Genomic DNA, 115,343 nt, shown 5'->3' on the forward strand with positions numbered 1-115,343 from the left:
ATAAACATTCTTTAGCCAATTGCCGCTATGATGCAGGATAGACTTGATCATATTCAACGAGGACACACCTTATATTTAATTTTGCGCACGGTTTCATTTTTATGCTATCGTTTATGGTAGCTTATGTCAATGTGGAATAAGTCGCAGGATGTGCAAATTGGCGAAATTGTAAAGGTTTATCTCGGATTTTTTATCACCTGACAAAAAGGATTAGGTGTTTTATGAAAAAGACAGTGGAAACGCAAAATATACCTTGCTACGACTGAAAGTAAAGGCTATTATAATCTTGTTAATAAATAAAATAAGGGTGGTAAAAAAATGAAAGAGTACCAAGATATTATGGGTAAATATCAGAAACAAAAGCAATACTATAAAAAAGTCATAGTAGTATCTATCGGATTGATCCTACTAGCAAGCCTCATCGTTTTTTTAGATGTGGTAAGAATCAATCCTTTGCTTGTTTATTTGGTGGGAATGAGCACTGCTCTTTTTTATGCAAATAAAACTCGTGTTGAAAGTAAATCATATGCACAATTAAAAAAATATTTGCGAAAAGCAAATCCAAAATTATTGCAACAAGAAGCGCTTGTCTTTTTTATTGACCAACAACTCAATAAACTTCCTCAAGAAGAAGCAAGTGGTCTTTTTGATTGGTTAGCAGAAGAAAAAAAATGGCAAGACAAGAAGGAACGGTCATATTTCCATGGAAAAGTGGATGAATTGCGTGCGTATTATTTGTTCCTCAACGATATGACCGATGATGAAGAGAATGGGGAAATCACTTTGGATACATTTCGGGCATTAGGAATAAACAAATATAAAGAGTTGGTCTAATAGGAGAGAAAGAATGAAATTAAGAAAAGAGTTATTAGGGATTGTTTTGGCTTTTTCAATGACAGGGATCATTGCAACCTCTGTGAATGCAAATGCCTACCAAGATGTCTATGATCAGCAAGAAAAACAAGAACAAAAAATCAATAAATTGCTTCAATCAGTGTTTATCTCAGAAGATGAACAAAGCACATTAGAACATGAATTGACCTCGTTTGATCAAGTGAAGGATCGTGAAAATAGACAAGATTTATTGGATTTGATTGCGCAAAGTGAAGCAACGCTCGCAAAAGTTGAAAAGAATGTGTCATCTGCAGAAGCCAATGCCGTTAAAACAGAACTTAGCCAAATCAAAACACAACTAGATGCGTTGGCTAAAAAAAGCGATGAAGCGTTTATTACCAAAGATGATCAAACGCAAATCAATGAAATCACAGAGAAGTATCAAACGGTATTTGGAACCAGTGAGATTACACCTGTCAGGTCTTTAGCAAATGAAGTAACAACACTGGCTAAAGCAGTCGAGAGGCATCAAAAAGAACTGATTTCTCTAGTTGATAAGCTCAAAGAAGATAACAAAGCAACAGATACATTGCTGAAAAAAGACTATTTGTCAGAGCGCGATAAAAAAGACTTAACGCAAAACAAAGCAGTCAACCAAACATTTTTCGAAGATGCAGATGAAAAGACAGCTGTTGAAGAACGACAGAGTGATTCGGCGAAGCTGATTGAAAACATCAGGCAAAAGCAAGAAGCGACTGCTAAAGAATTCAAAGACTATGAATTTAAAGCCAAATCACTGATTAAAGAAACAACATCATTGCTTGATGATGGTGATCTTACGAAGGATGAAACAAAAGAGCTTACAACTGCGAAAACAACTCTGGAAGATTCATTGGCGTTGAAAGATTACTCACCAGGTACCTTAAAAGATGACTTTGCTGCATTGGATAGTCAATATGACAGTGCAAAGACAAGCAGTGACAAACGGATCGCTGATAAGAAGAAAGAAGCCGAAGCAGCTGCAAAAGCTGAGCGTGAGAAACAGGCCAAAGAACAAGCAGAAGCCGCAGAGCAAGCGAAAGCTAATGAGGAAGCAAATCAGGCGAATGCCAACCAAGCCACCCCATCTCCTTCATTGGTTGGCGAATGGTACCAAGCACCTGCAGGGTATAAGTTCTTGAAGGTCGAAAGTGGCAAGACCTATGGACAAGTAAAGATTCCAGAGAACTTCACGTTGATTACAGATTCAGAAGCACAGAGTTATAGTCCGGGTCATGGTAACGGATATGCGAAGCAATAATGAATAGCCACGTCAGACAGACCAAATTTGAGTATTTGGTCTGTTTTTCTATATGCAAAAAATAAACGAATAATAACGATGTAACAGATGCCTTTGTTTTCGTTCATCAAAATACTACCTTATTAATAATTGGAATAATTTTATCGTAAAGTAATAGTTTTAGAATATTCGGACTGTTTTCTCGTCCAAAAAGAAGTTGGCAAATCGAAGAAAAAAACTGATTGATAACGGTATCAATCAGTAAGAGCTTAAAACGATCGAAGATTAGTATTACTTAGCATCGTTTTCTTTAAAGTAGTCATCAATGTAATCCTTAATTTTTTCAAAGTCTTTAGTCAGAAAAAATTTTGAAGGAACTTTTATGATAGGGAGGTTATTTTCATTATCAAAAGGAGCAAATGGCTCAGGAAGGACCAAGTAATCAACAGTATCTTTATCTCTCAGATAATTGATTGAAACGTCGTAAAACGGTGAAAAATAGTCTTTGAGGCTTGTGTCTCTTTGATAAAGAACACCTGGAGTTAATGGTGTGTAAGATAATCCATTGCTCAAAACTAAGACAAAACAAATTCTTTTCATAAAAAATCACCTTTCCTTTCGACTAGATACTAGCGTCATCTCAACAGTGAAGGATTCGTTATTTATTTGGTAAATCTAATTTAATAAGCAAATGGATAAAAAGTAGTGAGCAATAGAAAAAGGATTCAGTCGTTGGCTAAAAGGGAACCAGCAATCACAAGTTGTTCCTTTAATTTAAAAAACAAGCGATAAAAAAACACCAAGAACAATTATGATTAAGATTTCCAATGCTCTTTCTAGAAACAAATTGTTGCTTTTTAAAAATATTGTTTTCTTTTTATAAGGGAACCAAAATGACTGGCTTGCGTAGTCTGGCGGGTATACGGAATCTAAAAAGCCACTGATAAAAAGTAATGGAATAGCTTTGAAAATATTGTCATGGAAGGCTAAATAAATATAGTATGTTAACAAAGAAATTTGAGCGATCCGCAGATGTCTTAGGTTGGTAACTGTATAGTTCATCAAATCATCCTTTCGTAAATGATTATCTCATATTGAATGATTTGGTCAAATTAAAATTATAAAATATTTATTTATTTTAATGTTGAAAAATAAATTCTTTTAATTTAATAAACAATTTATAAATATCCTAAACAGAGGATGTTTGATGAATTAGCAAATGGGATTTTCAGCTATTTATTTTAGAACGTTTTAGAGAGGATTCGTTTGAAAAGAGTTTCAGGATAATAAGTTAGTCTATTAAATCATTAGCAAAGTATGCACGTTGGACGAAATTAGTAGATTAATCAACAGTGATTTTTTAGATAATGGTTATTTTGCTAAAACAAAAAATTACCAATTTTGTCTTTAATGCTTTAAGAGCAAAATATGCAATGATATACTAAAATAAATAACCTTAATGGAATAGACACTAAACGGAGACTCTAAAATATGACCAACCAACTAATCATAGAAGATCATCATTTCAAGAAAGGTGAGCTATCTAGCATAACGACGGCTTATATCGATCAGTACCCAGTCGTTTACATACTCTACAACCGAAATGAAAAGAAAAGGCCTGTTGCGTACATTGGTCAAACGGTTCAAGTGAACAAACGATTGAAGCAGCACTTGAATAACTCTAAGCGCAGAGAAATTAAAGAAGTCTTGCTGATTGGACATGAAAAATTCAATCAATCAGCGACCTACAATATCGAAACCAATTTGATCAATCACTTCATTGGGGATGAGCAGTTTCAGTTGCAAAACGTCAGTCAAACAAGACAGGTGCAGATGCATCAGTATTATGAAAAAGAGTATTATGATGAAGTGGTCTTCCAAGAGTTATGGGAAGAATTGCAAAGACGGCAATTGGCGAAGCACTCAATCGATACGATTCGCAACAAAGATGTATATAAATTATCTCCTTTTAAAGAACTGACGCCAGAACAGTTAGATATAAAACTTGAAATCATTGAGTACTGTAAACAAGCGATTCAGCAGGATGAAACACAAAAAGTCTTAATGATTGAAGGAGAAGCTGGAACGGGAAAGAGCGTCCTATTGGCATCTCTCTATAACACCCTTCAAGACTATACAAAGTCAGAGTCTGTATTAAAAAGCACCGATAACTATTTGCTGGTCAACCATTCAGAGATGTTAAAAACCTATCATACAATGGCAGAAAGTTTGCCAAATTTAAAAAAGAATCATATGTTAAAGCCAACTTCCTTTATTAATAAAACAGATAATCAGAAGTTGCACCCAGACATCGTTATTGTGGATGAAGCCCATTTGCTTTTAACGAAGAAAGACAGTTATAACAGTTTTCACTATGAAAACCAACTAGAAGAGATTATCAAGCGAGCAAAAATCACGATTTGCATTTTTGATCCGAAGCAAGTATTGAAAATCAAAAGTTACTGGGATCAGGACAAACTGGATCAGTTTCAGAAAAGGTACAATGCTTCTCGCTTTAAGCTAAAAGATCAATTAAGAATGAAAAGTAGTCCACAAATAATTCAATGGATCGATGATATCGTAGAAAAACGTGTAACACCGATTCCAGAATCAACAGCATCTTTTGAGCTTCAGATTATGGAAACCCATGATGCGTTGAAGAATAAAATCTTTTCTCTCGATAAAAAGGAAGGTCTGTCACGGATCATCTCAACATTCGATTATGTTCATAAAAAAGACGGAGCTTCTTATCTTGTAGATCCTGGTGGGATCAACCTGCCATGGAATACGACCGACACGAAGCGAACATGGGCGGAGCGACCAGATACAATCAGTGAAGTCGGATCAATCTACACCGTCCAAGGGTTTGATTTAAACAATGTAGGAGTCGTCATTGGCCCTTCCGTTGATTACGATCCAGAGACCGACCAGCTTGTCATCGATATCGATAAATATGAGGACAAAGGGGCGTTTACGGGACGTGACGATATGAACCAAGAATTGACGAAGAAAGCCAAAGAAACGATCATCCTTAATTCATTGAATGTATTAATGAAACGAGCAATCAAAGGGCTTTACATCTATGCAATCAATCCCAATCTCCGCCAAAAACTCTTAACCCTACAAAACGAAAGGAGCCAGGCCTACCATGCAAAACCACCCCTCTTCAATGGAACGGATCAATAAATTCCGAGATGATCGCAATTGGCGACAATTTCATAATGAAAAAGATCTAGCTATTTCTATCTCCATCGAAGCCGCCGAATTGTTGGAGATTTTTCAATGGAAAACACCTAAAGAAGCCACTCAAAATTTCGAACATCTAAAAGAAGAAATTGCCGATGTTCTGATTTATTCTTATATGCTGGCAGACAATTTGGGTCTTGATATTGATGAGATCATCAAAGAAAAGCTGGAAAAAAACAACATGAAGTATCCGGTGAAAGAAAGTAAAGATTCGAAAAAGAAGTATAATGAATTGTAACAAAAAAGAAGCAAGGACGCTGCAAGTTCTTGCTTCTTTTTTTGATGGAATAGGAGCAGCAACGGCTTTCTGAATTCATCTGCGATTGGTTACGAACGTCAAAAATCTGTCATAATTGAGAAAGTTGAAGATAACTTCAAATTGGTTACAATTTTTCGGAAATTTGAAGTTAACTTCAAATAAGCGCAATTTTTGATAAAAAATGAAGTTAGACCTAGTATCTGCTAGAGCAAAAACAAGATTATCCTATCCGAAAATGAAGACAAGATCATCGGTAAAAAATCGGCAACAATGAAGGTCGTTTTCTATCAAAAATATTTCTCCCCAAAAACCTAAAAAACCTATTGCCCCCCAAGCCCACTTACTGTATAGTAAACAAGAATATTTCATGAAAATAACCAAAAATAACTAATTAAAAAGACTTCGTTATTGAAAATTGCGATTAAACGTTGCCGCAAACGGAATATAAGAAGGGGAAAACAATGACGTATTTAACAAATAATTTTGTGAATTGCATGATCACTTTAGGGTTTATCTTCATCCATCTATTTTCAAATGTTATCTCATCCAGAAAACTAAACGTGCAATACATGAGCTCCTTTGCCGCTGGGGTAGGGATCTCCTATGCGATCGTTCATCTATTGCCCCATTTGGCGTATTTTCAAACGGTGTTGATCGATGAATTTGGCTGGGATTCGGGGATTTTTTATAGTCATGGGGTCTATGGCATCGTTTTGTTTGGCTTAGTCTTCAGTTACGTGATCTACAAAATCGATGAGCGGACGTTTATGGTGTTAGAAAAGAAAGACATCACCAGTGCCAAAAACGCCTTTTTTTGGTCGGATATCGCTTTTCATGTGATCTACAATATCATGATCGGCTATATCGTGATTGCCAATACGCTATCAGAGCGTTTTTACATTTTGACCTACTTTATTGCCTTTGGTTTGCACTTTCTCATGAACGATTGGCTGCTCTATCATCATCATGGTGCCCTTTACAACAAATATGGTCGTTTTGTGCTTTCCTTCAGTATTTTCGCGGGAGCTGCGTTCTCCCTCTTTGTTTCATTGCCTTACTATCTGGTGGTCATCATTGAAGCCTTGATCACCGGGGCTTTGCTGGTGAATATCATCAAATTTGAGTTACCCAATGAAGGGGAAGGCAGTATTCGTGGGCTATTGGTAGGCACAATCTGTTCTGGAATTTTGTTTGTATTTGTCTAGCGCGAAAAGGAGGGCTGAATCATGGATGATTCGGTCCTCCTTTTTTTATAAATACGTAAAGCAATCACTATTTTCTATTTCAATCGAACAAATCACAATAGTTTTTTATTTTTTTGACCATTATTTACAATTTTGTTACGATGTTCGCTTGCTTTTCCCAAAAACATTCTATAAAATGTAAGCGAATAGAAACCAAAAAAATAGGCACCTCGTATCTCTGCGCCAACAGATTTACGAGGCCCTGATCAGTCACACCCTTAAGACGGATGACCAATCAAGTTGCCATAGTTGATCGCCAAAGGCATCAACGTGTTTATTGTACCCGATTTCCTTGTCGATTTCTAGTAGATTCAGGCAGGTTTTTGGGCAAAAACCGTGGGATGCTGGACGCTTATTTTGCTATGCCAAAGGCATTGGACAATCTTGTCCAATGCCTTTTTTGTCGTTTGAAACGGTTCATGCGCAGGATCGTTTGCGGCAAATAAAAGGTATGAAGATCAGTTGAGAACAGTTGCATGGAAAATAGGCAGTCATAGTTGAGAAATCCAATGCCTTGCGTTCTTACTGTGTTCATAGCAATAGCGTTCTGGCGATCAGCACTTCAATCCTAGGTTCTTGAAGGTGGCAAGCCTTGGTTTCTATTCACACTTCGAAAAGATACCTGAACGCACTCTTTCAGCGATCTTTTAAGGTTAAGGAGGAAGCTTATGAAGGATTCGTTAAAGAAATTTATGGAAGAAAAAATGCTGCCATGGGGAATGAAAATTGGCAGTGAAAAGCATCTAGTTGCCATCCGTGATGGACTTGTCACCACGATGCCTTTGATTATTATCGGTTCCATTTTTGTTATTTTATCCAACGTTCCATGGGAAGGCTTTAACCTATTTGTTACTAGTATTTTTGGTGAGGAATGGCGCAGCAAATTAGACTTTGTCGTCCAAGTGACCTTTGGTGTGATGGCGCTGTTCAATTCCTTTGCTATTGCGTATAGTTTAGCAACCACATACCGCGTCAGCGGTTTATCTGCCGGTGTATTGGCAGCGTCGGTTTTTCTTTTAGTCACTCCGATTGAAGACGGCGGCATTCAAATGTCTTATCTTGGTAGCCGCGGGCTGATCGTAGCAATCATCACCAGTTTGATCACGGCGGAGATTTTCCGATTATTCGTACAAAAGAATATCGTGATTCGCATGCCAGAAAACGTTCCCCCGGCGGTCAGTCGCTCCTTTATTGCATTGATCCCCTCATTCTTTTGCCTCTCGCTTTTCTGGGTGATTCGTTTATTAGTGGAATCATTCGGCAATACGAATGTTCATGATCTGCTGTACAGCCTTGTGGGACAACCTTTATCGATCATTGGCGGAGGCTTTATAGGTGGTCTATTTGCCATTATGTTTACGTCATTGTTTTGGTCAGTGGGCATCCACGGTTGGGACTTGGTCTTGAGCGTCCTGCAGCCGACATGGATTCAAATGATCGATGAAAATCGGATCGCTTTTCAAAACGGCGAAACGATTCCGCATATCATCAATTATACCTTTATGAATACCTTTGTCTGGATTGGCGGTAGTGGCGTGATTTTGGGCTTGGCGATCTTACTCTTAGTCAGAAGTAAAAGCAAGTATTTAAAAGAGTTGGGGAAACTCGGATTTCCATCAACGGTTTTTAATGTCAATGAACCCATCATGTTTGGGTTGCCCGTTGTCATGAATCCATTGATTTTGTTCCCATATATTCTGACGCCGGTCGTTTGCTATATCATCTCTTATACGACAGTTGCCATGGGGATCGTTCGACCTGCCGTCGTTTTGGTGCCCTGGTCGATGCCGCCAATCATCGGCGGTTATCTAGCCACAGGCGGACATATTTCGGGGGCAATCTTACAGCTGGTGAATCTGACGGTTTCTATCGCCATCTATTATCCATTCTTCAAAATGCTGGATAATCGGACATTAGCCAGTGAACTCGGTTCAGAAAGTGGGGCGTAAAATGAAGACAAAACGATTATTGAATTGCACGGCAGCTGATTTTAAATCATTTGATAAAGACCAGCTATTGGAAAGTATTCGAGGAAGTGCAGGTCGGACGATCGTAGCAGAAAATGACGTCCAGATCGATCCAATGTCTAGAGGAATCACCAATGCTGAATTCGTCGCTGCATTTGGGGCGGATTTGATTTTGCTGAACCTATTTGATTTCGAAAACGGCGCTATCAAAGGATTACCGACAACGGATGACCCCATTCGCTTTTTGCAGTGCTTAACGGGGCGGCCTGTTGGGGTCAATCTTGAGCCTGTCGACGATTGTGCGGAGCAGATGGAACAGTTGACAACTATCGCTACGGGGCGTTTGGCAACAAAAAAAAACATGGCTCGTGCAGAAGCACTTGGATTTGATTTTATCTGTCTGACAGGAAATCCTTCAACTGGCGTTTCAAATAAAGAGATCACAGCGGCAATCAAACAAGCAAGAGCCATTTTCTCTGGGATCATTATTGCTGGAAAAATGCACGGAGCTGGTGTCAATGAACCCGTGTTAGATGAAGAAATTGCGTCTGCGTTCATTCAAGCTGGAGCCGATGTTATTCTTGTACCCATTGCGGGCACGATTCCTGGGCTGAGTGAACAACACATGAGTGATCTAGTGGCCTTTATCCACCAAAAAGAGAAGTTGGTCATGGGCACCATCGGTACTACACAGGAAGGTGCAGATACAGGTACGATCCGTGCTTTGGCATTGACTAGCAAACGTGCCGGCTGCGACCTTCATCATATCGGAGATGCAGGTTTTTCTGGGACCGCTGATCCCGAGAACATCTTGCAACTATCCATCGCCATCAGAGGCAAGCGCCATACCTATCACCGAATGGCCGTCTCAGTGAACCGATAGGTGGAACAAATGGTCACATGCCTATGAAAGGCAAGAATTGTTAGAAGAATTTTTCGTTGAGTGTTGAATAATGAAGCAAGACCGAAACAGAGAGTGAACTCTTTGTTTCGGTTTTTTATAGTGAGTAGCATTGAAGTGTGGATAAAGTGTTTTTATAATAAATCTATCGGAGGTGCGTATGTTTAAGATAGGTGAATTTTCAAAGCTCTCTCAAGTGAGTATCAGAATGTTGCGTTACTATGATGAGATGGGTCTATTAAAGCCCGATAGGATTGATACGTTTACTGGTTATCGACTGTATTCGGCTGTTCAATTGCCTGAACTCAATAAAATAATCTATTTGCGTGATAGCGGCTTTAGTGTAGCAGAAATTGCGGTGTTGCTGAAAAACCAAGAGCAGGACTTCCTTGCAGAACAATTAGAAAGAAAAAAAGATGAAATTGAGACAACTATAGAGGCGGAAAAACAAAAATTAATCAAACTAGAAGTAGCTAAATTAGAATTGACGAAGGAACGAACAGAGCGCCATTATCAGGTCACAATGAAAGCAGTCCCGAGTTATCATGTGCTCTCCCTTCGCAAAGTCATACCAAATTATTTTGCTGAAGAGGAACTGTGGAGAGAACTAGCCACTTTTATGGAGCTTCATAAAATAAAGAATTTCGGACAATCATTTTCGATTTATCACGACCAAGAGTTTAAAGAAAAAAATGTCGTTGTTGAATTGTGTGTGCAAGTGAAAGCAGGCCTGCAAGTAGATTCCAAAGTATTTTCTATCTACGAAACGGAGGCAGTGCCAATTATGGCGTGCACGATGGTGTACGGTGCATTCTCCAACATAGCCAACGTCTATTTGTCCTTGGCTGAGTGGCTACAAGAACATCCTTATTACCAAATGGACGGACCAGACAGGCAAATCGTGCATCGCGGTCCTTGGAATGAGCAGGAGGAAAGCAATTATTTGACTGAAATACAAATACCACTCATAAAACGATGAGTAGCAGATTTTTTCTATTTTTTCTTGACTCTCACATTGTGTCAGGCACTATTCTAAGAGCACAAAGAGGAAATGGAGGAAAGAAAATGACAGAATATAAACTACAACCGATCGGAATCATTCAAAACAATGAGGACGGATGCTTGCTCAAGCTAAAGAAAGAATATGTTCCAGCTTTGGCAGGGATTGAAGGATTTAGTCACCTTCAATTAGTATGGTGGTTCAGTGATTTTGCGGATGCAAAGTATCGAATGATTTTGGATGCTGAGCAACCCTATAAACATGCGCCTGAAAAAATGGGGATTTTTGCTACGAGATTACCCATCCGACCAAATCCAATTGCATTAAGTGTTGTTCAAGTATTATCAGTCGATGTTGAGAAAGGAATTCTTTCTATTCCTTATATTGATGCAAACGACCAAACGCCACTAATAGATATCAAACCGTACACACCAAGTTTGGATCGAGTAGAAGTGCCCAGAGTTCCTTCCTGGTGCCATCATTGGCCGAACAGTTTAGAAGAATCTGCTGATTTTAATTGGGAAAATGAATTTAATTTTTAGAGGATGAAAAAATAGAGGAATCAATCGGAAGATTGTTGGCGCAACAATGAAAATTTAAGCAATGTCGATGTTCGATTCAAGTAAAGAAAAAACGCGGTTTGTTTTTAAGGGACATCCTCCACTATAATTGGGGGGAACATTAGGAAGAGCGAAAGGAGTACACCACATGCTAACAGGCAACAAAGTCACTTTAACCCCTGCGGAAATCAAAGATAAAGAAGCGGTCTATCAATGGTGTTTTCATTCTGAAACCACAAAATATCATTCCGGACCACCTTCTTATCCTAATGCACCGATCGCCACTGAAGCAGAGTTTTTTGAGGACTATCAAGAGTATTACTTTACTGGTGCCCAACCGCAAGATGGCAGAGGCTTTTTGATTCTACATGCAGGTGAACCTATTGGCTTTATTAGTTACTCCTCGTTTCATCTAAAAGACGGCATAGCAGAATTGGATATCTGGTTGAATCGAGAAGCTCATTGCGGCAAAGGATTTGGTACCGATGCGATCGTCACCCTCGGTGATCATTTACATGAAACATTCGGCATTCAAAAATTGATGATGCGGCCGTCGAGAAAAAATATCCCTGCAGTCAGATCTTACGAAAAGGCTGGTTTTACGCAATCTATCCAAGACCTTGCTGACTATTTGTTGGAAGAGTATCTTGCTTTATATGCCGAAGGGGATTATGGGGCAGAAGAAACGGTGACATTGATCAAAATGTTTCCGTCAACTGTATTGAGCTGATCTGGCCGATCTCTAACATTCGGCTTCAAACGATTAAAGGTTATTTCATGAAAACAGTCCATTTCACTTTGCAAGCAAGGGGAAATGGACTGTTTTTTACCTTTTAGCAATTTAAGGTCATTCAAAATACTCCTTCTTCGCTCTATCTTCTAACTTCGTTCGCACGCTAAATTCCTTCCTATGCAACAGTTATCGAAAAATCGCATAAGCCCCCACCATTGCTATTCCAACATTGAGAACAAAACAAAAAATAAACATAGTTTTTTTGCAAAATTCCGAGAAACAGCGAGAATGTTTGTGCTATAATGGTCGCTCACTGTAAAAATTCAATAGAATCTGGGAGGGTATAGCATGCAGGAATACATTACGATCCACAACGCCAGGCAGAACAATTTGAAGGGCTTTGACTTGAAGATTCCCAAAAGAAAAATCACGATTTTCACGGGTGTCTCTGGTTCTGGCAAGTCATCGATCGTCTTTGACACGATCGCACAAGAAGCTGGTCGACAGCTGAATGAGAACTTTTCGAAATTTGTCCGCAACTTTTTGCCAAAATACAGCCAGCCCGATGCCGATGCCATCGACAATCTTTCGATGGCGGTAGTAGTTGATCAAAGCCGTTTAGGCGGCAATTCCCGCTCCACATTAGGGACGATCACGGATATCAACCCCTTGATCCGCTTGCTCTTTTCTCGTCTTGGTCAACCGTATTTAGGTCCTGCATGGAATTTTTCCTTCAATGACCCTCATGGGATGTGTCCCACTTGCGAAGGGATTGGGCGGATCGTCGGGTTAGATTTAGAAAAGGCACTGGATCTTGAAAAGTCCTTGAACGAAGGGGCGATCCTGCTTCCTGGCTACAAAGTCGGCTCTTGGCTACTGAAGTCCTTCACCAATACGGGCTTTTTTGACAATGACAAGCCGTTGAAAGAATATAGCGAAGAGGAAATGAACCGCTTTTTGTATGCCCAAGGAGAAAAAATCGATTCCTTGTATATGGAAGGCATGAGTTCCACCTATGAAGGCTTAGTCGCTCGTTTTAATCGCTCCAATATCAAAGGTGGCAATGAAAGCTCCGCTGCTACGCAGAAGAAAATCGCTTCTTTCATGAATGAGCAGAAGTGTCCTGACTGTCAGGGAAAACGATTCAATCCACAAGTACTCGCGTGTAAAATCGCGGGCTATTCGATTGCGGACGTTTTGGCGATGCAAGTGGATGAACTATTGACGGTTCTTCAAGAAATCTCGGAGGAGAGTGTCCACCCCCTGCTTCAAAACATCCAAGCGAGAATCACTGATCTGATCAATATCGGGTTGGATTATGTTTCCTTAGACCGTGAAACAACGACGCTTTCTGGTGGGGAAAGTCAGCGGGTAAAAATGGTCAAACACTTGTCTTCTAGCTTGAACGATGTGATCTACATTTTTGATGAACCGAGTATTGGGCTGCATCCAAGGGATGTCCACCGATTGAATGAATTGTTGGTCAAACTACGGGACAAAGGGAACACCGTCATCGTAGTGGAGCATGATCCAGATGTCATTAAAGCAGCCGACCATATTATCGATGTTGGTCCTAAAGCTGGGAAAAATGGCGGCTATATTACTTACGAAGGAACCTTTGAAGGATTGCTGCGCTCAGATACACTGACTGGCAAAGCCTTTGGACAGATGGTGGATTTCAAAGAAGCCCCTCGCAGAAGCCAACAGTTTATCGAAACGAAAAAATCGACGCTGCATAACTTGAAAAATACAGCACTGCGGGTGCCATTAGGGGTATTTACGGTGGTGACCGGTGTCGCTGGTTCTGGAAAGAGCAGTTTGGTAAATGGTGTTTTTGCCAAAGAATACCCTGAAGCCATTACGATCGATCAATCAGCGGTGGCGGGGAATATTCGCTCTAATCCTGCAACCTATTCAGGAATCATGAATGACATTCGCAAGTTGTTTTCGCAAGAAAACAAGGTTTCAGCAGGTCTTTTTTCCTACAATTCCGAAGGTGCTTGTGAAACATGTAAGGGCCACGGGACCATCAAGATGGAGCTGTCCTTTATGGATTCCGTCGAGGTTTTGTGTCAGGCATGCGGCGGCAAACGGTTTAAAGAAGAAGTCTACCAGTATCGCTTGAAAGGCAAGTCGATCGATGAAGTCCTTGCCATGAGTATCACGGAAGCGGTGGAGTTTTTTGAGGAAAAAGCGATTCAAAGAAAACTAAAACAGATTTTGGTTGTAGGTCTAGGATACATGACCCTCGGACAGCCATTAAATACCTTGTCTGGCGGTGAATGCCAACGACTGAAGTTAGCAAAAGAATTAAGCAAAAAAGGCAATATCTACATTATGGATGAACCAACGACCGGATTGCACATGGCAGACATCAAAAGCATCTTGGCGATCATCGAACGATTAGTGGAAAAAGGCAACACGGTGATCGTGATCGAACACAACCTTGAGGTCATGAAAGCAGCGGATTGGCTGATCGATGTCGGTGTTGATGGTGGAATTCGTGGTGGTGAAATCTTGTACGAAGGAACCCCAGACCAACTGATCAATTGTCAATCGTCGATTACTGCGCAGTATTTATTTTAACGAAAAAACCAAGACTAGCCGTAAGCAGCTCTTTTCATCGAGTGTTGCTTGCGGCTTTTTTCATTCCATCGAAGAAGCGATTACAAGTTAGAAAATAAAATTCAGAACGCTATTTTTTTCATTATTAGTAGGTTTTTTGATAAAAATACTGTAAATTTGAGTATATAATTACCAAATAGTGGTCTATTTATGTAATAGTATAGAAAAGAATCTCTTGAAAAAGGAGTGGAGTGGATGAGAGAGCTGCAATTGGCCTTCATCAGCAACCGCACAACCGCGCGGTTGTTTCGGCTGTTGAGTACGATTGAGCGAGATCGGGTGTTTACGATTGGCGACTTAGCTGAGCGCAATCAGGTAACTCAGCGGACGATTGCCAATGATATCAAATACATGAAAGAATATTTTGGGGACAGTATAGTTCTTGTTTCCGGCAATAGCGGGTTTGTTTTCGAAGAGAAAAAGCCTACAGAATATCAAAAAAGAAAACAAAGTTTGTTAAAAAATGAATGCTTATTTGAAATTATCGGGAATATCTTTCATGGCAAGTTAGCTAAGGTGGATGAGCTAGCGCATCATTACCATTTTTCAGAGAGTACATTTCGGCGCTTACTCAATCAGCGCAACCCTATTTTGAAAAGCTATGGCTTACAATGGACCTCCAATCCTTTAACAATTGAAGGAAGCGAAGCCAACTTACGTAAGTTTTTCAAAGATTTTTATTATGAAGGGGTCGAAACGATCTATACGTTGGTTCCAGATCAAGCCTTGCATGATTTGATCTTAGGTCAATTGGAGGACAAGTTCCGCTATTATGAAATCGGATCTGGGGCGACTCCCGCAGCGTTTTACTATACGTTTTATATTGCCATCAAACGCGCGAGCCTTGGCTATCGTATCACTGTGCCGAAAGAACTGGTTAGACAGGCGTATAAAGGGAATAGCTTTTCCAAGCTTTACTCACTGAAGGAAGGCATTGAAAAAATCTATCAGGTTCAGCTGCCCAAAGAAGAATTTGCTTGGATCTACTTAGTCACCTTGTGCAAGCGAACCTTGGATCAAGAAGAACGAGAGGAAAAATTTTACCAACAATTTCATCAAGACAAAGCCATCACAACTGTGACGGACTTGTTTCTTCAGAACCATGAGGTGCCCCAAGCACAAGCCAAAACGGTTGCAACATTTTTACGTTCTTTCTTTTTATCGAGGAAAATAAACCATGCGATTGCGCCGGTTTTGAACAAGGAAATGGATGATATCAAAGAAGTGATCATGCGTTCCAACAGCGAGAATTATCAAAAGAACTTACAATTTCTTAAGGAGCAGAGCAAAAAACTCTCTTTGTCTAGTGCTTACTTAGAAGACATCTGTGTCAGTTTAACAATTTATAGCGAGTTGATTTTCGATTATTACGCACCAGCAAAAACCATTTATTTTCTCCTAGAAGGAGATCATTTTGTGTGCCAGCACATTCAAACTCGAGCAATCCAGCGGTTTGGCAGCAAGCACGAGTTGACCTTTGTGCAGCTGCAATATTTAACAAAGAAGACGCTAAATGGATCACATATTGATTTGATCGTGACCAATTACAATCGCTATCTCGTCGATTACAAAGTCAAAACAGATTATTTATTATTAAAATCTCTTCCAGATGATCGAGATTGGGAACATCTTGAACGGAAAATAAACCCGTATCAAAAACCGCTTTTTTAAACCCATTCCCGTACCTTTCACACAGTGAAAGAGGTAGGTTATTTATTCATCTATTTCAGGTGTTTATGAAAATAATGATTTTCTTTTGCTAAAGGACCACGCTATTCTTAGTTTAGTAAGGACCACGCGTGATACACTTACAGTTTTTTTCATCTCAATAACCTTCGTTTTTAAGAAATAGGAACTCGTATGTAGATATTATTTTACAAAAACCCAATCTAACAACTTTCTTCAGACATTTGATTCGTCCAAATGTCTTTTTTTGTCGTTCCCCCAAAAACGAAGAATATTGAGACAACTTTGTGTGAAAAGGAGGAGGCTGTTTCTTAGCTTCAACCTTCTTGACGCACCAAAGACTTGAAGAAAGGAGGATATGATGAAACTACTTACATTGTTTTCTGCAGTATTCCTACTAAGCAGCACGGCGGTCAACACGACGCTGGCGTTCCAGCAAGTTGCTTATGCAGAAACAGAGTCACTTTCTGAAGAGACGCAACACTCCTCAACTGAGGAAACCACTAATTCTGCTGATCGATCGGAAGACCAAGAAACAACCGAAGAAAGCAGTGAAGAACAATCTTCTTCGGAAGCCACGGATGATTCCACGACAGCTAGCCAAGAAGAAGCAGAGGAAAATGAAGCACTGCCCGAAGCAGAAACGCCAGATAGCTCAGAAGATGAAGCGGAAACAGAAGCTGAGAATGAGCAAGTCGAAAGGTTTGATGCTGAAGCTTCAGCGGTCGCATTGACTGTAGCAAGTGAGGCGCAATTGCGGGCAATTTTACTTGGGGAATCCTTCACCGATGAAGATGGCACGGAGTATCATTACGAAGAAATCGCCAATGATCAATCCTTGGTGCTTACTTTTGCCAACAACTTGGCATTAACTGAGCCAATCAGTGGTATCCAACGGTCAGACGTTACTTTTCGTAGTCAAGATACACCTGTGATCGTTTCGCAGACGGCGGCAGAGAACCTGATGCAGTTTGCGGCACCTGTTCAACTGACTTGGCAAGGGGTACAACAACAAGGCATTCAGTCGGCGCAAGGGCTGGCTCAAACAACTGGGGCTTCAACGATTACCTTTGAAGATACCCAACTGGAGCTGACCACTACCGCAGGACGCGTGGTGAATAACAACCAAGCACATCTTCATTTCAAAGGAACCAATGTGGTGACGACAGCGACGTCTTCCATTCCAACGTTATTCACGGCTGAAGGACTCTTGGTCGAAGGCCAATTGACGATCAATCATCGCTCATCAAATGCCACACCAATCTTTGAAATGAATCAAGTAGCAGTCGCTAGCCAAGCTGAAATTTCTGTCACCCGAAGTACCAACAGCAATACTGGCACTGTCTTTCACATGACAGGTACCGCAGCAAGCCTTGATTTTGGTCAAGGAAGTATGACCACGATTCGCCAATCTGGCGCAATGGTTTCCCTACCAAATGCCAATCAAGATAGTCGGTTGACGCTAGCAACCGGGGCAACACTAGATGTTGGCACGGGACAGGGGCTTTCTGGTAATTCCACCAGCACGCTAGGCGAAGTAAGGTTACAAGCAGGGAGTCAGTTAAAACTATCTGAGTACGGGACGGTCAGCGGGACGCCCGCCATCAATGTCGGACACCGCTTCATCGTTGAAAATAGTACCGCGGACCAACCTACCATTATTGAAGGAACGCGGACGGGCACAACGACCGGAGCTTTTATCCAGCTCCAAAGTGCAAATTCCTCCATCGATTTTGGGGAGAATACACAAACGCGAATATCGCAGCATGGACCGATGTTTACGGGTGTGGCTAGTACCACGATAGTGATTCAAGACCACGTGAAAATGAACAATCAGCATAGCAACGGGTTTAATGGCAACGTAGCAGTCAACAGTATTGCGATTGGTGATCAGGTGGATATAACCATAAGTGAACCTAGTAATGCCACTGTTGGTCAAGCGTATCGAACCTTTTTCGCAACGTCTTCGGTTCAAATCGGAAGTCATACAACAATTGACGTGCCGAGAACGCGAACGACCTCTTCAGCAAGTACATCGAATGTCGTCATCGGCTTAGCATCAAGCAACGGGAAAATCACCATTGGTGACTATTCTGAAATAGCCGTGAACCAGCGAGGGGCGTTTGTCAACGCAAGTTTGTCCCATGTCACTTTAGGGAAATACTCAAAACTAACGGGCGTATTAGGGAATGGTTTTACCGCTGGAACGATGGTCGATCAATTTGAGCTGCTTGAAGGGGCTGAAATCAATGTTGCTGAGCATTCAACGAGCACAGCAGCCAATTCTTTTTCCGTGCAACGACGTTTCTTCCTAGGAGAAAAAGCAGTGATCAATTATTCTCGCACATCATCAGCAGCCAATCCTTTCATTGCACTGGGTTCAACGTCGACGGCTTCACAATTTTTGTCAGAAGCAAATGCAACCATCACCCTCAATCAAGTAGGACCATTGGTGACTGGTCGCAGCACAACAGATATCTATATTGGTGAAGCAAATACGATCAGCCTACAAACCGCACAAGGCTTTACCGGTGGTACCTCATCTGCTGCTTCTTCAACCATTCGCCGGTTGCATGTGGGCGATCACTCCGAAATCACCGTTTCTGGACGAAGCAATGCAAATGTTGATTTTTTCCGGTTTAGAGAAGAAATCAAACTAGGTCGTGAAGCGGAAGTAACGGTCAATCATACAACGCGACAAGCTGCACGAGCCGTTTTTCGTTTAACCTTGGCGAATTCGAAATTTACGATGGAAGAAGGAAGTAAAGTCGAAGTTGATACTGGTGGACGATTTCTACAGGGAGTCGGAACAACAGATCTGTTATTCGGCGAAAATTCCTATACGAGAATAAACGCTGCTAGAGGAATGACAGGAGACACCACTGTTCGTTCAGTTACGCTTGCGCAACATGCTGAAGTGCATTTGACAGAGCCAACAACGACGGCGATTCAAAATTCAGCAACAAGTCAAAATTATTCCAGAATCCGAGTATCACAAAGAGTGGAGTTGCAAGACAATGCTACCATGACGTCAAGAAGAGATCGAACGACTTCAGATTCCCGATTTATTTGGTTGACTGCTAGTAATTCATTTGTTCGGATTGGTAAAGGGGCTACCCTCGACGTGGATCAATCTGGAGGAATCTTTAGAGTAACGACTTCCTCTAATTTCATTCTCAATGATGAGGCAACATTTAAAGGTGTTGCGAGAGGTTTAAATACTCAGGCGGGAGGCAATGCCTCAAGCAATCATTCGAATTCATTTGCGAATATCACAGTAGGGGCCAGAGCTAATTTTTCCATGACCGATAATCGGACAGGTATGGGAACATCAGCGGAATTTATCAATCGCCCGTTAGTCAATGTGCGGAATTCATTTTCGGCAGGAGAAGATTCTACGGTTGTATTGGAAACCATAAGAAATAAATCTGAAGTTCTTTATTTCAGACTTGCCAATGCACGATTGAATATAAACAATGTGAATTTGTTTGAAATTAGTCATCCTACGACAAGAACTGGTCAAGCCAATGCACAATTGCAGCGTTTGATCCGATCTGCACAAAATACGGTTGCGAACGGTTTGAGAATCAATGTTGCGAGTCAAAAATTAGCAGTTTGGGAAAATGCTTCTTTAGATGAACCAACAGAAGAATTTATCAATATTTCCGGAACGATGCGAATCAATCGAAATGGGGGGAATACATTCCCTTATGGCGGCACAGGAAATGGCGAAGCGCGTTCCAGATTACTGAGTGGCGAGCAATTAGAGGGTTCTTTGGAAAGTCTGGAAAAACAAACGGACATTTACCAAGTGATTGCTAAGAATAACTTCAATAAGATTCGTTTTTCAGAACCAGAAGGCCTCATTGCCCGAATCGATGCATTGAGTGATCAGTCGACTGAAATCACTGGTTCCATGTACGAGGATACCGATATCACCTTGATCTCCTATACAAATACCGATGGAGAAATCGTCGAATTGGACAAAAACTCTGAACGAATCGAATGGGGCGACTATCGGGATGAAAATCAGCTGTATCGCTATTTCCGCATTCCCTTAAGAGAAAATGAGCGATTGGAAACAGAGACAGAAGTGTCGATTTTCTTATCGAAACCTTCGATTGAGACCTATGTCGATGTGACCGCTCGTCAAACCGTGATTAAAGGTGTGAATTTTGAAGCATACAATATCACCTTAGATCGCTATAAAATTAATGAATTAAGCACGCAAGAAGAATTAGATGCTTTGATCCTTCAAGAAAGTCGCGCGCAAGCCGCAAATGTGTTGACGGAAGCGGATATGACGGATGACTTTCGCATCGTAGAAACGGATCTTACACGAGAAGTGGACGAAGACGGCAGTTACTTCGCTGTTCTTGAGGTGGGGAATAAAGCCTACCAGATGACCATCGGTATCGATGTGACATCGAAACTGGAGCATATGCGGGTGACAATCCCGACCAAAATGGTCTTTGAATCCTTGTACAATACGGCGGAATCGAATCGTAATTTTGAAAGCCAAGCGTATGAGATCCGCAATCAATCGCCACTTGCTGTGGATACCTATATCAATCAATTGGCGATCGATGATCATGCCGGAATCGTCTTGTTAGAAGAGGGAGAAGATCCCCTCGATTACGCTGAAAGTGAAAGCGAAGAGGAAGACCCAACCCTTACTTATGACGATATCTCAACCCCGCTGTTGCGATTGAACCTAAAAACGGAAGAAACCCAGATTCAACTCTATGAAGCGATGGAAGAACAACACTTGGTTCGCTTAGAAGAAAGAAGTCGCGTGCCGATTTCCTTAACAGGGGATTTCTATGGGGATTACCCGCAATGGGTCGTTGATTCAGAAGCCGATCAAGGCGGGTATTATGAAGACTTGCTCGTACCGAATTATCGCATCGTCTTACGCTTTGTTCCACGAGACTAAGAAAAAAAGATCGTACCAAACGTGAAGGAGGTGAATCCATTGGAGCAAACGAATCAAACCGAAAATAAAAAACGACGGAAATGGCTCTGGTGGTTGTTGCTATTGGCCGTACTTGCCGGTGGACTCGGGTACTATTTCTATCAATCAAAAGAAGCAGTTCCGTTGATCAGTGCAGACCTTTTGCCTGAATCTGGCGATGCCACCGATCAGCGATTATCTGAACGGGCGCAGGAAATTGCAGATGCGAATTATTTCACCCTGCAAATCAATCCAGAAGCCATTTTTGAAGATGGTAAAAGCACGGGATCCATCGAAATCGTTAATCCAGGCACCAATGTGTACCCAATCGCCGTGGATATCTCTTTACTGTCGAGCGGGGAAGTCATCTATTCTTCCGGTGCGATCTATCCAAATCAATTTGTTGAAAATGTCGCCTTGGCGACACCATTGGCAAAAGGCGAGTATCCTGCCAAAGCCACCATCAATATTTACGACCCTGAAAGCAAAGAAAAACAAGGGGTCACTGAAGCTGAATTAACGATTATCGTTAAGAATTAAAAAAAGGAAAAGTGAGGAAATAAAAATGAAAAAATTTGTAGCAGCTATTCTAAGTACAGCAACGATCGCAGGAGTAATCGCAAGCGGCACCACCGCTTTTGCGACACAAACTATTGACGGACGTGAAGGCGATACGTCAGGAGATGTCCAAGTAAACGGGATCATCGGTGAATTCGATAATACAACACCTGGACCAAATCCCGATGATTTGAACCAATGGATCAATGTAACGATTCCAACGACTGCTTTGTTCTATACGACAGAAGCGTCAAGTCATACAGAGATCGTTTCGCCTACGTACACGGTGACAAATAACTCAGCAGTTGGTGTGATCGCTTCTGTTGCAGGTGTTGATACACCATTGAATATGTCTGAAGTAGACTTGTTAAACGTAAACGGGATTGAGTTGTTTGAAAACGGCACACCAACTGTAACAGAAACAGAATTGTTTACCCTTGAAGGCAACCAAGGAACGAATGAAGGGACGTTTGCGTTCACTGGTGAAGCAACACCTGTCAATGCATCAGAAGAATCAAACCCAAGTTTCAAATTGGTCTTGAGTTTTGCGCCGGATGTAGAGGAAGACTAAAAACTGAAATCCCAGTAAAGAAGGGATCTATCGTATGAAAAAACGAAAAAGAATCATTTTTTTCATCGCTGCATTACTGGCTCTGACTGTCTGGGATCTATCAGAAACCGTTGTCGCAGAGGCGACAACAGGGCAGGTCACTGTGACTGGTCGAATTGGTGAAACAGCGAAGGAAGAGGAAGAAGCAGACGATGACAATAAGAAAACGATCGTCGCAGATGCTTCTCAAATCGGACAAGGGAAATTACCGCAAACAGGTTCTTCAAACACCACTCGTTTGATCATCCTTGGGTATGCACTCTTAGTACTGTTTGTCATTGCAGCGACAAGAAAAAAGAAGCACGGTGAAAGCGTCGCTCCTTAACTATCGTCATCGCTAGAAGCGTAAAGGAGAAACTGTGAGGAAAACTTACAGTTTCTCTTTTTTAATTAAAGAGTAGAGCGGATAAAAAATGAATCAAAAAGGTAAGCAGTCCTTAGTGATACCACAAACGCTGTATAAGTGAGGTCAGTGATAGTTTTGAAAGGATACAGAAGATGAAGATCAAGAAAGAAGCGTTTGAAAGAACCATCATAAATAGTGAATATATTGGCTACTACTATCATCTGCTGACTGCAGATTCTAGCCCCTATCCCCAAGGGGAACAAATAGATAAGATGCGTTACTTATTAGAAAATAATCACATAGAAGAAATAAAAGCGAATGCTCGCTATTTGTTCATTTTTCGTACGTATAAAGTACCTAGTGTCCTACAAAAAGAGTATCAGTTGTTGGAAGAATGCGTCTCGTACATCTCAAATTTGAACACCCATTTGTTGATGCCTCAAGAAGCAATTGAGCAAAGTCTTTCAATCAAGGCAGAAGATGAGGCGAAGGATCAAAAAGAGCATTACAAGCAGCTGGTCAGAGGGTTGCTGGATATTCTTCATTGACTACTGGACCTTGGTGTTTTTTCAGTAGCTAGAAAAAGTAGTGAATAGATAACGAGAAAGAATAGGCTGAGACTTAGGAAGAAAATAAGGGGGCTTGTTCCCCTCAAAGAAAGGAGCAAAGAAGCTTGACTGTATTTACTTCAAAGATAGAATATCTTGATGGATTTCAAAAGAAATTTACGGATTCCAATCGTGAAAATGGTGCCTTAGCCTCTTATGTAGAAAAGCAATTAACGTTACTTGATCAATTGATAGCAGGGATTTCTCCAGAAACATTTTGGGCGATCACCCCAGATATTCTGGGAATCGATGCCAAACTGGTTTTAGTCACAGAAATGATGCGATTTGACGATTTTTCCGATGACGAGATCATTCGAATCGTCGAAAAAGATTATCGCTTTTATCTGAAAGAATTGTGCGGTTACAATCTAGGAATGGAAACGAAGCATTCTCTGGTTTTCAACGTGAGATAAAGGAGGGGAATAGTCGGAATCACTTCTAGCAAAACGATTTGGTAAGAAGTGATGAGTATTTTTAATGTTTCTGCAATTAGTAAAGGTGAGCGATTGAAATAGAAGGTTTGTATCGAAAAAAAGGGTGAATAGACAAAAAGCATTCAGGAATTGGTTTCTTGAATGCTTTTTGTCTATTCATTTATCTGAAAAAGGTCTTTGCTTTGGTTTCTACTCCCTCTCATGTAAAATCACCGTTAAAACGATGCCGAATCAGCAAAAATTCTGCAAATAAAATTATTTGTGTTATATTTGAAGGGCATCTGTTCATTTTTTTAATATTCGTTTATTTTTAATCGCGTATAGTGAGAAAAATAAACGACGCGATGGCTATTTTTTTCGCTTTAATTGATTAGCTGGGGAAGGTTTGTCCAAATAAAACCCTTGTTGAAGAAAAATCTCTTCTTCAAGCAAGTACTCATGGATATCCGAGGTTTCGACCCCTTCGACAATAAATTGGATTTTACGATTGCTGGCGATATTTCGCCAGAAGTCGATCAAAAAGAAAATCTCCTTTTGGGACAGCACTCGCAACGAGATAGGCGAAAATTTGATCACATCGATTTTATCCAGCATCGGTGCAATATTTGTCAGTGAATGAATGCCTGTCCCTACATCATCCAATGCGACAGAAAAGCGCATCTTTTTTATTTGGTTGATTTTGTTCATAAGAAAAGACTTGGGATCACAGGCGATAGAAGGTTCCGTATCGTCTTCGGTGATCTCAATCAAAATACGATCATGGTAGGGTGCTAAGTCAGCTAACATCAGAAAGGTTTCTGGGTAGCTGAGTTGTTGCGGGTGGATATTAAGACTGATTTTTGTTTCTTCATTCGGGTGAAGTAAGCTGAAAATTTCATTTCGGTACCATTGCAGTAAGCGAGTGTGTAGCTTTTTGTATTTGATCACTTGCTGGAAGAAGGAAAGGGGAAACCTATTTCTTTCGGTACTTCTCAATAATAATTCGTAGCCAATCACTTTCTGACTATCTGCTTTCATTTGAAAGATAGGCTGGGCATCAAAATATAATTGAGGAAATATCGATAAGAGTTCTTGTTCTATTTTCTCAGACATTGGTTTCTGCTCCTTTCTGGGGTAGTTTTATTTTTGGTTTCATGAAGTGCAGGAAAGGAAGATCGAGTTCTTTACCTGCATTGTTAAAGAATCGAGCCTTTCAAAATCATGGGCGAAGGATTTTAAAGAAAAATCTATGAAAGAAAGAAGGAATAGTGTGTTTGTCCATCTGATTTATGCTGCGATCTATTCTGTTTTAGTTGTAAGCTTGCTCATTTCGTATGATCTGTTTATCAAGAACTTCAAAGAATTGAATTTACGCTTGTCATTTAAAATTCTTATCGGTGTCGTTCTGTTCATTTCGCAAGTCTACTTTATTATATCATTTTCTTTGAACAGTATCGGTTATGTTGCGTATGAATATACGATTCCAATCTTTATTTATTATTTTGGTATCCTCAAAGAAAAAATATATCTGATTGGGCTGGTCCCCGTCATCTTGCTAACTTTTTTTGCATTGATCAATAAATTCGAATGGGGAGCCATGCTCTTTATTATCGGATTAAATTACATCATTTTAATCATTACTTGCTTATTAAAGAAAAGATTTTACGGACAGACAAATCATACTGTCTTTTATCTATTTTCGATTGTGGTTACGGTTGTCTCGCCGATGGTCAATGCATTGCTTTTTCATCGTCGTGAAGTTGGTCTTTGGGATGCTGTCACTTTAGGGATTGGATCAGTGGCAATCGTTTCTTTATGGAAGTATTATCTGCAGAATCAAAAAAACTTTCTCGAAAAAATCAATACGAAGATCATTGAGCGCAATTATGATGAGTTGACGAAGGTAAAAAATTTCCGTAGTTTGAACGAAGATATTTCAAAATTGGTGATAAACGAGAAGGATCAGCTGGTCGTGGTGATGATGGATTTAGATCATTTTAAGCAGATCAATGATCACTATGGACATCAAATCGGCAATCAAGCCTTAACCTTCTTTTCGGATAAACTGACGACATTTCTCTATCAAAAAAGTCCTTCCCATTTAATCGAAGTCTATCGGTATGGTGGCGAAGAATTTTTAGTCCTATTTAAAGAGAATACTTCCGTGTCAGTGAAAAAAATTATTGAAGAATTTCATTTGTTCTTAAGTAATGAACAGTTGAAACTAGAGGGAACACAACTGACCCTTTACTTTTCAGCAGGGATTTCAGAAGCAGGTCCTACGTTAGACATTTCAGAAACCTTTTACCAAGCAGATCAAGCATTGTACGAAGCCAAAAGGAAAGGCAGAAACCGCACGATTATTTTTTCTTGAGACGCTTGCTTTTCTAAAGAAGGTTCCGCAGTCTTTTCTCAAGTGGATAGGTGTTGTAGGAAGCCAAAAGGAGAGACAAGGCCGTATGATTTTTTTAGACGAATGCTTTTCAGAAGAAGTTTTAATAAAGAGACAATGTTCGCAGGCTTCTTTTTCCAGCGTCGTGTCTTTTTCAAAGGGAAGAGAGGAAGCAATCTGGTAAGTATAACGGTTTACTAAACGGTTTGCCGATTATCTTGAGAGGTTAAGCGAGGATAGAAAGGCAAGGAGAGTGCTTTTTAAGAAGTGGAAAGAAACCACTTCTTTTTTTGCACCAAGCATTGGGTAGCCGCGCTTGGCAGCATCGTCTTGGTTTTCTGGCGTGTTTACAGTCTTTAAAAGCAATGGTATATTTATTTGATAAGTAAATAAAATTATTTTGTGCCTGTGCGTAATGATTACTGACTAAGGAGACTTCCCTATGAAACCAATTCGGCGAACACTGTACCAAAGTGCTTTGTACGTAGCTATTCCTTTGATCGTGAGTCTACTGATTGGTTACCTAGCCAAATGCTCACTCCTGATTCCTGCATCCATTATTTATGGCGTTCTTTTGGTGTTTATGATCCCTTCCGACAGCTTTTTATCAAGCAGCGTGGACTACCAAACGAAAAGCATGAATCCAAGTTTTCGTCCTCCGCCATTAAAGAGAAGGATCGAAGGTGCGCCAGAAACGATCAATTTCCTCTTCGTTTTAACGGCACTGGTTTTGTGTTTGCTGCTCTTGTTGGTTGGGTAAAGGGAATTCATAGAAATCACGTACTAAGAAGAATGTCGAAAAGAAAAGGAGAACAGCGATGAAATTACTCAAACAAATCAATTTAATGGATGATCAAAAAACAATAAAGAGATTGAATCTCGCGGCGATCCCTAGTTTTATTTTTTTCTATGTGTTCTTTACACTCTTTGTCTTAGGTGGTCATGGGTCAAATGCTGAAACTTCGTTTATTTTCGATCTTTTGCTCTTAATGGTTGCGTATTTTATTCTCATCATTATTCATGAATTGATCCATGGTGCCTTCTTCAAGCTTTTTGACCCTAAAGGGAAGGTAAAGTTTGGGTTCAAAAATGGGGTAGCATATGCCACGAGTCCCCATTCCTTTTATTCAAAAGGGAAATTTGCCATCATTTTATTGGCGCCATTCCTTGGCATTTCTGTGGGTCTCTTTCTATTTTATTTATTTGGCTGGTTGACGGCATCTCTTTTCACCTTGATTGCTGCCGCACATGCCGCTTCTTGTGTGGGAGACTTTTACTTTCTTTTTCTGATTGTTAAAGCACCAGCGAACAGTTGTGTAGAAGATACTGAAGTGGGGTTGAATATTTATCAAGGAGAGTAGTTTATTTTTTCAATTGATCTTGGCAAAATCAAAGAGCAAGAAAATGTATGCTAGAAAATCTCTTACAAAAAAACAAACACCTCAAAAGTGTTTGTTTTTTTGTAGGACTGTTTATAAATAACGTATATAGCAAGAAGACTGTTCGGCCGACAAAAAGAAAATTTGTTTTAAACGACCGTTTTCTTACTAGCGCTTTACCGATACAACGGCAAACTACCAGCGACTTTATTGATACTCTTTTTCTTGCCTTTTAAACAAAGACCAAAATAAGCCAGTGTTTCTGTGGGAATCGTCTCAAGCGTCTGACGGTATTGCTCGTAAGAATTGGTGGTCTGAGCAACGTCGGAAAAATCAATGATGGTTACTTCTGGATCTGCTTGCTGACTGATCGATTCACGAATGGTCTGCAACTGTTCCTTGTTCGTTTTTAAGATAGGAATGGGAAAGTTGACAATGCCAAGGTGTTTTCTGCCCGTCGAATCGTAAATATCTTCTCCGATTCCTTCGGGAAACAATTTGCCTAAGGTTGCGCCTAAAATTGCTGCAGTATTTGCAACTAAGCCAATCGGTAATTGTTCATCGATAATCATGACACATTTTTCTTGGTTATTCATACGTTCTCACTCCATCTTCTTGGTAAATTGTTTGGTAAGCTTTGGGGGTGACCCCAATCAAGCTTTTAAAGATACGGGTAAAATGACTTTGGTCACTAAAACCTGTCAGAAAAGCGACTTCTGCAATTGCTTCTTGTGCTTCCAGTCTTTTCTTGGCAGCACTGATGCGCACCGTACTTAAATATTGAAACGGCGACAGCCCATACGCTTTGGTAAATTGCCGAATCAAGACGTACTGATTCATTCCAAGAACGTCACTTAATTCACTCAAGGACAATTTTTCGGCATAATGTTGATCGATATAGGCTTTTGCCGCTGCGGCTTTATTTGAAACCGGATCTGTTTGTTCGTGGGTGAAATCCGCATACTGAACAAGCAGGTCGTGAAGGAGACAAGTAAAGCGTTCTTGCTTTTCAAACTCATCGCCGCGATCCGACAGCAACAGCTGGTGCACTGCATGAAATTCCTCTTTTTCTTTCACTTGGCGAATGACCGGTTCAGGAAAGTGGGGCGTCAATTGAGTGTTAAAAATTTTTTGTACTTGTACCGCCATGTTCTCCGGGGTTAAGTGGATATTGCGGTAAACCAGCTTTTCCTCCGTGAGTTGCTGGCAGCGGTGGGCAGCCTTTGGCGGAATCAAAATCAAGTCGCCTGCTTCAACGATATAGCAGGTATTTTGACAGGTGAATTGACGCGTCCCAGCTTCCATCAAGCCAATCACATAATATTCGTGCCAATGGTTAGGAAACTCCTGCTGGATGCCGTTAAATAATAAAGCCTCTACACCAAGGGTGCTATCTTGAATGATTTTTCGTTCATTTCTCATCTGCATTCTCCTTTTTGTTACTATAACAAAAGTGGTTTTTGGTGAATAGAATGATATTGACTTTTGACTATTTTTCTTGATGGAGGCCCTTGATTGGGACTGAGAAAAGGGACTGGAGAATGTCGGGAAAGAGCGGATCAGCCTTGAAGAAAGAACAGCAGGTTATTTTGACGATTCTATGGAATGAATCAAAGCAAATAGACCATGCACCGTGAAAAAAATAACGATAAATCCTTGGCATTTGAAAGTTTTATTGATGGAAGTATGGTACCATTTGACTGCAGTAAAGTTTGTGACGGTGGCTATCTTTGAAAGGTGGTGGTGCTTATGAATGTAAGTACTAACTCTTCAGAAAGGAGAAGCCTTTTTGTCCACAGCGGAAGCAATCGGGCTAATGATCAGTTTTGGTACATTTACCGCCATGCTGATCTTTGGTATCCTAGCCGCAGTGAAAAATGACAAAAAAAAATAACCGTCGACTTTAACAGGGAAACGGTTATCTTTTAAGTTAAAAAACCTGTCGCCGTCTTAAATGGCGCTGCAGAGGGGTTGTGGCAACAACTCCTCTTTACATAGTTAGTATAGCAAGAAGAGAGTGATTTTTCAACTTTAACAAGGATATTTTCAAACAAAATCGATAAGCGACATAGGCAAAACCTTATTCTCAATTGGAATAAGGTGTTCGATGTAGTCATTTTTGAAAAGTGTTCGAACATCTAAAAACGAATGCAATGTTTAAAGAAAAGGGAAGCATTATTATCGAAACTAGCGGCTAATAAGTTCCAGATAAATTCTGGTACATTTATTGCCGTGCTGCTCTTTCGTATCCTAGCCACAGTGAAAAATAACAAAAAAATAACCGTCGACTTTAGCAAGGAAACGGTTATTTTTTTATTAATAAAACCCTGTCGCCTTCTTAAAAGGTGCTAGAGAGGAGTTGTGGCAACAGGTTTCTTCTATACAGATCACTATCGATCATATTCGTGAATGCTAATCTACCAATCGCTCGAGATCGTAGGAAAAACCGTTTTGCTTACTTAGTTCCTTGTAAAACAAGCCACTTTTCTTTATTGTACGTTTCTGTGTGGCTAAATCTAAAGAAACTAAGCCGTAGCGGTTTTTATATGCATTGATCCATGACCAACAATCAATGAATGTCCATAGATGATACCCTTTTATATTACAGCCATCTTGAATTGCTTTCCATAAATAGGCGAGATGATCTTGGATAAATTCAATGCGATAGTCATCAATCACCTGACCATTTTCATCCATGAACCGTTCTTCATTAGCAACACCCATACCGTTTTCTGAGATAAAGGATTCAATATTTCCATAGTTATTTTTGATGTCCTTACATAAATCATAAATTCCTTTTTCATAGATTTCCCATCCACGATATTCATTCATTCGACGACCAGGCATAATATGCGTTTCAAAGAACCATTCTGGTAAGAATGGACTTTCTAAATTAACGGCAGAAGTTCTTGCTTTGACACGGCGTGGTTCATAGTAGTTTAGACCAAGTATCTGCGCGGTATTCTCTTCAATAATTTTTAGGTCTGTGTCATTGAAATCAACGGGTAATTGGTCATATTCCTCCAGCAAAGAGACTAGTTTTTCTGGAAATACTCCTTTGACCATGGGATCTAAGAAACTACGAGTATAAAAAAGATCCGCAATTTCTGCTGCTTTTTTATCTGCTGAATTTTGGCTTCTTGGGAAAGTCGGACTCAAATTGAGAATTACTCCGATTTTGCTAGATAGCTGGTATTTTTTAAAAGTTTGAATGGCTTTTGCATGGGCTAATATGGTAAAGAACGCTGCTTGAGCACCACGTTTAAAATCAATGAGATTTGGATAGTGAAAATCTTCTAAATAAGAGCCCAAGATTGGCCCCAAAGGTTCGTTAAAGGTGAACCAATGATAAACTAAGTCGCCAAACGCTAGAAAACAGGTATCAGCAAAATTTACATAAGCTTCAACAACTTCACGTGATTCCCATCCCCCTTTATCTTGTAATTTTGCTGGCATGTCAAAATGATAGAGATTCGCAAAAACTTTGATATTATTATTTTTCATTTCGGTAAAAAGATCTCGATAATAGGCTATCGCTTTCTCGTTCGCTTTACCAACCCCATCATTTGGAAACATTCGTGCCCATGAGATAGACACCCGAAATGAATTGTGCCCGGTTTGTTTCATCAATTGAATATCTTCGTGGTAACGATGGATATGGTCTGTCGTAATACTAGGTCCAATTCGTTTATAAAAACGATGAGGTTCTTCGTGAAACCACCGATCCCATACGGTCTCTGCTTTTCCTGTTTCTCCACGCCCTTCAGATTGTTCTGCTGACCAAGCGGATCCCCACCAAAAGTCAGCTGGAAATGTTAACTGAGTATGTATTGACATTATCGTTTCCTCCTGTTCGTTTTTAACAGTGTAACATTGCTTTTGATATAAATAAATACTTTTTGTTAAAAATATATATCTTTTTATGATGGGTATGGTTTTAGCTGTAAAAAGACAATTTTTATGTTAAAGTATAAGTAATAGAGATGAGTATGAGGGAGTAAGTTATGAAGAAACAGCCAAAATATATGGAGGTTTATACGGAGGTAAAGAAAAAAATTGCCAATGGAACCTATCAAATCGGTGAAAAATTACCTACGGGCGATGAACTTGCGCATGAGTATCAAACAAGTAAGCTCACTGTGAAGAAAGGTATTGATATGCTAGTATCAGAGGGAGTTTTACGAACACGTAGTGGATTTGGAACGGAAGTTCTACGCAGACCAATTGATAATTCGAAAGTGTTTGGACCAAATGAAGGTCTTTTTGATTTAGTAGGGGAAGAACATGTGACTTCTGAAATCCATACGTTCTCAATTGAGTTGCCATCGAATGAAGTTGCAGAAATTTTAGAAATAAATCAAAAAGAGTATGTCTATAATATTATTAGAAGTCGTTTTATTGATGAACAGCCTTATTCTATTGAGCAAACGTTTATGCCACTTTCTGTTATACCGGGGTTAGAACCAAAGCATTTGAAACGTTCTGTATATGGCTACATTACAAATGAGCTTAGTCTAGAGATTAAATCTTCCCATATTTGGATCAAAGGGGATGTGGCAAATGATTTCGATGCGGAAATTCTTTCTGTAAAACCAGGCGAGTTTATGATAGAGGTAGACAAAGTGGTGTCATTGTCTTCTGGTATACCGTTTGAATATTCTCTTTCGAGACATTTATACAAAGATTTTATTTTTGAAGCAGTTTTTGTTGAGAAGTGAAGACTAACGAATTTCGTTGGTCTTTTTTTGACTTTCAAAAAAAGATATATAATTTTAAATAAAGATATTTACTTTTTGGAAGAGCTGGTGTATGATCATCCCATAAGCAATCGCTTACAACTAAAAAAGGAGACTGATTGGAATTATGAGTAAAAAAGATGCTATTTTTGAAAAGTTCGGAATAATAGCCACAAGGTTAGGGAACCAGATTCATCTTCGAACACTAAGGGATGCTTTCGCCACTTTTATGCCTTTTATGATGTTGGCGGGATTTGTTACATTGATCAACTATGTTATTTTAGAGCCAACAGGATTTATGGGAAATATTATTGATCCAGCAACATTAACGACGATTCAAGAGATCGGGACTTCCATCAGTAATGGAACGCTAAGTATAACGACACTATTAGTTGTTGCGGCAGTTTCTTATCATATGTGTGTTAGCAGAAATTATACAAATCATATTGCTGCTGTTCTAGTCGCTATTTCAACGTTTATTGTTCTCACCCCTATGATGACGATGTTTACACCAGAAGGAAGTCAAGAAGCGCTGGAAGTAGGTGGGGTTATTCCTGTCACTCATACTGGTGCGTCAGGAATGTTCGTTGGAATTTTTGTGGGCTTAGCTGCTACGGAACTCTTTATTAAGTTATCTAATAATAAAAAGTTACAAATTCAATTGTCAGGAAATATCCCTCCAGCTGTGTTGAAGTCTTTTAACGTCCTTATTCCAATCATGATTACCGTGACTACCTTCGCAATTGGTTCATTTGCTGTCAATCAATTATTCAATATGGATGTTAATTCGTTGATTACTACTCTAATCACTGGGCCTTTAAGTAGGGTAACGACAGGTTTACCAGGGTTCCTCTTAATTACCTCAATTGCAAATCTCTTTTTTGGGTTTGGAATTCATCAAGCAGTGATATCAGGTTCACTTCTCGATCCGTTCTTGATTCAAAATATGCAAGAGAATATGGCTGCTTATGCGAATAGGGAAGATATTCCACATATCATAAACATGGCATTTAAAGATACGTTTGCTGTTATGGGAGGGTCAGGAAATACTATTGCTTTGCTAATTGCTATTTTTATCTTTAGTCGTCGTAAAGATTACAAAGACTTTGCAAAATTATCCGTAACTCCAGCACTTTTTAATATCAGTGAACCAATCATTTTTGGTTTACCAATTGTTTTCAATATTAGTTTGATTATTCCATTTGTATTGGCGCCGATTTTTTCCCTAACAGTTGCATATTTTGCGACAGCTGTTGGTTTGATCAATCATGTAGTCGTGCAGATACCTTGGACCACTCCTCCCGTCATATCTGGATTTTTAGCAACTGGTGGCGATTGGCGAGCATCAGTCTTACAAATTGCGATCATTGCTGTGAGTGTTTTTATCTACTTACCATTTTTACGTATCGATGAAAAAGTTACCTCAACAATAGGAAATGAAGAGGCAAATGATTGAGAAGAGGAAACTTCACAAGATTTTTTGAAGTCGTTTCAAACCAAAGGTAAGTGAAACAAATAAACTGAACAAATCTATATAACAAAAAGAGACCACATAGATGTATGTGAGTCTCTTTTTTTGTGGAAATATCGGTCGGTGAACTTGTGTTTAGACGGAAAGAATTACCTGAAGAATTTATTAGCAAGAATTTTTTTATACAAATCTATTGAGTTTCCATTCTATTTCTCACGGTTTTGGCTAACTTTTCAATAATATACATTGCCGGTATCTGGGTTGTAATATCAGCTTCATTAATTTTTTCTAGCGAAATATTATAGGTTATTGAAATATCAGCTAATTTAGAAAGTGTTGAATTAGAGCTACTGGTAATTCCTATTACTGAGCTTTCTGATAGATTCAAATGATTTAAATATTGAATGATTTCTGTGGTCTCGCCGGAAACGGATAAAGCGACGATACACATTTTTTTTGCTAACTCAGTGGATAGGTAATTAATAGGATAATTACTAGGATCTTCAATGCGAATCGCCATGTTAAATAGTGACGAGAAATAAAGAGAACCATATTCAGCAACAACATTTGAGGAGCCTACGCCAATAAAAATAATCAGCTCTTTTTCCATCAATAAGTGAACTGCCTCATCAAATTTATCTTCAAAGAATTTGTCTTGTGTTCGTGCTAAAAAATTCAAGAGTTCACTCTCAAAATCAAGTGTTTTTACCTCTTTTTCTTCTTTAAGAGATTCGAGATACGCACTAAGGTAAATTTTAAATTCAGAAAAACCGGTACAGCGAAATTTTTTACAAAAGCGTAATACGCTGGCAGTACTCGTATGACTTTTCTCAGCTAATTCTCGAATACTCATGGAAGCAACTGCATTTACCTCTGAAATAATTGCTTTATATACCTCAATATCCGTTTCATTTAAGTCTGGTTGATAGTCAAGAAACAACATAGTAATCCCCTCCTGTTACAAATTGTAACAGGATTGTAACCGGTGTCAATCGTCTGTTTTTGTAACCGTTTACTTAAAAGCGGTATTTAAGGGGATAAAAATAATCTATACTGACCATGTAGTTAAGTTAAAGGAGTGTTTCAGGATGGATAAAGGAATAAAAATTGCAACAATTGGCGGTGGATCAAGTTATACACCAGAATTGATAGAAGGATTTATTAAACGATATGCTGAATTACCGATTTCAGAATTATGGCTTGTGGATATTGAACAAGGAAGAGAGAAATTAGAAATAGTTGGGGAACTTGCTAAACGTATGGTAAAAAAAGCGAACCTTCCAATGAAAATTTATATGACTCTTGATCGTGAAGCGGCATTAAAGGATGCGGACTTCGTTACGACGCAATTTCGTGTAGGTCTTTTGGAAGCGCGAGCGAAAGACGAGAGAATTCCTTTAACATATGACACGATTGGACAAGAAACGAATGGTCCAGGAGGGCTTTTTAAAGGATTACGCACGATTCCTGTTATCTTAGAAATAGTGAAAGATATGGAGCGCCTTTGCCCAGAAGCATGGCTGATCAACTTCACTAATCCAGCTGGCATGGTGACAGAAGCTGTCTTACGCCATAGCAATATGCGTAGAGTAGTAGGTTTGTGTAATGGACCAATTGGAATAGAACGTGGCATTGCAGAAACATTAAAAGTACCCAAAGAAGAATTATATGTTGAATTTACTGGGCTAAATCATATGGTTTTTGCGAAAAAGATTTATCATAAAGGGATTGATGTGACCCAAAAAGTACTTACATTGATGACGCAAGATACTGGCGATGCAGTTGGTCTGAAAAACATTGCTGATTTAGAATGGGAACCAAATTTTTTCCGAACACTTGGCATGATTCCCATCGGCTATTTAAGGTATTACTATCAAACAGCTACTATGTTGTCTGAGCAAAAACGATCAGCAAAGAAAGAAGGAACTCGTGCAGAAGTTGTGCAGAAAATCGAGCATGAGTTGTTTGAACTTTATAAAGATGAACATCTAGCAATCAAACCACCTCAATTGTCAGAACGTGGGGGCGCTTATTATAGTGAAGCAGCATGTAATTTAATTAATTCCATCTATAATGACAAACGTGATATTCAAACGGTCAATACAAGAAATAATGGTGCCATCAGTGATATCGATTGTGATTCAGCGGTTGAAGTAAATTGTTTGATTACAAAACAAGGACCGATCCCTTTGACTACAGGTGAATTACCTATTCCTATCAAAGGACTAGTTCAACAAATTAAGTCTTTTGAACGTATAGCGGCCCAAGCAGCTGTTACGGGAGACTATAACACTGCTTTATTAGCGATGACGATCAATCCCTTAGTTCCAAGTGATAGGACAGCAAAGCAACTACTTGATGAAATGCTTTTAGCACACAAAGAATATCTGCCGAATTTTTTTAAAGGAGAATGACAATGAAAGTAAAATACTATGTTGAGGCAAATTACCAGGAAGTCAGTAAGATCTGTGCAAAACTCATTTTAGATGTCTTGAAAGAAAAGCCAAATGGATTATATTGCTTTGCAGGTGGTGATACACCCGTAGGAACGCTTAACATCATTGCAGAAGCAGCAATCAATAAAGAAATAGATTTATCCCAGGCAAAGTTTATTGAACTAGATGAATGGGTTGGAATCGATCCGAAAAATGAAGGCAGTTGTATATCTTATTTGAAAAGAAACTTATTCAATCGGGTTCCTATTGACCTAAAGCAACTTCACACATTTGATCCTTTAGCCGATGATTTAAATGAGGAATGCAAAAAAGCTGATAAATTTATCGAGGAGAATGGAGGATTAACACTGAGTTTGCTTGGGGTTGGAGTAAATGGGCACTTAGGTTTTAATGAGCCTGGTTCGTCCTTCGAAGATAAAGCTCATATAGTGAACTTAGACGAATCAACCCAAAGTGTTGGGAAAAAATATTTTTCAGATGAGAAAGTTGATCGTACGAAAGGAATTACGTTAGGGATAGGACAATTATTACAATCTGGAACAATGATCGTACAAGCTAGTGGGGCAAAAAAGAAATCTGCGATACAACAATTTCTATGCGGTACGATTACAAAAGAGTGTCCAGTTACTTCTCTATGGTTGCACAAAGATCCTGTATTGGTGGTTGATAAGGAAGTCGTGAACTAAAAGGAGGAAAAAAGATGCAGGTCATTGAGAACAAGGTATTGCCTATATTGCTGAAAATAGGCAATAGTAAACACTTAGTTGCTATAAGAAATGGGATTTCCATGACGATTCCTTTTACTATTGTTGGAAGTATCTTCCTAATCATTGGTAACTTTCCAATACAGTCATGGATGGATTTTGTGTCAAATTGGGGGCCGCAGTTGAATGCACCAGTCAATGTTACGTTCGGAATCCTTGGACTGATATCTGCCATTGGCATAGGCTATCATTTAGGAAAAGAGTTTGGTGTTGATGCTATTTCTAATTCGATGCTCACAACTATCGGCTTTCTTCTAGCAACATTAAACGATGACTGGACGATAAATTTGGCTAATTTTGGTGCTAGTGGTATGTTTACCGCGATCATTGTTGGGGTATTTGTCACTCATGCTTTTAAATGGTTTGTCACTCATAATATTGTAATAAAAATGCCAGAAGGTGTGCCGCCCACTGTAGCAACCTCTTTTGCAACGTTAATCCCAGGGGCATTTATTCTGACCGTTATATGGATCGTCAGAACTTTATTAGGGGTTGATATCAATGAAATCATTACTATTGTTTTCCAACCTTTAATGCAAGGGATGGGAACACTCCCAGGCATGCTGTTATACACACTTCTCGTTTGTTTGCTATGGATATGTGGAATCCACGGAGACAATGTTTTGTCTGGAATTGCGACCCCTGTTTTCCTAAGTTATCTTGCTGATAATACGGCAGCTTTTCAAAGTGGTGCAGAAGTACCTCATGTTTTTGCCGATGGATTTTGGATTGTCTTTATGTGTTTAGGCGGAACTGGATCAACACTCGGTCTAGTGTTAAATATGCTCCATTCCAGAAGTAAGATGTATAAGTCGATTGGACGATTATCTTTGCCGTCAGCTATTTTTTGTATCAATGAACCGGTTATTTTTGGTTTGCCTATTGTGATGAATCCTGTAATGCTTATTCCGTTTATAGCAACGCCTATGGTCCTATGTATCGGTACGTATATCTTAATGAATATTGGTATAGTGGGACCGATTGTTATTCAAGTTCCATGGACTATTCCTCCTATTATTGGTCCTTATTTAGCTACTAATGGTAGTATTGGAGCAGCCGTTTGGTCTTTTGTATCGATTTTCATTTCATATTTTATTTATATGCCATTTTTCAAAATATTGGAAAAGCAGCAAGTGAAAAATGAAACCGCAGAGGCGCAAGAAACGGGAACAACGATTCCTGTGAGTATAAGTGAGTAGATAGAAGAAGCCTATTTTCCATCATTCATTAAGATAAGTATTTTTAGGTATTAGAAAATAACTTTAAAAAAGTATATTGGAAAAAAGACGATTGTCCTTCATGATTCTGATAGTTTCAATAATAAAACAACAAATAGCATCATTATCTAAGCGAATCAATAAATGATTCGCTTTTTTTAATGTTGTATTTTTTATCATTTGCTTCTATCAATAAAACCTTCTCGAATACTTTATTGGATGTTATGGTAATCCTTGAAATCTCCTCTTCGGTCCATCGTTTAAAAAAAACGGAGCTTCAGTTGTGCCGAGAAATGATGGCGATTTCATTTTGTGCAAGCTATAGTTTAGGTGGGGGTAGCAAATATGATTCATTTCAAATTGACGTATCTGTTTTCAGAACCAAATATTGAGGCGTTTCTTCAGTTGACGAAGTGGAGGGATGAGGAATTTCTGGCGGAGATTGCCAAGATCAATCAAATCACTGAACAGCGGTTGAATCAACGAATCACGATGCATGAGGGAGAAGTTTTGATTCCTTCGCTGATTCAACGAAAATGGCCGGAAATTCTTTTCGATGTCCAGAAGAACACGTTGTTTTTTTCGGAAGAAGAGCGGCGGTCCATGATTTATCTTCTGACTTTTTCAGCAGTGAAAGACTTATCCGTCTACCAGTTTCAAGAGCTGTTCTATGTCAGTAAAAATACGATTTTGAAGGATTTAAAGGGGATCAGAGAGGAACTTGCAGCTTTCAAGATTCAACTATTGTACTCTCGAAAATATGGCTTTTATCTAGAAGGAGAGGAATATCAGATTCGCGCTCTTGCTTTTCGAAAAGTCAGTGCGTTATCCAATACGAAAAATGGGAATTTGCTTTTATTTGAGGGAATCTATGAGCAGAATAAAACGATATATATTCAAATAAGAGATCGTTTGTCCGCAACATTGACTGCCTTCAATCTGGTGATCGTACCGAGCCGCTTCGAAGAAATGCTTTATTTTCTTAATTATTTATCCTTTCGGATGGCAGAAACGTCTGTTTCTTTAGCGGAGACAGAAACATCGCTGCTACAGTCGCTGCATGTCCATCAAGTTAGTCAGCAGTTTTTAGCAGAATTTCCTGCCATCAAAGATCGGAAAACAGAAGAACTTTATGTAACGATCCTGTTGAAAACGATTCTGCAAGGAGATATCGAAGATACTTCATTAGAGTTTTTATTGGAATGTGCCAGTAAGATCATTCATGAAATGGAACGGCTGGCAGCTATCGAGTTTGTGGACTATCGCACCCTTTTGATGAACACATTCTATCATCTTGTCCCGGCGTATTTTCGAATCCGCTACGGTTTTCCACTGGAGAATGTACTGATTGAAGAAATCAAGCTGCAATACAATGAGTTGTTTGAACTGACGAGACGAGCACTGGGTTCTTTAGAAGACCTAGTCGGTACGATCCCTGATGAAGAAATCGGTTATTTTACGATTTTGTTTGGTGGAGAAATCAGTAAACAAAAGGCCAAACGTGATTACTTCCAATTGAATGCATTAGTTGTCTGCCCAAGCGGCATCAGTTCATCCTTGATTTTGGAATCAGAATTAAAGGAACTGTTTCCCCAGATCCATTTTTTTCCGGCTCGTTCGATCGAAGAGTATGAAAATGTTCGTTTCAATGACGAGATTGATCTGATTTTTTCCAGTGCCCCGATCAAAACCAAACGACCATGTTATGTGATCAATCCGATTATGACGCCCATTGAGAAGGATGAACTGCTTAGAAACGTACAAGCGGCATTCTTTCCTTCAAAAACTGGTTTGCATTCCATTGACGATGTGTTAGAAGTGATTTTGCCCTATGTTGATTTAAAAGCAGGAATCAGTAAGCAAAAGCTGAGAAAAATTTTGCAAAGAAAAATCAATCGAGAATTGAATAGAAGGGAAGACCAACGTCCGATGTTATCAGATTTATTAACAGCAGAAACCATCCAATTTACCGAGGTGCCGCTGACTTGGCAAGAAGCCATTCGAGAAGCTGCTGCGCCATTAAAAAAGACTAATAAGATTGAGGAACAGTATATAACCGCCATGATCAATAAAGTGGTGGATCACGGTCCCTTTATCCATATTGGAAAAGGCATCGCTTTGCCCCATGCGCGTCCAGAAGATGGGGTCAATGCGATCGGGATGTCGTTATTAAAAGTCAAAGAACCAGTGCTTTTGAATGATGATCCGCAACACCCTATTCACGTGTTTATATGTTTGGCGGCGGTTGACAATGAGCTCCATCTAAAAGCGTTAGCGAGTTTAACAAAAATTTTGTCGAATAATGAAAAACTAACTGCGTTACTTTCCGCAACCAATGCGGATCAAATAATTGAAGTGATCAGAGAAGGAGAAGATGAAAAATGAAATTTGCAGCAGTGTGTGGGTCAGGATTAGGATCAAGTTTTATGGTGGAGATGAATATCAATTCTGTTTTAAATGAATTGGGTGTCTCAGGTGTGGAAGTGTCCCATTATGATTTAGGAAGTGCTGCACCCGATATGGCGGATGTTTTCTTTGTTGGTGGCGATTTAGCCGATAGTGCGCAGCATCTAGGTGAGATCGTGGTGTTAGACAGTATTATCGATCTCGATGAATTGAAGCAAAAGGTTCAAGCCGTTTGTCAGGAAAAAGGATTACTATAAAAAGGAGTAGACAGTCATGAACGAATTTTTAGATATTCTTGTTGATATCGCGAGTACCCCAGCGATCTTAGTTGCGCTGATCGCTGTTTTGGGGAATGTACTGCAGAAAAAAGACATTGCCACGATCGTCAAAGGGGGCATCAAAACCTTTGTTGGGTTTCTCGTGGTCACTGCCGGGGCTGGGGTGATCGAAAGCTCTCTGGCGCCATTTGGGGAGATGTTCCAAGCAGCCTTTAACATGCAAGGGGTCGTCCCAAATAACGAAGCGATCGTTGCGCTGGCTTTGACGACTTACGGCACCTATACCGCACTTATTATGTTAGCCGGCATGGCCTTCAATATTTTGATTGCCCGTATCACTCGCTTTAAATACATTTATTTGACTGGGCATGCCACGTTGTATATGGCTTGCATGATTGCGGTGATTTTGAGCGTTACTGGAATGGATACTTTTAATCTAGTTTTATTTGGCGGCTTAGCGTTAGGGATCTGTAACACGATTTTCCCAGCGATCGCACAACCGTTTACTCGAGAAATTACTAAAAATGATTCCGTCGCATTGGGGCATACGGGGAACTTCGGCTACGCATTGAGCGGGTTGATTGGGAAATACGTCGGCAATAAGGAAAAATCTACCGAAGACATCAATTTTCCGAAAGGCCTGTCTTTCTTGCGGGACTCTACTGTTAGTATCACGATTACGATGGCTGTTGTATACGTGATCGTAGCAATTTTTGCTGGGAGTGAATTTATTACAGAAAATCTTAGCAATGGCACGAACTCGATCATTTATTCGTTGCAGCAAGCCGGTTCGTTTGCCGCTGGTGTCTTTGTGATTTTAGCTGGTGTCCGTCTGATTTTGGCAGAAATCGTACCAGCCTTTAAAGGAATTTCCGAAAAGCTTGTTCCTAATGCGATTCCTGCATTGGATTGTCCGATTGTCTTTCCTTATGCGCCAAATGCTGTTCTGATTGGTTTTCTAACCAGCTTTGTCGGTGGAATCGTTAGTTTGATCATCATGGTCTTCACAGGAACAACCGTTATTATTCCAGGTGTCGTGCCCCATTTCTTCTGTGGCGCAACGGCAGGTGTTTACGGCAATGCAACGGGTGGTGTGCGAGGCGCCGTCATTGGTTCCTTTATTCATGGGATCATTATCAGCTTCATGCCGATCTTGTTGATGCCAGTCATGGGGGATCTTGGGTTCCAAGGATCAACTTTCTCTGATACCGACTATGGAGTTGCAGGGATCTTCCTAGGAAACTTAGCCAATATGGGCGGTCAAATCGCCATCTTCTCAGGGATAATTGCGGTAGTCGCGGTCTTGATCGGATTGACGATTTTCAAGAAAAACAGCCGGGCAAAATCTGTTTCTGAATAAATAGAGGATGGAGGGATAAATAGTGGCAATCAGTGAACAAGAATACCACGAACTCGAAAGATTAGCGGCAAAGATTCGTTTAGATACCCTTTGCAGCATCAAGAAAATGGGGCAAGGTCATCTGGGCGGTTCCTTTTCAATTGTTGAATTATTAGCCGTTTTGTACGGCAAACAGCTGCGGGTCAATCCACAAGATCCACAGTGGGCGGATCGTGACCGACTCGTTTTATCAAAAGGACATGCTGGCGCCGCACTGTACAGTGCATTAGCAAATACGGGCTATTTTGATCGGTCGTGGTTATGGACGATCAATGAGGGCGGCACGAGACTGCCTTCCCATCCGGATCGCTGGAAAACGCCGGGGGTTGATGCCACCACAGGTTCACTGGGGCAGGGGACTTCCATGGCTGCCGGGATCGCGACGGGTCTGCGCTTGGCAGGGAAGGACAATTTTGTTTATTTGATCGTCGGGGACGGCGAACTAAATGAAGGACAGTGCTGGGAAGCCTTCCAATACATTGCCCACTTCAAACTGAATCACTGTATCGTCATTATTGATGACAATAAAAAACAGCTAGATGGGCCAACCAAAGACATTCTTGATCCCTTTGACATCCAGCAGAAGATGACTGCATTTGGCTTTTATACAGAAAAAGTTCCAGGAGCAGACATGCAAGCCATTGATGAGGCAATCGAGCGCTGCAAAGCGATCGAAGACCAAGCGGTTTGCATTGTCTTGGACAGCGTGAAAGGACAAGGCGTTCCTTTCTTTGAAGAATTAGATGCCAATCACTCCGTGAAGTTTACCACGGATGAAATCAATCAAGCGGCAGAAGCGGCAATCAAAGAGTTGACGATAAAAATCGAAGGAGGACGCTAAGGCATGTTTACATTAAGCAAAACCACTGCTGCTGGTAAAGAGCTGCGAACATGTGTCGTTGACACATTGGTGGAACTCATGGATGAAAATAACCAGCTAGTTGCGTTGGATGCCGACCTTGGCTCTGCCAGCGGCTGGACAGCGATTGCCAACAAACATCCCCAACGCTTTATCAACATGGGGATCGCGGAAGCCAATATGGTTGGCGTTGCGGCTGGCTTGAGTTTAACTGGCTATACACCTTTTATCCACACTTTTGGGCCATTTGCAACGCGCCGGGTATTCGATCAGCTGTTTATTTCTGGCGGCTATGGCGGCAATACGATCAATATTTACGGTTCTGATCCAGGGTATGCAGTCGGGCACAACGGCGGCACCCATACGACATGGGAAGATGTGGCTTTGATGCGAATGATTCCCCAATCGATCGTCTGCGATGCAGCGGATGAAGTCCAAATGGCGTGGATCATAAAAACCTTTAGCCAATTATCCGGCATTCATTACGTACGAGGTAATCGGAAAGCGGTTCCGACGATTTATGAAAAAGGCTCGACCTTTGAACTAGGGAAAGGCAATGTTTTAAGACCAGGCGATGAACTGTTGTTGATTGCCAGTGGCCAACTGGTTTCTGAAACACTGCAAGTGGCAGAAGAATTAGCAGAAATAGGAATCAGCTGCGAAGTGATCGACATGTTCACCATCAAACCGATCGATAAAGAATTGATCATCCGCGAAGTTCAGGGAAAACGGCAAGTCATCACCATCGAAAATCATTCTATCACCGGTGGACTAGGGAGTGCCGTCGCCGAAGTGCTTGCTGAAACTGGCAGTGCTGTCCCCTTAAAACGTATTGGTGTCAACGAACGATTTGGCCAAGTCGGCACACCCGATTTCCTGCAAAAAGAATATGGCTTAGATGCTGCTTCAATCAAGCAGCAAATCGTTGAGGGGAAGGTCAGGGGATAGAAAAAGGAAGCATCAACGAATCAATGGTTGGTGCTTCCTTCTCATTTATTTCAGGACTTGCAAAAAACGTCAAACAACGCGTCAGTTCTGCTGTTTGACGTTTTTTTATGAACTACGACAAAAACCAGCGCCGTAACTTTTCTGCTTCGGTTATTGGGAAGTAGAAAAGCTTACTTTCGGTGAAGGTATCTTCGGTTTTGATGGTCAACTGTGACTTGCCCAGACCTTTTTTGTGCTGCCAATACGTCGTGGTGACGGTGAAATCTTGGATTTTATTTTTCTTCAGATAAGCGGTCACCTTTGTTAAGCCGCGAATCGTTTGACACAACAATACATGGTTATCTAAAAATTGATACCCTTGTATTTTGCCCCGCCAGATGCTTGATAACACGAAGGAGCCAAAGAACACGAAGAAAATCAGCGCTAACCACCAGAAAAAGAAGGCGGAGATTCCTACAACAAGCAGCCCGATAAGCAGTGGCCAACGGCAAAAGTACCAAAAGTTGGGTCGCGGATTTTTCACTAGAGCGGTTTGTTGAAACGACCATTCAGGTAAAAAGCGGGCCAATGTTTCGGTCAGCTGCGCCTCTTTCAAAATGGGGAACAGATAGACCGTATCATCGCTTTCTGAAGAACTGCCAGCAGCCAGCAGTAACTTGACGGAGCTTAGATGAAAGATTCGGCGATAAAGATTTTGTTCGACACTTAGCCCTTGGATCCTAGCGAGGGGTATCGTTTGGTGTCGTTTAGAAAACAAGCCCTGCGTGATCAGCAGCTGTTGTTGGTTCGTTTCCACCGTAAAGCCATAATAACGGAAAAGATTCCTGGCGATCGCAAGGAAGAAAAACAAAATCAGCAGCCCGAGTAAAATTGCAGCACCTAATAAAAGGCCAAGTTGCTGCAATTCCGATGCATAGGCAAAGAGATTGGGAATGTTGTCGATCACGTTGTAGCCGATGACTAGAACCAAGGTGAAAACAGAAAAATCAGTGAGAGAAAACAAGAAAATCTCCTTGAATTTCAAAGTGAATGTTTCTAACGGCGGATTTGCTGTTTCCTCACCCGAAAAAACAGTAGCGTAATTATTGGTTGGTTCTTCTCCACTAGCTGCTTGGGCAGTCGGCTCTTGTGGTGTCGCAGCTGCTTTTTTTGACGCTTCGATGGAGGCAATGAGAACCAGCGGCAATGCTGGGAAAAGAATTTCAGCTTCGCCACTCGAACTTGCGGCGCTTTCCAATTTCACTTCAGCTAGTTTAAACGGACGTAAATAAAAGTAATGATTCTCTTGAATCGTTTGGATGCGTTCAAACGGCAAAATCGTTTGTTTTTGGATAAAGAGTCCTTTGTTGACTAGCACACTCGTTTGATCGATTTGAAAGGTAAAGCGGGTGTATGACAGTACCGCAAAAATCAAACAGACCAGTAAAAATAGCAGAATGCCGCCCAGAATCATTGGCAAAGAAGGGGCGTCGTTGAATAATTTGAATACAAGCAGAAACGCTAGTACCAGAAAATTTTTGCAATTTTTGAACCAATAAAGACCGATACACAGCAACGGCAGTCGTTGTTTTTCATAGATCATCTTTGACCACCTCGACTAAAGTCATAATGGTTTCTCGCAAGCGTTCGGCTTGCGCCACTGGTAGGCCTTCAATGGTGTGGTTGGTGGCAGCCGTATGGATCTGTAAGGAGACTAAGGAGTATTTTCGCAAAAAGATCCCTTGGTCTGTTTCGATATGCTGGATTCGGCGGATCGGAATATACGTGGTGCTGCGGAATAGATAGCCGTGTTGAATGGCGATATCATTTTCTTGGATCTCGTAGCGATGGAATTTGTAACGGTAGTTCATTAGCACAAAAGAAAGCAGATGGCTGATCAAAGTCAGCGCCAATAAGCTTGACCAAAGGGTGATCACCCAGAAATGCAGCCAGTTTTGCGTGGCTAGAAACCAAAAAGAAGCAGCGAAAATCAGGCTGAAAATAATCAGTGACGTAATCCTTCGCAACCGCCAAACACGAATGATGGTTTGAGGCATTTGTTCATTTAATAAGGGATAATTCAAGGGAAACATCCTCTCTACATAGAAATAAATAGGGTTACCCACAAATATAGTGGAGATAGAAGAAAAAAACAAGGTCAGGAATTAAAAATAGTTAATTGTGATTTAAATATTGTTGCGAATAGGTAAAAAAAAGAAAAAGCCACGTTTAGCTAACCAATGAGAATGAGTTTGTTCGTCATGAAAAAAGCGAATCTGCTATTGACTCTCCCTCAAGAGGAGCCAGTATGCTTTAGTAGAATAGGGCGATTTCTGTAGAAAATGATTGAGGTTGCTGGGCTGTCAAAAGAAATCAATGGACGCAAAACAATTGATCAACTGACCTTTTTGGTATTGGAATACCGCTGGTCGTACTATTTTTGACCAATAGGATTGGTGGAGATAAAGTGAGGGGGGCTGTTTCTTATACATCACAAGATAGTGATTTGACCTTCAGGCAGATAGAAGAAGTACCACAAGCAGTTTGTACGGTCCATAGAGGAGCCTATGCAGAATTTCCGAAAGCCTATGCTGCAGTTATCCAGTTTGTTGAAAACAACGGCTATCGAATCACAGGGCCTTTTCGTGAAAGCTATATTGATGGCATTTGGAATAAAGAAAGTGAAGAGGAAGGGCTGACTGAGATCCAGCTTCCTGTTGAAAAAATCAGTAGGCGACAGTAAGCAGAGACGTAGTTTGATGCAGTTTTTTTGTTAGGCAAGGTTTGAATTGCAGTAAGAACTTCTTTTATCGAAGGAAAGCAGGCGATTCCCATTGACAAATCGACTAGCGCCTTCTAAACTAAAGGCAGAAAAACAAGAGAAAAAGGTGATGGCTCCGGTCTATCTGCTGTTATTCCTTCGTTAACAGGGGTAGGGCTGGAAAAGAGTAAATAAAATCAATTTCATAGGCAAAAAATTGACTGCATGCAGTTTTATTTGAAGTGCCTATCATTGATTTTATTTTACTCTTCGCTTTTTGATCTTCATCGTTTGAAGGTTAACCGCAGAGTGAAATCTGCGGTCTTTTTTGTTTTTCAATTATTTTGAAAGGGGAAAATAAGATGTACCAAGAATTGAGAAAGGCAATCGAGCGGCCACCGCTCTATAAAAAAATGGCAGAGGCGTTTTGGGACGATGCATATATTTCCAAGCAAATGTTAAAGGCTCATTTGGATCCTGATTTTGAGGGAGCTAGTAGAAAGGTTGACTTTATCAACGAATCCGTTCGATGGATCAGTCGCCTTGTTCCGCCAGAAAAACAGACGCAACTTCTTGATATCGGCTGCGGACCAGGGATCTACGCGGAAAAATTTGCAGCGCTGGGCTATGAAGTGACAGGCGTTGATTACTCCAGAAGATCCCTTGCCTATGCGAGAGATTCTGCGAATAAGCGGGAACTAAATATTACCTATCTATTTGATAACTATTTGGAGATGGCATTGCCTCAGCAATTTGATTTTATTACCTTGATTTATTGCGACTATGGTGCCTTAAATCCAGAGGAACGCAAACTACTGCTAAAAAATGTGCTGGCGCATCTAAAACCGGGTGGCAGATTTTTGTTCGATGTATTTACGATTACACAGTTTTTAACGCTTAATGAAGAGCAGACCTGGGAAAGTCACGAATCAGAAGGGTTTTGGCGGGGGGAGCCCCATCTTGTGCTAAATCAACGATGGAAATATCCTGATCACGTATTGCTAGAGCAAACAACGATTTTAGCAGAAGATGAGGTCACAAATTATTATTTATGGACGACCTATTTTGCAAAAGATGCATTGATAAAAGAAGCTAGGGCTGCCGGTTTTGATATTTGTGAGATATTCGGTGATGTCAAAGGTAGTCCTTATAGTGAAGAAGGCTCGACAATAGCGATGCTACTGAAAAAACCATTCCCTATCTGAAAGAGTAGTTTTCTGTAAATAGAAACAAAAAGAAACGACGATTTTTCGTCGTTTCTTTTTGTTTGGCTCGGAACTGATCGATCAATTTTTTCGTACTAATGATCGGGACTATTCAACACCACTCATTCAGCGAAACGTCGAACCATCGTAATATCTGTTTCCAAATAGCCCATTTTTTTGTATAGCTGATACGCAGATTGATTATGGGCAAAAACGTGCAAGCCGATCTCAGTGATGCCTTGCTGGATCGCCCACTTTTCCAAAGCTTGTAACGCTTTGGTTCCATAGCCTTTTCCTCGCTGGTCTTCCTCGATGATAAAGTCATAGATGAAGGCTTTCTGGGCAGCTGTGTTGATCCAAATCACCCCGATCGGTTCACTAAAATCAGCTGCAAATAAAGAAAACAAGTGATTGTTTTCAGTGGCAGTCCCTTGAGGAAGTAAAGAAGCAAAGCTTTCTTTGGCGAGGGAGAGGGCCTCGTCTTTGGCCCATGTGCCTGCTTGGATTTTGTCATTGGCGTATTCGAAAACAGCATTGGCTAAGTAGGCAGCGTAGTCGCTGTCTTTCATTGGTATTAAGTTCATCTATTTCTCCTTTCGTCCTTTTGGATTCTCCCTATCTTGCAGAATGATTGCAGTAAGGGGAAATGGGGACGCTTGATTGGTAACTATTTGTTCCCCCTTCAGTTGAAGGTCTCTGACAGCGGGTCTCGTCGTTGAAACAAAAACAGGTCATCCGGTGCAAACTGGTGGCGTGCATCGCAAGTATAGCCTCGCAACCAGTCACAACCATCGATGCGGCGAACGTAGAATCCTTTGGGGAAATCATCGGTTTTCTCCAAAGGCATAGAAGCGATCGTGATTGCGGCAGCTGGCGCTTTTCCTTGGGATTTCAGTCCGGTGCTATTTGCCAGTTGATGATAACTGAGGCGAAAGTGTAAGGCCATTTCCAATGTACAATCGGTCAGTCCATAAGAAGGTGCAGCTGCAAAAATCTCCGTCAACGAGCCACCTTGTGTGAGTCCCAGTTCTTTAAGGGAAACAATCACACAAGTAGTACGCTGTTTATCGGCACTGAGGGAGAGGTGGGGATGGCGCAAGAGCTGGTTGGCATACGCGTTTAAGTGAATCTGCTGTTCTTCCAACTGCTGGCAAAGGCGGGCTAGCGAAACCCCGCCATAGTCTACGATCACTTCTTTCAAATCAAACACTCCTTTCAATAGGGATCCATTTCTTGAAAAATCAGTTCGCACCCTCGTTCTCAGTCAAATTGGCATAAATCGCAGCAACTTCTTCTTGGTAACGATTCTTTAGTCGAGGGGGACTTAAAATGCGTAGGCTTTTTCCAAAAGAGAACAAATAGGGCACCAACCAGCTTTCCTCGGGTAAATCAACGGTAACCACAGCAGTGCCTTCCTCCGTCAAAGTAATATCCTGATGATCGAACTCATCATATACCCGATAAAGAACGTCGGCTTGAAAGAATAGACGAGCGGGATAGGTGTCAACAGTCAATTCAATGGCAGAATTAGGCGCAGTGATCGGAAAAAAATGCTGTTCAGTGACGTGGACCTGACTCATACGGCTGATTTTAAATGTCCGAAAGGCATTCTTTTGCTGGTCGAAGGCTTGCAGATACCATGCTTGCGAACGAAAAAGCAGTTTGTAAGGCTGACAGACGCGTTTTTGCGGTCCCTGTTTACTGATATAGTCAAAGGTGATCACGTGGTTCGTTAAAATACTCTTTTTTAATAAATCAAACGTGTCGTTGCCGTTTTCTCGCCGATGCCAAGTGGAAAAATCAACTTCTAGCCAGTCTGCATCGTTTTGCTGGAATAAGGATTGCAGTTTTGCCAATGATTCTCCGCTGATCTGTGGCGTCAGCTGGCGAATCCCTTTCAACGCCAAAAGCAGGTTTTTCCGTTCTTCCTCTGATAATAACACTTTATCCAACACAAAACTGCTTAACAAATAGACGCCGCCATTTCGTCCCGTCTCGGTATAGATGGGCACACCAATACTGCTTAGGGTATTGATATCTCTGGTGATGGTGCGAGTCGAGACTTCAAATTGTTTGGCTAATTCAGAAGTGGTTGCTTTTTCATGATTCAACAGGTGGTAGATAAGGCTGAACAGGCGTGTCGTGCTCACTTGGTTTACTCCTTTTATAAAAAGATGATAAAACACTGACAGAAGGTGTCTAGGTTTCTATCGTATCATAAAGACAAAGAAGGAGGAACACTAATGAAATTTTCGATAATAGAAACGGAAAGAACCAATAATTTTACTGATCCAGCGATTCAAGCAAAAATCACTGGCTTATGGGAGAAAAATAACGAGGCGGTCAAGAAAGCCGCAGAAAAAGGAACGGTCATCGCTTGCGTTTACCACGAGTATGAGTCAAACTATCAAGGAGACTATGCCGTTTCGCTTTGTTTCGAAGAAACGGAGCAAGCAGACTTTGATACAGAAAAATATACTTGGAAAAAGTATCCGGTCGATCGGCGCGATGCGCAGGGCATTCTGACTACTTGGCGTCAAGTCTGGTCAGAGGAAGAAAACCAGCAGTTGCAGCGCAGGTATTCCTTTGATTTCGAACAGTATGCGCCAGACGGCGAAGTAACGATTTTTATCGCCATTGAAGAAAGCGACAAAGAGTAACCATTTTCCTGAATAGGAGGACAGTCAATGAGACAGTACGAAAGCAAAGCAGACTTGATCCAAGAGATCACAGAACGTTACCAAAAATTTCGCCAAGAATTTGTTGAAATTCCCGAAGCGTTACGAAATCAGCGAACAGCTGGGGGCGATAAGACGCCTTCAGAAAACTTGTCTTACCAAATCGGCTGGGTCAGTTTGTTATTGTCATGGGAAGCACAGGAACAACAAGGGATGAGCGTTCACACACCTGCTGAAGGGTATAAATGGAACAACCTTGGCGGATTGTATCAATCCTTTTACCAGACATACGGCAGTTTGACCTTAGCGCAGCAGCAAGAGCTCTTAGACCAAAAAGTGACGGCCCTTTGCCAGTGGATCGAAGGCTTATCCGATCAGGAATTGTTTGAAGCAGGGCAGCGGGATTGGGCAACCACCAAAGCACAGTGGCCAGTCTATAAATGGATCCATATCAATACAGTAGCACCCTTTACCAATTTCCGAACGAAAATCCGAAAATGGAAAAAGGAAGCACTGCATTGATCAATAGAGAAAGGAATGAATCGAACAGGAAAATCACACCCTTTTCATAGTGTGATTTTTTGCTGTACATAAAAAAACGGTTCATTGAGAAACAATGGCAAAGAAGCGCCAGCGACTTGCTATCAATTGTGAGAGACTGAAAATCGTGCTATGATGGCGTTAATCAGAGCAAGGAGGAAAAAGCTGATGTGTGGTGGCATTATTTCCCAAAAAATTGCCTAAGCCCATGTAGATCAAGACCAGCAAAAAACGATTTACATGGGAGGAACAAATGATGAAAGAAAACAAATATGATGACCAAACGTTTTTTACTAAATACAGTGAAATGACTCGTTCACAAAAAGGCCTGCAAGGAGCTGGAGAATGGCAGACGCTAGAAAAAATGTTGCCTGATTTCGAAAAAAAGCAGGTACTTGATTTAGGTTGTGGGTATGGATGGCATTGCCAATATGCTGTAGACCATGGAGCGGCAGCAGTACTAGGAACTGACATTTCTCAACGGATGCTTGAGGAGGCTAAGAAAAGGAACCCTGATCCGAAAATAACGTATCAATGTGTCGCAATGGAAGAAGTGACACTTCCTCCAGCCACAATAGACGTTGTTTTAAGTTCATTGGCGTTTCACTATGTGGCAACGTTCGAAACATTGATCAAAAGCATATCGGTCTGGCTGAAACCTGGTGGTGTACTCGTATTTTCGGTGGAGCATCCTGTTTATACTGCGGAAGGATCGCAAGATTGGCAGTATGATAGGCAGGGGGGAATCCAGCATTTCCCAGTCGATCATTACTATTATGAAGGCAAGCGGCAAGCGCAATTTTTAGGTGAAACGGTGACGAAATACCATCGTACCCTGACAACCTATTTAATGACCTTATTGCAAAACGGCTTTATTTTAGAAAAAGTGATTGAGCCGCAGCCGCCAGAAGAATTACTGGAAGTACCGGGAATGAAAGACGAAATGCGCCGACCAATGATGCTGCTAATAGCTGCTAGAAAAAGCTGACTTAAAGAATTGTTAAACAGTTGATCTGTGAAGATCAGCTGTTTTTTTGTTTTGTGTCATCGTAAGAAACAACCGATGAAGCCTGTGATCGCTTGATGTGTAGTGGGTTGAGTTAACAAAATAAACTGTTATTTTAATTCCTAAAGTGACGCGAAGGTGACAAAAATGAAACGCCATTACTTAAAAGGGTATGCTATATTTTAGACAGTACTTGTTTTTTTACGGAAAAAAGCCGATAGATGATGGCGTAACTTACGCAATCGCCGCCAATTGGTTTTATAGAAAAAACGCAAAACCATTCCCAAGTCCGATGCACGTTTGCTGAATATTCAGCAAACGAAAAGTAAATGACTATGATTAGAAAGGGTGAGGATCATCGAAAACAACCAAACCATTGGCTTAACGTCAGGGGAAGTCAAGGCGCGGGTGCAGCGCGGTCAAGTCAATAAGACAAAAAAGGATACGACGAATACGTACCCGAAAATCCTGTTTACCAATATCTTTACCTTTTTCAATTTAATCAACTGTGTCCTATTCTTTCTCGTCTGTTTGACGGGTTCTTATCAAAACGGTTTGTTCGTCTTTGTTGTCTTCAGCAATGTGATCATCAATCTCTTTCAAGAAGTTCGTTCCAAACGAACGCTAGATAAGCTGGCACTGCTAAAAGTTGCCAAAGCCGATGTTTATCGGGATGGTAAGCTGGAGAATTTGCCGATCCACAAACTCGTAATGGATGATGTGTTACGACTGAAAAGCGGGGATCAAGTGCCGACGGATGCCAAAGTCATTCAAGGATCTTTAGAAGTCAATGAATCCTTGCTGACTGGTGAAATGGATACGATCCACAAACAGCCGGCAGACGAGTTGTTTTCTGGCAGTTTTATCACTGCTGGTGAAGCGTTGTGCCAAGTGATCCACGTAGGCGCTGATAACTATATCGCAAAAATCAACAAAGAAGCCAAGACCATCAAACGACAAAAATACTTGATCCAAGGCAGTTTGAATAAAATCATTCGTTGGATCAGCTTGATTTTGGTACCGTTATGTACCCTCTTGTTTGTCAAACAGTTCTATTTCTCTCATGCGGCTTTCAACACCGCCATCTTACGGACGGTGGCGGCAGCTGTAGGGATGTTCCCCGAAGGTTTGTTTTTATTGACCAGTGTCACATTGACCATCAGTGCCGTCTACCTGGCGCGCAAAAAAGTGATGGTGCAGGAATTGAACTGCATTGATGCTTTGGCACGGGTCGATGTTCTTTGCTTAGACAAAACCGGCACGATCACCGAAGGCAAGATGACGGTGGAAAAGACGATTTCCTTTCAATCGGAAACACCGTTGGCAGAAATCACCGGCAACTTAATGGCGCAGCTACCCGATCAGAACCCAACGGCAATGGCGCTACGAACCTTTTTTTCAGAAAAAACGACGTACCAGATGCAGCAAGTCGTCCCCTTTTCATCTGACCGCAAATTCAGTTGCGTCACGTTTGAAGGGCAAGGCACTTATTTCATCGGAGCTGCGTCGATTTTACTGGGAACCAACCATGAAACTGTCTTAAAACAGGAAAGACAGCTGGCAGAAGAAGGCTACCGAGTGATCGTTTTGGCGCACAGTGCGCAAGGCTATGAGGAGGCAGGACTGCCGACGGATATTGAACCGTTAGGATTTTATTTACTGTCAGACACGATTCGTGAAGATGCCAAAGAGACCTTAGAGTATTTTCGTTCACAAGCAATCCAATGCAAGATCATCTCTGGCGATGATCCAGTGACAGTCAGTCAAATCGCGAAAAAAGTCAATCTACCAGGGGCTGCTGATTTTATCGATGTATCAAAATTAACTGCAGCCGAATTAAAAGAAGCTGTCAGCATCTATCAGATTTTTGGTCGAGTGACGCCGCAACAAAAGAAAGAAATGGTACTCTTCTTGAAAGAACAAGGGCATACTGTCGCGATGACTGGCGATGGCGTCAACGATGTTTTGGCGCTGAAAGAAGCCGACTGCTCCATCGCGATGGCTTCCGGTGTCGATGCTGCGCGTCAAGTATCAAATTTGGTGCTTTTGGAAAATCAATTCGATGCTTTGCCATCGGTCATGGATGAAGGCCGCCGAGTAATCAATAACATTACTCGCTCAGGTTCATTGGTGCTAGTGCAAGTCTTATTCTCCATCATGATCACTATGGGGACGTTGTTATCAGGAACGACATATCCTTTTGAGCCGATCCAATTAACAATCATCAATGCCTGCTTTGTCGGCATTCCGACCTTCTTTTTAAACTTTGAACCAGACTTCAATCGGATCAAAGGGGACTTTATGACAACGATTTTCAAAAATGCTTTTCCAACAGCATTGACGATTACGGTAGGAACTCTGCTGATCATCAACTTTGGCTATTGGTTCAACAGTAGCAGCAAAGCTCTATCGATCATGAGCATTATTTTTACCGCTTGGAACTATCGCTTGATCCAGAAAAAAGTCTATCCAGCTATCAACAGCTATCGAACGATGATTTTTTTCAGCACCCAGATCTTGTACTTTGCTGCCTTGATCGTCGGTCGTGACCTCTTTAACCTAGGCAATACCAGCTATCTCAACCTCATTCTCTTGATTGCCTTGTTGAATTTCTCCGCCTATATGCAACGCTTTGCGGATAAGGGCATCGAGTTACTGATGCGAAGGTATACGAAGAAACGTAAAAGCTTATCAAAAGAAATGATTCAGTAAACAGTAGAAAAACTGATTGCTTAAGTAGCGCTTGTAGCTTGCTAAGCCATCAGTTTTTGTTTATAAATAAATTTCTTTTATTTTCAAGGAGTCTAAGTCTTGCTATGAAACTCGTTTCATACCGTACAATCAACCAAGGGACCTTTTCAGAAAATTTGTCGAAAGTGAATCAGTAAATTTTCTATGGTAGACTTAGGTCAATCGTAAAACAAACAGATAGGAATGAAGGAAATGGCAACGATACGCGATATAGCAAAAATCACTGGTTTTTCGATCACGACAGTCTCTCGTGTGATCAATGGCCATCCTTATGTCGATGAGCAAAAGCGAGCAGCGATTTTGGCGGTGATGGAAGAACTGGATTACAAACCGAATAAGATCGCCCAAAAGCTCAGCTCGGGGAAAACCTATAATATTGGGGTCATCGTGCCGTTTGTCAATCACGCCTTTTTTGATGGGATTCTAAATGGCATTATGGAAGAAGCCTTTGCTAAAAAATACAAAGTGACGTTATTGCCGACCAATTTTGATCGGAAATTGGAACTAGAATATCTAGAAGAATTCGCTGCAAAAGGGTTTGACGGATTGATCGTCATTACCCGCGCAAATCATATCGAGACGTTTTATCCCTACATGGAAAAAGGACCGATCGTTTTTTGTGAAAATTCGACCGGTACTGCTGTTCCTTTCGTTGCGATCGACTTGGTCGGCTCTGTGACAGCTAGTATCAATTATTTAAAAGAACAAGGCGTAAAACGTTTGGGACTGACGCTCGGGCGCAGCAAACGGCTTAGCTGCAATTCAGTCAATACCATCGCAAAAGCCAAGGAGCTGTTTCCTGCTTTTTCGGAAGCCGATATTTATTGGGATTGTATCAAAGCACAAGACGGGATTTCCGCAGCAGCCTTTTTTAAAGAACGAGGAATCGATGGGGTGATCACAAATGGAGACGAAATCGCAGCAATGATTTTGAATCAATACTCCCACGGGACAGCACCCATCGTGATTGGACAAGAAAACCTGCTTATCAGTCAAATGCTGCATTTTTCTTCCGTTGAGTTTCATCTGAATCAGTGCGGCAAAGAAGCCTTTCGCTTGTTTCAAGAAAGAAAACAAGAACAGATCATTCTGCCTTATGAACTTATTATTCGTGAATAATCATTGTCAAAAAAAGAACACACCTTATTACGAGAGGTGTGTTTTTGCCTGATTTTTAAAGGGAATTTGAGGAGATAAAATAAAAAAATAAAGAAAAAATCAATTTTGAATGCTTGCTTTTCACAGAGTAAAGGGCTACCATTGGTCTGTGGCTTTTTCGCCACAAAAAATAGGAAACGTATCAGACAAGAGTACTTGGGGAAGATTCTCTTGGGGGAAGCCTGATACGTTTCCTTTTGTTCATTCTAACACTATTTATATATAAAGTAGAGAGATATTGAGTAGATAAATAAAAATACTGCTGTAATTGATGAATAGGAAAAGAGCAAGCTCACAAAGGACTACTTTCAAATCGTTTTCCTACAACATGTTGGATGGCAAATAGCTCCTCATGTTTTGGTTAATAAAAGAGGATCAACTAACTAATTGTGTGGCACCAACTAGAAAATTACATAGCTTAGCAACACCTGTTTCAGCTGTTTCTTTGATTAGAACAGTTGCAGTATTTTCGTAAACATGAATCACACTAACTTCTTGTAAACCGGTAAAGCCAATAACATTTGCCTGATAGTTTTGACCAGGGAACACTTGGTATTTTTCCATGTTTTTATCTCCTTCATTATTCTTATTTCAAAAGAATAATAATTAAAATTTAAGAAAAAGTAAAGTGAAACGATTTTTCATTCAAAAACACAGCCCTTTGGCGTTTGTCTCGAGTAGTTTCGATCTTTTTCTGCAATTTTTCATTATTTTTTTCAATAAATATGCGGTGGCTTATTGAACTTTATTCAAGAATATGTGCTGCTTTTTTTAAGCAGCAACCACAGATTTCATCTAAACGAATGGGAGAAAACAGCAGCTGAATTGTTTGTTTTGTACCGGATTGGGGCTTATAATAAAAATAGGAAGAAGGATCGACGTCACCGCTTCCTAAATCAATTGAAAAGGGCGTGGAAGTTATGGAAAACGTATACCGAAATAACTTTGTCAAAAGAACTATTCAACTGATGTTTGCACCAAAAAAAATCAGAAAGCGTCCACCAGAACAATGGATCAAAATGCCTACCGACCGAGGTATTCGGAGAAAGGACGCGTGATCCAGCATTTCGCAGCTATGCGTGAAATAGTATTTGAAGAGAAAAGAACGTTAGGAAGTCCCGAACGCGGGACTTCCTTTTTTGTGTCAGTGACATTGGGAATTTAACGAGAAAGTAGTTGCCAGCAGGTTCTCTTGTGAAGGGCTCCTTTCAGAAAAGGATATAAAAGGAAGCTTGCACTTTTCCTAGCGCTCAATAGACGAACGGAAGAAATCAATAGATAGCAGTGTTAGTGGATAAAGGATCGAAAGGATTCTTTCCAGCTGTTTTCAATTTTAAATTGAGTTTTCCAAAAAGTAGGATATTCAAAGTGGCGTTAGTCTACCTACGTGATCAGAATGGATGATTGATAAAAGAAGGGGAATATAAAAGCCACTTTTTTCGCATATAGATTCTGTTAAAATAAACTTAGAGGTTCAAACCTGTAAAATAATCTTATAATTTTTAAAGAAGGTGAAAGCATGGACTACCCAGAAATCGCAGGTCATTTCCAGACAACATCCTTTGATCCCCAACCGTTTGTGCAAACGGCGATCGATGATCGAAAGGTAAGAGAGAGGCTAGTGGAGAATATCGTTGATGGTCAAAATCATATCAATGAGTATTTTAATAGTTATTTGATCATTAAAGAAGTAGCCGTTAAAAAACCTGAGCTGATTTATGATGAATGGGAACGGATCTGGGCATTGCATACCCATAAAAACTCCTATCATCGGTGGATCGCTCATGATTTGATCACTCAACTTTTGGTGATTGATCATGAAGACGAGTTTGAAGGGATCAAGCAAGAGTATGTACTGCTGCCTAAAGGAGAAAAAATTAGTAATTTCTTGAAGATGACTGAAAACATCCAGGAAGCCAGTCGATACAAAGACCTTCAGCAAGAGATTCAGCGTTTACTTGCGGATCAAGAATGGCTGTCCCACTTCAATGAAAAACAAGTGAAGCGTATTGAAAAAGTCCTTCAAACCCTTTTGGCTGAATGAATCAAGAAAAGCAATAAAACTTGTTTCAGAAGGAATTTTTCTACTATTTTTCTTGATTACTAGGAATAGTAGTGAGCAATGGGGAACACATTGCAATGATAGCTAACAATTATTTGCATGTATCGAATGCAAAATCTCCCTTAAGTCCTTGTAAGAAGCTAAGTGAAACTTTATACTAGAATGTAATACTTATTCAAAAAAAGGACAAATAAAATGAGGACATGAGCTTTTATGAAGAAATATTGCAAGGATAATGTGCTGGAAGCGGCGATGACGCGCCTGGAATATATTTTTGATACCTTTCCCCATGTTTATTTCTCTTTCAGTGGTGGAAAAGATAGCGGTGCCATGATTCAGTTGGCTGACCAAGTCGCCCGACAAAAAAAGAAAACTTTTGATCTGCTGATTTTAGATATCGAGGCAAATTATGATGCTACGAGAACGTTCATGGAAAAAATCAAAGCGTTACCAACTATCAATCAAACCTTTCACTTCTGTTTGCCCTTTTACGAGGACAACAACACTAGCGTATTTCAGCCACAATGGCTGATGTGGGATGAACAAGAACGTGAGAAGTGGGTACAGATGATGCCAAAAGATGCAATTTCACTTGCTGATTTAGATGAATCATTGATGGAAATCTATCAGAGTGCAAATATGAATCCAGATAAGTTCTTACGAAACTTTGCTCACTGGTACGCAAACTATCATCAGTGTGAACCCGTTGCTTGTGGCGTTGGCATCCGAACACAGGAAAGTCTATACCGATATCGGTCGATAACTTCGCCAAAGTATAACTTTCGGAAGCAATGCTGGATCAAACGGCAAGTAGCAGATTCCATGGTCGTCAATTTTTACCCCATCTATGATTGGAAGACAGAAGATGTCTGGGGCGCCTATGCCCATTTTGACTGGCCGATCAATGGCTTTTATGAAAAATTATATGATCATGGCGTTCCGATTCATCAAATGCGAATCTGTCAGCCTTATGGTATGCAACAACGAAAAGGCTTATACCAATATGCTCTGGTGGAACCGGAAACGTGGGAACGGGTCGTCAACCGCGTGTCAGGAGCCAATTTTGGTCGATTGTATGCCCAGACGGGATTATTGGCGCATTACAATACGAGAAAGCCAAGTCATATGACTTGGCAAGAGTATGCGGTCTTTTTACTGGAATCAATTGGACTTTATTCAAAGAAATTACAGGACCATTATTACCGCAAAATCACAATCTTGATTGATCATTATCGAGAAAAGCACGGGATCGAAGTGGAAGACATCCCCGATGTGACCAAACGTAAGGAGTGGCTGAAAAACGAAGTACTCTGGCATGACTGGAAAGGGATCGCTCGTGCGTTAGAAAAAAATGATTTTTCTTTGAGCACGCGACAATACAGTCTGACGAAAAAAGATGAGACGGAATTGTATGAGTTGGCGGTCGATTTTGGGGCGGCGTTGGGAATCGAGCATTTACCCAAGTATCAGTTAAAAAAATTGAATGCCAAATATGAGTATTTAACGAAAAAAATCACCTAACGATGGACGAATGTGTCCCTAGAGAGGAAGGGTTTTGTGAACGAACGATTGGTTTTATTTTTTCCACCGTATAAGAAAAGCCAATTCTATCAATTGATGGGGGCATTTTTTGCGGAACGGGTGTATCAGCAGCAATTTCCGTACTTAGTCAATGATGAGAACTGCTACTGGTATGTGATTCTTGATGACGAAAAACGGGTGACCGCTTTTTCTTATTATGAAAAAGGCGTCAATAAAGTGGAGCTAGGGGAATTTTATGAAAAAGATCCAACTGCTCAATTTAAAAAGTTTCTTTTACGGAAAATGTTGGTGGATATCAGCCGCAACTACCCAGAAGCAGAGATTCTCGCTTCTAGTAACCAGCCTAGTGAAATTGCACTTTTGGAGTCAAAAGGGTTTGCGGTCTATCGACAAACAAAAAATTATTCATTTCTAAAAAGGAGTGTAGTACCTCATGAGCGATATCGATTTTCCAGTGTTAGCGGCGAAGCTGATCCCAGTCAGCAAGATTCACGCGAATACGTATAATCCCAACACCGTGGCTGCTCCAGAGATGGATTTACTGGAACTGTCGATTCGGGAAGATGGCTTTACGCAGCCACTGGTTTGTTACCACGATAAGGAGCAGGACAAGTATATTTTGATCGATGGGTTTCATCGGTATGTCGTAGCAAAAGATCGCTTAGAATTGCCAAGCGTTCCGGTCACAGTGATCGATAAGCCTTTTGAGAATCGCATCGCTTCAACGATTCGCCACAATCGAGCACGTGGTACCCATGGCATCGAGAAGATGGGAAACATCGTGCAACAGTTGGTCGCCAACGAGTGGTCGGATGAACGAATTGCCAAGGAATTGGGGATGGACCGCGAAGAGGTCTTTCGCTTTAAGCAGCGCTCAGGCTTAAAAAGTGCCTTTTCCAACCATGAATTCAGCAAATCTTGGATTGAATTTGAAAAAAGATACTACAAAGGCAAAAAAGAGACCTGAGAGGTTGAAAAAACTATCTAAAAAAGCTATCTATTAGAAGACAGCGATTCGTTAATAATTCTTCTTAAATTTTGAATAGGTGTTTTTTACAACGATAACGATCAGATTGATCACCATCGACAAACAAAGCGTCCCTAAGAGAATGGCCAGGATCACACCTAATGTGTCTCTTAGAAAGCTGAAGATCGCTTCAATGATAAACATAGTTTTTCCTCCTTTTCTCATCGTCTATTTTTTCTGACAATTGCAAAAATAGGCTCCTTGAGCAATAACTGCCTGCTACTAAAAACATGATCGAACGGTTTTCAAGTCCAGCCTTTTTTGGTGATTGTTCTTTTCCAAAGTAGAGTATACATTGGAAAGGATGAAAGAACGTTTCTATTTTTTATAATCGGTAAAAAATTCTGAAATGTAAAGAACAACAGTGGCTTTTTTATCTCCTGCGGATAGCATGAATAATCGTACCAGTTTGCATAAAAAAAGTAAAATGATAACAAAAAGTGAGTGGCGAAACAAGAGGTAATCATCTGATTGAATAATAATAAGCGAAATGAAAAGCTATGCTGCACAACGTCTGTAGAACAGAAAGAGGTTGTGCGGCTATTTGTTTTCACGCTGCTTCTTTGCTGCTAGAATAAATACTATCATTTTATAACTGCATAAAAATCGATCGTGATCAAACTGATTTTATAACAATTACAGTAAGCGCATTTTTAACTCAAAGACAAACTTTTTTGTAATATTCGGGAAAAGTGTCAATGGTTGCTTTGACAGTAAGCCAATCGTCATGCGGAGATTCGGTAAAGGCAGTGATAAAATTTTTACTTGAGCGCATGTTTGATCAATGATCGAACGCGGGACTAGACCGCAGAAGCCTGTTTGTTCAATCAAATAAGGAATCGTCGTGCTGCTGCTGACATATTCCCATTGGAGCGAAGGTACACACTGGTCAAGGTAGCCCTCGATATTTCTAAGTGCAGGACAGTCACCGCCGGAACTGTATAGATGGATTCCTGTAAGGTCGGCTAATTCCTTAATGATCAATGGGTTCGTGATCGAAGTGATGCAGCAGATTTCTTCTTGTAAAAGTTCTTCATAGACAAAGGAATCTTCGTGAGGAAGTGAGCATAACGCAAAATCAATACGATTTTCTTTTAATGCATCGGCTAATGCCAGCGTGGATCCCACCATGATCTCGAATTTTATTTTTGGGTATTGGTGGGAAAATACATGGAGAAGCTCCGGTAAAATCAACATGTCATAAGGGGGGACGATGCCCATCCGTAAAGAATATTCGACTGTGTTCGAAGCATTGAGCAACTGTTCTTTGACCTCCTCCCACTGAGCGATCAGACCAGGAACCGCCTGTTTCAACAATTCACCTTCCAACGTGAGTACATTGCTTTTTCCTTCCAAAAATAACGCTACTTCTAACTCTTCTTCTAACTTTTTGATATGGTTCGTAACCGTCGATTGGGCATAGTTTAATTTAGCAGCAGCTTTCGTAAACGTACCTTCTTCAACGATCGTTTTAAAGGAGTGCAGCTCTTTGATAAAATCCACATTGGTCCCCCTCTCTTTTTACCTATTATACAAAAAAGGAGCGGGGAGAAGATTTCTTTTTTTTCTAGTAAATAAAAAAAATAGATACAAAAGTTATTTAAAACATGCAGTCTGTTTTGATCGTATGTTTCTTTGCTTTTAAAATAACGCTTTTCACATTTGGTGCTAAGAGTAGCTGCTAAAATTTCTATCATAAAAAATACACCAAACATCCCAACTTTTCAGGGATTACGAGCAGCACACGAAAACAAGACAATGAATTTTTACGCTGCGCTTGAAAAGAAAAGCGTTTGTTAGGAGAGGAATCTTGAAAAAAGGTCTGATTTTTTTCGGATGTGAAAAAAATAGACACGCTAAGAGAAAAGAAAAATGGATACTTAGGAAAGGACTAAAATAGCAAACCATGCAATGAAAAAACTGACGGCGCTTCCTTCAAGAAGGCCGACAGTTGCCTTAGGTCAATTAATCGGTGTGATTCTTGGCTGAATCAGCTGTTCAATCGTTTTGTGGATGATCGTCCAGTCCGAAAGGGTAGGAACATTGGAAATTCGTAGTTGCTGAAATTTGGTGTTACTTTTCAGATGCAAGTCAAAATTGCTAACGATCAAATCAATTTCTCGATGGATCAATTCTTGTTCATCAGGAGCCACTTCAAAAAAATAACTGATTTCTGTATGGTCATTTTTGAATAGCTCTGTTGATGCGGCTAAAAAGGCATCTAATCCAGCACCACCTTGAAAAGCAAAGGCCACTTTGAGATGCTTTTTCAACTGATTGCTAGAAGAAAGTTCGCTTAACAAGGTCAACGTAACTGCGACATGCTCTAAGTGAGTAAACGAAAAGAAACGACTTTGTTCATTAAACTGTTTCAACCATTTATTCCAAGCAAGGTAGTCCGTCTTGAATGTCGCTTCAACAAAGGTTTTGATCTGGGGATCGGCAAATTCGTAATTCGCAGAAATCATCGTTAACAAGCGGAGATTTACGAGATATGCGATGATTTTGTGTGATGCTGCAGGAAGGATAGCTATTCCAGGTTTCTTTAAAAAGGCAGCAACTTCTGCGAGAATTTCTGGTTTCTCTGTATGGTGAAAAATGTAATCCGCCTCGCTTTCCCCATTAATATCCATCGTACTATACGAAATGCAGTGGAGAGCATTGAGGAAGATCCAAAGGAGTTCTTGTTGCGGCAAGTGGATGATCCGATATTTTTTCAAATAATGTTCGTTTAATATTTTTGAGAAAACAGCGAAGCGTTCTTTCTCTAATAGATTGCGTTCTAAAGACGGTGGCAATGTCAAAAAGTAAGAATAGCGCCACCTACGCTTGGCAATACTTAGCCATAGGGCAAGTCGATAATGACTGTAATGCAAATCTTTTTTGTTGGCTTCTTTTGCTTTTTGGACCAGAAGACGCGCATCTGCAGGGCTGTCTTTATCTAAGATCGTGCTATCGCCATAAGCGGAGAAAAAGACAAACAGACAAAAGCGAATATCGGCTTCGGTACCGATAAAATCAAGATGATTCGTTGCGATGGTCACAGAATAGGTTTGTAAAGATTTGTTCATATAACTGATCGTTCGCAACAGATGACTGCGGGAATAGCCAAATTCGATCGTTGCTCGGTGAATAGAGTATTTTTTATTATCAATGATACTAGACATGATTTTAAACTCCAACGTTTCCATGCCCAAAAGCTGAATGGCAGAATTGATTGAAGCATTTGGTGCATACTCAATCGAAACGATGTTGGATCCAGAAAGTTTGATCTTGACCAGATCTTCCGGCAAACTGTCGCTTAAAATACTTAATTCTTTAGAGACTGTAGGCAAGGAAAGTCCCAATAATGTCGCCAACTCTTGCGGGTGATACCCTGCGGGTGCTGCATTTAGCACTTGCAGAATTTTTACTTGACGAGAAAATGCCTTATCTCGATGTAAGTTGATGGATAAATTTTCTAACATTGATGTCACCACCTCTTTCAAGACCCTGTGGGAGCGATCAGCGATCGAATATAAAAACCATTCGTTTTAAGTAAATTATATAATACTCTGGGCCATTCAAGAAGTCTTATCCCTTGAAAATTGAAGGAATTCATGTTAAAGATGCGGCGCCCACATATTTTTGCGAAGGACAGTCATTTAAGGGAGTTATTTTATAGAAAACACCCCTGCCAGTTGCAGTCAACCAAAATTTGGACAGATTGGAACGGAAGTAAGTGTGAATAAAGTTTGGAAAAAGAAAAAGGAGAAAAAGTAAAAATGAAAAAACGCGTAGTTATAATTAAGAGTGGTTTAATAGGGATGCTGATTTTAGGGACAACCTTTCCAAGCACATGGCCGATCGCTCAGGCAACAGAAAGACAACAAACAGAGCAGCAAACACCATTCATAGACTCATCGGTTCCCTTGCTGGCAGATTCAACAGGAAGCATGAACACAGGAGAAAAGACAGATACCCAAGAAGGAAATGCTGACGTCATATCTTCTGAAGCAACCAAAAGTGAAGTGGTGACCACCACTTCAAACTCAGAAACAAATCAATCTAACGCAGCTGATGCTGCAGAAAAAACTCAAATTTCAGTTACTGCCCCATCTGCTGAAACCAATGTAGAATCTACGGATAGTCAACCTCTCGCTGCAGAATCAACGAAGAGTATCGAGAGTTTCAACTACGATCTGACTGTAGAATATGATCCGATCAAGTATAAAGCACTGGTTTTGGATTTGCCAATCCCGGAAAAATACGCACACCAAACACTATACCAAGACCCGCAGCTGACAGAAGATTTTTATGTCTACAAAACGGATAAGGTATACATGCTAGTGGGACTATGGTATACAAGTGAAGTGACTGGTACCAATCAATTAAATATATCTTGGACAAGCTTCACAGGTTTTACGATCAACTATTACGGTTTAACAGCGGTTTTAGAATATACCGACGCTAACGGTAACCTTTTGTTTACAGCAACATATAATATTCGCTTTACAAATAGCCATCTGACCATTAAATATGTGGATGAGACTGGTATGGAGATCTATCCTTACCAAACGATCAATGATAGTACCAATGAGCCTTATGATGTCTCTACAAGTGCGTTTATTCCACAAATTCCGGGGTACATCCTTGATACCAGTCAACTGCCAACGAATGCAAAAGGTGTTCTTCCTCGTGGCGAAGTAACGGTGACGTACGTCTATCAAAAAGCACCGACTGACTATACCGATCTGACCGTGAAAGATACCACTATTTATGAACAGGATACATGGACAGCGGCGGATAATTTTGAGCAAGCTATTTCAAAAGAAGGCAAAACTTTGACTTATGAGGAATTTATTGCTGAGGGTGGTCGTGTTTCCGGACAAGTAGATACTAACAAAGCCGCTACGTATAAAATCAGTTATCAATTGAATCATGTGAGTAAAGAAGCAACGATACTCGTAAAACCACGATTCACTGCGATTAAGGTTCATGATTCTTCGATATACGTCGGCGATGACTGGGCCTCAGAAGATAACTTTGATCAAGCCGTAGATCGGGATAACAACCCAGTTTCGTTTGCGGATGTGAACGTTGAAGGAAGCGTAGATACTAAAAAAACGGGGTCCTATGAGGTAGTTTATCGTTATGATGGAGTAGCATCAAAAGCTGTGATCACCGTCAAAGCTGACCAAACCAAGGTGACTGCCCATGACAGCGAGTTGTACACAGGGGACAACTGGAAAGCTAAGGATAATTTCGATAGTGCAACAGATAGAGATGGTTCATCTGTTGATTTTGGGGATATCACTGTCACGGGGACTGTCGATACAACGCAAGCAGGAAAGTACGAGGTCACTTACAGCTATCACGGCGTAGAAAGCAAAGCCACTATCACCGTCAAAGCCAACCAAACGGCAGTCAAAGTCCACGATAGTGAGTTGTACACAGGGGATAACTGGACAGCTAAGGATAATTTCGATAATGCAACAGATAGAGACGGTTCATCTGTTGATTTTGGGGATATCACTGTCACAGGGATTGTCGATACGACGAAAGTAGGCGAGTATGAAGTTATATACAGCTATCATGACTTAGAAAGCAAAGCCCTTATCACCGTCAAAGCCGATCAAACTACAGTCAAAGTCCACGATAGCGAGTTGTACACAGGGGAAAACTGGACAGCCAAAGACAACTTCGATAGCGCAACAGATCGGGATGGTAAACCTGTTGATTTTGAAGATATCACCGTTACAGGAAAAGCAGACACAACGAAAGCAGGCGAGTACGAGGTCACTTACATTTATCATGGTGTAGAAAGCAAAGCCACTATCACCGTCAAAGCGGATGAAACATCCCTAAAAGTCCACGATTCAACGATCAAGCAAGGCGATGAATGGTTGCCAGAAACAAACTTTGATTCTGCCACCGATCGTGATGGCAAAAAAGTAGCCTTTTCAGAAGTAGAAGTCAATGGCACAGTGAACAACAACATAGTCGGTCAATACACGGTTTCCTACCATTACGGAGCAGTGATTGCCCATGCCGTGATTACTATACAAGCAAAAGTCAGCGAAACACCTGACGAAACGCCAACAGAAGTACCAGAAGAAAATCGCCCGGAAAGTGAGTCGCCTGGGACTGAATTTCCTGAAACTGAAGCGTCTGATCCAATAACAGAAGAACCAATTAAGGCACGTCCTGAGACAGAGACGTCAGAAACAAACGATGATGAGAAAAACGAAAAACGTCCATCAGAACAATCAGACAACCCCTCAGCAACAGGACAGACAACACCGATCAAAGCAAGCAAACAATCCACTGTTAAGCAACTGCCAAAAACAGGAGAAACAAGCAGTGTTTTGCTAAGTGTTACAGGTATCCTATTCTTAATCGGCGGGTTGGTGCTCTTGTACCGTAAGAAATCATGGAGAAAATAACAATAGGATCGACAAAAGAGCTAGAAGAATAAAACATACAGGACGAACAAGCTGGATGAATTGCTTTAAGAGAGAACAAAAAAGCAATCACAAACATCAGCAATGTTCGTCCTGTTTATTTATATAGTGAGCAGCCGAGAGTACTAAGTTTAGCCAGCACTTGTATTTATGAAACGATTTCCTCTTTTTCCAGACTAAGATAACGATAAAAAGTTGATCGTTTTAACCCTGTTTGGGCACAGATATCCACAACAGCTTTTCCTTCTTTTTGATAAAGGTTCAATGCGTGTTGAATCAGTCCAGGATCGATTCGTGGGCGACCACCGATATTTCCTCTAGCACGAGCGGATTCTAAGCCTTCTTTGGTCCGTTCGACGATGATGTCTCGTTCGAATTGGCTAAAGGCTTGGAAAACAGTCATCATCAATTTCCCTTGTGGGGTTTGCGTATCAAAATTTTCTTTAATACTGATAAGCTTTACTCCTTTTTTTTCAAAAAAGTAGACAAGATCAATGAGATCTTTGGTACTTCTTCCTAGTCGCGAGAAACTTTCAATGATGATTTTATCGTTTTCTTTCACTCGTTTTTTTAATTTATTTAATTCAGGACGATTCGCACGAACACCACTGATCTTTTCCGTATAAATTTTATTGCACTCATACCGGTCAAGTAAATCTAACTGACGCGAGAGATCCTGTTGTCTTGTGGAGACACGTGCGTACCCATAAACCATATTTGTCATACGAATTCCTCCAGTTGCACAAAAATAAGTCTACATAGAGAATACCTTGTTTGTTCACTTAAGTACACATTCAAGAAGCTTCTTAATGTGAATTTGGGAAATAGGAAGGTTTTTTTATGCACCTAAATATTGTACTATAGTAAAGACACTAGTCGGTGAGGAAGAAACACGGAGGGGAAAATGAGAGAATTGCAGTTAAATTTTATGCTAAATAAGACGACCGTTCGCTGGCTTCAAATGTTAAATACTTTTGAGCGAGAACGGACTTGTTCCATCGCAAGTTTAGCAAACAAACTTGATGTGACCCAACGGACGATCAGCTCGGATATCAAAGAATTGAAAACCTATCTACAAGAGGCAGCCGAATTTTCGCTTGTAGCCAATGGCTATCATTTTAGGGAAACGAATCCGAAAAAATACTTGTCCCAAAAAAAGGAGCTTGTTGCAGAAGAAGGAATGTATCAAATCGTGGAAGCCATTTTCCACGGTGAATTCTGTTCGGTTGAAGAGTGGGCGCAGCGCTTGTATGTATCAGAAAGTACGATGCGTCGTTATTTGAATACTGCTTCTGTGACGTTGCGAAAGTATCATGTGGAGTGGATCTTGCAACCGGTTAATTTGAGTGGCTCCGAAGCCAATATTCGCAAGTTCTTTAAAGATTTTTATTATGAATCAGATGTCACCCCTCATACGCTATTGCCCCCCAAAGAACTGATTGCACTAGTCAGTGATGTCTTCTCAGAAATGCCCGCAGAGCTGGTGAATACAGGCGTTTCTCCGAGTGATTTTTATTATAGCTTGTATATTGCGATCAAGCGTTACCAATTGGGAAAGACGGTTCAGATTCCTCAATCGTTGGAAAAAATCATCGAAACCCATGAGGCATTTGCCGTAATGAATGACTTAGCACCTAAAATCGAAGCGCTATACCGAGTAAGACTGCCGCAACAAGAAATTATGTGGCTTTATTTAGTGACCGTGATGAAACGGACTTTGACCGAGCCTGAAAAAGAGCAGCAATTCGTTGCATCGTTTGGACTGTATCCTGAACTCGAAGAACTGAGTCAGCGCTTCGTTCAAGAATGGGGCATTTCCTTTCAAGAGCCCCAACGGGTCAAGACGATGATCCACGCCTTTTTCCTGTCAAAGAAAATCAATGAGCAACTGGCGCCCGTTTTAAATCACTTGCTAACAGAAGTAAAAAATGAAGCGCAGAAGCATCGTTCTGCCGCTTATCAAAGGAATCTGGCATTTATGAAGCAGCACCAAGCGATTCTTGGGATCAAGCAGGAGTATCTGGTAGATATTTGTGCGGCACTGACCCTTTACAGTGAAGCAATCAGGGAGCTCTATGCTCAAAAAGTCAGACGGATCGCATTGATAATAGAAGGTGATCTCTATGCCTGTCACACGATTCGTGCGCGCTTTTTGCGTTATGTCGGCAATGATCATCTGGTATTTTTTCCAAAAATCAATGAATTGACGACCGATTATTTGAAGGGAAATGCCATTGATCTTGTGGTTACAAATTATAGTGAATATTTATCAGAGTTCATCTTATCGACTGATTATCTTTTGCTCAAAGCAATCCCCGATCATCAAGATTGGCAAAGAGTGATTGAAAAAATCGATCCTCAGTTAGGGCAAGCGTTAAACGCTCCCACAGCCTAATATACGTGTTGAAAAAGAGCATGACGAGGACATGTGTGGATAAATTAAAAGGAAAAGCCGCAACCGTTGCGATCAACGGTTGCGGCTTTTATTCGTTCATCTAATAAAAAAGGGAGTTATCTGAAAATAGGCCCACTGTTCCTGAATACCAAAAGATTGGGTTATTTTGGTGAAAGAACAGCCTACGTTGAAACAGTTAGTTGGCATTTACTAGTTTATCAAAAATTGCTTCAAAGGTTTTGAACGTATCACTATCTAACTGACAAAGCCATAAAAGGTAGCTTTTTTCTTTGAATGTCCATTCGATCGAAGGGTAAGAGGCAATCAAGGCATGGTATTTCTCTCGTTGTTCACTGGTAGCTAATAACCACCGCTTCTCAAAAATCTTTTTCTCTTCCATTTTTATCTATCCCCCATAAAGAAACGTTGCCTGAAACTTCACTAACGGGCAACGTAAATCTAATGATATGCAGATCTATGTTTAGTATACCAAAGAAAAATGAATTTTTTTAGAAGATGTGTAAAATTACATACAATTTCTTTTATTTTGCTTTTTTTGGGACCTTTTTTGAAGAAAAGAAGCGTTCTGTTGAAAGGAACTGTTGTTAAAAATGTTTGTGATAATACTAAGAATTAGTAGGCAGAAACCTTGTATCCATCGTATTGAGTCAAGTGGTTACAGGTAATAACAAAAATGGACGATCCTTTTTAAATGATAAGGAATCGTCTTTTTTTATAACACTTTTTTTTGCACAAACTTTTAAAATGCCTTATTTAAAAAGAAAATGAAAATCAATTTATTCATACAGGTTTGCAAATCTTGATTTATCGATTGATGATCAACCATGGTAAATTTAATCTCGTTAAAAACGATAAAATTTCGTCAAAAAAGCATTATTTTATAGCTCTAATTTAGGTTTTTAGAGAGTTTGTATCGAATAGGTTGTTCCGATAAGAGCTATAACTGATTTTTTTCGAGGGAGTAAGAAAGGGTGACTGATAAAAACGTGAAATGAATCTTTAAAGTACAAGAGAAAGAATAGAGAAAAAGGAGTTACTTATGAATAACAAATTTAGTAAAAAAGTCACAGGTTTATTGTTGATTAGTCATTTAACTTTATCGGCGTTGCCAATAAATGCGATGGCGACAGAAAAAACTGATAATTCTTCAGGAGTGACACAAGAGAGAATAGAAGCTCCAAATTTATTATTAGATAGTGAAGCAACTCAAAGCACAGAAAATGACCATACAGCAACCAATGAGCAAGCAGTTCAGGAAACAGAGGGTTCTCCTACTGAAAGTGAAGAAGCTCAAACAGAAGTTTCTACTGAGAACTCTTCAGAAAATAATGAAGTCGCAGAAAATGATGAACAAGCGGATGCACCAAATGAAGAAACCTCAGAAAGTAATTCTAACGAATCATCAGAAGACGCTGCTGAAACCCGTTCAACAAGGGCAAGTGTCCAAGTAACATCTGATGCTGAATTACGGACAGCGTTAGCCAATGCGACGGTTACACAAATCAGCTTAGCCAATAACATCACGATGACCAGTAGTGTGACATGGACAGGGACGACCAAAACGATTGAAGGTAATGGTCATACGTTAACCTTCGGGAATAATGTTCGGTTGTATGGAAATACGGTAAATCAAGGATTAAGTATCAGAAATGTGAGAATCGTGGCTCATGCAACAAATACGATCTATCAAAATAGAACGTCCAGTGTTTCCTTCACAAACGTTACTCATGAAAATAGTCATGCAACGGGGCGCTTACTCTATTTAGCCGCTAGCAATTCTTCAGCTAATTTCTTTGGCGAAAACCGATTAAATGCAGGTTCCTTGATTTGGGCTACTTCGAATGTCCGAATGAATATCGGCAGTGGTGCTTCTGTAGTTGCAAATAACAATGGAACAGCTCGTGCGATTTATCTTGCAAGTGGTGGTCGAATTGATTTAGGTGAAGGCAGTTTATTAGACGTTACTCAAAACAATCCTTCAAATACAGCAAAAGCAGTCTTGATCGAAGGAAGTGCCTCAAGCGTAGTAGTTAATTCGAATGCAACGTTTAAGATCACAAGTGCGCCAAATACGCAAAAAACACAAGAAGCATTGGGGTTGCGAGGTGCTTTGACCGTATTATCTGGGGGAACACTGGATGTCGTGGGAAGAAGCACGTATTCAACGGTAAACGTTGGACAATCAAGCACTTTCCACGAAGGATCAAATGTTCGAATCCAAAACAATCATACGAATGGAACCGCAATTGGGTCCTATCCAGGAACAACGAACTACACGATCCACTCATCGACAGGAATGCAAACTTGGAGAAGATCAGCTGATTTTTCAGGAGAGCCCAGCTTTAATTATCCAGAGTTTAGACAAGGTTCTTTCTCACTAAATACTTATACGAACAAACAAGTTACTTCGCGAATTGAATCCAATGACTCAATCTTCAACGCAACATTCAATAGTTCTCAAATCGGAAAAATCGCTTTTGGTGACTTTGTGGATACCGCAACGATTCAACAAACGACCATTGACGACTTAACCACAAGCTCAACGCACATTACGGGGCGAGCTGAGCCAAATGCCGATTTAGCAGTCACTATTGAAGGACAAGGAAGTTTAACGGGACGCGTTGCAAGTGATGGAACTTATCAATTTGCGATTCCGAACGCACCATTAGCAGTTGGAACAAAAGTGACTGTTACCGCAACGTCCAATGGTATTCAATCGGTTGCAGAAACAGTTGTAGAGGATAGTGAAAAAGAAACGATTGCCGAAACAACGATTTCCGAGCTTAATACTGACTCCACAAGTGTGACGGGAACGGCTGAGCCGAATGCTGAGATTACGATCAAAGCCGGTGACACGATCATTGCGAATGGACGAGTGGGTAGTGATGGTATCTATGCATTGACGATTGAGAAACAACAAGCTGGTACCGTAGTCACCGCCCAAGCAACCTTAAATGGCATTTCATCAAATATTGCAGAAACCATGGTTGAGCGAGCAACGATCGCCGAAACAACATTGAATGAGGTGACAACTACATCCACTACCGTTAGCGGAACAGCCGAACCAGATGCACATGTGGAAATTACTATAGGCGATTCTGAAACGAAAAATGTCACTGTTGACAGTGATGGCAATTTTGAAGTAGAAATTGATCAACAAGCAGCGGGAACAATTATTACTGCTCAAGCAAGCATCGATGGATTGCAATCAAATATTGCTTCAACGATCGTTGTCACTGATCCAGCAAACACCGAAGGCACGATTACACCAGCAAGCTACAATGTTTCTTCGGCCGATCAGTTCCTGAGAGGGTCGTATACCGGTGATGTTGTATCTGCCCGTGTGTATGTAAATGGATCATCCGTTCGTGGTGGGAATTTTGCTGATGGTTCGTTTGAATTCTTTATCGGCAATCGCATCCAATCCGTAGATGATGTCGTAGAAATCGAAGCCTTGGATCAATATGGCAAAGTACTTGATCGGACAACCGTTGAATTAACTAGAGATTTGGCTGGTTCGATCACACCGGATCAATATCGTGTTGGCGAAACAATGATTACAGGGACCTTTACGGGTGATGTCAATTTTGCACGTTTAGTGATCAATGGCACGCCTTCTAATGCATGGGGTGGTACCTTCAATGCCGATGGCACCTTCTCGTTTTATGTAGCGAATCTTGGAATCAAAGCGGGCGATAAAGTTGAGATCCAAGCGTTGAATCGTCAAGCCAACGGTGACAGTGAAGCCATCGAAGTGCTAGAAACCAAAGAAGTAACAGTGATTGATCAACTTCAAGGGACGATCACACCGGATCAATACAGTTACACCGATACCATGATTACGGGAACCTTTACGGGAGATATCAATTTTGCCAACTTGGTGATTGATGGACAATCGGTAGGAAACTGGGGTGGTACCTTCAACAAAGAAACGGGTCGCTTTGAGTTCTTTGTTCAGGCGCAATTTAGAGAACAGATCAGAACAGCAGCGAAAGTAGAATTGCAAACCTACCATCGTGAAACAGTCGATGGACAAACGATTGATCATAAGCTGGTGTTGCAGCCGGTAGAAATCGTCAAAGCAGCAGGCACGATTCAACCAGCAGCCTTCAAAGTGACAGAGAGTGAAATTACCGGAACCTTTACAGGCGATGTGAATTTCGCCAACTTGATCGTTGATGGGCGCTCGGTTTCATGGGGCGGTTCATTTGACGCAACGAGCCAGACATTTACTTACTTTGTCAATCAAACGACCCGCGACTTGATTCGCGATGCGGAAACAGTTGAATTGGTTGCTTACCATCGGGAGGTTGTTAATGGCCGTCCGGTGGACACCAAATTGGATCGCAGTGTAGTCACTATCGACAAAGAATTTGTTGGCACAATTACGCCAAACCCTTACAAATTAGGGGATCGAATCGTTACGGGAACCTATACAGGAGATGACATCAACTTTGCTCGACTTGAAATTGATGGCATGATCCTGTGGGTGAGCAGTTTTGCGGATGGTACCTTTACCGCCTACTTGAACCAAGAACAAGCCAATAGCGTGACAAAAGACAGCCAGATGACGATCTATGCATTGCATCGTTTTGCTGACTTAAGCACACGAGAGATTGCACAAGCAACCGTTTCGATCACAGAATAAGAAACAAAAACTACGAGAGACCCTTGTACCTTGCCTGTTGCAAGGGTCTCTTCATTGATAGAAAGAGAGAAAGCAAATGAACATGAAGAAAAAAATCGTTACCTTCTTTAGCCTTGCCCTTATGGGGAGTTTTTTAGCGGCTTGCTCGACGGATGACCAAGCAAAGACGGATACTACCCAAGGCAGCGAACCGATCGAACAAATCACGGACCAAAGCAATGCCGAGCCGCAATCGATCATTGGTGGATTAAAGATCATCATCGACAAACAAGAAATCAATCAAAAGAAAACAGAAGATGGGGAACAAGTTTTACATACATTTACCATCACAGCAGAAAATATGGGGTCAGTTGCCGCAGGGTTAGGTTCAATTGATTTCCTGCTAGAAACCGAGGATGGGGAACTTCTTGAACTTGATCATACTATGGCGATGTTTGGCAATGAGATCGCTGTAGGTGAAACCATCACTGGACAAGTTTCCTTTGCTTTAGAAGAAGGGCAAGTGGCGAAAAAATTGATTTATAAGCCTGGAGAAGAACAATTGGCAGAATGGGATGTTAAGAGCGAATGAAGGTAAACGTTATCGGATTGGGGTATATCGGGCTACCCACAGCACTTACTTTTGCAAACCATGGGATTGAAGTCGTTGGGGTTGATGTGTCAGAAACAGTCGTTCAATCACTTCAAGCTGGTCAGGCACCAATCGAAGAACCCGACATTGATCGCTATCTAGCACAAGCTTTAGCGAAAAAGACATTCAAGGCACAATTGGTACCAGAAAAAGCGGATGCCTTTATCATTGCCGTACCAACGCCAAACCTCGCTGATCAATTTGGTAGTTGCGACTTGTCCTACGTCAAGGCGGCGATGGCTGCTATCCTACCCTATCTTGAACAAGGCAATACAGTCATTGTTGAATCGACCATTCAACCTCGCACGATGGAGGACATCGTTGGACCATTTTTTGAAAAAGCAGGCTATACCATTGGAGAAGAACTCTATTTGTTGCATTGCCCAGAGCGAGTTTTACCAGGGAAAATTTTTGAAGAGCTGGTGATGAACAATCGAATCATTGGTGGCATGACGAGCGCTTGCACCCAACAAGGCAAACGCATTTATCAGACCTTCGTCAAAGGAAACGTGCTGGAGACTTCTGCAAGTATCGCTGAGCTATCGAAATTGATGGAAAACACCTATCGCGACTTGAACATTGCACTAGCCAATGAATTGGTCCAAATTGGGGATCGCCTAAACATTGATGCACTCCAAGTGATTGAGTTAGCCAATCAGCATCCACGGGTCAATATCCATCAACCGGGACCTGGTGTCGGCGGTCATTGCTTAGCAGTCGATCCGTATTTTGTTGTCGCGGCAGCACCTGATGACGCGAAGTTAATTCAATTGGGGCGGATGATCAATACAGAGATGCCTGAATTCATTATAAAAAAAGTCGAAGAAATCTTAGCGATTCATGGTGGAAACAAAATCGCGGTCCTAGGGTTGGCGTATAAGGGCAACATTGACGATGCCAGAGAAAGTCCGGCTGTTGAGATCGCCAAAAGATTGAAACAAAAGAAAGCTCTGCAAGTCACTACCTATGATCCTTATGTCGCCACTTCTGATGTTGCACAAATTGAAGCAGCACTAACAGACAGTGATCTGGCATTGATCCTCTGTGACCATGATGCCTTTAAAGACATAGCGCCGGCAGCCATTCAAGCGATGAAACAAAAAATCGTTTTTGACACGAAAAATATTGTGACAGGTAAAACGAGGTTCGAGGCTGCCTATTCTCTTGGGTCATTACCAAGCGCCCAGTAAATGGTTTGATTGCTATTTCTGTTATTGAAAGGGAAAACCAATGAATAAAGAAATAAATATGAAAAAATTGAAGCAAGTCCTTCAGCAACGAATAGGCTGGATCCTCATGATCATTAGTATTCCCTTACTAGCGATGTTGCTTTATCTAACCCTGTTTGCTGAACCCATTTATCAAAAAAGTGCGCAGTTGCTGATTAGTCAGTCAGAAACGATAGCTGGCAATCGTCTGGAAAACCAGACGATTCAGGCAGACCTTCAGCTCGTCAGTACCTATAGCACCATCATCATGAGTCCTCGCATCTTAAATGAAGTCAGTGAGGCGCTAGAGGGAAGCTACGATGTGGCTGAATTGTCGGAGATTTTGAGTGTTACCAATGCCACCAACTCGCAGATCATCGAAATCAACGCTTACCATCAAAGTCCGAAGATCGCAGCCGAAATCGCCAATACGACCGCCAGCGTTTTTAGTGAAGAGATCCCTAAGATCATGAACATTGATAATGTCACGATCTTAGCAGAAGGAACCGTTTTGCCACAAGAAACGCCTGCTCGTCCAAACAAGTTTTTGTTGTACAGTTTGACCACTTTTTTAAGTCTTCTTTTCGCTTTTACGTATGTGTTCCTCCTGTTGGTTTTTGAGCGCAGCTTTGCTTCGAATACGGAAATCGAAGAGGTCTTAGGGGTAAAAGTCATCGGTGAGATAAGCAAAGAAAAACGAGTTGCTTCGTTTAAAACCATCCAGTCGAGAAGCTTTAGAGGAAGGAAGCGTGTGTGATGCGTAGCATGAAGGAAAATTATTCCATCATCAGTGAACAAGTCAAGTTGATTCGCGAAAATGTCGACTATTTATGCCAACAACAAGATGCTCAAACGATTTTGATTACTTCAGGAGAAAGCGGTACGGGAAAATCCACGGTCTCGGCAAATTTGGCGGTCGCCTATGCCCAAAAAGGGAACCGAACCTTATTGATCGATGCGGATCTGCGTAAACCCACCCAACATTATTTGTTTTCACAAGAAATGCACGTGGGCTTGTCCAACTATATCCGACGGGACATCTCGATCGAAAGCTGTGTCCAACAAGTGATTTTAGAAGATTGCGAATTTTCAATCATTACTAGCGGAGCCATTATGTCAAACCCTAATGATCTGCTCGCTTCTTCGAAAATGACCGCAGCCTTGCAAGAGGTCAAACAACTATACGATGTGGTCATTATTGATACGCCACCAGTCAATGTCGTTTCGGATGCCTTGATCCTAGCCAAGAAAGTCGACGGTGTACTTTTAGTCGTTCATGCGGATAAAACGAACAAACAATCCGCAAAAAATGCCGTCAAAAAGCTACGCCTAGTTAACGCAAACATCTTAGGTGTCGTGGCGAATGGCACGGACACGGGCGAAAATTACTATTATTAAGGAGGGGAACTTTGTGGAAAGACCCGCTTTAGACAAGCAGTCAAGGGTTCAAGCGACTAGTTATTTACGTTGGAAACGCACGATAGAAACTATCTTTAGCTTGGGCTTATTAGTCGTCCTTAGCCCGCTGTTACTGCTGATTTGTATAGGGATCAAATTTTCTAACTGGCAGGCACCGATTATTTTTAAGCAAGTTCGTGTTGGCAAAAATGAGGCCACGTTTGTGATGTACAAATTTCGAACGATGGTGCCTGATGCCGATCAATTATTAGGGCGATACCTTGATAAAAACGAAATTGAAGGGGCCATGTTCAAGCTGAAGAAAGATCCGCGAGTGACGCGCTTAGGCCGTTTTTTAAGAAAAACGAGTCTTGATGAACTGCCCCAATTGATCAATGTCTTGAAAGGGGAGATGGCACTGGTCGGCCCCCGTCCTCCTTTAGAAAGAGAAGTCGTCAGTTATTCAGAAAAAGACAAGCAACGATTGTGTGTCACACCCGGGTGCACAGGGTTGTGGCAAGTCAGTGGACGAAACGAATTGAGCTTTCAAGAGATGGTCGCATTGGATCTCTATTACATCAATAACCTGAGCTGGTTATTGGACTTGAAAATAATTATGAAAACGATTGGCGTTGTTTTCTTACCCAAAGGAGCATTCTAATGGAGCAACAAGTACGTGTATCACTTTTAGGCAGCAATCTCGATTCCTTAAACTTTCAGGAAACCATTACTAAGATCGAGGCAATGATCGAACAGGGGATGCCCGCACAGCATGTTTCAATTAACGCGGGAAAAATAAACTTGATGCGAAAAGATCCCTCGTTGCGATCGATCGTCAATCGGGCAGCTTTGATCACGGCTGATGGGCAGTCGATTGTCTGGGCAGCGAAATATTTAGGGTGCCCGGTACCAGAAAGGGTAACAGGCATCGATCTTTTTCGCGAGCTGGTCAAATTGGCAGCAGAAAAAGGCTGGCGTCCTTATTATTTAGGAGCAACTGCCGAAGTCGTAGAAGCCGTCGTCAAACATGACCAACAGCTCTATCCCGACCTGAACATAGCGGGTTTTCACCATGGCTATTTTTCCGAAGTCGAATCATTGGACGTGGCAAAAGAGATTGCACGGACGCAACCAGACTTGCTGTTTGTCGCTTTTTCTAGCCCGCAAAAAGAGATTTGGCTCGATACATTCAGCGAAGTGTTGCAAGTGCCATTTGCGATGGGCGTTGGCGGCAGCTTTGATATCGTCGCAGGCAAAACCAAACGAGCGCCTTTGTGGATGCAGCGGGCAGGTTTGGAATGGTTTTATCGCTTTGCGCAAGAGCCAGTCAGGATGTTTGATCGCTATATCATAGGAAATTTACGCTTTTTACAGTATGTGTGGGGAGAAAAAAGAAGAAACGCATGAAATCAAAACAGCAAAGCCATCACCGCTTCTTCCTGGGGATTGTGGCCATTTTTCCGATAATCGACGTCTTAAACGGCTTATTTCTAAGTCTGGGCATTCCTTTTCCCATTGGCGTGTTCTACCGTTTGCTGTTCTTTTTGTTCTTAGTGATTATGATCGTGACAGAAAAGATTCCCCATAGCTACTATACATATTTAACGTATGGGTTTATCGCTGTGACGCTTACGATTTTTCTGTTACAAGCACTTTTTCTAGGGTACAGCTGGCAGTGGGTGATCGAGGATCTATCGGTGTATATCAAATACCTCTTATGGGTACTGATTCCTTATTATGTCTATCAACGAAAAAACGACTTCTCCAAACTGCACTACGACAGCTTGTTTATTGTTATCAGTGTCTGCTTCACCTTGGGGCTACTGATTCCTTATTTTTTAGGGCTAGGCTACCAAACTTATGACAATTCTGATGCTGGGTATAAAGGCTATTTCTTTGCCAATAATGATACGAGCTTTGCCTTTATTGTTTCAATCACCTTTACAGTCCAGGCACTAATTGTTTCGATCAAAGAACAGACCCATAAGTTTTCACTGTTTTTGGCTAGTTTATTCGCTGGAAATTTCGTCTGTTTGGTCTTGGTCGGTACGAAAACCGGCGTGTTTTATGGTGTCGGTGTGTTGTTCTATCTTTTAATCCGATTGGTGCTAGGCATTGAACGTAAAGCATTTCTGCAACAATTGTTTATCTGGTTTATGAGTTTTATTACGATTGCTTGGCTGCTTATTCAAGGACTACCATTGCTGATCCAAGCCGTCGAAGGAACCTATCTTCGCATGGTGTATTTTTATCATCTTTTCGACGGGGACTTGATCCGGCTATTTTCTAGTTCAAGAAGTGATTTTTTGATTGGTGGGATGAACGCCTTCTTAAATGATGAGGCCCGACACTTTACCATGATCTTTGGCCAAGGCTTTGAATACCGTTTGGCACACTTTGGTCGTCTTGGCTTAATTGAAATGGACTTCTTCGACACCCTTTTCGGGCAAGGCCTACTGGGAATAGCGTTATTGCTGCTAATGCTCGCCTATTTTGTCTATTTGGCCTTTCAGCCACGAAAACGATCGGTTTATAGTTTTGCCTTGATCGTGGTGCTTTTTTATAGTTTTTTTGCCGGGCATGTTTTGTATTCGGCATTGTCTTCCACCTTTTTAGGATTGATTTGTGGAGGCATTATTTTAACAGAGAAAGAGTGAACAACTGATTGAAAAAATTACTTTTGAGGCTGGGCTTTTTCTCCCTCGGTTCGTTAGGTTCGGCGGTCTTAAACTTGGTGCTTTTGCCCGTAACGACCAGCTTTTTGACACCCCAAGAATATGGGAAGACCAGTATGTTTTTCCTTGCACAGACCTTTTTGATATACGTGATCTATCTCGGCTTCGACCAAGCCTTTACGAGGGAATACCATGACCACGAAAACAAACGCGAGTTATTGCAACAAGCGATGCTCGTCCCGTTGCTCGGTTCATTTTTCTTTCAGCTGATCCTAGTGGTTTTTGCGGAAGATTTTTCGCAGCTTTTATTTGAATCTCCACAGTACACCCGTGCGATTTATTTATTTGCTCTTTCGTCGGGACTGCTGATTTTTGAACGGTTTCTTTTGTTAACGGTTCGAATGCAAAACAAAGCGATCCAGTTCTCCGTTTACAGTATTTTGGTGAAATTCATGGTCTTGTTCATCACGTTGCTGTTTCTCTTTTTTGGTCCGCCGACGTTTATTACGGTGGTCTATGGCATGCTCTTCGGTCAGATTATCGGTGATTGTCTGTTGATTCTGGCAAACCTGGCGCTTTTTATGCCGCTCATTCGCCAAATCGATCGCAACCTGATCAAAAAGCTGAGTCGTTTTGGCTTGCCGACGGTGGTGGGAACGTTCCTCTATAGCCTGTTAATGATTATCGACAAAATGATGCTGCGCTATTTTGCTGATTTTGCCGCTTTGGGCATCTACACGGCTGCATTCAAAGTGGCAAGTGCCTTGATGATTCTACAAGTTAGTTTTGCCAATTTTTGGATTCCGACCTCCTATGAATGGTTCAAAAAAGGCAAACCATTGATTTATTACGAACGAGTCAGTCACTTTATCATGTTCGTCTTGTCGATTTTCTTTTTACTGATGGTCTTTTTCAAAGAAACGATCGTCATCTTATTGTCGCAAGACTACTTAGAGGCCCAGTACTTGTTTCCCTTGTTATGTTTTTATCCCTTGATGATGACGATCAGTGAAACGACCAATCTCGGGATCGTTTTTTATAAGAAAAGTCATTTGAATATTGCTGCCTCTTTGCTGGCGGTCTTAGCCGCATCCCTTGGTCATCTCCTACTCGTACCGACAATTGGCGCCACAGGAGCGGCTTGTGCTACGGCATTAGGGTACTTGGTCTTCTTTTTTGCCCGTACATATTTTTCGATGACCTATTGGCAGGGGTTCTCAGTCAAACGCCAAATCAGCCTTTCGATCATGCTGTATTGCTTTGCGCTGTTTACGGCATTCAATCGGACTCTTTGGCTGGAAAAGAGCCTCGTTTTGCTGCTGATGCTCTTCGTCGTTGTTCTTTATCGCAAGGAACTAAAGCAGGTAACTAGATTTGTACAAGAAAGGAAAATCAACAAAGCATGAATATCTTACTTATCGGTCCAGATCCAGCAGCAAAAGGGGGGATCGCAACGGTCATTCATAATTTCCAAAAAGCAAAAGCGCCAGAGGACGTGCGTTTCGTCGTCCATAAGACTTGGTCGGAAAAAGGAAAATATTGGACGCAGCTCAAAGCGTTTCTTACGTTTCGTCGGCACATCAAAAAAGAAAGGTGCCAGATCCTTCATTTCCACGTTGCGCAAAAGGGCAGTTTCTATCGCAAGAGTTTGCTGTTGTTGCTAGCACCAAAACATTGCAAGACGATTTTTCATATGCATGCTTCGCAATTTGACCAGTTTTATCAAAACAGTCCTTCATGGGCAAAGTGGTGGGTCCGTTTTACCTTAGCTCGGGTGGATCAGCTCGTAGTGCTAAGTAGTAGCTGGTCAGCATTTTACCAAACGATTACCGATACCTCAATCGAGGTCTTGCCAAATGCCGTAGCGGTGCCGGAGGAATCCTTTTATGACCCCACCGCAAAATGGATCATCACTCTTGGCAGGATCGGGCAAAGAAAAGGCAGTTTTGATCTGTTGGCAGTTGCAAAAGCAATGGCTGTTTCCTTTCCCGAGATTCGCTTTATGTTATTTGGCGATCAAGAAAATCAACAGGTTGCCCAACAGCTCCAAGAAGAGGCTCTCACCAATGTGTTCTTAAATGAGTGGGTAGCAACCGATGCGTTACCAGCTGTTTTTCGTAAGGCAGCCATCCATTTTCTCCCTTCTTATCACGAAGGCTTGCCGATGGCGATCTTAGAAACCATGGCGGCAGGTATCCCCAATGTAACGACGAAGGTTGGGGGAATCCCAGAGTTGATCCAATCGGGTGAAAACGGCTACCTAGTAGCTGCCGGTGATATTCAAGCAATGATCGAGACGTTGAGCGGTCTGTTAGCTAACGAGGAAGAACGAATCAAAAGCAGCCAACAAGCCAGAGCAACGATTGAGCAACAGTATGCCTTAACGTCGTATATGAAGCGCTGGCAGAAGATTTACAAAAAGCAACTTGATTAATGCTCAAATTGCTGAAAAAAAGGAGAAGTACGATGCAAAAAATAAAGGTATTATCTATTTTTGGTACACGACCAGAAGCCATCAAGATGGCACCGGTCATAAAAAAACTAGCAAATGATCCACGCTTTCTATCAAAGATCGTCGTGACAGGGCAGCATCGAGAAATGCTTGAGCAAACATTAGCGGCGTTTGAGCTGACCCCTGATTACGACTTGGCTATCATGCGAGAAAATCAAACCTTGTCTAGTATCACCAGTCGTATTTTAGAAGGACTCGAAGGTATTTTTCAATCAGAAGAACCAGACGTAGTGTTGGTCCATGGCGATACGACGACGGCAGTGGCAGCTGCGCTGGCCGCTTTTTATCAGCAGATCTTGATTGGTCATGTGGAGGCTGGGCTACGAACAGGTAACAAGAATGATCCGTTTCCAGAAGAAATGAATCGCCGGTTGATTGATCAACTAGCAGATTTTCTCTTTGCCCCTACAGATCAAAGCCAGGCAAATCTGCTAAAAGAAAATCATCCACAAGACCGCATCGTCGTTACTGGCAATACGTCTATTGATGCTTTGTACCACACCTTGGCACAAAAAAAAGACCGAAAACCAATCAGTGAGAAAAAAATCCTTTTAGTTACAATGCACCGGCGAGAAAACATTGGGCAACCCATGGAACAAGTGTTTCGTGCACTAAAACGGATCGCTGTTGCTTATCCCGCACTGACGATCGTCTTTCCGATGCATAAAAACCCTCGTGTCCGTACACTAGCCAAGCGCTATTTAGAAGGGCAGCAAAATATTGAGTTGATCGAACCATTGGATGCCCCTGCATTCTATCAGTTACTGGCAGACAGCTACCTTGTTTTGACCGATTCAGGAGGGATTCAAGAAGAAGCACCCTCCTTGGGGATTCCTGTCTTGATCGTACGTGAAACGACGGAACGCCCAGAAGGGGTGGCAGCAGGGACTTTGAAACTCATTGGTACCCATGAGGAGCATGTGTATTCAGAAATCGTTCATTTATTGTCTGATGAGGCAGCATACAAACAGATGGCGCAAGCCAAAAATCCCTATGGAGATGGACAAGCCAGTGAGCGGATCGTGGCTGAATTAAAAAGTTATTTCGAGTAGAGGAAGGCGAACCTATGAGACAATTCCAATCATCTTTTGTCATTAGTAAAACGACGCTAAGGTGGCTACATTTGCTAGAACATATGGAGCACGCTTCTCATACACCGATCCGTGGGTTGTCAAAAGTGATCAAAAGCTCTAGCCGAACCATCATTGAAGATTTACAAAACATTAAAGAGTATTTCGAAGATGCTATCGAAATGGAAACGTCAAATAGTGGCTATCAGCTACAAGTCATCGATACAGAAAGCTACTTAGAAAAAAAACGGAATTTGATCAGTAACGAGCCGTTGTTTCGCATCTTTGAGAGCATTTTTTTAGGGGAAATATTGACCATCAATGAGTGGTCAGACATTTTGTTTATTTCCCCTGCCACGTTGATGCGGTATTTTCGAAAGATCGACCCAATTTTAGCACAGTACCAACTGACATTAAACAAAACCACCGTTGATCTTATTGGTGAGGAAGTCAATATTCGCCATTTTTTTCTGAACTTTTATTATGAATCCGATAGTACGCCGCATACCGTATTTCCGCCGTTGATCATTCATGAGATCGGTTTAAACTTGAAAAAAGAAGAATTCGATAGCAATTTCTCTAATCTTGCCTTTGAGGAAATCAGTTACATGCTTTATATCATTTTAGAGCGAACCTCTCATGGCCATTACGTCACGATCGATCCAGCCATCGTCAAGCAGTTTCGTAAAGAGTATTATCTTGAGCTGAAAAAATTAAAGACGATGCTATCGAACCATTTGCAAACGACGATCGCCGAAAAAGAAATCATCTACTTTTATGCGTTATCGATGGGAAAACGGACGGTGTTTGATATTGATATGGAAAGGGACTTTTGCAACAAGTTAGGCAAAGACTCGCAGATCCTGCAACTAACCCAACGTTATCTAAAGGAGGCAGGCGTACCGCCGTATGCGCTGGAATATAGTACGGTTTTGATCCAGTCTTTTTTTGCGACGATCTTACTAAAAAATAAACTTTCACCGGTCTTGAACAAAGTGATTCCCGATTTGATCTCATTTGTAAAAAAACATTTTCCAGAGGAAATGGCACAAAACACAGCGTTCTTACAAAAACAATTCAAACAACTGAAGTGTCTGTCTTTAGACATGATCGTAGATATCAGCGCAGTGTTTACCATTCATATGGACTGTGTGAAAGAATTGTACTGGGGGAAGCCTAAAAAAATTGCGTTCCTGTTAGAAGGGAATCAATTTATCTCGCAACGAATTCAGGTCACTGCTCGTAAGTATCTAGGCAGTTATCAGAAACTCTTTTTTCCGAATGTATTAGATATCAATCCCGGCTATTTTGAGGCGAACCAATTTGATATCGTCGTCACAAATTATAATGAGCATATGTCGAATTTTTCTTGTTCTGGCGTGTATTTATTGTTCAATAAAATCCCGAACTCAACCGATTGGCGCAGACTCATGTCATTGATCGACTTTAAACTTTAACAATGGTCCAGGTGCAAAATAATTCTCAGATGAAAGATAGGAATGATGCAATCATGATGAAAAAAGGACATATGACACCAGAAGCCTATTTAAAAAATTACAGCGAACTTTGTTACTTGCAGGAATTTCCCTTAATCAAACAAGTATGTACAGAGTTGCAAACACGATTCAAAGAAATTTGCTATACCGAGTACGATAATGTGCTACAACAAATGGCGGATTTGCTAGAAATCGATGCCCAACTGCAAATGTTTTTAGATTTTTTCCGACACGACTTTTTTAAAGAAATCGAATTAGCAGAAGAAGAGATCGTCGAAATGATCAAAAAGGACAAAAATGTCTATTACCGACAAATGGCAGGGATCGGCACAAACCAGAAAGCGCCCCATGGCTTGATTTATCTCAGCGAGAAATGAACACTGTGATCGCTGAGATAAATCAGAGTGTCAACCACTCGTTGGGTAAGAATGGTTTTTATAAAATAACACTTCGAAATACTTTGTGACCGTAATGATTCCACAAGATAGTGTCTAGCAAGTTGACTTACGCATTGTCCAACACAACCAGACGCAAGATCCGTGGATTGATTTGATTAAGTAATCGATTCCAATCTGTCGCATCTGGAAAAGATTTTAGAAGAACGCATTCTACTTCCAGTAAGTATTCTGTCGTATACTCCGAATAATTGGTGACTAATAGATCAATTTGCTTTTCTTTTAAATAGGTTGGAGAGAGTTCACTGGCATTAGGATAATACAATGTATGGAAGCGACCCAAATATTTTCGCACGATACTTTCGGCATATTCACAAACATATTCGTTTCCTTCAAAAATCACGGCGATCGTCCGTTGTGATCCCCAATTTTCTTCTTTGATCGCTTCCATATGAATCGTTAAGCTGGCACAGAAATCGTCAAGATAGGAGGATGAATACAGCTTTTTGACTAGCTTGTGTTTTGCCAAAAATGCATAGTTTCTCTTATATTCGTAGGAAAACTTCTCTTTGACGAATTGCGTAAGATCGTCAATATTGACATTCATGATGGGCGAGAGCATATCGCGTATTTTCACAATCGTAAAAAATGATTCTAACCAGTGTAAATCTTTTTGTTCATCATAGGAATTGCCTTGATTTAGGGCATAGAAATCTTTTGTCACTTGTTGGATCTCAGGCCAGCGATTATACTTTCGGCAAAATTCTTCGATCGAAGGATGATTGATTTTTCGGCGACAGATGAGACAAAGTAACAAATAAATGATTTCGTCCTCTGGCAGATGGTAATGAAAATAGGAATAAAGGATCTCTCTTAACGTATCTGGAGCAATCAATGAATGATAAGCATAAAAGATGTCCTTTAGTTCAGGTGAAAGTTCGACTTGTAACCCTTTCTTGCTGCGTTCCAGTGTAATGTAGAGAATATAGGAAAAGTAAGAAAAAGTAGAAGCCGGTTGCTTTTTTGAATGCAAAAGATTGGTGATCTCAATGACAGCATCTTGGACATCCAGCGATGGGAAGATCGTATTGACATTGATATCTGACTCATAATAAAACAGACAAAAAAAGCGGCGAATATCGATTTCGGAACCTATCAATGTGACAGGGTTTGTTGATAGACGAAGTTTGAAGGGCTTTAATAATTCGTTCATTTTTTTTAAGTAACTGAGCAATGCTTGTTCAGAAAGATTAAGGGTCAAGCTCCAATCCAGAGCAGATTGTAATTCATCAAAAAAAATACTCTCCAAAATCATAAAAAATGGCTCGTCTTTAACTAAATTTTGTTTTTGTTTGATATACCCCTCGGGATCAAGTTCTTCAAATAAATACCCAAACTTAGAGGAATAGATTTCGATCGCATCATTAAAATGTTCGCGAATCATGGCAATATCCGCAATGATCGTACGGGTACTGCTTTTTGTTACTTCTGATAAATCGCCCAATGTTGCAGATGGATTCTTCTCAAATTCATTTAATAATTGCAATCGTCGGATTAAAGAACGATTTTTGATAAATTTTAGCTGAAAATTTTTCATAGTTGCCCCCGTTGAATTTAAAAAAGAATTAAACACATTATAAACAATTGGTTAAAAAACTTCAATTTCTATGTTTAATTTTATTTTATTTGACTAAATATTCGATTTTTATTATTCTGGTGGATGTAAACGGTTGAAACTAATTGATACAATGTAGGTTTTTTCACCGACAGGTGAAAATTGCTATTTTTTTTTAAGGATATTTGACGCTATAGTGAGACCATAGTCCGATGCTTAGGAGTATTTGTTTTTTCTCAAGAGGAAACCTGTGAACTGTTGGTTGGATCAAAAGGGAGAAAATAAACAGTAAATGTAACTAGCAAATGAGTGAATGTGCCATCAATACCTAAAAATGCAGTGTACTTGAGGGGTATCCACGAATGAGAGAGAAAGAAAATAGAAGACATTGATTGGTTGAAGAACATCTACGGTTACCAGAAAGTGTAAACTGGAAACGAACATGCAGATAGATTACGAGGAGGCTAATATGCTGGCAGAAAAGATAGCGGGAGCAGAAGAATATTTGGCGCATTTTCAAACAGAGCTAGAAAAACAAGGGGTGTTACGCTTTTTTCCTAAAATAAATGCCTTTTATCATCGGTTAGCAAAAGAGTTTTTAACGATTTTTCATAGCAAGGAAGAAAACCTGTTTGTTCAGTGGGGCCACTTATTGGCGATTGATGCACAATTGCAAATATTGATGGAAATCAGCAACAATCGCAAAGAGGGATTGCTAGATGACCTTGGGATGAGTGAGGAAGAAGTCATTGAAATGATAGAAAATGACCATAAGTATTTTTACCGTGAGATCACGGGGGCAAAGTTAACGCAAAAACCCAAAATGGGCTTGATTTATTTGAGTGAACACTTAGCGGAGTCCTGAAGTTTTATGTCTAATACGTCGAGTAGACCTGAGAGTTAGGAAAAAAATTGAGATAAATGGGAAACGATGATGTTCAATAGACTATTGGGGAAGTTTTATAGATAGTTTTTTGGAGAAATAAATGGAGAGTAGTAGTGGGGCTAAAAGGATGATTTTCAGGTGGAACGTACCCTTGAGAATGACAGAGAGCAGATGGACTACTCAAACAACGCAGTGGGGAAGGCAATTGGTTGGTCTTCCTTGCTTGAGTAAGAGTTGTTTTTAAGAAACAACAGATTGACCGCTAAAGTCAACGACAAAGACGAATGTTTTTTTCTCTTCATTAAAATAATTACTGTGTAAGACGTGAAAAAAAGCAAAAAGCGCTTGAAGGTAGGACATGAACGGAATGAAACTTTTTATTATTTTTGCCTCCTTGTCGGTAGGCATATCGGTGGCACAATACGGCATGTATGATTTCTTCTCAGCATATCTGCGATCCTTCGCAGCTGGTTTCAATTGGGGCAAACCATTCTTTTGCTTGGCTATTTCTTTCTGCTGGTTATGTATTTTTGGGTCCAGCGTGGCAGAACAAGGAAAGAGAAGCAATCTTTAGGAGAATGATCAAGAATTAAACAGCAATGATCAGCAAAGAAGCGTTTTTTCATAGGAAGAAATCGCTTGTTTGTAAGCAAAAGTATACATAAATAGTACGACCGAGACGAGCCTTTCGCGGGCTCTTACTTAACATAAAAAAATCTGCAGCAAACGTTTGCTTCTTTTGGTGAAACCAAGAAGGGATCGTTTGCTGTTTTTTTGTGCTAACAAATAGGCCTGTTTTCAAATATCCAGTGGAGAGCTTTTTTCAAGGAAATGAAAAATTCTTAAGGGGGAGGCTGGAAGAATCGATTCGTTCTGTAAATAGTAATCAAAAAATGGATGACCGAAGAACTACATACGAGAGAGTCAATAAAATGCTTCATGGAGGAATGGCTGATTTAACCAAGCGGCATTTCAAGGGAGTACCGAAGGATATTAGATAGAGAAGATAAAGCAATGGACAGAGACGCCAAAGTTTTTAGCGCTGCAATAGCTATTGGAGTATGCGTTGGTTTGGCTGCATCTGTATTGGCAACAACAGAGTACCGGGAAAGGGCTGGATAAGTGAAAATGAATGGGAAAGGTGGCGGTCCGAAAGAAGAACCATAGCTGATGATCCGCCAATCGTCGAGGAACCACCCAACTGTTTTCCGTGGAGAAATACCAAACGAGCAGGAGATGACCACTGACAGGCATGCTTCATGTTCTTGTCAGTTTAGTGATTCTAAGAAAAACAACATAAAAGAAAGAATACCTGACAAACGTAGCTTGGGGGATCAGATGAAAAGAGAGGAACGTTCTTAATAAGGATAGTCCCCCCTCTTTTTTTACCGTTATTTTATTGTGGCTTTTATAGAATGGAGAACTGCAAGTGCTTTGGAGATTGATATATGATTTTTCTATGGTAACAAGCGTTTTGGTGTATGTTAAGGATTTCTCGTTTTAGCCAGATTCTATGGTGAATAATTTATTTAAAACGGGGGTTTGTTTTTTTATTTAGGCATAGATTTCATCAGCCAGTGAATTTATTGATTTTTCCCGCATCACAAAGATAGCTATAATGAAGTATATCGAGGATAAAACCCAGCGTTTTTGGAAGCCAACTGAAACAAAGACCAATCGACTTTGTTCAAGGTTACCGTCTAAGTAAAGGTGTCTAAAAAAGGGTGGTTTTTAGGCTTGATGATGTCAAAAAGGGGGAGGGAGAATGAAAAGAGCGAGGGGGAATTTTTGGGTCAAACTGATGATCTTCGCTGCTTTTTTTCAAGTGATCAGTGCTTCGACGATTTTAGTTTCGGCACAAGAGGAGCGTTCCGTCGATACAGAAGGCTCAGTCCAGTTCACGGGTGTCTATGAACCAGACAAACCAGAACCTTCACCACCGACCGGACCGACACAACCTGGCGGGGATGGGGGACGTTTGCCGCAGACGAATACCCGAAAAAGTTCCAGTGCCACGGCACTCGGATCATTGCTGCTATTGATCGCTGGCTATTCAACAGTGAAGAAGACACGCAGGTACCAAAAAGAACGAACAACCTCAAGAACACAAGAAAAGTTGAGTAATAGAGAATAAGGGAATGATCTTATGAGATTTTTGCGATTTGCAACGAGCACCGTACTTGCCGCAACTCTTTTGACTGGCGGGATCCAAGGGACCGCCGCTGAAGTAAGAGTCGCTGAAACCGATGGGCAAGTCAGTTTTGTGCCCAATGATCGAGACCCGACGGAAGTGTTACCGCCTGATCCAGGCCCCGATGGCCCCGATGTGGAGATACCGCCGATCGGACCAGATGGACAAACAGGACCATTGACGATCGCTTATGCGCCGACTTTGGATTTTGGTACCCAAGAAATCTCCAACCGAGATGCCGTCTATTCGATGGTGGCAGAAAAGCAACAATTAGCGGATACCCAAGGGGAAGAAAACCAAGTACCGTATGTTTCCTTCGCCCAAGTACAAGATACCCGTGGGTCAAATGCTGGCTGGCGTTTGACTGTAGCACTAAGTGCGTTTGAATCAGGGACGCAACACAACGAACTGCGAGGGGCACAAATCATCTTTGCCTCACGAGAAGTTGACTACAATAGCCACAATCAAGAAAACGCACCGGACGCACATGAAGCCGGCTTGCGTTTGGATGCCAATGGTTCAGCACAAGCTGTTCTGACTGCTGATGCCGGCAAAGGGGCAGGCACTTCATCCGTCGTTTGGGGCTACCAAGATGAGTTGAATGCGCAAGTCCAAGCCCAGGCGCCGGTGGTTCGCAATGAGGCGATCCAATTGTTCGTCCCGGGAGCGACTGCTAAAGATGCAGCCTTGTATGTGGCGACTTTGAAGTGGCAATTGACGACCACTACCTCGCAATCAGGAGAAACAGTTCCAACGGCGCAAGCCGATGAAACAAACTAAAAGAAAAGAAAGAAGGAATAAAAATGAAATGGATTCGATTAGCAACAGTCGCAACACTGACCTCTACGATCTTCGCAGGCGGTGTACAAGTAGTAGCAGCAGAGGAAGAAAATAATCAACCAAAAACACCACTTTTTGAAGTAGAGACACCAAATGAGGTTAACTTTATCGAAGGGGAAGAAGACGTGGATGACGTTGAAAATCCAGTTCCTTACCCACCCGTTATCATTGATCCGCTTCCAGTAAAAGGTCCATTAACGATCGTTTACGTGCCAGAAAAATTCGATTTTGGTCAACAAGCCATTACTTCATCTGCAGCTGAATATTCTGTGATTGCTGAAATGCAAAACGTAGATGAAAACCATCCTCTTGCGGTCGGACTTCCAGACACAGTTCCTTACGTTTCCTTGGCACAAGTCAGTGATACACGAGGAAACAGTGCGGCAGATTGGACATTAAGTCTTGCTTTGACAGAGTTTGTCGGTCAAGATACAGGGGATATCCTTTATGGCGCCCAACTTCACTTTATTGATCCGCAGATCAAACACAATGATGGTACCGGGCCTGCTGAAGAAGCGCCTGAAGCATCAATAACTGATGGTGATCGTGTGATTTTAAATGCTAATACGAATATAGCATCGAGCATTCCAGTCATGACCGCAGGACCCAATCAAGGACAAGGACGCTCCTCTGTCTTCTGGGGAGACCAAGACAAAATGATGGATGAGTTTGAGGGTAATGATTTTACCGGAACGATTCTGAATGATCGTATTCAGCTGCATCTTCCATCAGCTGCGACGCCGCAACAAGACACCTATACAGCAACCTTGACCTGGACACTAGCTACCACAGTTAGTGTAGATGGTGAAAATGGTGGTAATGGCGGCGATGGAGACGACAACGTTTTAAATCCAGAAGATTAATCTTCAAAGCAACGCAACAATAATGTGAAACAACTGGCAGGAGTAGACCGTTATTCCTGCCTTTTTTGGAAGGAGAAACAACAGTGATTGAACAACCAACAAACCAACGCTGGCTGCGGCTTTTGACTGCAATGATCGTGCTATGCTCATTGATTGCTTGGCCGACACCAGTACGAGCAAATGATGACATTGAATCAGAGTTGAATTTTTTTGTAACCCCGATATTCCCTGACAGTCAGATCGAAGGCGGTGCTAGCGGTTATTTTGATCTGAATTTAGGCGCAGGGGAACAAGAGGAATTGCAGTTACGCATCCAAAATACATCGGAAGAAACCATTGATGTCGAAGTATCGGCTCATACTGCCTTCACCAACGTCAACGGAGTAGTAGAATACGGTCGTGATGCCGAAGCTCCTGACCCGACATTGCCTGCCTCGATTGCCGAATTGATTGAAACACCTGGGGTCATCACTTTAGAAGCCCAAGAAGAACGGATCCTTACACTTCCTCTGACGATGCCTGAGGAAGAATTTGATGGGGTACTGGCAGGATCGATCCGAGTTGAAGAGGTTCGCGATGCTACGGCAGCAGAGTCGGAAACAGAAGGCATCGGGATTCGTAATGAGTTTGCCTTTATTTTAGGAGTCGTCGTAAGCAACAACCGCTCGTCAACGGATCCAGGACTTGAATTGCTGGATGTTTTTGCCAGTCAAGTCAATTATCGGAACGTGATCAGTGCCAAGATTCAAAATTACACACCGACTTTCGTCAACCACATAGAAATTGATGCTGAGATTCGTGCCAGCGGCAGCGACACCGTCTTGTATGAAACACAGCGCACAAGTATGCAGATGGCACCAAATTCGCAGATGGATTTTCCGATCCCGCTAAATGGCGAGCGTTTCCGTCCGGGAGACTATGTCCTGACTCTGACGGCCCGTTCACAAGGGGAGGAATGGCATTGGGAAGAGCCCTTCACGATTGCGGCTGCTGATGCGAGACGTTTAAATGAGGAAGACGTGACATTGGAACCAGAAACCAATTGGTGGCTGATTGGCGGAATTGCCGCACTTGTTTTGTTATTGATCATCGTTGTTGTTTTAATCATTAACAAGAAAAAAAAGACAAAGGAAGGTGGGGATCAGTAAAATGAAAAAGAAAACACTAAAGATAGTACTATCACTTATGGTAGGACTATTTAGTGTTTACTTGTTTTTTTCGTCTATTCGTGTGTTCTTTTTTGAACCACTACATGCATGGCAAGGAAGAGAAGGTACGTTAGGCGAGGTGTTCACTGGATCTTCTTTTGAAGAATCTTTAGAGGATCAAGAGGAGTTGGTGGTTTCTTTTCTGGAAGAAATCCAGCAAGCATATGTTGGAGAAGTGTTTCCGATCATGTTTTTAACAAACCGCCCACTAACAAGCATCGACATCCAGCTGCCTGCAGCCACGATCATAGAAGAAACATTTTTAATGGAAGAAATAGTGATCACCCAAACCGAGGATCCCGAGCAATGGCTTCTGAACTCCGAAGTGCCGTTGACGTCGTTTAGTCTACCACTGACGATAGAATCCGTAGGTACTTATGAAATAACGGTGGCAGAGACAGTGCTTACCTTGAACGTGGAAGAAAGAAAATCCGGAGATGAGGGGGAGAGGCCCCCTATGGAAACGGACGACCACCCGATTGGCACTAACTTAGCAGCGGATCCTGTCACATCAGATGGTTCATTTTTTGATGACATCGAGATGGATGAAGGCAATCTTGATCTTTTGGAAGATAGGCGAAGAGAACAAGAAGTAGGCTCCTGGCTAGAATTTTTAGAAGCTGTCATGGACCCAGAGGTGAATCATATAAAGTTGATCGACAGCTTTGAATCTAGTGATAATCCGATTGAAGGTATAGCTTCAGGCGTATCAGGAAGTACAATTAATATTTCGAGTGGAGACTCTTATGTCTATATCAGCCAACCGGGAATCTCAAGAACTCTTATTATTGATGGACAAGGAAAATACCAAATTGATTTTCGTGCGGTTGCTGTTGGCTTCTTGGATAGTACGATGGTACCAGAATCTCCTTGGGATATTTCGTATCAAAATATTACCCTTTATCATGGGAATTATTACGGACCTATGAACGTTACTACTTTGGGTGTTAACAATCAAGCCATATCGACCATGCGGTACCATAATGTTGAAAACATTGGGAATCAGCTTTTGCATTCCGTTGGTACAACCGCAGTGCTTTCAGGAAAGGTTACCTCACATCAAGCACGAAGCTACCGTTCGACTTTTAATGAAAATTGGCAGATCAATGCTTGGAATCAAGCAAATTTTGAAGTCCATCGACTTTTGATCAGTCCCAATGCAGAAGTAGAATTGTCGACCATCAGTTCAGGAAATTTATTTTATCATGGTTTGAATCATCCAGAACTGATTATTGGAGAGAATGCCAAAGTTTCCATGAAAGCAAATTTTGAAGGGACTAGAGGGGAAGCCGATGGTGTGAATGTCTATTTTGGAAATGGTGGTGGGAATCTGACTGTTGGCAAGGGAGCAGAATTAAAACTTGACACTCAGATCAACGCCTCTGCGATTTCCACACTTCATGGAAACCATACCATCGATCTCTTGGAAGACAGCAAAGTGCATATCCAATCCTTAGAGAATCGAAGCCACACGAATGGATGGAATTGGAATATTCTTTCATTTCAAGGAGGCAACACCCATATCAATCTAAAGGAACGTAGTATGTTAAAAATTGATGCGGAAAATCAACCCAACTTATCGGCACATGTTGTTGGCTTCTGGGAACCTCAAAACAGTATCACTGTTGGTAAAGATGCTGTTTTAGATATTCGTTCGGACAGTCGCAATGATTCTCAAAATTTGATCTTTTTTGGAAATCTTTCGAAGTTGACGTTCAATGAGGCCCGAAAGGTCAATTTAGAACGAACGGCGCCGCTTTCTTTTAATAACGGAAGTTTGATCAACTTAAATGGAACCAATGAACTGGAAATCGAATTTCAAGGAATCAAACAATGGCAATACGGTGAGTTTGATGAGGTGCAGCCTACCCATGAGTGGATGCCTTTGATTCATATGAGTACCAACTTTACTTGGATCAATCCAACAATCAACAGTGTCGTAACTTTGGATCCAACAGTGGAACAAGGGGTACGTAGTCATTTTTCGACTCATAGCCAACGATTGCTTTTCGAGCAAGTTTCTGAAGTTGAAATAGAGTTGAATCCATTAACGGAAGATCCGACCTTATCAAATTCTCGGATCATCTCTGGAAGAGCAAATCCCAATAGCTATATTCGTTTTGAGCGGGAAGCATTTATGCCCGAACCAAATCCTTCTCTTGGTACTGTAACGGATCCAGATGGACGCAGAGAATTCTTTCACGTCCAAGCTGATGAAGAGGGAAACTTTCAGTTTGATTTATCCGAATTTCCAAACTTCCAACATTTTCGTCACGAAGAGCTAGTGACAGCCGAGGCGTTTTTGAATGGGAGATGGGGAAAGGATTCGGTGATTGTAGAGAAAATCGACATTGTGGACCCGCGGGATCCTTTTCGCCCGGATGAAACGGTCGATCCTGTGAATCCTCCTGTTTTGCCAGAAAACCAGGGATTTGTCAGCATCGACTTTATTTCTCAATTCGATTTTGGAGAAGTACCAATTCTTTCAAGTACCACTCGATATCCAGCAAAGCCGCAGGCGTTGCGGGAAGTTTATGAGGATGTGCATGAAGGGGACCGTCCCAATTATATCCAAGTATCGGATCGGAGGATCGCTACTACTGGTTGGACACTGAGTGCTCGCTTATCTGAAGAGGGTTTTGTGGGTACGCATGATGAAAGGCAACGACTAAGAGGGGCAAGCGTTTATTTGTCAAATATCCATATGGTAACCACTGGTTCGAATGAGTCGGAGACGCCAGACTATCAAGAAGCCATTGAACTTATTGCAGGTCAAAGTAAAACCTTGGCTTCGGCTCAAGAGAATCATGGTGGAGGGACGTGGATCCAACATTATGGCTCAAGTGAAACAATGGAAAACAGTGTGGAACTGGAAGTCCCGATTGGTGCCAACCCCCAAGCAACTGCTTATCGCGGCACGATTTATTGGGAATTAAGCTTTGTTCCGAGACCTGAGTCATAAAAGTTTGAATAAGAAGGAAGCAGAAGCTGCTGGAAGTCGCCTGCAGCTTCTCTTCTTTCGAATGTGTGGGGAGGTGAAACGATGAGAAACAAGCCGTCTTTATTGATGAACAGTTTATTTTCAATGACGTGCAAGCGGCAATTGACGATTTTGCGGCAGTTGGAATGTTGCGGTCCTTTAAGTGGGCAACAGCTGGCACATGCTTGCGGCGCTTCTCGGCGGACGATTATTTCAGACATTGAGGAACTGCGCCAACTCTTTGGGGCTTCGACGATCCTCGCATCTGCCAGCAATGGTTATGAATTGATGATCCAAGAATTGGCAGAGTATCAGGAAAAAAAGCGAGCATTGTTGGCGGATGACCCGAATCTGTTGTTTCTGCATTTCTTGTGTCAGCAAGAAACGGCGATACCGGAAAAACTTGTTGCAATCACCGGATTAGGCAATCAAACCTTTTTGAAACAATGTCGTCAGCTTCAGACCTTGTTCGCTGCTTATGAACTGACCTTGAATAAAAAGCAGTGGTGCCTAGAAGGGGCAGAAGGAAACATACGGTATTTTTATAAAGCCTTTTATTTTGAAGAAGAGGAACAGCCCTACCAAATCTTTGAGCAGCTGGCTGAAACGTTGACACTGCGGTATCGTCCGTCCTTGCCGATCGATCCAGTGGTTTCGTTGCAGTGGACGAAGGTCTTTCTTTTACGGGCGCAACAAGGTGGACGCTTGGAAGAAAATTGGGAAATGGCTGACTTTTGTCGGTTGTTTCTAGAAAAAACGGGTTTTGTCATCGAAGGCTTGGAGGTCTGCAGGTCCTTGTCGCAGCAAGAACGGTGTGTCCTATTGTTTTTGATGATGGCAGATGAAGGGGTACTTTCGTTTTTATTGAAACATCCGTGGGTCGAAGAAACGGTGCCCTTTGATCCAATCGATAGCTTGCGAGAGACGTTTCCCAAGCAAGCAGAGACATTGAGAGAAGATCGCGTATTCGTGCAAGTGACGTTAGCAGTCATGTTACTGGATCGGCTCTTCCATGTGCCACCTCCTTTGCTGCGGGATCGTCGAAAGCCAGAAGTGTCTGGTATTGGAAAGACGAAGGCACTTTCTAGCGCTGCTTCTCACTATTTGCTGACAATAGGCGAGTCCTATCTAAAGAACCAGCAGTTAAAAAACAACCAGCTGATGATCACCTATCATTTGTGTGGAAATGAGAAAATCAAAGGCTGGATCAAACAACGTCTGAGTGATTGGCTGGCTGCCCAAGGAGTGGATGTCGTCGTCGAGACTACGAGTGAGCTGTCGATTTTCACCGCCCGCCAGGTGGTAGTCACTGATCAACCGCTCTTTTTGCTGGAATTGGAACAGCCCATCTATCGGTTGGAACGACCGATTGAGCCAAATTCCATTGAACGTCTCGGCAAGGCGATTTTAGCCGATTTTCTTGGTCAATGTAAAGGCTCTGTTCCTAGTGAAGAGCTTCAAGCAGCGTCTGCCTCTCGCTAAAAACGGTAGAGCCAACGGTAGAATCAGTCAAACGCTACGTACGACGTAAAATTATGGTAGAGGAGCAACAGGTATCATGGGTCGATTCCAAAAGCAATTGGTACTTCGTGTGTTGGGGATAAGTTGTCTGCTACTGCTGCTGTTCTATTTCTTTTCAAACTACAAAATGGCTCGTGTCAGCGGTGATTCGATGGCCCCCATTATTCAAAACAACGAGTTAGTCGTTATTCAAAAGAATCAGTTGCCGCATCGTTATGATCTCGTCGCTTTTGAGCATGAAGGGCTGCTGATCGTAAAACGAGTGATCGGGGTTCCTGGGGATTCCTATGCGCGCAGTGGCAATCGTTTGCTATTGGGGGCATCAGGGTCCTATTATGATTTTTCCTATACCTTTACACTGACGCAAGAAACGGCGAGGGAATTGCCGGTCGGAGGCATCTTGCAGCCAGGAGAGTATTTCGTCGTTGGGGATGCGATCATGCACTCGATCGATAGTCGTGAATTTGGTATGGTGACGAGCGAGGCGCTTCGTGGGGTCGTCTTGAATTTCTTTTAAGGATTCAACGTGGTCAGTCAGCGTGTCTGTTTGAAAATCGAGGCTCAATTATGGACAAAAGATGGAAAGGGGGATGTCCGTGAAGATTGTTTATGTCAGCATACTGCTGCTTTGTTTTGTGGCGATCGGGGTGCTTGCTCAACGGGGATACCTCGAAATCTTTGTTCGAAGACTTGAGCGACGAACAAATATGACGGAGTTGGAAAAAAGAAAACTGGCTTTTTTTAAGCATAAGATTCGTAATGAACATCCGTTAGCGTTACTGATGGTGAGTGGTCTGTTTCTTATGAGTTTGCTGCTTTTGACTTTTACTCATGTTTCCATACATGCGCAAAGCTGCAGGGTAGCAGAGGAAAGGGAGCAGATGAAACAGGAAATCTTACATTTACAAAAAGAACAGATTGAAGGGACGCAACGACCGTTATCGGTGTACCCGTCTGCAGGTCTCCCTTTTGAAAATCTTGCTTGGCAGACGCTGCTGATGGCGGATGATCGAGAAGCGCGTTTTCAGCTAGAAGAAGAATTTGGGACGCAAGTGACGCCTTTTTTAGGACCGACAGTCGTGCTGATCCATATTGACCAACCGCTGCAAGAAATCACCCTAACGAGTTCAAGTCATTTGAACTCTTCTGCGGACTTTCCTGCTTGGGAAGCTAATTTGCAGCGAATCATCGATGATCTATCGCAGGCGCAAGGCGTGAAACGGTGCCATTTCGTGTTGCAAGTAGCAGATACGCCCGATACGTCATTTGAACAAACGATCGTCCGCAATGCTCAGGGACAGTGGCAAGTACTCAACCGAAAAGAGCTTGTCCAAGCTTCAGACACGGGAACTTAGAATGAAACAATCAAAAGAGTTATTGACGAAAGGGAGGGATTCAAGGGATGAGTAAGAAGAAGGGACGTGGGTGGTTTTCTGCTCAGACGCTATTCGACGAAATGAACCAAGTGTCATTGAAAGAATTAAAAGGATTTGAAGAAACGTATGAGAAAGAAAACAGAACCGCTGAGACAGCTGTTGCCAATGGACCGGCGAAAGAAGCCTTCGCCGATACCGCAAAAAAGAAAGCTACTAGCAATGATCAAGAAATGACGGGTACCAGTAGTAAACCCCAAAAAGGCAAAAAACAAGGGCAACGAAGTGGACAGGCGCCGGCACCGTCTCCTTCAGTACAAGCGGAACTAGAGGAACGATTGGAGCCAGAAGGATCGCCTAAGCACTCGATGCAACCCTGGTCCTCAGAAACTGGCATGCCACATCCAGTAAGCAGTAAAGGGAAGAGAAAGCGTAAAAGCACCAAAAAGCGTAATGAAACTGTCAATGCGCCCTTGCCTAGCTATCAAGAAAAACGCTCTTTTGAAGCGTTTACCGCGGAAGCGAACGAGGAGCAGATGGAGCTGGCGCCTGTCTCACCAGCAGATATGAGCTTTGAACAAACCCATCAAGAGTTAGTGTTGGCACGAACGAGAATCACAGAACTTGAAAAGCGGCTCCATGCAGAAACCTTGCATCGCTCACAGTCGGATATCCAGCAAGTGAAAGAAAAAGCGATTTTTGAACGCTTGGATTGGGCAAGAGAAAAACAATGGTATGAAAGCAAAGCCCAAGAACAAAAACAGCTGCTGCTCCAAAAAGAAGAGGTCATCACAAATTTGGCGAACCAACTCGCTGAAAAAGAAGCACAGCTGGAGGAGCAGGATCGAGGCCCTCAGGAAGAAGAAGCCGCTGCGCTTCGCAAAGCGGTCAATGAGCTGCAAAAAGAAAACCAAGAGTTACAAAAAGAAAATCAGCAGTTTCAAGCGGAGATGCGAGAGATCTTGCTGTTTGCTAGAAAGAAAGCAGACCGGACACTTGAAGAAGCGCAGGTTGAAGCAGAACGGATGATCTACAACGCCGAAATGCGCTTGAATATCGCCCATCGTACGGCAAAAGAGATCCTTGATGAAGTGAGCGATACGAAAGAGAACATGAATACTCTCTTTGATTATTTGTATGAACAAGTCTATTCACTAGCAGACAAGCAAGTATTTGAAAAGTACCAAGAATAGGTTTGCTTCGGATCACTAGAAGCAGGCAGATAGTACTGTGAACGTTACATAACGTTAGCGATCTTCGCTTTGAGCGGTGATCGCTTGAAACTTTTCTTTGTTTCTCAACGACATTTTGATTGGGAAATGGATTTGTTCTGTACCGGCTGCGATCGCTGATTCATAATACCAGCACTTATGGTCGATCAACGCCATCGATTGCTGCAAAGCGTCTATCTGCGCTTGCAGCGCTTTTTTTTGTTCAAGAAACATTTTATGGCGTTCTTGCAGCGAGTCATCACCAAGGCGTGTCAATTGTGCATAATCTTTGATCTCTTTAATGGTCATGCCTGTTTCCTTCAGACATTCGATCAATTCCAGCATCTCAATTTCGGTATCTGAAAATAAACGGTAGCCAGATTCTTTGCGCGCTAACGTCGGCAAAAGGCCTTCTTTGTCGTAATAGCGGATGGTTGACGTGGGGATATTTAAGGCTTTCGCAACTTGGGATATCGTATAGGTCATTTTTTTTCACTCCTTAACGTTGACTTTAAAGTTAACTTTAATGTTAGTATGACAGTAAGCAAAGGAAAAAGCAATGAGGAGGAAACAGAGATGACAGAAAAAAACATGAAAGCTGCTGTATTAAAAGGACCAGAAACGATCGAGGTCAAACAAGTACCTGTGCCGAAAGTGGAAGAAGGACTGATCGAGATCCAAGTTTCAGCTTGCGGCGTCTGCGGCAGTGACGTGCATATGTGGCAAGCAGGGAAAGGTTGGGGCAAAACAGGGGAGTCCGATTTTATCATGGGTCACGAGTTTTGCGGTGTCGTGACGGATGCAGGCGATAGTTCCTTTAAAATCGGCGATCGCGTCGCTTTTTGGGCAAATCTTTATTGTGGAAAATGTGATATGTGCCAAAAAGGGCAAGAGCATTTGTGTCGGGAAGTAAACGGCACCAATTATATCGGCTTTGTCTGCAATGGCGCCTATGCCGAACGGTTTGTCGGAAAAGCGTCCAATGCTTATAAATTGCCAGATACAGTTTCAGATACAGCAGCTAGCTTGATTGATCCCTTGATGGTTGCCTATCATGCCGTCCGTAAATCCAATATTAAGTTAAATGACAAAGTCTTGGTTTCTGGGAGTGGGATCATTGGGCAATTGATTGGCGAATTGGCCAAAAAAGCTGGGGCTTCTTATGTGGCCATGTCCAAAATCAACGATACAAAAATTGAGAAAGCCAAGGAATTGGGAATCTTTGATGACTACTTTGATGCCAAGGATCCAAAACGTGGGGAAGTATTGAAAGACGCCTCTGCTGGTGGATTCGATTTGATTTTTGAAGCAGTCGGTTCCAGCAGTTCCTTAGCGACGTGCATTGAGGCTGCTCGTCCTGGTGCAACGATCGTGGCGATCGGAAATTCCGTTGCTCCCGAAATTCCTTTTTCATTAAATCGGTTGGTCTTGCAGGAAATCAAGCTCATCGGCAGCGTTTCATGCACCCGCCAAGAGTTTGAACAAACGATCGACTTGATTGCTAGTGGCATGATCGATCCCACAAAATATATCACGGATGAATACCCATTGGAAAAACTGCAAGAGGCGCTAGAACGCCAAACGTTAGAAGATGATCCATTGGTCAAAGCGGTTGTGAGGTTTTAAATCCGATCCAGAGAAGAATACCAAATGAAAATCGGGCACCGAGTATTGAACAAACATAGAATGATAGCTGATTCTGCTTAACATCTACGAGGTGTTAAGCTTTTTTATTTGAATCTGCAATAGAAAATCTGTTGCGCACAGGCAAAAGGTTGTGTGTATACATGGGTGTCAGCACTTTTCTTATTTGTCGCGTGTCGCAGTGCTATCATTTGATCCAGGAAAAGAATGGTGCTTGCCTTGCTATGGATTGAAAGAAAGCCCGCAGCAAGTTCAAAAAAGCAAAAGCGAACTTTTCTGACAATGGATGTTTCGTGCCACATCTTATGTTTTTAGAAAGAAGTTCATTTGACGTAGCGAAGAAAGGGGTTTCTGTTGTATGGTAGAATGAATAGAGCCAAGTCAGAAAAGGAAATGAGTGAAGAAATGGCATGAGGGAACTTCAGATGTCTTTTATTACAAGTCCGAGTACAAAGCGTTGGATGCAGATATTAACGATTATTGAACGAGAACAAGTTTTTAAAGTTGGGATTCTTTCTGAGCGATTGGCTATTTCTCAGCGGACATTGGTGAAAGACCTACGCTTGATCAAAGAGCATTTTGGCGAATGTATTGAATTGGTATCAGGTAATAGCGGATTTCATTTCGAAGAACGAAATCGTGTTCTCTTTAAAGAAAAAAAAGAGCAGCTATTAAATCAGGAAGTTTTATTTGAAATCATTGGGAACATTTTTTATGGAGAAGTAGTTGATCTGAATGAATTGGCTTATCGATACAATTATGCGGAAACAACATTACGAAGGTTTATTGCACGTGTGCAACCAGCCTTAAAAGAGTATGGACTTTCTCTAAGTTTCACACCGGTTACTTTGGTAGGCGATGAAGCAAGCATTCGTAAATTCTTTTTTGATTTTTACTACGTAGGTGAGTCCACCCCCTATACGATCAGACCACCAGAAGGACTGCATCATGTAATTCTAAAGGGACTTTCTGATAAATTGGGAAAATATGAAGTAGGGACTGGCTTGACGATCTCGGCTTTTTATTCACTGCTGTATATAACGATTGTACGGGCGCAAAAGGAGCACTATGTTTCGATTCCTGAATGGGCAAAAGAGCTTGTCTATCAAGAAAATGATTTTAAATTGTTAGAGATTCTGAAAGAAGTCATTTTCAAAGAGTATGGGGTATCTTTACCCAAAGAAGAACTTGCTTGGCTTCACTACATGATTATATGTACGCGGACAATCAATCAATACGATCGAGAAAAAACTTTTCTAGCTCGATTTAATTTCTGGACAGAAGTGAAGCCGATCGTAAAAGCGTATTTTGCTGGTGCCGAATTTAAGGGCTGGGATCAGTCACTGCTAGAAGATTATCTAACCTCCTTTCTGGTGTCTAGAAAACTTAATGAAGTGATTTGTCCATCTTTGAACAAGCGACAAGCTGAAGAAGTCGCCTCAATAAAAACATACCATCGAGAGTCTTACTACAAAAATAAAGCATTTTTGGAAAAGTACAAAGAAGAGTTAGCTTTTGCGACAGAATTTATGGAAGATATTGCTATCAGTTTTACAACGGTAAGTGATTTACTGCGCGACTATTATCAGCCGAAAAAAAATATTTTGTTTCTTATAGAAGGGGACTCAATGGTCGTTCAAATGATTCGATTACAAGCAATTCGGCTCTTTTCAAACAAGTATCAAGTCATTTTTCTTTCATTGCACGAATTAACAGAAGAACGATTAAAAGCGGACCAGAAGGTTTTGATCGTCACAAATTATCGTCCCTATATCCTGGATTATGGTTTGACGGATGATTATATCTTGTTAAGTAGCATACCAACGAAGAAAGATTGGGAGCGTGTGATTTGTCGATTGTATCCTCAAACTAAAGAGTGCCCTCTGTGAAGTGAACCAAGTGAAGCAATAGTGAATGGGAAGTTAGGGAGTATTTTTTCGGACTGTCTTCTGGGAGGAAACTTTCGATTATCTGTAAAATCCGACACAAAAATGTACCGACTATGAAAACTAGTCGGTACATTTTTGTAGCTATTTTTCATTTTATTGGTATCAAACAACTAGCGCTGCAGTCACTAATGATACCAATCTATTTAATCTTTTTTCCCCGCATTCTTCACGCTTTCTGCCACGACTTTAGCGACATCAGGCTGAAACGCATCTGGAATGATAGTGGTTGGAGTCAATGCTGATTCGGGGATCAAACTAGCGATCCCTTGTGCTGCTGCGATCTGCATCTCGATCGTGATGTCTCTTGCTCGAGCGTCTAATGCGCCTCGGAAGATTCCCGGAAAGGCCAAGACATTATTGATCTGGTTAGGGAAATCACTGCGACCAGTACCGACGATAAAGGCGCCAGCTGCCAGTGCTTCATTAGGGAAAATCTCTGGCGTTGGATTCGCCATAGCAAAAATCACTGGTTTTTCTGCCATCGTTTTGATCCACTCAGGGTGCAGCACACCGGGAGCTGAAACGCCTACGAAGACATCTGCTCCTTTGAGGGCATCTTCTAGTGTTCCTGTTAGATGTTGACGATTGGTGACTTTGGCAATTTCTGCGTGATGGAGCGCAAGTTCATGGTTCGTTTCTGAAATGATCCCTGCTTTGTCGACAACAGTGATGTGTCTGATGCCAGCAGCCAAAAATTTTCGGGTAATGGCAAGGCCAGCAGAACCACCGCCGTTGATCACGATTTTGACCTCTTCAAAGGATTTGTCGATCAGCTTCAGGCTATTGATCAAAGCGGCTAATACCACGATGGCAGTTCCGTGCTGGTCATCGTGGAACACGGGGATCGGTAATTCTTCAATCAAGCGTCGTTCGATCTCAAAGCAGCGAGGGGCGCTGATATCTTCTAGGTTGATCCCACCAAAGGTTGGTGCGATTGCTTTGATCGTTTGAATGATTTCTTCGGTGTCTTGCGTATCTAGGACGATCGGAATCGAATCGATTCCGGCAAAGCGCTGGAACAAGGCCGCTTTGCCTTCCATGACCGGCATAGCTGCTTTGGCACCGATATTGCCCAAACCTAACACCGCTGAGCCATCGCTGATCACGGCGACAGTATTTTTCTTAGTGGTCAAGGTGTAGGCGAGTTCTTCGTTTTCAGCAATTGCTGATGAAACAGCTGCGACTCCTGGGGTGTAGGCGATACTTAAATCTTCTTTTGAATCAATAGTGACTTTAGAAACGACGGCTAATTTGCCCCCATTTTCCTCGGCTTGTTTCATAGCTGCTTCTTTGACATTCATCGTTGACATTCTTGATTTCTCCCTTCCGATTTCAAACAATTAAAATAATAGTCGTAAAAGTGCGGTCATTGAGATAACCGTGATCGCGCCACCCAAACGTGTAGCTACTTGGGCAAATGGCATCAAATTCATGCGGTCGGCGGTACTTAAGATCGCGACATCGCCGGTTCCACCCATTCCGCTTTGACAAGCAGAAACGATGGCTGCTTCGATAGGGTACATGTTCATAAAGCGAGAAACGATAAATCCCGTGGCAATCACAGTGAAAACGACGCTAATAACGACTAAAAAGTATTGCCAAGTCAGCATACCGACGACATCTTTCAAAGGAATATAAAGTAGTCCTAATCCTGCCATGAGTGGAAATGTAAAGTTACCAGAGATGAATTTGTAAAGCTGTTTTGATCCTTTTTGGGTTTCTTTTGGTACGACATTCAAGTATTTCAAGAAAGCGGCTGCTACGATCATGAGAACAGGTCCAGGAAAACCAGTGACGTGTTCCAGCAAACCGCCGAGAATAAAGAGCGTACAAGCGGTCAGCACACCGGCACCCATCAATTTGACGTCGATCGGTGATTGATCTTCAACCAACGCATCTTTCAAATCATCCCCATCACTCATTTTGACGAGTTGGCCTTTTCCTGAAAGCTGCGGTTTTTGTTCCCCTAAGCGAGTCAACAAGCCAGTACAAACGATCGCGAAAAAGTTGCCGATGATAGTGGCTGGAATCAACTGACCGACCAATTGCTCGCTACCTAAACCAGTGATGGCACTATAGCCTAAGGAAAGCGGTAAGATTCCTTCCCCAATACCGCCGGCTAAAACAGGAGTCACAATAAAGAACAAAGTGTGTTTCCAATCTAGCCCTAACAGGACACCGACAAGGGTACCTACGCCCATCGCTAAGACCATGCCTAACATCATAGGAATGATCATTCGCATCAACCCTTGGACTAAGATTTTGCGATTCATACCTAAAATGCTGCCGCAAACCAGACAGGCGATATAGAAATAAAGGAAGTTTGCTTGCTTCATTAAGATATTAGTTGATTCCAATACGTTTTGATTGATAAGATTAAAAAAGACCAGGATTGACGGAATCAACAAAGAAAAAATAGCGGGACCACCAAAATTCTTGATGATGGGGATGTTGGCACCAATCGTTCCTAATAACCAGCCTAAACTTAGGATAACGGCGAACCCCCCCAACATATTGACAGGCAGTTGCTGTAGAAAAGCAGTGATCAAGATAATGGCAGACATTACCAGATAGACGGGCAAAGGAACGGAACCAACATAGAAAGACCACCACTTTGCTTTGGTTTGCTTTTTTTCAACAACGGGTTGTTTTGCGACGACTTGTTTCATTCAAATACCTCCTTTGGATGTTTCCAGTATAAGGAAGCGCTCACAAACAAAGAAGATTATTTAACTAATTTAATTAAATACAACTTAAAAAAAGACCTTCGGAAAAAGATTCCTATGTTAAAATGAGCGTGTAATGAACGCTTATTAGCAATTGAGGAGGAACGACTATGCGAGAGCGGCCAGTTCGGCTGTGGGTGCTGTTAGTAGGAATTTTTACCAGTACCTTATGTATCGTTCTAACATTATTTTATGTACTGATGATGATGGAACAAAAAGAGCAAATGCACCGGGATGAAGAAACGCTGCTGCTATCGATCGGTCGTCAGTTAGCATCAGAAGCGGAGGTCAAGCAAGCACTGCGGGAAAAGAAAGCCAGTCCCCAGTTGCAATCATATACCAATGAATTAGCAAAAAATTATGGGTTGGATTTTATTGTTTTGATGGATCAAGACGCTATTCGGATCACGCACCCAGACCCTGAAAAGATTGGTCAACCTTTTACAGGTGGCGATGAAACACCGGCAATTGAAGGCAAGGAGTCTCTCTCCATTGGCAACGGCACCTTAGGACAGTCCTTACGTGGGTTCGTTCCAGTGAAAGAAGATGGAGAACAACTTGGCGTCGTGGCATTAGGGATTAAAATGACTTCACTGCAATCGCTAATCTTACTATCGCAAAAAGGCTATCGGAAAGCATTGTTCATCAGTTTGCTATTAGGCGGGGGGATTGCATTATTCGTGGCATTTTATTTGAAACGACAACTGCATAATCTGGAACCGCAAGAAATCTCACGTTTGTTAGAAGAACGCAATAGTATGCTGGAAGAAACCAAGGATGTTGTTTTTGTCTTAGACTTAGCGAAGAACATCTTGCTGGCAAATCGAGCTGCCACGGCATTGCCGCTTGCTACTGCATCAGAAGATGGCTTGGTTGGCCAATCCCTGCTAACGATCTTGCCTGCTTTGCAGCACGTCGATTTTGACAAGAAGCAAGAGCGGTTAGTACAGCAAGAAGGGCAGGACTATGTCTTTTCATCGGCACCGATCATCGTGAGAAATCAGCAGATAGGGCATATTATTTTTCTAAGAAATGCGACAGAGTCTTTATTTATTGCGGATCAGTTGGCAAATACGACAGCCTATGCGACGGCACTGCAAAGTCAAGCCCACGAATTTATGAACAAACTGCATGTCATCTATGGTTTGGTGGATTTAGAAGCCTATGAAGAGTTGACGATCTATTTGGATGATATTTTGAAACCAGAGAAAGAATTTGCTCATCGGCTAGCGATTCTTATTAAAAATCCGTTGTTGGCAGGGTTTTTGATTGGCGAGCGGCAAAAATTTTTAGAAAAGAAATGCCAGCTATTGTTAGAAATTTTTCCAGAGATTCCCCAAGGGGCCGTTGCACATGAAACCAAAGTCTTATTAAACCTTTATCAATATATACATCATCTTTTGCTGCAAAAGCATTTGACTCAAGAGGTATTTATGAAAATCGAGTACCAAGAAAATCAGTTGCAAACGAGTTGGCAGCTAGCGGAAGAAATGTTGACACCAGCGGAACAAGTGACTTTACAGCAAGTAGGCTATTTTCAGCAATTACTGCATGAAGTCAATGGGACGATCACTTTTCAGGAAGCGCAAGGCGTCCTAGAAGTGACGATCACGAATGATTATCGGAAGGAGCAGCTATGAAAGCCAATATTTTGATTGTTGAAGACGATCCGATGGTTCAATTTATTCATCGCAGCTATTTAGAACGTTTAGCGGTTTTTGAGCGAATTTTTTCGGTGGAAACAGTGGAAGAAGCACAAGAAATGCTGCAAAAAGAAACCATTGAGCTGCTCTTGCTGGATATCCATTTGAAAGATGGCAATGGCTTGGAGCTGTTGCAAACATTACGGGAACAACAACAGGCTGTGGATGTGATCATGATCACGGCTGCCGATGAAACACGATTGATCAGCCAAAGCCTACATTTGGGGATGTTGGATTATTTGATCAAGCCGTTTTCCTTCGAACGATTTGCCCAAAGTATCCAAGTATTTCAGCAACGACGGGAAAGCCTCAAACATCCACGGATCGCTCAGCAACAAATCGATCTGCTGCTGCAGGGAAACCAAAAAAGTCCGTGGATCGAACTAGAAAAAGGGTTGACAGAAGACACGCTTCAGCTGATCCAAGAAACGATTCGTACCATCAAACAGCCATTTACAGTCCAAGAATTGGCGCAAGCTTGCGCATTGTCCCATGTATCGGTAAGAAAGTATGTCGCCCACTTAGAAAAGACCAAAGCCATTCGCAGTGAAAATGTGTATACAAAAATTGGGCGTCCGTATAAACAGTATTTTTTGACATATGCAGAAAAGCAGACAACGGATTGAAAAATGAGCTCTCATTATCAGCTGCGATAAATGCATTTAATAATCAAAATACGAGTATTTTTCTATTTTTGTTAAGATTTTATGATTATTATTTCAATTAAACCTATTCTTTATTAGACTGATTGATAAAGAAGGAGGAATAAAATGAATAAAAAAACACTGATTTTACCAATAATCTTAGTTACTTTAACAGGGTGTGGGGCTCAAAATGAAGACGACATAGCACAAGCAGATACGGTTGAAGTGCCAACGATCACTCTCGCTGCAATCGAAGAAGCACAAGAAGCTTGGGCTGAGAGCATCGTAGCTATTGGGGAAGCAAGTACGCAGAGTGAGGAAGCTGCAGAAGAACAAGCTAAAGAAACCCTTGATACGTTGTATGCATTTGATGAAGGAACAGTCCTTTTTAAACCGACGAAAGCTGCTGAAATTCCTTTCCGCTCAACAAAGGAAGAAGCCTTGTCTTATTTCGTTGGTGGTGATATTGAAGAAGACAGCGGGTTTGCTTTAGAGCCGTGGACAAATGTACGCTTTGACAATCACGATACGATTCTAAATGGTGATACAGCACTTTCTTCAGGAAATTATTATTTTACATCCGGTGAGACCGGAGAAGAGGTAAAGGTCGAATATACATTTGGGTATATGTTGGATGAAGACGGCAACGTTCGAATCCAGTTGCAACACTCGAGTGTTCCTTTTCGTTAAAGGAACTAGCAACAGATTTAACTATTGGTTGTATAAAAGTAATACTGTATTGAATGAATGAAACAAAACGAGACGACGAAGTACCTACTTTCATTACTTCGTCGTCTCGTTTTGTTGGAGTGATTTGAGCAGAGCAATCATTATTTTTGCGATTGGAATACTTCAATCGCCTGATGAATTGCTAACAAATCAGGGACGGTGACTTGTGCATTGATCAATAGGACCGGTGCTTTTTCATAGGTTTCAGACAATGGAGTGGTGCTTAGACAGAGATCGTAGTCGTCGTCGATAAACTGATCACGAATATCAAGGTTGTAGAACCCTTGAAAGGGCGCTTTGATCAGTTCTCTGATGGTCAGTGAAATCGCCAGCGGCAAGTCTGTTTCCAGTTTGATCTTGATTTTCTGCTGAAAAGTAGCTGGCGGCAAAATCAGCGTCCACGCCATAGCGACATGAAGAGAAAATCCGCTTCGTTTCAGTGGCTCTTTTTGGTATAACGAAGTTTTTGTCACTAGCTTTTCGGCTTGCTTTTGCAAATCAGGAAAATGTTCTGCTAAAAACTGTGCAGTATTATAGCCGGCTAATGTATGGTCGACCGGTCCAAACAATTCGACAGTCAAAAGCCCATTCAAGAGGGTATTCACGATCCTACTTTTGCAAGGGCGGGTCAACTCGGATTTTGGTGCGAACGCGGTCATCGACCAGAGAAGTTTTTGGATGCTCGTCGTTGGTTTTTTGGGGGAAAACGCAGCGTCCAGTTGCGCATCGGCAAACGTTCGATCGAGATTCGATGCTAGCCACAGAAAACAAAAGCGGCGTTCATTCTCATCAAGAAAGAAGTGTTCCGCTAGTTCTGACGATAAATGGTTGTAGATGGCGGTCTCTTCATCAATCAGGGATTGAAACAGGGAAAGATCTTCCCCAATCAAAGGGGCTTCGATCGCTACTGCTTCTGCTGAAATCCGTTGTCCTTTGCGAAACCGCAAAATAGTGACAGCCAAAATGTATGTGGTCATTTTCAATTCGATCGGGTTAAAGGGAATCTGATTGTTTTGGTAGAAGTCTTGTGCGATGGTTTCACATTTTTTCTGGGAAAGACCAGTAAAGGGCCAATGCAGACCGGCAAATGTTCGCCAAAAGAAGACCATCATAAAGTAGCGGATACGGGCTTCGCTGCCTACGAGTCGAACCGTCCCTTTTTGCTTTTGCAGCTGAAATCCCAATGGAGCAAGAAGGTTTTGCAACGCATAGATTCGTTTACGAACGGTTGATTCGGAGAAGTAATGGTCAGCGGCGAATTGGATCAAATTGATCTCATTTTGCAGCAAAAGGGTTTCCAGTAAATAAAAAAAGGGATTCGCTTCCAGCAACTGCCGACTCAATCGCTTGTAGTCTCGCTTAGTCCCAATGAAGGATAACCCAAAGCCGTGTTTGGCAACCAAAAGCGGTGAGGGATCGTCTTGTAAGGAAAGCGAGCGTTTGCTTAAAGTGTCGAAGCTTTTTTGGATGGAGCGGCGATCCAAAGCCAACGCTTGACTGATCTCTTCAATGGGAACAAAACGTTTTTGAAGATACAAAAACCGCAACAAGTCGATATCTCTCTTGAGAGTGTGTCCAAAAAATGGATAAAACCGTTCCATAATTCAAGCTCCGTTCTAAAGGTTTCTCTATGTACTCGATTCTCTTATGATAGCACAAAAAACGTGATTTTTTTGTAAATGAAATCAGCAATTTTTTGTCTCCTTTTCGCAGCAAAACCTTCTATACTGTTTTCTGACAAAGACTCGCTTTCCTCAGCATTCATGGATCTGCTGAGGAAAGCAGTGCGGAAATAAAGGAGCGAAAGTGATGAAACACAAAAGAGGTTGGCAAAAGCATGCAGGGATTTTTTTCCTGTTGTTGATGGGGGTTCTCATGGGCAGTCTGACTGTAAACAGTGAAACCACCACGTATGATTTTGACTATCAAACTGATGCGACCGGACAGTATTTGACAAATGGAACGGCGCAAGGAGATACGTACAACTACAAGTATGGACAGGCGCCGGGGGTTGCTTTTGATGAAGAGAACTATGTCAATTATGCAGATGAAGCTTATCTGAAAAAGAGTGTCAAAGAAGCTGCGGGCCAAGGACTATTTGATGTAACGTTAGCTGTCAAAGGCAATCAGACCAGTACCCCTGTTGATCTGGTCATGGTGATTGATTACTCATCCTCCATGACTGGAGAAAAATTGACCAACGCCTTGTTGGGGCTGCAACAGTTTGGAAATGAATTAGCTGATTCGCTAGCGAATGGCTCCATTCGGATCGGGATCGTTGCCTACAATCGAGAAGTTTACACTACCAACGGTTTTTCTACCGATATCGCGTACTTGGAACAATTTCTGCGTGAGACGGCCGAATCCCATTCTGGAACTTTTATGCAAAAAGGCTTATTGGCTGGACAACAACTGTTACTGGAAGAAAGTCGTCCAGAAGCGGAAAAGCTGTTTATTCATATCGGTGACGACAGTGCCAATCGTAGTTATTTGCCAGTAGATGAGGCAGCGGTTTATCAAAATACCGGCGCAATCAGTGACTATAACGGTTATCACACGGAAAGCTATATTGAAGAATTTCAAACGTCAGCCACTGCTTACCATACGACAAGTAAAAATCCATCAGATTCGCAAGCCATTCCTGTTAGCAACACTGTGGTGACAGACGAGACCCTTGGCACGATCGTCGCGCTTAAAAAATCTGGTTTTACCTATTATTCGGTAGCAACGGCGCCTTCCGCACGAGGGGAATACATTGGGCGCAATCTGGCGTCTGCACCGAGCAATTACTTAACAACGGATGAAAACCTGAGCGGATTGGGTTCAGCATTGACAGAAATCGCCAATCATATCGATAAAACCATCCCTGACGGGACGATTACAGATCCGATGGGAGAGGGCATTCTTTTGCAAGGGGCAGGTAATTTTGATGCTGATCAGTATCAGTTAGTCGGATGGCGCAAAAATGCGCAAGGAGAGTGGGTCGAGGCGCCGGAAGTTGCAACTGGAGTAACCGTTTCTGAAAAGGATCAGACTATTACCGTCAGTGGGATAGCCTTAGGTGAAAATGAAAAATTGACCTTGACCTACCAAGTTCGCTTGAATACGGAAGCCCCAGATTTTAAAGGAGAGGCGTGGGTGTTGTGCAATGGCCGTACGACCTTAACACCAGCAAGCGATGATGAAGCGTTGGATTTTCCGATACCTTCCATCAAGGCACCCAATGTTTCCCTTGCTGTTCTCAAAAAGTGGGTCAATGTCTCAGCAGCTGAGATTCCAGACCAAATCGATTATCAAGTCAAAAGAACCACCACTACGGCAGCAGACAGTTGGCAGCAGTCAGACCGTTTGACCCTTGAAAAAGCCAATGATTTTCAAGCATCATTAACAAAGATACCCGTTGCTGGTCAAATGGCAGACTTACCAAAATACAACAATCAAGGGGAAGACTTCGTGTATCAGGTTGAAGAAGTCAATATCCCCGACGGCTTCGAAAGCAGTGTGACGACTGAGGGAGATACCCTTGTAATCACCAATACAAAAAAAGAAACCGAACCAAGTACCACGGAACCAAGTACCACGGAACCAAGTACAACGGAACCAAGTACAACCGAACCAAGTACAACGGAGCCAAGCATTACCGAACCAAGTACAACGGAACCAAGCACAACGGAGCCAAGTACCACAGAACCAAGCACAACCGAACCAAGCACAACCGAACCAAGTACAACGGAACCAAGTACGACGGAGCCGAGTACCACGGAACCAAGTACCACAGAACCGAGTACGACGGAGCCAAGTACAACGGAACCAAGCACAACAGAACCAAGTACAACGGAGCCAAGTACCACAGAACCAAGCACAACCGAACCAAGTACAACGGAACCAAGTACGACGGAGCCGAGTACCACGGAACCAAGCACAACAGAACCGAGCACAACCGAACCAAGTACAACGGAGCCAAGTACCACAGAACCAAGCATTACCGAACCAAGTACAACGGAGCCGAGTACCACAGAGCCAAGTATCACGGAACCAAGTACCACAGAACCAAGTACGACCGAGCCAAGTATAGCAGAACCAAGTACAACGACCACAAACCATGACGGTGCCACGCTAGTAAATCCCCATGAGAGCCAGTCTACTGAAACAAGTGCTAGTAGCGAAACCACGAAATCTTCCAGTCAAGAAAAAGCAAAGGCTCTTCCTCAAACGAATGAGCAACGAGCTGCATGGCTGGTGATTCTAGGCGCAATCATGGTAGGCGGTGTGTTTACAAGCGTACTGAAAAGGAAATAGGAGTTAGCTCTAACTTATAATTCTATAAAGTCAGCTAGACAAGTGTCTAGCTGTTTTTTTGTGCTTTAGGCAGTTGAAATCGGCGCTGTTACTAAAAAAGCTGCGGCTTATTGGTGAGTACAGCTAGCAATTTATAAAAGAGAAACAATAAACAAAAACGTGTCTGAATTATTTAAAATAACATCTAATATTTACCGTTGAGAGCCCGCAGAACAAATGATTCTTTGCGGAAAGTCAATATTTTTGCACCCTCGTGTGCAAATGCTGGATAAAAAATAGGTGGTAATTTTGTTAGAATCAAACAAGAAACATTGCAACGATTCGAAGGCAGCACTAAAGGAGGGACCTACGATTTGATGGAAAATTTATAGGAAATTTGCTAAAGGAGATTACGCCCGTGAACAGTCTTACATTCCAATTGGTAACGAACTCAGTGAATCGAAGAAGCCTTATACTATTGGCGTACATGGAAAACGAACAGATTTTGAGTGTCAAACAGCTCTCAGAAAAAGCGAGTATTTCTCGGCGGACGATCTTAACGGACTTAAAAGCACTACGCACATTTTTTGGTGATGCGATCTCTCTTGAAGGGACCCATCACGGGATGAAGTTGGTAATCAATGATCATGGTGAATACTATAAAAAACGACGCTCCTTCTATGAGCGAGAACCACTTATTTTATTAGTACAAGCTTTTTATGCGGGACAAACGTTTCCTTTTTTAGCTTGGATTCGAGCCATGCATATTTCAGAATCAACGGCAAATCGACTCATAAAAAAATTACAGCTGATTCTTGATGAATACGGTTTGGTGGTAACCAAAGCACCGATTGGGCTGATGGGAGAAGAGATCAATCAGCGAAAGTTCTTCTGGGATTTTTATTGCGAAACGCACTATTTTGAGTTGCCGGTCATTGAACATCAGCTTCAAGAAACGCTTTTAAGAAGAATTGAGCAAAACGTGGGGATCGTTTCAAGAAAAAAGGTCATCAATATTATTCGTTTGTCTGTTCAGCGTGCCACTTTTGGAACCTTGATATTTGATCCTGAGATCCTAGCATTGATCCAGCAAGATCCGCTTTTTTTGACGATCAGTGAAACACTTCAAGAAAGCAGCAGTCTCCAACCCATTGCGAAAAAACGGCTCGTTCAGGAAGCGTGCTTTATTTACTTAATGCTTTATGCGCAGTGGGCGCTTCGAGGGAAAACGAGGATTCCTCTCAATACCTTTT

At 41.5% G+C, this 115,343-nt stretch carries 98 protein-coding genes (1 of these 98 only partly in view); 76 read left to right on the forward strand and 22 right to left on the reverse strand.

Annotated elements, in window-relative coordinates; genetic code table 11:
- Window positions 1-318: 318 nt before the first annotated feature.
- Both IGK85_RS02440 and IGK85_RS02445 read left to right on the forward strand, forming a co-directional pair.
- Window positions 319-834 (forward strand): hypothetical protein, encoded by a 516-nt coding sequence (locus IGK85_RS02440; protein ID WP_008377855.1) that lies wholly within the window; start codon window positions 319-321, stop codon window positions 832-834.
- A gap of 13 nt (window positions 835-847) precedes the next feature.
- Window positions 848-2,134, forward strand: coding sequence for a hypothetical protein (locus IGK85_RS02445; RefSeq protein ID WP_008377856.1), 1,287 nt, complete (start codon window positions 848-850; stop codon window positions 2,132-2,134).
- A gap of 270 nt (window positions 2,135-2,404) precedes the next feature.
- Here the strand turns inward: IGK85_RS02445 and IGK85_RS02450 are convergent, their stop codons facing one another.
- Window positions 2,405-2,713: a hypothetical protein gene (locus tag IGK85_RS02450; RefSeq protein ID WP_008377858.1), complete on the reverse strand. Its 309-nt coding sequence runs from the start codon at window positions 2,711-2,713 to the stop codon at window positions 2,405-2,407.
- 891 nt (window positions 2,714-3,604) lie between these two features.
- Between IGK85_RS02450 and IGK85_RS02455 the strand changes: the two genes are divergently transcribed.
- The 16 genes from IGK85_RS02455 (at window position 3,605) to IGK85_RS02530 (ending at window position 23,823) form a co-directional block, all read left to right on the forward strand.
- Window positions 3,605-5,299, forward strand: coding sequence for a DUF2075 domain-containing protein (locus IGK85_RS02455; RefSeq protein ID WP_008377862.1), 1,695 nt, complete (start codon window positions 3,605-3,607; stop codon window positions 5,297-5,299).
- Complete coding sequence (locus tag IGK85_RS02460) at window positions 5,262-5,597, forward strand: nucleotide pyrophosphohydrolase (RefSeq protein ID WP_008377864.1); 336 nt, start codon at window positions 5,262-5,264, stop codon at window positions 5,595-5,597. The genes IGK85_RS02455 and IGK85_RS02460 overlap by 38 nt, the downstream gene beginning before the upstream one ends.
- A 482-nt stretch (window positions 5,598-6,079) precedes the next feature.
- Complete coding sequence (locus tag IGK85_RS02465) at window positions 6,080-6,823, forward strand: hypothetical protein (RefSeq protein ID WP_008377866.1); 744 nt, start codon at window positions 6,080-6,082, stop codon at window positions 6,821-6,823.
- Window positions 6,824-7,530: 707 nt separating this feature from the next.
- The gene (gene celB, locus IGK85_RS02470; protein ID WP_008377870.1) at window positions 7,531-8,811 is read left to right on the forward strand and encodes a PTS cellobiose transporter subunit IIC; all 1,281 of its coding nucleotides are present in this window, start codon (window positions 7,531-7,533) and stop codon (window positions 8,809-8,811) included.
- 1 nt (window position 8,812) lies between these two features.
- Window positions 8,813-9,712 (forward strand): hypothetical protein, encoded by a 900-nt coding sequence (locus IGK85_RS02475; RefSeq protein ID WP_035006566.1) that lies wholly within the window; start codon window positions 8,813-8,815, stop codon window positions 9,710-9,712.
- Between the two features lie 178 nt (window positions 9,713-9,890).
- Complete coding sequence (locus IGK85_RS02480) at window positions 9,891-10,709, forward strand: MerR family transcriptional regulator (protein ID WP_008377873.1); 819 nt, start codon at window positions 9,891-9,893, stop codon at window positions 10,707-10,709.
- Between the two features lie 86 nt (window positions 10,710-10,795).
- Window positions 10,796-11,272 (forward strand): SAM-dependent methyltransferase, encoded by a 477-nt coding sequence (locus IGK85_RS02485; RefSeq protein ID WP_008377874.1) that lies wholly within the window; start codon window positions 10,796-10,798, stop codon window positions 11,270-11,272.
- A 166-nt stretch (window positions 11,273-11,438) separates the two neighbouring features.
- Window positions 11,439-12,020, forward strand: a complete 582-nt coding sequence (locus IGK85_RS02490; protein ID WP_008377876.1) for a GNAT family N-acetyltransferase — start codon at window positions 11,439-11,441, stop codon at window positions 12,018-12,020.
- A 351-nt stretch (window positions 12,021-12,371) separates the two neighbouring features.
- Window positions 12,372-14,609, forward strand: a complete 2,238-nt coding sequence (locus IGK85_RS02495) for an ATP-binding cassette domain-containing protein (protein ID WP_008377878.1) — start codon at window positions 12,372-12,374, stop codon at window positions 14,607-14,609.
- A gap of 234 nt (window positions 14,610-14,843) precedes the next feature.
- On the forward strand, window positions 14,844-16,319 hold the full coding sequence (locus IGK85_RS02500; protein WP_008377880.1) for a helix-turn-helix domain-containing protein: 1,476 nt from the start codon (window positions 14,844-14,846) through the stop codon (window positions 16,317-16,319).
- A gap of 373 nt (window positions 16,320-16,692) precedes the next feature.
- Window positions 16,693-21,270 (forward strand): hypothetical protein, encoded by a 4,578-nt coding sequence (locus tag IGK85_RS02505; RefSeq protein ID WP_035006568.1) that lies wholly within the window; start codon window positions 16,693-16,695, stop codon window positions 21,268-21,270.
- 39 nt (window positions 21,271-21,309) lie between these two features.
- Window positions 21,310-21,828, forward strand: a complete 519-nt coding sequence (locus IGK85_RS02510) for a hypothetical protein (RefSeq protein ID WP_008377885.1) — start codon at window positions 21,310-21,312, stop codon at window positions 21,826-21,828.
- 25 nt (window positions 21,829-21,853) lie between these two features.
- The gene (locus tag IGK85_RS02515; protein WP_008377887.1) at window positions 21,854-22,417 is read left to right on the forward strand and encodes a hypothetical protein; all 564 of its coding nucleotides are present in this window, start codon (window positions 21,854-21,856) and stop codon (window positions 22,415-22,417) included.
- 34 nt (window positions 22,418-22,451) lie between these two features.
- Window positions 22,452-22,781, forward strand: coding sequence for an LPXTG cell wall anchor domain-containing protein (locus tag IGK85_RS02520; RefSeq protein ID WP_008377889.1), 330 nt, complete (start codon window positions 22,452-22,454; stop codon window positions 22,779-22,781).
- 173 nt (window positions 22,782-22,954) lie between these two features.
- Complete coding sequence (locus tag IGK85_RS02525; protein ID WP_008377891.1) at window positions 22,955-23,350, forward strand: hypothetical protein; 396 nt, start codon at window positions 22,955-22,957, stop codon at window positions 23,348-23,350.
- A 125-nt stretch (window positions 23,351-23,475) separates the two neighbouring features.
- Window positions 23,476-23,823 (forward strand): DUF7006 family protein, encoded by a 348-nt coding sequence (locus tag IGK85_RS02530; RefSeq protein WP_008377893.1) that lies wholly within the window; start codon window positions 23,476-23,478, stop codon window positions 23,821-23,823.
- Between the two features lie 369 nt (window positions 23,824-24,192).
- Here the strand turns inward: IGK85_RS02530 and IGK85_RS02535 are convergent, their stop codons facing one another.
- Window positions 24,193-24,936: an EAL domain-containing protein gene (locus IGK85_RS02535; protein WP_005232094.1), complete on the reverse strand. Its 744-nt coding sequence runs from the start codon at window positions 24,934-24,936 to the stop codon at window positions 24,193-24,195.
- Between the two features lie 136 nt (window positions 24,937-25,072).
- On the opposite strand from IGK85_RS02535, the gene IGK85_RS02540 reads away from it, so the two are divergent.
- From IGK85_RS02540 to IGK85_RS02550, 3 genes are all read left to right on the forward strand, one after another.
- Window positions 25,073-26,197 carry a GGDEF domain-containing protein gene (locus IGK85_RS02540; RefSeq protein ID WP_237714951.1) on the forward strand — a complete coding sequence of 375 codons (1,125 nt, stop codon included), beginning with the start codon at window positions 25,073-25,075 and terminating at the stop codon, window positions 26,195-26,197.
- A 460-nt stretch (window positions 26,198-26,657) separates the two neighbouring features.
- Window positions 26,658-26,975 (forward strand): hypothetical protein, encoded by a 318-nt coding sequence (locus IGK85_RS02545; protein WP_008377898.1) that lies wholly within the window; start codon window positions 26,658-26,660, stop codon window positions 26,973-26,975.
- Between the two features lie 58 nt (window positions 26,976-27,033).
- Window positions 27,034-27,576 (forward strand): DUF3267 domain-containing protein, encoded by a 543-nt coding sequence (locus IGK85_RS02550; protein WP_005231440.1) that lies wholly within the window; start codon window positions 27,034-27,036, stop codon window positions 27,574-27,576.
- 194 nt (window positions 27,577-27,770) lie between these two features.
- Here the strand turns inward: IGK85_RS02550 and IGK85_RS02555 are convergent, their stop codons facing one another.
- Window positions 27,771-28,190, reverse strand: coding sequence for a DUF2000 domain-containing protein (locus IGK85_RS02555; RefSeq protein WP_005232083.1), 420 nt, complete (start codon window positions 28,188-28,190; stop codon window positions 27,771-27,773).
- Window positions 28,183-29,016 carry an AraC family transcriptional regulator gene (locus tag IGK85_RS02560; protein ID WP_008377906.1) on the reverse strand — a complete coding sequence of 278 codons (834 nt, stop codon included), beginning with the start codon at window positions 29,014-29,016 and terminating at the stop codon, window positions 28,183-28,185. The genes IGK85_RS02555 and IGK85_RS02560 overlap by 8 nt, the downstream gene beginning before the upstream one ends.
- 367 nt (window positions 29,017-29,383) lie before the next feature.
- Between IGK85_RS02560 and IGK85_RS02565 the strand changes: the two genes are divergently transcribed.
- On the forward strand, window positions 29,384-29,488 hold the full coding sequence (locus tag IGK85_RS02565) for a putative holin-like toxin (RefSeq protein ID WP_017144486.1): 105 nt from the start codon (window positions 29,384-29,386) through the stop codon (window positions 29,486-29,488).
- Window positions 29,489-30,006: 518 nt separating this feature from the next.
- Here IGK85_RS02565 and IGK85_RS02570 read toward each other — a convergent pair.
- Window positions 30,007-31,431, reverse strand: a complete 1,425-nt coding sequence (locus IGK85_RS02570; RefSeq protein ID WP_429972131.1) for a glycoside hydrolase family 1 protein — start codon at window positions 31,429-31,431, stop codon at window positions 30,007-30,009.
- Between the two features lie 167 nt (window positions 31,432-31,598).
- On the opposite strand from IGK85_RS02570, the gene IGK85_RS02575 reads away from it, so the two are divergent.
- Together IGK85_RS02575 and IGK85_RS02580 are read left to right on the forward strand one after the other, a co-directional pair.
- Window positions 31,599-32,312, forward strand: coding sequence for a GntR family transcriptional regulator (locus IGK85_RS02575; protein WP_008377910.1), 714 nt, complete (start codon window positions 31,599-31,601; stop codon window positions 32,310-32,312).
- 145 nt (window positions 32,313-32,457) lie between these two features.
- On the forward strand, window positions 32,458-33,786 hold the full coding sequence (locus IGK85_RS02580) for a PTS sugar transporter subunit IIC (protein ID WP_005227522.1): 1,329 nt from the start codon (window positions 32,458-32,460) through the stop codon (window positions 33,784-33,786).
- Window positions 33,787-33,991: 205 nt separating this feature from the next.
- Here the strand turns inward: IGK85_RS02580 and IGK85_RS02585 are convergent, their stop codons facing one another.
- On the reverse strand, window positions 33,992-34,744 hold the full coding sequence (locus tag IGK85_RS02585; protein WP_005232077.1) for a MurR/RpiR family transcriptional regulator: 753 nt from the start codon (window positions 34,742-34,744) through the stop codon (window positions 33,992-33,994).
- 145 nt (window positions 34,745-34,889) lie between these two features.
- Here IGK85_RS02585 and IGK85_RS02590 point away from each other — a divergent pair, with 145 nt between their 5' ends.
- The 8 genes from IGK85_RS02590 to IGK85_RS02625 all read left to right on the forward strand — a co-directional run bounded on the left by IGK85_RS02590 (window position 34,890) and on the right by IGK85_RS02625 (window position 44,128).
- Window positions 34,890-36,215 carry a 6-phospho-beta-glucosidase gene (locus tag IGK85_RS02590; RefSeq protein WP_008377912.1) on the forward strand — a complete coding sequence of 442 codons (1,326 nt, stop codon included), beginning with the start codon at window positions 34,890-34,892 and terminating at the stop codon, window positions 36,213-36,215.
- Between the two features lie 2 nt (window positions 36,216-36,217).
- Window positions 36,218-36,943 carry a glucosamine-6-phosphate deaminase gene (locus IGK85_RS02595; protein WP_008377914.1) on the forward strand — a complete coding sequence of 242 codons (726 nt, stop codon included), beginning with the start codon at window positions 36,218-36,220 and terminating at the stop codon, window positions 36,941-36,943.
- 14 nt (window positions 36,944-36,957) lie between these two features.
- Window positions 36,958-38,220 carry a PTS sugar transporter subunit IIC gene (locus IGK85_RS02600; RefSeq protein WP_008377916.1) on the forward strand — a complete coding sequence of 421 codons (1,263 nt, stop codon included), beginning with the start codon at window positions 36,958-36,960 and terminating at the stop codon, window positions 38,218-38,220.
- A gap of 363 nt (window positions 38,221-38,583) precedes the next feature.
- Complete coding sequence (locus tag IGK85_RS02605) at window positions 38,584-40,623, forward strand: BglG family transcription antiterminator (protein WP_008377917.1); 2,040 nt, start codon at window positions 38,584-38,586, stop codon at window positions 40,621-40,623.
- On the forward strand, window positions 40,620-40,901 hold the full coding sequence (locus IGK85_RS02610) for a PTS sugar transporter subunit IIB (protein ID WP_005227537.1): 282 nt from the start codon (window positions 40,620-40,622) through the stop codon (window positions 40,899-40,901). The genes IGK85_RS02605 and IGK85_RS02610 overlap by 4 nt, the downstream gene beginning before the upstream one ends.
- 16 nt (window positions 40,902-40,917) lie before the next feature.
- Window positions 40,918-42,282, forward strand: a complete 1,365-nt coding sequence (locus IGK85_RS02615) for a PTS ascorbate transporter subunit IIC (protein WP_008377920.1) — start codon at window positions 40,918-40,920, stop codon at window positions 42,280-42,282.
- 22 nt (window positions 42,283-42,304) lie between these two features.
- Window positions 42,305-43,162: a transketolase gene (locus IGK85_RS02620; RefSeq protein WP_008377922.1), complete on the forward strand. Its 858-nt coding sequence runs from the start codon at window positions 42,305-42,307 to the stop codon at window positions 43,160-43,162.
- A 3-nt stretch (window positions 43,163-43,165) separates the two neighbouring features.
- Window positions 43,166-44,128: a transketolase family protein gene (locus IGK85_RS02625; protein ID WP_008377924.1), complete on the forward strand. Its 963-nt coding sequence runs from the start codon at window positions 43,166-43,168 to the stop codon at window positions 44,126-44,128.
- Between the two features lie 112 nt (window positions 44,129-44,240).
- On the opposite strand, the gene IGK85_RS02630 is transcribed toward IGK85_RS02625, so the two are convergent.
- Entirely contained in the window at window positions 44,241-45,710 is a 1,470-nt protein-coding gene (locus IGK85_RS02630) for a PH domain-containing protein (RefSeq protein WP_008377926.1), read from the reverse strand.
- The gene (locus IGK85_RS02635; RefSeq protein WP_008377928.1) at window positions 45,700-46,191 is read right to left on the reverse strand and encodes a PH domain-containing protein; all 492 of its coding nucleotides are present in this window, start codon (window positions 46,189-46,191) and stop codon (window positions 45,700-45,702) included. The genes IGK85_RS02630 and IGK85_RS02635 overlap by 11 nt, the downstream gene beginning before the upstream one ends.
- Window positions 46,192-46,574: 383 nt before the next feature.
- On the opposite strand from IGK85_RS02635, the gene IGK85_RS02640 reads away from it, so the two are divergent.
- Together IGK85_RS02640 and IGK85_RS02645 are read left to right on the forward strand one after the other, a co-directional pair.
- On the forward strand, window positions 46,575-46,850 hold the full coding sequence (locus tag IGK85_RS02640) for a GyrI-like domain-containing protein (protein WP_008377930.1): 276 nt from the start codon (window positions 46,575-46,577) through the stop codon (window positions 46,848-46,850).
- A 380-nt stretch (window positions 46,851-47,230) separates the two neighbouring features.
- Window positions 47,231-48,073: a class I SAM-dependent methyltransferase gene (locus IGK85_RS02645; protein WP_008377931.1), complete on the forward strand. Its 843-nt coding sequence runs from the start codon at window positions 47,231-47,233 to the stop codon at window positions 48,071-48,073.
- A 122-nt stretch (window positions 48,074-48,195) separates the two neighbouring features.
- Here the strand turns inward: IGK85_RS02645 and IGK85_RS02650 are convergent, their stop codons facing one another.
- The 3 genes from IGK85_RS02650 to IGK85_RS02660 form a co-directional block, all read right to left on the reverse strand.
- Window positions 48,196-48,657, reverse strand: coding sequence for a GNAT family N-acetyltransferase (locus tag IGK85_RS02650; protein WP_008377933.1), 462 nt, complete (start codon window positions 48,655-48,657; stop codon window positions 48,196-48,198).
- A 98-nt stretch (window positions 48,658-48,755) separates the two neighbouring features.
- On the reverse strand, window positions 48,756-49,325 hold the full coding sequence (locus IGK85_RS02655) for a hypothetical protein (protein WP_035006572.1): 570 nt from the start codon (window positions 49,323-49,325) through the stop codon (window positions 48,756-48,758).
- Window positions 49,315-50,223 carry a helix-turn-helix transcriptional regulator gene (locus IGK85_RS02660; RefSeq protein WP_008377939.1) on the reverse strand — a complete coding sequence of 303 codons (909 nt, stop codon included), beginning with the start codon at window positions 50,221-50,223 and terminating at the stop codon, window positions 49,315-49,317. The genes IGK85_RS02655 and IGK85_RS02660 overlap by 11 nt, the downstream gene beginning before the upstream one ends.
- Before the next feature lie 93 nt (window positions 50,224-50,316).
- Between IGK85_RS02660 and IGK85_RS02665 the strand changes: the two genes are divergently transcribed.
- The 5 genes from IGK85_RS02665 (at window position 50,317) to IGK85_RS02685 (ending at window position 56,167) form a co-directional block, all read left to right on the forward strand.
- Window positions 50,317-50,733, forward strand: a complete 417-nt coding sequence (locus IGK85_RS02665; RefSeq protein WP_008377941.1) for an effector binding domain-containing protein — start codon at window positions 50,317-50,319, stop codon at window positions 50,731-50,733.
- 27 nt (window positions 50,734-50,760) lie between these two features.
- Window positions 50,761-51,273 carry a ClbS/DfsB family four-helix bundle protein gene (locus tag IGK85_RS02670; RefSeq protein ID WP_008377943.1) on the forward strand — a complete coding sequence of 171 codons (513 nt, stop codon included), beginning with the start codon at window positions 50,761-50,763 and terminating at the stop codon, window positions 51,271-51,273.
- A 274-nt stretch (window positions 51,274-51,547) separates the two neighbouring features.
- Window positions 51,548-52,279, forward strand: coding sequence for a class I SAM-dependent methyltransferase (locus IGK85_RS02675; RefSeq protein ID WP_035006574.1), 732 nt, complete (start codon window positions 51,548-51,550; stop codon window positions 52,277-52,279).
- A gap of 366 nt (window positions 52,280-52,645) precedes the next feature.
- Window positions 52,646-55,009, forward strand: a complete 2,364-nt coding sequence (locus IGK85_RS02680) for an HAD-IC family P-type ATPase (RefSeq protein ID WP_008377947.1) — start codon at window positions 52,646-52,648, stop codon at window positions 55,007-55,009.
- A gap of 231 nt (window positions 55,010-55,240) precedes the next feature.
- The gene (locus tag IGK85_RS02685) at window positions 55,241-56,167 is read left to right on the forward strand and encodes a LacI family DNA-binding transcriptional regulator (RefSeq protein ID WP_008377949.1); all 927 of its coding nucleotides are present in this window, start codon (window positions 55,241-55,243) and stop codon (window positions 56,165-56,167) included.
- 414 nt (window positions 56,168-56,581) lie between these two features.
- Here IGK85_RS02685 and IGK85_RS02690 read toward each other — a convergent pair whose 3' ends face one another.
- The gene (locus IGK85_RS02690) at window positions 56,582-56,770 is read right to left on the reverse strand and encodes a hypothetical protein (protein ID WP_005227564.1); all 189 of its coding nucleotides are present in this window, start codon (window positions 56,768-56,770) and stop codon (window positions 56,582-56,584) included.
- Window positions 56,771-57,725: 955 nt separating this feature from the next.
- Between IGK85_RS02690 and IGK85_RS02695 the strand changes: the two genes are divergently transcribed.
- The 4 genes from IGK85_RS02695 (at window position 57,726) to IGK85_RS02710 (ending at window position 60,777) form a co-directional block, all read left to right on the forward strand.
- Entirely contained in the window at window positions 57,726-58,250 is a 525-nt protein-coding gene (locus tag IGK85_RS02695; RefSeq protein ID WP_008377953.1) for a hypothetical protein, read from the forward strand.
- Window positions 58,251-58,481: 231 nt separating this feature from the next.
- Window positions 58,482-59,789 (forward strand): DUF3440 domain-containing protein, encoded by a 1,308-nt coding sequence (locus tag IGK85_RS02700; protein ID WP_008377955.1) that lies wholly within the window; start codon window positions 58,482-58,484, stop codon window positions 59,787-59,789.
- A gap of 36 nt (window positions 59,790-59,825) precedes the next feature.
- A complete protein-coding gene (locus IGK85_RS02705) occupies window positions 59,826-60,317 on the forward strand; it encodes a hypothetical protein (RefSeq protein ID WP_050790962.1) in 492 nt (163 codons plus the stop codon).
- Window positions 60,244-60,777: an IbrB-like domain-containing protein gene (locus IGK85_RS02710; RefSeq protein ID WP_005232014.1), complete on the forward strand. Its 534-nt coding sequence runs from the start codon at window positions 60,244-60,246 to the stop codon at window positions 60,775-60,777. Before IGK85_RS02705 ends, IGK85_RS02710 begins: the two co-directional genes overlap by 74 nt.
- Window positions 60,778-60,828: 51 nt before the next feature.
- Here IGK85_RS02710 and IGK85_RS02715 read toward each other — a convergent pair whose 3' ends face one another.
- From IGK85_RS02715 to IGK85_RS02725, 3 genes are all read right to left on the reverse strand, one after another.
- Window positions 60,829-60,981 (reverse strand): hypothetical protein, encoded by a 153-nt coding sequence (locus IGK85_RS02715; protein ID WP_008377957.1) that lies wholly within the window; start codon window positions 60,979-60,981, stop codon window positions 60,829-60,831.
- A gap of 492 nt (window positions 60,982-61,473) precedes the next feature.
- Window positions 61,474-62,340, reverse strand: a complete 867-nt coding sequence (locus IGK85_RS02720; protein ID WP_008377960.1) for a LysR family transcriptional regulator — start codon at window positions 62,338-62,340, stop codon at window positions 61,474-61,476.
- Between the two features lie 458 nt (window positions 62,341-62,798).
- The gene (locus IGK85_RS02725) at window positions 62,799-64,304 is read right to left on the reverse strand and encodes a helix-turn-helix domain-containing protein (RefSeq protein WP_008377962.1); all 1,506 of its coding nucleotides are present in this window, start codon (window positions 64,302-64,304) and stop codon (window positions 62,799-62,801) included.
- Window positions 64,305-64,601: 297 nt separating this feature from the next.
- Between IGK85_RS02725 and IGK85_RS02730 the strand changes: the two genes are divergently transcribed.
- The gene (locus tag IGK85_RS02730) at window positions 64,602-67,262 is read left to right on the forward strand and encodes a bacterial Ig-like domain-containing protein (protein ID WP_008377965.1); all 2,661 of its coding nucleotides are present in this window, start codon (window positions 64,602-64,604) and stop codon (window positions 67,260-67,262) included.
- 166 nt (window positions 67,263-67,428) lie between these two features.
- Here the strand turns inward: IGK85_RS02730 and IGK85_RS02735 are convergent, their stop codons facing one another.
- Window positions 67,429-68,004, reverse strand: a complete 576-nt coding sequence (locus IGK85_RS02735; protein ID WP_005232006.1) for a recombinase family protein — start codon at window positions 68,002-68,004, stop codon at window positions 67,429-67,431.
- A gap of 180 nt (window positions 68,005-68,184) precedes the next feature.
- Between IGK85_RS02735 and IGK85_RS02740 the strand changes: the two genes are divergently transcribed.
- Window positions 68,185-69,675, forward strand: coding sequence for a helix-turn-helix domain-containing protein (locus IGK85_RS02740; RefSeq protein WP_008377968.1), 1,491 nt, complete (start codon window positions 68,185-68,187; stop codon window positions 69,673-69,675).
- Window positions 69,676-69,871: 196 nt separating this feature from the next.
- On the opposite strand, the gene IGK85_RS02745 is transcribed toward IGK85_RS02740, so the two are convergent.
- Window positions 69,872-70,075 carry a hypothetical protein gene (locus IGK85_RS02745; RefSeq protein WP_005232004.1) on the reverse strand — a complete coding sequence of 68 codons (204 nt, stop codon included), beginning with the start codon at window positions 70,073-70,075 and terminating at the stop codon, window positions 69,872-69,874.
- Window positions 70,076-70,735: 660 nt separating this feature from the next.
- On the opposite strand from IGK85_RS02745, the gene IGK85_RS02750 reads away from it, so the two are divergent.
- The 13 genes from IGK85_RS02750 to IGK85_RS02810 all read left to right on the forward strand — a co-directional run bounded on the left by IGK85_RS02750 (window position 70,736) and on the right by IGK85_RS02810 (window position 85,711).
- Window positions 70,736-74,344, forward strand: coding sequence for an immunoglobulin-like domain-containing protein (locus IGK85_RS02750; RefSeq protein WP_429972132.1), 3,609 nt, complete (start codon window positions 70,736-70,738; stop codon window positions 74,342-74,344).
- A 76-nt stretch (window positions 74,345-74,420) separates the two neighbouring features.
- A complete protein-coding gene (locus IGK85_RS02755) occupies window positions 74,421-74,915 on the forward strand; it encodes a DUF4352 domain-containing protein (protein ID WP_074932533.1) in 495 nt (164 codons plus the stop codon).
- Complete coding sequence (locus IGK85_RS02760; protein ID WP_429972133.1) at window positions 74,912-76,165, forward strand: nucleotide sugar dehydrogenase; 1,254 nt, start codon at window positions 74,912-74,914, stop codon at window positions 76,163-76,165. The genes IGK85_RS02755 and IGK85_RS02760 overlap by 4 nt, the downstream gene beginning before the upstream one ends.
- 40 nt (window positions 76,166-76,205) lie before the next feature.
- Window positions 76,206-76,940: a YveK family protein gene (locus tag IGK85_RS02765; RefSeq protein WP_008377977.1), complete on the forward strand. Its 735-nt coding sequence runs from the start codon at window positions 76,206-76,208 to the stop codon at window positions 76,938-76,940.
- Window positions 76,940-77,581, forward strand: a complete 642-nt coding sequence (locus tag IGK85_RS02770) for a CpsD/CapB family tyrosine-protein kinase (protein WP_008377979.1) — start codon at window positions 76,940-76,942, stop codon at window positions 77,579-77,581. Before IGK85_RS02765 ends, IGK85_RS02770 begins: the two co-directional genes overlap by 1 nt.
- A gap of 13 nt (window positions 77,582-77,594) precedes the next feature.
- Window positions 77,595-78,242 (forward strand): sugar transferase, encoded by a 648-nt coding sequence (locus tag IGK85_RS02775; protein ID WP_008377982.1) that lies wholly within the window; start codon window positions 77,595-77,597, stop codon window positions 78,240-78,242.
- The gene (locus IGK85_RS02780) at window positions 78,242-78,988 is read left to right on the forward strand and encodes a WecB/TagA/CpsF family glycosyltransferase (protein WP_008377984.1); all 747 of its coding nucleotides are present in this window, start codon (window positions 78,242-78,244) and stop codon (window positions 78,986-78,988) included. Before IGK85_RS02775 ends, IGK85_RS02780 begins: the two co-directional genes overlap by 1 nt.
- Window positions 78,985-80,238, forward strand: coding sequence for an O-antigen ligase family protein (locus tag IGK85_RS02785; RefSeq protein ID WP_008377986.1), 1,254 nt, complete (start codon window positions 78,985-78,987; stop codon window positions 80,236-80,238). Before IGK85_RS02780 ends, IGK85_RS02785 begins: the two co-directional genes overlap by 4 nt.
- Window positions 80,239-80,246: 8 nt before the next feature.
- Entirely contained in the window at window positions 80,247-81,662 is a 1,416-nt protein-coding gene (locus tag IGK85_RS02790; protein ID WP_008377988.1) for a lipopolysaccharide biosynthesis protein, read from the forward strand.
- Complete coding sequence (locus tag IGK85_RS02795; protein WP_008377990.1) at window positions 81,659-82,690, forward strand: glycosyltransferase family 4 protein; 1,032 nt, start codon at window positions 81,659-81,661, stop codon at window positions 82,688-82,690. Before IGK85_RS02790 ends, IGK85_RS02795 begins: the two co-directional genes overlap by 4 nt.
- 32 nt (window positions 82,691-82,722) lie before the next feature.
- Window positions 82,723-83,820 carry a non-hydrolyzing UDP-N-acetylglucosamine 2-epimerase gene (gene wecB / locus IGK85_RS02800; protein ID WP_008377992.1) on the forward strand — a complete coding sequence of 366 codons (1,098 nt, stop codon included), beginning with the start codon at window positions 82,723-82,725 and terminating at the stop codon, window positions 83,818-83,820.
- A gap of 14 nt (window positions 83,821-83,834) precedes the next feature.
- On the forward strand, window positions 83,835-85,295 hold the full coding sequence (locus IGK85_RS02805; protein WP_008377994.1) for a helix-turn-helix domain-containing protein: 1,461 nt from the start codon (window positions 83,835-83,837) through the stop codon (window positions 85,293-85,295).
- Between the two features lie 53 nt (window positions 85,296-85,348).
- A complete protein-coding gene (locus tag IGK85_RS02810; RefSeq protein ID WP_008377996.1) occupies window positions 85,349-85,711 on the forward strand; it encodes a DUF7006 family protein in 363 nt (120 codons plus the stop codon).
- A gap of 127 nt (window positions 85,712-85,838) precedes the next feature.
- Here IGK85_RS02810 and IGK85_RS02815 read toward each other — a convergent pair whose 3' ends face one another.
- Window positions 85,839-87,326, reverse strand: coding sequence for a helix-turn-helix domain-containing protein (locus IGK85_RS02815; RefSeq protein ID WP_008377998.1), 1,488 nt, complete (start codon window positions 87,324-87,326; stop codon window positions 85,839-85,841).
- Between the two features lie 487 nt (window positions 87,327-87,813).
- Between IGK85_RS02815 and IGK85_RS02820 the strand changes: the two genes are divergently transcribed.
- The 11 genes from IGK85_RS02820 to IGK85_RS02870 all read left to right on the forward strand — a co-directional run bounded on the left by IGK85_RS02820 (window position 87,814) and on the right by IGK85_RS02870 (window position 100,399).
- On the forward strand, window positions 87,814-88,209 hold the full coding sequence (locus IGK85_RS02820) for a DUF7006 family protein (RefSeq protein WP_008377999.1): 396 nt from the start codon (window positions 87,814-87,816) through the stop codon (window positions 88,207-88,209).
- 379 nt (window positions 88,210-88,588) lie between these two features.
- Window positions 88,589-88,804: a hypothetical protein gene (locus tag IGK85_RS02825; protein ID WP_237714952.1), complete on the forward strand. Its 216-nt coding sequence runs from the start codon at window positions 88,589-88,591 to the stop codon at window positions 88,802-88,804.
- 1,191 nt (window positions 88,805-89,995) lie between these two features.
- Window positions 89,996-90,364, forward strand: coding sequence for an LPXTG cell wall anchor domain-containing protein (locus IGK85_RS02830; RefSeq protein WP_008378002.1), 369 nt, complete (start codon window positions 89,996-89,998; stop codon window positions 90,362-90,364).
- A 12-nt stretch (window positions 90,365-90,376) separates the two neighbouring features.
- Window positions 90,377-91,201 (forward strand): WxL domain-containing protein, encoded by an 825-nt coding sequence (locus tag IGK85_RS02835; RefSeq protein WP_008378004.1) that lies wholly within the window; start codon window positions 90,377-90,379, stop codon window positions 91,199-91,201.
- A gap of 23 nt (window positions 91,202-91,224) precedes the next feature.
- On the forward strand, window positions 91,225-92,124 hold the full coding sequence (locus IGK85_RS02840; protein WP_008378005.1) for a WxL domain-containing protein: 900 nt from the start codon (window positions 91,225-91,227) through the stop codon (window positions 92,122-92,124).
- A gap of 83 nt (window positions 92,125-92,207) precedes the next feature.
- Window positions 92,208-93,272: a DUF916 and DUF3324 domain-containing protein gene (locus IGK85_RS02845; RefSeq protein ID WP_008378007.1), complete on the forward strand. Its 1,065-nt coding sequence runs from the start codon at window positions 92,208-92,210 to the stop codon at window positions 93,270-93,272.
- A 1-nt stretch (window position 93,273) separates the two neighbouring features.
- Window positions 93,274-96,294, forward strand: a complete 3,021-nt coding sequence (locus tag IGK85_RS02850) for a WxL domain-containing protein (RefSeq protein WP_008378010.1) — start codon at window positions 93,274-93,276, stop codon at window positions 96,292-96,294.
- 81 nt (window positions 96,295-96,375) lie between these two features.
- A complete protein-coding gene (locus tag IGK85_RS02855) occupies window positions 96,376-97,794 on the forward strand; it encodes an HTH domain-containing protein (RefSeq protein WP_008378011.1) in 1,419 nt (472 codons plus the stop codon).
- A gap of 76 nt (window positions 97,795-97,870) precedes the next feature.
- Window positions 97,871-98,350, forward strand: coding sequence for a signal peptidase I (lepB, locus tag IGK85_RS02860; protein WP_008378013.1), 480 nt, complete (start codon window positions 97,871-97,873; stop codon window positions 98,348-98,350).
- 73 nt (window positions 98,351-98,423) lie between these two features.
- Window positions 98,424-99,188 (forward strand): hypothetical protein, encoded by a 765-nt coding sequence (locus tag IGK85_RS02865; protein WP_035006577.1) that lies wholly within the window; start codon window positions 98,424-98,426, stop codon window positions 99,186-99,188.
- A 47-nt stretch (window positions 99,189-99,235) separates the two neighbouring features.
- The gene (locus IGK85_RS02870) at window positions 99,236-100,399 is read left to right on the forward strand and encodes a hypothetical protein (RefSeq protein ID WP_008378017.1); all 1,164 of its coding nucleotides are present in this window, start codon (window positions 99,236-99,238) and stop codon (window positions 100,397-100,399) included.
- Between the two features lie 54 nt (window positions 100,400-100,453).
- On the opposite strand, the gene IGK85_RS02875 is transcribed toward IGK85_RS02870, so the two are convergent.
- On the reverse strand, window positions 100,454-100,903 hold the full coding sequence (locus tag IGK85_RS02875; protein WP_008378019.1) for a MerR family transcriptional regulator: 450 nt from the start codon (window positions 100,901-100,903) through the stop codon (window positions 100,454-100,456).
- A 90-nt stretch (window positions 100,904-100,993) separates the two neighbouring features.
- Between IGK85_RS02875 and IGK85_RS02880 the strand changes: the two genes are divergently transcribed.
- Together IGK85_RS02880 and IGK85_RS02885 are read left to right on the forward strand one after the other, a co-directional pair.
- Entirely contained in the window at window positions 100,994-102,043 is a 1,050-nt protein-coding gene (locus IGK85_RS02880; protein WP_008378020.1) for a zinc-dependent alcohol dehydrogenase, read from the forward strand.
- A gap of 428 nt (window positions 102,044-102,471) precedes the next feature.
- Window positions 102,472-103,950 (forward strand): helix-turn-helix domain-containing protein, encoded by a 1,479-nt coding sequence (locus tag IGK85_RS02885; protein WP_429972134.1) that lies wholly within the window; start codon window positions 102,472-102,474, stop codon window positions 103,948-103,950.
- 203 nt (window positions 103,951-104,153) lie between these two features.
- On the opposite strand, the gene IGK85_RS02890 is transcribed toward IGK85_RS02885, so the two are convergent.
- Window positions 104,154-105,320, reverse strand: a complete 1,167-nt coding sequence (locus IGK85_RS02890) for an NAD(P)-dependent malic enzyme (protein ID WP_008378024.1) — start codon at window positions 105,318-105,320, stop codon at window positions 104,154-104,156.
- A gap of 30 nt (window positions 105,321-105,350) precedes the next feature.
- Window positions 105,351-106,679 carry a 2-hydroxycarboxylate transporter family protein gene (locus IGK85_RS02895; protein ID WP_008378026.1) on the reverse strand — a complete coding sequence of 443 codons (1,329 nt, stop codon included), beginning with the start codon at window positions 106,677-106,679 and terminating at the stop codon, window positions 105,351-105,353.
- Between the two features lie 167 nt (window positions 106,680-106,846).
- Between IGK85_RS02895 and IGK85_RS02900 the strand changes: the two genes are divergently transcribed.
- The 3 genes from IGK85_RS02900 to IGK85_RS02910 all read left to right on the forward strand — a co-directional run bounded on the left by IGK85_RS02900 (window position 106,847) and on the right by IGK85_RS02910 (window position 109,773).
- Window positions 106,847-108,376 (forward strand): Spo0B domain-containing protein, encoded by a 1,530-nt coding sequence (locus IGK85_RS02900; protein ID WP_008378028.1) that lies wholly within the window; start codon window positions 106,847-106,849, stop codon window positions 108,374-108,376.
- Window positions 108,373-109,065: a response regulator gene (locus IGK85_RS02905; RefSeq protein ID WP_008378031.1), complete on the forward strand. Its 693-nt coding sequence runs from the start codon at window positions 108,373-108,375 to the stop codon at window positions 109,063-109,065. Before IGK85_RS02900 ends, IGK85_RS02905 begins: the two co-directional genes overlap by 4 nt.
- A 144-nt stretch (window positions 109,066-109,209) precedes the next feature.
- Window positions 109,210-109,773, forward strand: a complete 564-nt coding sequence (locus IGK85_RS02910) for a hypothetical protein (protein WP_008378032.1) — start codon at window positions 109,210-109,212, stop codon at window positions 109,771-109,773.
- Between the two features lie 140 nt (window positions 109,774-109,913).
- On the opposite strand, the gene IGK85_RS02915 is transcribed toward IGK85_RS02910, so the two are convergent.
- Window positions 109,914-111,413, reverse strand: a complete 1,500-nt coding sequence (locus tag IGK85_RS02915; RefSeq protein ID WP_008378034.1) for a helix-turn-helix domain-containing protein — start codon at window positions 111,411-111,413, stop codon at window positions 109,914-109,916.
- Window positions 111,414-111,621: 208 nt separating this feature from the next.
- Between IGK85_RS02915 and IGK85_RS02920 the strand changes: the two genes are divergently transcribed.
- Together IGK85_RS02920 and IGK85_RS02925 are read left to right on the forward strand one after the other, a co-directional pair.
- Window positions 111,622-114,111, forward strand: coding sequence for a VWA domain-containing protein (locus tag IGK85_RS02920; protein WP_008378037.1), 2,490 nt, complete (start codon window positions 111,622-111,624; stop codon window positions 114,109-114,111).
- A 397-nt stretch (window positions 114,112-114,508) separates the two neighbouring features.
- Window positions 114,509-115,343, forward strand: the 5' portion of a protein-coding gene (locus IGK85_RS02925) for a helix-turn-helix domain containing protein (protein ID WP_008378039.1). 620 nt of this gene lie beyond the right edge of the window; only the first 835 of its 1,455 coding nucleotides appear in the window; it begins with the start codon at window positions 114,509-114,511; its stop codon lies beyond the right edge, outside the window.

It is taken from the genome of Enterococcus sp. AZ015, assembly GCF_050499225.1.
Lineage (GTDB): Bacteria > Bacillota > Bacilli > Lactobacillales > Enterococcaceae > Enterococcus_D > Enterococcus_D entomosocium.

Coding starts and splice junctions, on each gene's coding strand:
- IGK85_RS02440 (WP_008377855.1), top strand. CDS start 319: ATGAAAGAGTACCAAGATATTATGGGTAAATATCAGAAACAAAAGCAA.
- IGK85_RS02445 (WP_008377856.1), top strand. CDS start 848: ATGAAATTAAGAAAAGAGTTATTAGGGATTGTTTTGGCTTTTTCAATG.
- IGK85_RS02450 (WP_008377858.1), bottom strand. CDS start 2,713: ATGAAAAGAATTTGTTTTGTCTTAGTTTTGAGCAATGGATTATCTTAC.
- IGK85_RS02455 (WP_008377862.1), top strand. CDS start 3,605: ATGACCAACCAACTAATCATAGAAGATCATCATTTCAAGAAAGGTGAG.
- IGK85_RS02460 (WP_008377864.1), top strand. CDS start 5,262: ATGCAAAACCACCCCTCTTCAATGGAACGGATCAATAAATTCCGAGAT.
- IGK85_RS02465 (WP_008377866.1), top strand. CDS start 6,080: ATGACGTATTTAACAAATAATTTTGTGAATTGCATGATCACTTTAGGG.
- celB (WP_008377870.1), top strand. CDS start 7,531: ATGAAGGATTCGTTAAAGAAATTTATGGAAGAAAAAATGCTGCCATGG.
- IGK85_RS02475 (WP_035006566.1), top strand. CDS start 8,813: ATGAAGACAAAACGATTATTGAATTGCACGGCAGCTGATTTTAAATCA.
- IGK85_RS02480 (WP_008377873.1), top strand. CDS start 9,891: ATGTTTAAGATAGGTGAATTTTCAAAGCTCTCTCAAGTGAGTATCAGA.
- IGK85_RS02485 (WP_008377874.1), top strand. CDS start 10,796: ATGACAGAATATAAACTACAACCGATCGGAATCATTCAAAACAATGAG.
- IGK85_RS02490 (WP_008377876.1), top strand. CDS start 11,439: ATGCTAACAGGCAACAAAGTCACTTTAACCCCTGCGGAAATCAAAGAT.
- IGK85_RS02495 (WP_008377878.1), top strand. CDS start 12,372: ATGCAGGAATACATTACGATCCACAACGCCAGGCAGAACAATTTGAAG.
- IGK85_RS02500 (WP_008377880.1), top strand. CDS start 14,844: ATGAGAGAGCTGCAATTGGCCTTCATCAGCAACCGCACAACCGCGCGG.
- IGK85_RS02505 (WP_035006568.1), top strand. CDS start 16,693: ATGATGAAACTACTTACATTGTTTTCTGCAGTATTCCTACTAAGCAGC.
- IGK85_RS02515 (WP_008377887.1), top strand. CDS start 21,854: ATGAAAAAATTTGTAGCAGCTATTCTAAGTACAGCAACGATCGCAGGA.
- IGK85_RS02520 (WP_008377889.1), top strand. CDS start 22,452: ATGAAAAAACGAAAAAGAATCATTTTTTTCATCGCTGCATTACTGGCT.
- IGK85_RS02525 (WP_008377891.1), top strand. CDS start 22,955: ATGAAGATCAAGAAAGAAGCGTTTGAAAGAACCATCATAAATAGTGAA.
- IGK85_RS02535 (WP_005232094.1), bottom strand. CDS start 24,936: ATGTCTGAGAAAATAGAACAAGAACTCTTATCGATATTTCCTCAATTA.
- IGK85_RS02540 (WP_237714951.1), top strand. CDS start 25,073: ATGAAAGAAAGAAGGAATAGTGTGTTTGTCCATCTGATTTATGCTGCG.
- IGK85_RS02545 (WP_008377898.1), top strand. CDS start 26,658: ATGAAACCAATTCGGCGAACACTGTACCAAAGTGCTTTGTACGTAGCT.
- IGK85_RS02550 (WP_005231440.1), top strand. CDS start 27,034: ATGAAATTACTCAAACAAATCAATTTAATGGATGATCAAAAAACAATA.
- IGK85_RS02555 (WP_005232083.1), bottom strand. CDS start 28,190: ATGAATAACCAAGAAAAATGTGTCATGATTATCGATGAACAATTACCG.
- IGK85_RS02560 (WP_008377906.1), bottom strand. CDS start 29,016: ATGAGAAATGAACGAAAAATCATTCAAGATAGCACCCTTGGTGTAGAG.
- IGK85_RS02570 (WP_429972131.1), bottom strand. CDS start 31,431: ATGTCAATACATACTCAGTTAACATTTCCAGCTGACTTTTGGTGGGGA.
- IGK85_RS02575 (WP_008377910.1), top strand. CDS start 31,599: ATGAAGAAACAGCCAAAATATATGGAGGTTTATACGGAGGTAAAGAAA.
- IGK85_RS02580 (WP_005227522.1), top strand. CDS start 32,458: ATGAGTAAAAAAGATGCTATTTTTGAAAAGTTCGGAATAATAGCCACA.
- IGK85_RS02585 (WP_005232077.1), bottom strand. CDS start 34,744: ATGTTGTTTCTTGACTATCAACCAGACTTAAATGAAACGGATATTGAG.
- IGK85_RS02590 (WP_008377912.1), top strand. CDS start 34,890: ATGGATAAAGGAATAAAAATTGCAACAATTGGCGGTGGATCAAGTTAT.
- IGK85_RS02595 (WP_008377914.1), top strand. CDS start 36,218: ATGAAAGTAAAATACTATGTTGAGGCAAATTACCAGGAAGTCAGTAAG.
- IGK85_RS02600 (WP_008377916.1), top strand. CDS start 36,958: ATGCAGGTCATTGAGAACAAGGTATTGCCTATATTGCTGAAAATAGGC.
- IGK85_RS02605 (WP_008377917.1), top strand. CDS start 38,584: ATGATTCATTTCAAATTGACGTATCTGTTTTCAGAACCAAATATTGAG.
- IGK85_RS02610 (WP_005227537.1), top strand. CDS start 40,620: ATGAAATTTGCAGCAGTGTGTGGGTCAGGATTAGGATCAAGTTTTATG.
- IGK85_RS02615 (WP_008377920.1), top strand. CDS start 40,918: ATGAACGAATTTTTAGATATTCTTGTTGATATCGCGAGTACCCCAGCG.
- IGK85_RS02625 (WP_008377924.1), top strand. CDS start 43,166: ATGTTTACATTAAGCAAAACCACTGCTGCTGGTAAAGAGCTGCGAACA.
- IGK85_RS02630 (WP_008377926.1), bottom strand. CDS start 45,710: ATGATCTATGAAAAACAACGACTGCCGTTGCTGTGTATCGGTCTTTAT.
- IGK85_RS02645 (WP_008377931.1), top strand. CDS start 47,231: ATGTACCAAGAATTGAGAAAGGCAATCGAGCGGCCACCGCTCTATAAA.
- IGK85_RS02650 (WP_008377933.1), bottom strand. CDS start 48,657: ATGAACTTAATACCAATGAAAGACAGCGACTACGCTGCCTACTTAGCC.
- IGK85_RS02665 (WP_008377941.1), top strand. CDS start 50,317: ATGAAATTTTCGATAATAGAAACGGAAAGAACCAATAATTTTACTGAT.
- IGK85_RS02670 (WP_008377943.1), top strand. CDS start 50,761: ATGAGACAGTACGAAAGCAAAGCAGACTTGATCCAAGAGATCACAGAA.
- IGK85_RS02675 (WP_035006574.1), top strand. CDS start 51,548: ATGAAAGAAAACAAATATGATGACCAAACGTTTTTTACTAAATACAGT.
- IGK85_RS02685 (WP_008377949.1), top strand. CDS start 55,241: ATGGCAACGATACGCGATATAGCAAAAATCACTGGTTTTTCGATCACG.
- IGK85_RS02690 (WP_005227564.1), bottom strand. CDS start 56,770: ATGGAAAAATACCAAGTGTTCCCTGGTCAAAACTATCAGGCAAATGTT.
- IGK85_RS02695 (WP_008377953.1), top strand. CDS start 57,726: ATGGACTACCCAGAAATCGCAGGTCATTTCCAGACAACATCCTTTGAT.
- IGK85_RS02700 (WP_008377955.1), top strand. CDS start 58,482: ATGAAGAAATATTGCAAGGATAATGTGCTGGAAGCGGCGATGACGCGC.
- IGK85_RS02710 (WP_005232014.1), top strand. CDS start 60,244: ATGAGCGATATCGATTTTCCAGTGTTAGCGGCGAAGCTGATCCCAGTC.
- IGK85_RS02715 (WP_008377957.1), bottom strand. CDS start 60,981: ATGTTTATCATTGAAGCGATCTTCAGCTTTCTAAGAGACACATTAGGT.
- IGK85_RS02725 (WP_008377962.1), bottom strand. CDS start 64,304: ATGTTAGAAAATTTATCCATCAACTTACATCGAGATAAGGCATTTTCT.
- IGK85_RS02730 (WP_008377965.1), top strand. CDS start 64,602: ATGAAAAAACGCGTAGTTATAATTAAGAGTGGTTTAATAGGGATGCTG.
- IGK85_RS02735 (WP_005232006.1), bottom strand. CDS start 68,004: ATGACAAATATGGTTTATGGGTACGCACGTGTCTCCACAAGACAACAG.
- IGK85_RS02740 (WP_008377968.1), top strand. CDS start 68,185: ATGAGAGAATTGCAGTTAAATTTTATGCTAAATAAGACGACCGTTCGC.
- IGK85_RS02745 (WP_005232004.1), bottom strand. CDS start 70,075: ATGGAAGAGAAAAAGATTTTTGAGAAGCGGTGGTTATTAGCTACCAGT.
- IGK85_RS02750 (WP_429972132.1), top strand. CDS start 70,736: ATGAATAACAAATTTAGTAAAAAAGTCACAGGTTTATTGTTGATTAGT.
- IGK85_RS02755 (WP_074932533.1), top strand. CDS start 74,421: ATGAACATGAAGAAAAAAATCGTTACCTTCTTTAGCCTTGCCCTTATG.
- IGK85_RS02760 (WP_429972133.1), top strand. CDS start 74,912: ATGAAGGTAAACGTTATCGGATTGGGGTATATCGGGCTACCCACAGCA.
- IGK85_RS02765 (WP_008377977.1), top strand. CDS start 76,206: ATGAATAAAGAAATAAATATGAAAAAATTGAAGCAAGTCCTTCAGCAA.
- IGK85_RS02770 (WP_008377979.1), top strand. CDS start 76,940: ATGCGTAGCATGAAGGAAAATTATTCCATCATCAGTGAACAAGTCAAG.
- IGK85_RS02780 (WP_008377984.1), top strand. CDS start 78,242: ATGGAGCAACAAGTACGTGTATCACTTTTAGGCAGCAATCTCGATTCC.
- IGK85_RS02785 (WP_008377986.1), top strand. CDS start 78,985: ATGAAATCAAAACAGCAAAGCCATCACCGCTTCTTCCTGGGGATTGTG.
- IGK85_RS02795 (WP_008377990.1), top strand. CDS start 81,659: ATGAATATCTTACTTATCGGTCCAGATCCAGCAGCAAAAGGGGGGATC.
- wecB (WP_008377992.1), top strand. CDS start 82,723: ATGCAAAAAATAAAGGTATTATCTATTTTTGGTACACGACCAGAAGCC.
- IGK85_RS02805 (WP_008377994.1), top strand. CDS start 83,835: ATGAGACAATTCCAATCATCTTTTGTCATTAGTAAAACGACGCTAAGG.
- IGK85_RS02810 (WP_008377996.1), top strand. CDS start 85,349: ATGATGAAAAAAGGACATATGACACCAGAAGCCTATTTAAAAAATTAC.
- IGK85_RS02815 (WP_008377998.1), bottom strand. CDS start 87,326: ATGAAAAATTTTCAGCTAAAATTTATCAAAAATCGTTCTTTAATCCGA.
- IGK85_RS02820 (WP_008377999.1), top strand. CDS start 87,814: ATGCTGGCAGAAAAGATAGCGGGAGCAGAAGAATATTTGGCGCATTTT.
- IGK85_RS02825 (WP_237714952.1), top strand. CDS start 88,589: ATGAACGGAATGAAACTTTTTATTATTTTTGCCTCCTTGTCGGTAGGC.
- IGK85_RS02830 (WP_008378002.1), top strand. CDS start 89,996: ATGAAAAGAGCGAGGGGGAATTTTTGGGTCAAACTGATGATCTTCGCT.
- IGK85_RS02835 (WP_008378004.1), top strand. CDS start 90,377: ATGAGATTTTTGCGATTTGCAACGAGCACCGTACTTGCCGCAACTCTT.
- IGK85_RS02840 (WP_008378005.1), top strand. CDS start 91,225: ATGAAATGGATTCGATTAGCAACAGTCGCAACACTGACCTCTACGATC.
- IGK85_RS02850 (WP_008378010.1), top strand. CDS start 93,274: ATGAAAAAGAAAACACTAAAGATAGTACTATCACTTATGGTAGGACTA.
- IGK85_RS02855 (WP_008378011.1), top strand. CDS start 96,376: ATGAGAAACAAGCCGTCTTTATTGATGAACAGTTTATTTTCAATGACG.
- lepB (WP_008378013.1), top strand. CDS start 97,871: ATGGGTCGATTCCAAAAGCAATTGGTACTTCGTGTGTTGGGGATAAGT.
- IGK85_RS02865 (WP_035006577.1), top strand. CDS start 98,424: ATGTCCGTGAAGATTGTTTATGTCAGCATACTGCTGCTTTGTTTTGTG.
- IGK85_RS02870 (WP_008378017.1), top strand. CDS start 99,236: ATGAGTAAGAAGAAGGGACGTGGGTGGTTTTCTGCTCAGACGCTATTC.
- IGK85_RS02875 (WP_008378019.1), bottom strand. CDS start 100,903: ATGACCTATACGATATCCCAAGTTGCGAAAGCCTTAAATATCCCCACG.
- IGK85_RS02880 (WP_008378020.1), top strand. CDS start 100,994: ATGACAGAAAAAAACATGAAAGCTGCTGTATTAAAAGGACCAGAAACG.
- IGK85_RS02885 (WP_429972134.1), top strand. CDS start 102,472: ATGAGGGAACTTCAGATGTCTTTTATTACAAGTCCGAGTACAAAGCGT.
- IGK85_RS02890 (WP_008378024.1), bottom strand. CDS start 105,320: ATGTCAACGATGAATGTCAAAGAAGCAGCTATGAAACAAGCCGAGGAA.
- IGK85_RS02895 (WP_008378026.1), bottom strand. CDS start 106,679: ATGAAACAAGTCGTCGCAAAACAACCCGTTGTTGAAAAAAAGCAAACC.
- IGK85_RS02900 (WP_008378028.1), top strand. CDS start 106,847: ATGCGAGAGCGGCCAGTTCGGCTGTGGGTGCTGTTAGTAGGAATTTTT.
- IGK85_RS02905 (WP_008378031.1), top strand. CDS start 108,373: ATGAAAGCCAATATTTTGATTGTTGAAGACGATCCGATGGTTCAATTT.
- IGK85_RS02910 (WP_008378032.1), top strand. CDS start 109,210: ATGAATAAAAAAACACTGATTTTACCAATAATCTTAGTTACTTTAACA.
- IGK85_RS02915 (WP_008378034.1), bottom strand. CDS start 111,413: ATGGAACGGTTTTATCCATTTTTTGGACACACTCTCAAGAGAGATATC.
- IGK85_RS02920 (WP_008378037.1), top strand. CDS start 111,622: ATGAAACACAAAAGAGGTTGGCAAAAGCATGCAGGGATTTTTTTCCTG.